This is a genomic window from Lysinibacillus sp. G01H (genome assembly GCF_028872195.1).
GTDB classification, from domain to species: domain Bacteria; phylum Bacillota; class Bacilli; order Bacillales_A; family Planococcaceae; genus Lysinibacillus; species Lysinibacillus capsici.
The window spans coordinates 288,358-403,700 of record NZ_CP118397.1 but is presented as its reverse complement, the minus strand read 5'-3'; the positions used below and the strand labels follow the sequence as shown (position 1 = coordinate 403,700).

The 115,343-nt window shown below is 36.5% G+C and carries 108 protein-coding genes, 1 other RNA gene, 1 riboswitch and 1 other annotated feature (2 of these 111 only partly in view); of the genes, 44 read left to right on the top strand and 65 right to left on the bottom strand.

The window, feature by feature from the left end; all coding sequences use genetic code 11:
* Window positions 1-472 carry the 5' portion of a threonine/serine exporter family protein gene (locus PSR12_RS01960; RefSeq protein WP_009371811.1) on the bottom strand. The gene continues 281 nt to the left of window position 1, outside the view, so only the first 472 of its 753 coding nucleotides appear in the window; the start codon lies at window positions 470-472; its stop codon lies beyond the left edge, outside the window.
* Between the two features lie 336 nt (window positions 473-808).
* Between PSR12_RS01960 and PSR12_RS01955 the strand changes: the two genes are divergently transcribed.
* Complete coding sequence (locus tag PSR12_RS01955; protein ID WP_257521050.1) at window positions 809-2,218, top strand: polysaccharide deacetylase family protein; 1,410 nt, start codon at window positions 809-811, stop codon at window positions 2,216-2,218.
* A gap of 468 nt (window positions 2,219-2,686) precedes the next feature.
* Here PSR12_RS01955 and PSR12_RS01950 read toward each other — a convergent pair whose 3' ends face one another.
* The 4 genes from PSR12_RS01950 to PSR12_RS01935 all read right to left on the bottom strand — a co-directional run bounded on the left by PSR12_RS01950 (window position 2,687) and on the right by PSR12_RS01935 (window position 8,790).
* Window positions 2,687-4,786: a beta-propeller domain-containing protein gene (locus PSR12_RS01950; RefSeq protein WP_255600298.1), complete on the bottom strand. Its 2,100-nt coding sequence runs from the start codon at window positions 4,784-4,786 to the stop codon at window positions 2,687-2,689.
* Between the two features lie 123 nt (window positions 4,787-4,909).
* A complete protein-coding gene (locus PSR12_RS01945) occupies window positions 4,910-6,103 on the bottom strand; it encodes an acyl-CoA dehydrogenase family protein (RefSeq protein WP_257521047.1) in 1,194 nt (397 codons plus the stop codon).
* 9 nt (window positions 6,104-6,112) lie between these two features.
* On the bottom strand, window positions 6,113-7,285 hold the full coding sequence (locus PSR12_RS01940; protein WP_274771347.1) for a saccharopine dehydrogenase family protein: 1,173 nt from the start codon (window positions 7,283-7,285) through the stop codon (window positions 6,113-6,115).
* Between the two features lie 26 nt (window positions 7,286-7,311).
* Complete coding sequence (locus tag PSR12_RS01935; RefSeq protein WP_004229708.1) at window positions 7,312-8,790, bottom strand: aldehyde dehydrogenase family protein; 1,479 nt, start codon at window positions 8,788-8,790, stop codon at window positions 7,312-7,314.
* A gap of 580 nt (window positions 8,791-9,370) precedes the next feature.
* On the opposite strand from PSR12_RS01935, the gene PSR12_RS01930 reads away from it, so the two are divergent.
* The gene (locus PSR12_RS01930; RefSeq protein WP_004229711.1) at window positions 9,371-10,171 is read left to right on the top strand and encodes a TIGR00266 family protein; all 801 of its coding nucleotides are present in this window, start codon (window positions 9,371-9,373) and stop codon (window positions 10,169-10,171) included.
* A gap of 38 nt (window positions 10,172-10,209) precedes the next feature.
* On the opposite strand, the gene PSR12_RS01925 is transcribed toward PSR12_RS01930, so the two are convergent.
* The 4 genes from PSR12_RS01925 to PSR12_RS01910 all read right to left on the bottom strand — a co-directional run bounded on the left by PSR12_RS01925 (window position 10,210) and on the right by PSR12_RS01910 (window position 14,996).
* Window positions 10,210-11,172 carry a 2-hydroxyacid dehydrogenase gene (locus tag PSR12_RS01925; protein ID WP_221679082.1) on the bottom strand — a complete coding sequence of 321 codons (963 nt, stop codon included), beginning with the start codon at window positions 11,170-11,172 and terminating at the stop codon, window positions 10,210-10,212.
* A gap of 216 nt (window positions 11,173-11,388) precedes the next feature.
* Entirely contained in the window at window positions 11,389-12,681 is a 1,293-nt protein-coding gene (locus PSR12_RS01920; RefSeq protein WP_221679080.1) for a globin-coupled sensor protein, read from the bottom strand.
* A gap of 294 nt (window positions 12,682-12,975) precedes the next feature.
* Window positions 12,976-13,812: an undecaprenyl-diphosphate phosphatase gene (locus tag PSR12_RS01915; RefSeq protein ID WP_004229718.1), complete on the bottom strand. Its 837-nt coding sequence runs from the start codon at window positions 13,810-13,812 to the stop codon at window positions 12,976-12,978.
* Between the two features lie 104 nt (window positions 13,813-13,916).
* Window positions 13,917-14,996, bottom strand: a complete 1,080-nt coding sequence (locus PSR12_RS01910; RefSeq protein ID WP_274771343.1) for a metallophosphoesterase — start codon at window positions 14,994-14,996, stop codon at window positions 13,917-13,919.
* Window positions 14,997-15,305: 309 nt separating this feature from the next.
* Here PSR12_RS01910 and PSR12_RS01905 point away from each other — a divergent pair, with 309 nt between their 5' ends.
* A complete protein-coding gene (locus tag PSR12_RS01905; RefSeq protein WP_257521043.1) occupies window positions 15,306-16,454 on the top strand; it encodes an acyl-CoA dehydrogenase family protein in 1,149 nt (382 codons plus the stop codon).
* 36 nt (window positions 16,455-16,490) lie between these two features.
* Here PSR12_RS01905 and PSR12_RS01900 read toward each other — a convergent pair whose 3' ends face one another.
* From PSR12_RS01900 to PSR12_RS01885, 4 genes are all read right to left on the bottom strand, one after another.
* Window positions 16,491-18,701: a histidine kinase dimerization/phospho-acceptor domain-containing protein gene (locus PSR12_RS01900; protein ID WP_274771341.1), complete on the bottom strand. Its 2,211-nt coding sequence runs from the start codon at window positions 18,699-18,701 to the stop codon at window positions 16,491-16,493.
* A 16-nt stretch (window positions 18,702-18,717) separates the two neighbouring features.
* A complete protein-coding gene (locus PSR12_RS01895; protein ID WP_004229738.1) occupies window positions 18,718-18,873 on the bottom strand; it encodes a hypothetical protein in 156 nt (51 codons plus the stop codon).
* Window positions 18,851-19,543, bottom strand: a complete 693-nt coding sequence (locus tag PSR12_RS01890) for a response regulator transcription factor (RefSeq protein WP_004229740.1) — start codon at window positions 19,541-19,543, stop codon at window positions 18,851-18,853. Before PSR12_RS01890 ends, PSR12_RS01895 begins: the two co-directional genes overlap by 23 nt.
* A 76-nt stretch (window positions 19,544-19,619) precedes the next feature.
* Window positions 19,620-20,483 carry a DMT family transporter gene (locus tag PSR12_RS01885; protein ID WP_274771339.1) on the bottom strand — a complete coding sequence of 288 codons (864 nt, stop codon included), beginning with the start codon at window positions 20,481-20,483 and terminating at the stop codon, window positions 19,620-19,622.
* Window positions 20,484-20,638: 155 nt separating this feature from the next.
* On the opposite strand from PSR12_RS01885, the gene PSR12_RS01880 reads away from it, so the two are divergent.
* Window positions 20,639-20,869, top strand: coding sequence for a MerR family transcriptional regulator (locus tag PSR12_RS01880; RefSeq protein ID WP_004229745.1), 231 nt, complete (start codon window positions 20,639-20,641; stop codon window positions 20,867-20,869).
* Window positions 20,870-20,928: 59 nt separating this feature from the next.
* Here PSR12_RS01880 and PSR12_RS01875 read toward each other — a convergent pair whose 3' ends face one another.
* The 3 genes from PSR12_RS01875 to PSR12_RS01865 form a co-directional block, all read right to left on the bottom strand.
* Window positions 20,929-21,915, bottom strand: coding sequence for a homoserine dehydrogenase (locus PSR12_RS01875; protein WP_257521040.1), 987 nt, complete (start codon window positions 21,913-21,915; stop codon window positions 20,929-20,931).
* Between the two features lie 462 nt (window positions 21,916-22,377).
* The gene (locus PSR12_RS01870) at window positions 22,378-22,761 is read right to left on the bottom strand and encodes a hypothetical protein (protein WP_221679071.1); all 384 of its coding nucleotides are present in this window, start codon (window positions 22,759-22,761) and stop codon (window positions 22,378-22,380) included.
* Between the two features lie 331 nt (window positions 22,762-23,092).
* Window positions 23,093-24,394, bottom strand: a complete 1,302-nt coding sequence (locus tag PSR12_RS01865) for an O-acetylhomoserine aminocarboxypropyltransferase/cysteine synthase family protein (RefSeq protein ID WP_257521039.1) — start codon at window positions 24,392-24,394, stop codon at window positions 23,093-23,095.
* A 116-nt stretch (window positions 24,395-24,510) separates the two neighbouring features.
* Window positions 24,511-24,624, bottom strand: a riboswitch (SAM riboswitch).
* Between the two features lie 155 nt (window positions 24,625-24,779).
* Here PSR12_RS01865 and PSR12_RS01860 point away from each other — a divergent pair.
* Both PSR12_RS01860 and PSR12_RS01855 read left to right on the top strand, forming a co-directional pair.
* Window positions 24,780-25,412: a glycerol-3-phosphate acyltransferase gene (locus PSR12_RS01860; protein ID WP_257521038.1), complete on the top strand. Its 633-nt coding sequence runs from the start codon at window positions 24,780-24,782 to the stop codon at window positions 25,410-25,412.
* 195 nt (window positions 25,413-25,607) lie between these two features.
* A complete protein-coding gene (locus PSR12_RS01855) occupies window positions 25,608-27,089 on the top strand; it encodes an SLC13 family permease (protein ID WP_221679066.1) in 1,482 nt (493 codons plus the stop codon).
* Window positions 27,090-27,163: 74 nt separating this feature from the next.
* On the opposite strand, the gene PSR12_RS01850 is transcribed toward PSR12_RS01855, so the two are convergent.
* A complete protein-coding gene (locus PSR12_RS01850) occupies window positions 27,164-28,687 on the bottom strand; it encodes a succinyl-CoA:acetate CoA-transferase ScpC (protein WP_221679064.1) in 1,524 nt (507 codons plus the stop codon).
* A gap of 367 nt (window positions 28,688-29,054) precedes the next feature.
* Here PSR12_RS01850 and chrR point away from each other — a divergent pair, with 367 nt between their 5' ends.
* Together chrR and PSR12_RS01840 are read left to right on the top strand one after the other, a co-directional pair.
* Window positions 29,055-29,786 (top strand): class II chromate reductase ChrR, encoded by a 732-nt coding sequence (gene chrR / locus PSR12_RS01845; RefSeq protein WP_221679062.1) that lies wholly within the window; start codon window positions 29,055-29,057, stop codon window positions 29,784-29,786.
* Between the two features lie 204 nt (window positions 29,787-29,990).
* Window positions 29,991-30,416: a hypothetical protein gene (locus PSR12_RS01840; RefSeq protein WP_221679061.1), complete on the top strand. Its 426-nt coding sequence runs from the start codon at window positions 29,991-29,993 to the stop codon at window positions 30,414-30,416.
* A 42-nt stretch (window positions 30,417-30,458) separates the two neighbouring features.
* Here PSR12_RS01840 and PSR12_RS01835 read toward each other — a convergent pair whose 3' ends face one another.
* On the bottom strand, window positions 30,459-32,138 hold the full coding sequence (locus PSR12_RS01835; RefSeq protein WP_221679059.1) for a hypothetical protein: 1,680 nt from the start codon (window positions 32,136-32,138) through the stop codon (window positions 30,459-30,461).
* Between the two features lie 132 nt (window positions 32,139-32,270).
* Here PSR12_RS01835 and PSR12_RS01830 point away from each other — a divergent pair, with 132 nt between their 5' ends.
* From PSR12_RS01830 to PSR12_RS01820, 3 genes are all read left to right on the top strand, one after another.
* Window positions 32,271-32,921: a lysoplasmalogenase gene (locus PSR12_RS01830; protein WP_004229764.1), complete on the top strand. Its 651-nt coding sequence runs from the start codon at window positions 32,271-32,273 to the stop codon at window positions 32,919-32,921.
* Between the two features lie 90 nt (window positions 32,922-33,011).
* A complete protein-coding gene (gene pepT / locus PSR12_RS01825) occupies window positions 33,012-34,241 on the top strand; it encodes a peptidase T (RefSeq protein ID WP_221679058.1) in 1,230 nt (409 codons plus the stop codon).
* A gap of 175 nt (window positions 34,242-34,416) precedes the next feature.
* Entirely contained in the window at window positions 34,417-35,379 is a 963-nt protein-coding gene (locus PSR12_RS01820; RefSeq protein WP_221679057.1) for a DMT family transporter, read from the top strand.
* A 259-nt stretch (window positions 35,380-35,638) separates the two neighbouring features.
* Here the strand turns inward: PSR12_RS01820 and PSR12_RS01815 are convergent, their stop codons facing one another.
* The gene (locus PSR12_RS01815) at window positions 35,639-36,070 is read right to left on the bottom strand and encodes a DUF4395 domain-containing protein (protein WP_221679056.1); all 432 of its coding nucleotides are present in this window, start codon (window positions 36,068-36,070) and stop codon (window positions 35,639-35,641) included.
* A gap of 119 nt (window positions 36,071-36,189) precedes the next feature.
* On the opposite strand from PSR12_RS01815, the gene PSR12_RS01810 reads away from it, so the two are divergent.
* Entirely contained in the window at window positions 36,190-36,900 is a 711-nt protein-coding gene (locus PSR12_RS01810; protein ID WP_221679055.1) for a Fe-S oxidoreductase, read from the top strand.
* Window positions 36,901-36,957: 57 nt separating this feature from the next.
* On the opposite strand, the gene PSR12_RS01805 is transcribed toward PSR12_RS01810, so the two are convergent.
* Both PSR12_RS01805 and PSR12_RS01800 read right to left on the bottom strand, forming a co-directional pair.
* Window positions 36,958-37,641, bottom strand: a complete 684-nt coding sequence (locus tag PSR12_RS01805) for a GNAT family N-acetyltransferase (RefSeq protein ID WP_221679054.1) — start codon at window positions 37,639-37,641, stop codon at window positions 36,958-36,960.
* 11 nt (window positions 37,642-37,652) lie between these two features.
* Window positions 37,653-38,765 (bottom strand): mandelate racemase/muconate lactonizing enzyme family protein, encoded by a 1,113-nt coding sequence (locus PSR12_RS01800; RefSeq protein WP_221679053.1) that lies wholly within the window; start codon window positions 38,763-38,765, stop codon window positions 37,653-37,655.
* A gap of 80 nt (window positions 38,766-38,845) precedes the next feature.
* Between PSR12_RS01800 and PSR12_RS01795 the strand changes: the two genes are divergently transcribed.
* Window positions 38,846-40,087: a PadR family transcriptional regulator gene (locus tag PSR12_RS01795; RefSeq protein ID WP_221679052.1), complete on the top strand. Its 1,242-nt coding sequence runs from the start codon at window positions 38,846-38,848 to the stop codon at window positions 40,085-40,087.
* A 56-nt stretch (window positions 40,088-40,143) separates the two neighbouring features.
* On the opposite strand, the gene nhaC is transcribed toward PSR12_RS01795, so the two are convergent.
* From nhaC to PSR12_RS01755, 8 genes are all read right to left on the bottom strand, one after another.
* Window positions 40,144-41,592: a Na+/H+ antiporter NhaC gene (nhaC, locus tag PSR12_RS01790; RefSeq protein ID WP_112118021.1), complete on the bottom strand. Its 1,449-nt coding sequence runs from the start codon at window positions 41,590-41,592 to the stop codon at window positions 40,144-40,146.
* A 279-nt stretch (window positions 41,593-41,871) separates the two neighbouring features.
* Window positions 41,872-42,981: an amidohydrolase gene (locus tag PSR12_RS01785; RefSeq protein WP_221679051.1), complete on the bottom strand. Its 1,110-nt coding sequence runs from the start codon at window positions 42,979-42,981 to the stop codon at window positions 41,872-41,874.
* Window positions 42,982-43,185: 204 nt separating this feature from the next.
* Window positions 43,186-43,329 carry a hypothetical protein gene (locus PSR12_RS01780; protein ID WP_274771333.1) on the bottom strand — a complete coding sequence of 48 codons (144 nt, stop codon included), beginning with the start codon at window positions 43,327-43,329 and terminating at the stop codon, window positions 43,186-43,188.
* A 229-nt stretch (window positions 43,330-43,558) separates the two neighbouring features.
* The gene (locus tag PSR12_RS01775; RefSeq protein WP_221679047.1) at window positions 43,559-45,601 is read right to left on the bottom strand and encodes a TRAP transporter permease; all 2,043 of its coding nucleotides are present in this window, start codon (window positions 45,599-45,601) and stop codon (window positions 43,559-43,561) included.
* A complete protein-coding gene (locus tag PSR12_RS01770) occupies window positions 45,598-46,113 on the bottom strand; it encodes a DUF1850 domain-containing protein (RefSeq protein WP_274771331.1) in 516 nt (171 codons plus the stop codon). Before PSR12_RS01770 ends, PSR12_RS01775 begins: the two co-directional genes overlap by 4 nt.
* Window positions 46,114-46,238: 125 nt before the next feature.
* A complete protein-coding gene (locus PSR12_RS01765; protein WP_112117189.1) occupies window positions 46,239-47,228 on the bottom strand; it encodes a TAXI family TRAP transporter solute-binding subunit in 990 nt (329 codons plus the stop codon).
* A gap of 290 nt (window positions 47,229-47,518) precedes the next feature.
* Window positions 47,519-48,070 carry a superoxide dismutase family protein gene (locus PSR12_RS01760; RefSeq protein ID WP_004229793.1) on the bottom strand — a complete coding sequence of 184 codons (552 nt, stop codon included), beginning with the start codon at window positions 48,068-48,070 and terminating at the stop codon, window positions 47,519-47,521.
* A 161-nt stretch (window positions 48,071-48,231) separates the two neighbouring features.
* Window positions 48,232-48,996 (bottom strand): 3D domain-containing protein, encoded by a 765-nt coding sequence (locus PSR12_RS01755; RefSeq protein ID WP_221679043.1) that lies wholly within the window; start codon window positions 48,994-48,996, stop codon window positions 48,232-48,234.
* Window positions 48,997-49,294: 298 nt separating this feature from the next.
* Here PSR12_RS01755 and PSR12_RS01750 point away from each other — a divergent pair, with 298 nt between their 5' ends.
* Together PSR12_RS01750 and PSR12_RS01745 are read left to right on the top strand one after the other, a co-directional pair.
* The gene (locus PSR12_RS01750; RefSeq protein WP_004229797.1) at window positions 49,295-49,480 is read left to right on the top strand and encodes a putative motility protein; all 186 of its coding nucleotides are present in this window, start codon (window positions 49,295-49,297) and stop codon (window positions 49,478-49,480) included.
* Window positions 49,481-49,516: 36 nt separating this feature from the next.
* Entirely contained in the window at window positions 49,517-50,677 is a 1,161-nt protein-coding gene (locus PSR12_RS01745) for a response regulator (protein ID WP_221679041.1), read from the top strand.
* Between the two features lie 56 nt (window positions 50,678-50,733).
* On the opposite strand, the gene PSR12_RS01740 is transcribed toward PSR12_RS01745, so the two are convergent.
* Window positions 50,734-51,750, bottom strand: coding sequence for a GGDEF domain-containing protein (locus tag PSR12_RS01740; RefSeq protein ID WP_274771329.1), 1,017 nt, complete (start codon window positions 51,748-51,750; stop codon window positions 50,734-50,736).
* Window positions 51,751-52,029: 279 nt separating this feature from the next.
* On the opposite strand from PSR12_RS01740, the gene PSR12_RS01735 reads away from it, so the two are divergent.
* The 5 genes from PSR12_RS01735 to PSR12_RS01715 all read left to right on the top strand — a co-directional run bounded on the left by PSR12_RS01735 (window position 52,030) and on the right by PSR12_RS01715 (window position 59,572).
* Entirely contained in the window at window positions 52,030-55,071 is a 3,042-nt protein-coding gene (locus tag PSR12_RS01735; protein ID WP_274771328.1) for a hybrid sensor histidine kinase/response regulator, read from the top strand.
* Between the two features lie 132 nt (window positions 55,072-55,203).
* Window positions 55,204-55,893 carry a response regulator transcription factor gene (locus PSR12_RS01730; protein WP_257521030.1) on the top strand — a complete coding sequence of 230 codons (690 nt, stop codon included), beginning with the start codon at window positions 55,204-55,206 and terminating at the stop codon, window positions 55,891-55,893.
* On the top strand, window positions 55,890-56,876 hold the full coding sequence (locus tag PSR12_RS01725) for a sensor histidine kinase (RefSeq protein ID WP_221679032.1): 987 nt from the start codon (window positions 55,890-55,892) through the stop codon (window positions 56,874-56,876). The genes PSR12_RS01730 and PSR12_RS01725 overlap by 4 nt, the downstream gene beginning before the upstream one ends.
* 103 nt (window positions 56,877-56,979) lie before the next feature.
* The gene (locus tag PSR12_RS01720) at window positions 56,980-57,741 is read left to right on the top strand and encodes an ABC transporter ATP-binding protein (RefSeq protein ID WP_274771327.1); all 762 of its coding nucleotides are present in this window, start codon (window positions 56,980-56,982) and stop codon (window positions 57,739-57,741) included.
* Window positions 57,731-59,572, top strand: coding sequence for an FtsX-like permease family protein (locus tag PSR12_RS01715; RefSeq protein ID WP_221679029.1), 1,842 nt, complete (start codon window positions 57,731-57,733; stop codon window positions 59,570-59,572). Before PSR12_RS01720 ends, PSR12_RS01715 begins: the two co-directional genes overlap by 11 nt.
* A 393-nt stretch (window positions 59,573-59,965) precedes the next feature.
* Here the strand turns inward: PSR12_RS01715 and PSR12_RS01710 are convergent, their stop codons facing one another.
* Window positions 59,966-60,406, bottom strand: a complete 441-nt coding sequence (locus PSR12_RS01710; protein WP_004229811.1) for a hypothetical protein — start codon at window positions 60,404-60,406, stop codon at window positions 59,966-59,968.
* Between the two features lie 172 nt (window positions 60,407-60,578).
* Between PSR12_RS01710 and PSR12_RS01705 the strand changes: the two genes are divergently transcribed.
* Together PSR12_RS01705 and PSR12_RS01700 are read left to right on the top strand one after the other, a co-directional pair.
* On the top strand, window positions 60,579-61,217 hold the full coding sequence (locus tag PSR12_RS01705) for a YfbR-like 5'-deoxynucleotidase (protein ID WP_004229813.1): 639 nt from the start codon (window positions 60,579-60,581) through the stop codon (window positions 61,215-61,217).
* A gap of 103 nt (window positions 61,218-61,320) precedes the next feature.
* Window positions 61,321-61,833 carry a zf-HC2 domain-containing protein gene (locus PSR12_RS01700; protein ID WP_257521027.1) on the top strand — a complete coding sequence of 171 codons (513 nt, stop codon included), beginning with the start codon at window positions 61,321-61,323 and terminating at the stop codon, window positions 61,831-61,833.
* Between the two features lie 51 nt (window positions 61,834-61,884).
* Here the strand turns inward: PSR12_RS01700 and PSR12_RS01695 are convergent, their stop codons facing one another.
* Entirely contained in the window at window positions 61,885-62,223 is a 339-nt protein-coding gene (locus PSR12_RS01695) for a zinc ribbon domain-containing protein YjdM (RefSeq protein ID WP_048393229.1), read from the bottom strand.
* Between the two features lie 247 nt (window positions 62,224-62,470).
* Here PSR12_RS01695 and ssrS point away from each other — a divergent pair.
* Window positions 62,471-62,663: non-coding RNA, 6S RNA (gene ssrS, locus PSR12_RS01690), on the top strand.
* 176 nt (window positions 62,664-62,839) lie between these two features.
* The gene (locus tag PSR12_RS01685) at window positions 62,840-63,304 is read left to right on the top strand and encodes a hypothetical protein (RefSeq protein ID WP_232735603.1); all 465 of its coding nucleotides are present in this window, start codon (window positions 62,840-62,842) and stop codon (window positions 63,302-63,304) included.
* Window positions 63,305-63,326: 22 nt separating this feature from the next.
* On the opposite strand, the gene ytxJ is transcribed toward PSR12_RS01685, so the two are convergent.
* The 5 genes from ytxJ to PSR12_RS01660 all read right to left on the bottom strand — a co-directional run bounded on the left by ytxJ (window position 63,327) and on the right by PSR12_RS01660 (window position 66,586).
* Window positions 63,327-63,671, bottom strand: coding sequence for a bacillithiol system redox-active protein YtxJ (ytxJ, locus tag PSR12_RS01680; RefSeq protein ID WP_221679027.1), 345 nt, complete (start codon window positions 63,669-63,671; stop codon window positions 63,327-63,329).
* Window positions 63,672-63,764: 93 nt separating this feature from the next.
* Complete coding sequence (locus PSR12_RS01675; protein WP_221679026.1) at window positions 63,765-64,178, bottom strand: VOC family protein; 414 nt, start codon at window positions 64,176-64,178, stop codon at window positions 63,765-63,767.
* A 70-nt stretch (window positions 64,179-64,248) separates the two neighbouring features.
* The gene (locus PSR12_RS01670) at window positions 64,249-64,890 is read right to left on the bottom strand and encodes a 3-oxoacid CoA-transferase subunit B (protein ID WP_274771321.1); all 642 of its coding nucleotides are present in this window, start codon (window positions 64,888-64,890) and stop codon (window positions 64,249-64,251) included.
* Window positions 64,887-65,594 (bottom strand): CoA transferase subunit A, encoded by a 708-nt coding sequence (locus PSR12_RS01665; RefSeq protein ID WP_274771320.1) that lies wholly within the window; start codon window positions 65,592-65,594, stop codon window positions 64,887-64,889. The genes PSR12_RS01670 and PSR12_RS01665 overlap by 4 nt, the downstream gene beginning before the upstream one ends.
* A gap of 83 nt (window positions 65,595-65,677) precedes the next feature.
* The gene (locus tag PSR12_RS01660; protein ID WP_221679024.1) at window positions 65,678-66,586 is read right to left on the bottom strand and encodes a LysR family transcriptional regulator; all 909 of its coding nucleotides are present in this window, start codon (window positions 66,584-66,586) and stop codon (window positions 65,678-65,680) included.
* 241 nt (window positions 66,587-66,827) lie between these two features.
* Here PSR12_RS01660 and PSR12_RS01655 point away from each other — a divergent pair, with 241 nt between their 5' ends.
* Window positions 66,828-67,511, top strand: coding sequence for a hypothetical protein (locus PSR12_RS01655; RefSeq protein ID WP_004229831.1), 684 nt, complete (start codon window positions 66,828-66,830; stop codon window positions 67,509-67,511).
* 257 nt (window positions 67,512-67,768) lie between these two features.
* Here PSR12_RS01655 and PSR12_RS01650 read toward each other — a convergent pair whose 3' ends face one another.
* Window positions 67,769-68,407 carry a LysE family translocator gene (locus PSR12_RS01650; protein WP_221679023.1) on the bottom strand — a complete coding sequence of 213 codons (639 nt, stop codon included), beginning with the start codon at window positions 68,405-68,407 and terminating at the stop codon, window positions 67,769-67,771.
* Between the two features lie 224 nt (window positions 68,408-68,631).
* Between PSR12_RS01650 and PSR12_RS01645 the strand changes: the two genes are divergently transcribed.
* Window positions 68,632-69,054, top strand: coding sequence for an SRPBCC family protein (locus tag PSR12_RS01645; protein ID WP_221679021.1), 423 nt, complete (start codon window positions 68,632-68,634; stop codon window positions 69,052-69,054).
* A complete protein-coding gene (locus PSR12_RS01640; protein ID WP_221679019.1) occupies window positions 69,054-69,374 on the top strand; it encodes an ArsR/SmtB family transcription factor in 321 nt (106 codons plus the stop codon). Before PSR12_RS01645 ends, PSR12_RS01640 begins: the two co-directional genes overlap by 1 nt.
* A 39-nt stretch (window positions 69,375-69,413) precedes the next feature.
* Here the strand turns inward: PSR12_RS01640 and PSR12_RS01635 are convergent, their stop codons facing one another.
* From PSR12_RS01635 to PSR12_RS01625, 3 genes are all read right to left on the bottom strand, one after another.
* Complete coding sequence (locus PSR12_RS01635) at window positions 69,414-70,193, bottom strand: YqhG family protein (protein ID WP_221679017.1); 780 nt, start codon at window positions 70,191-70,193, stop codon at window positions 69,414-69,416.
* A gap of 13 nt (window positions 70,194-70,206) precedes the next feature.
* Window positions 70,207-71,721 carry a DEAD/DEAH box helicase gene (locus PSR12_RS01630; protein ID WP_255600290.1) on the bottom strand — a complete coding sequence of 505 codons (1,515 nt, stop codon included), beginning with the start codon at window positions 71,719-71,721 and terminating at the stop codon, window positions 70,207-70,209.
* A 449-nt stretch (window positions 71,722-72,170) separates the two neighbouring features.
* The gene (locus PSR12_RS01625) at window positions 72,171-73,220 is read right to left on the bottom strand and encodes an NAD(P)/FAD-dependent oxidoreductase (protein ID WP_221679013.1); all 1,050 of its coding nucleotides are present in this window, start codon (window positions 73,218-73,220) and stop codon (window positions 72,171-72,173) included.
* A gap of 349 nt (window positions 73,221-73,569) precedes the next feature.
* On the opposite strand from PSR12_RS01625, the gene PSR12_RS01620 reads away from it, so the two are divergent.
* The 4 genes from PSR12_RS01620 (at window position 73,570) to PSR12_RS01605 (ending at window position 76,815) form a co-directional block, all read left to right on the top strand.
* A complete protein-coding gene (locus PSR12_RS01620; protein ID WP_221679010.1) occupies window positions 73,570-74,157 on the top strand; it encodes a dienelactone hydrolase family protein in 588 nt (195 codons plus the stop codon).
* Between the two features lie 2 nt (window positions 74,158-74,159).
* Window positions 74,160-75,116, top strand: a complete 957-nt coding sequence (locus tag PSR12_RS01615) for a LytTR family transcriptional regulator DNA-binding domain-containing protein (protein ID WP_221679008.1) — start codon at window positions 74,160-74,162, stop codon at window positions 75,114-75,116.
* Between the two features lie 146 nt (window positions 75,117-75,262).
* Entirely contained in the window at window positions 75,263-76,111 is an 849-nt protein-coding gene (locus PSR12_RS01610) for an ABC transporter ATP-binding protein (protein WP_274771318.1), read from the top strand.
* Window positions 76,108-76,815, top strand: a complete 708-nt coding sequence (locus tag PSR12_RS01605) for an ABC transporter permease (RefSeq protein ID WP_221679004.1) — start codon at window positions 76,108-76,110, stop codon at window positions 76,813-76,815. The genes PSR12_RS01610 and PSR12_RS01605 overlap by 4 nt, the downstream gene beginning before the upstream one ends.
* Here PSR12_RS01605 and ldmS read toward each other — a convergent pair.
* The gene (gene ldmS, locus PSR12_RS01600) at window positions 76,812-77,984 is read right to left on the bottom strand and encodes an L-aspartate--L-methionine ligase LdmS (protein ID WP_221679003.1); all 1,173 of its coding nucleotides are present in this window, start codon (window positions 77,982-77,984) and stop codon (window positions 76,812-76,814) included. The two genes, PSR12_RS01605 and ldmS, sit on opposite strands and share 4 nt — an antisense overlap.
* A 118-nt stretch (window positions 77,985-78,102) precedes the next feature.
* Complete coding sequence (locus PSR12_RS01595) at window positions 78,103-78,687, bottom strand: GNAT family N-acetyltransferase (RefSeq protein ID WP_274771316.1); 585 nt, start codon at window positions 78,685-78,687, stop codon at window positions 78,103-78,105.
* A 99-nt stretch (window positions 78,688-78,786) separates the two neighbouring features.
* Between PSR12_RS01595 and pdxR the strand changes: the two genes are divergently transcribed.
* Window positions 78,787-80,148: a MocR-like pyridoxine biosynthesis transcription factor PdxR gene (gene pdxR / locus PSR12_RS01590; protein ID WP_274771315.1), complete on the top strand. Its 1,362-nt coding sequence runs from the start codon at window positions 78,787-78,789 to the stop codon at window positions 80,146-80,148.
* Between the two features lie 105 nt (window positions 80,149-80,253).
* A complete protein-coding gene (locus PSR12_RS01585) occupies window positions 80,254-81,060 on the top strand; it encodes an EcsC family protein (RefSeq protein WP_009373716.1) in 807 nt (268 codons plus the stop codon).
* 48 nt (window positions 81,061-81,108) lie between these two features.
* On the opposite strand, the gene PSR12_RS01580 is transcribed toward PSR12_RS01585, so the two are convergent.
* Window positions 81,109-82,077, bottom strand: coding sequence for a quinone oxidoreductase family protein (locus PSR12_RS01580; protein ID WP_221678998.1), 969 nt, complete (start codon window positions 82,075-82,077; stop codon window positions 81,109-81,111).
* Between the two features lie 64 nt (window positions 82,078-82,141).
* Here PSR12_RS01580 and PSR12_RS01575 point away from each other — a divergent pair, with 64 nt between their 5' ends.
* Window positions 82,142-82,765 carry a hypothetical protein gene (locus tag PSR12_RS01575; RefSeq protein ID WP_216485293.1) on the top strand — a complete coding sequence of 208 codons (624 nt, stop codon included), beginning with the start codon at window positions 82,142-82,144 and terminating at the stop codon, window positions 82,763-82,765.
* Between the two features lie 52 nt (window positions 82,766-82,817).
* Window positions 82,818-83,082 (top strand) — a binding site (T-box leader).
* Between the two features lie 66 nt (window positions 83,083-83,148).
* Window positions 83,149-84,393, top strand: a complete 1,245-nt coding sequence (locus tag PSR12_RS01570; RefSeq protein WP_216485295.1) for an MFS transporter — start codon at window positions 83,149-83,151, stop codon at window positions 84,391-84,393.
* 98 nt (window positions 84,394-84,491) lie between these two features.
* Here PSR12_RS01570 and PSR12_RS01565 read toward each other — a convergent pair whose 3' ends face one another.
* Entirely contained in the window at window positions 84,492-85,220 is a 729-nt protein-coding gene (locus PSR12_RS01565; protein WP_221678993.1) for an IclR family transcriptional regulator, read from the bottom strand.
* A gap of 437 nt (window positions 85,221-85,657) precedes the next feature.
* Here PSR12_RS01565 and PSR12_RS01560 point away from each other — a divergent pair, with 437 nt between their 5' ends.
* Together PSR12_RS01560 and PSR12_RS01555 are read left to right on the top strand one after the other, a co-directional pair.
* Window positions 85,658-87,262, top strand: a complete 1,605-nt coding sequence (locus PSR12_RS01560; RefSeq protein ID WP_274771314.1) for a M20/M25/M40 family metallo-hydrolase — start codon at window positions 85,658-85,660, stop codon at window positions 87,260-87,262.
* A gap of 100 nt (window positions 87,263-87,362) precedes the next feature.
* On the top strand, window positions 87,363-88,859 hold the full coding sequence (locus PSR12_RS01555) for an alanine/glycine:cation symporter family protein (protein WP_221683387.1): 1,497 nt from the start codon (window positions 87,363-87,365) through the stop codon (window positions 88,857-88,859).
* A 96-nt stretch (window positions 88,860-88,955) separates the two neighbouring features.
* Here PSR12_RS01555 and PSR12_RS01550 read toward each other — a convergent pair whose 3' ends face one another.
* The 7 genes from PSR12_RS01550 to PSR12_RS01525 all read right to left on the bottom strand — a co-directional run bounded on the left by PSR12_RS01550 (window position 88,956) and on the right by PSR12_RS01525 (window position 93,563).
* A complete protein-coding gene (locus tag PSR12_RS01550) occupies window positions 88,956-89,915 on the bottom strand; it encodes a methyl-accepting chemotaxis protein (RefSeq protein WP_255601754.1) in 960 nt (319 codons plus the stop codon).
* A 131-nt stretch (window positions 89,916-90,046) separates the two neighbouring features.
* Window positions 90,047-91,231 carry an NAD(P)/FAD-dependent oxidoreductase gene (locus PSR12_RS01545; protein WP_221683385.1) on the bottom strand — a complete coding sequence of 395 codons (1,185 nt, stop codon included), beginning with the start codon at window positions 91,229-91,231 and terminating at the stop codon, window positions 90,047-90,049.
* Window positions 91,232-91,276: 45 nt separating this feature from the next.
* Window positions 91,277-91,705, bottom strand: coding sequence for a helical membrane plugin domain-containing protein (locus PSR12_RS01540; RefSeq protein WP_004227758.1), 429 nt, complete (start codon window positions 91,703-91,705; stop codon window positions 91,277-91,279).
* An 83-nt stretch (window positions 91,706-91,788) separates the two neighbouring features.
* Window positions 91,789-91,920: a hypothetical protein gene (locus tag PSR12_RS01535; RefSeq protein WP_255349861.1), complete on the bottom strand. Its 132-nt coding sequence runs from the start codon at window positions 91,918-91,920 to the stop codon at window positions 91,789-91,791.
* A 106-nt stretch (window positions 91,921-92,026) separates the two neighbouring features.
* A complete protein-coding gene (locus tag PSR12_RS23860; RefSeq protein ID WP_370635401.1) occupies window positions 92,027-92,182 on the bottom strand; it encodes a helix-turn-helix domain-containing protein in 156 nt (51 codons plus the stop codon).
* Between the two features lie 272 nt (window positions 92,183-92,454).
* On the bottom strand, window positions 92,455-92,751 hold the full coding sequence (locus PSR12_RS01530; RefSeq protein WP_221683383.1) for a cupin domain-containing protein: 297 nt from the start codon (window positions 92,749-92,751) through the stop codon (window positions 92,455-92,457).
* A 191-nt stretch (window positions 92,752-92,942) separates the two neighbouring features.
* Complete coding sequence (locus PSR12_RS01525) at window positions 92,943-93,563, bottom strand: TetR/AcrR family transcriptional regulator (protein ID WP_257521015.1); 621 nt, start codon at window positions 93,561-93,563, stop codon at window positions 92,943-92,945.
* Window positions 93,564-93,687: 124 nt separating this feature from the next.
* Between PSR12_RS01525 and PSR12_RS01520 the strand changes: the two genes are divergently transcribed.
* The 3 genes from PSR12_RS01520 (at window position 93,688) to PSR12_RS01510 (ending at window position 98,067) form a co-directional block, all read left to right on the top strand.
* A complete protein-coding gene (locus PSR12_RS01520) occupies window positions 93,688-95,874 on the top strand; it encodes an MMPL family transporter (RefSeq protein WP_274771307.1) in 2,187 nt (728 codons plus the stop codon).
* Between the two features lie 143 nt (window positions 95,875-96,017).
* On the top strand, window positions 96,018-96,878 hold the full coding sequence (locus PSR12_RS01515; protein ID WP_274771306.1) for a PucR family transcriptional regulator: 861 nt from the start codon (window positions 96,018-96,020) through the stop codon (window positions 96,876-96,878).
* 106 nt (window positions 96,879-96,984) lie between these two features.
* Window positions 96,985-98,067: an ABC transporter ATP-binding protein gene (locus tag PSR12_RS01510; protein WP_221683379.1), complete on the top strand. Its 1,083-nt coding sequence runs from the start codon at window positions 96,985-96,987 to the stop codon at window positions 98,065-98,067.
* 119 nt (window positions 98,068-98,186) lie between these two features.
* Here PSR12_RS01510 and PSR12_RS01505 read toward each other — a convergent pair whose 3' ends face one another.
* From PSR12_RS01505 to PSR12_RS01470, 8 genes are all read right to left on the bottom strand, one after another.
* On the bottom strand, window positions 98,187-99,068 hold the full coding sequence (locus tag PSR12_RS01505) for a MurR/RpiR family transcriptional regulator (RefSeq protein WP_221683378.1): 882 nt from the start codon (window positions 99,066-99,068) through the stop codon (window positions 98,187-98,189).
* Between the two features lie 51 nt (window positions 99,069-99,119).
* A complete protein-coding gene (murQ, locus tag PSR12_RS01500; RefSeq protein ID WP_274771305.1) occupies window positions 99,120-100,025 on the bottom strand; it encodes an N-acetylmuramic acid 6-phosphate etherase in 906 nt (301 codons plus the stop codon).
* A 20-nt stretch (window positions 100,026-100,045) separates the two neighbouring features.
* Entirely contained in the window at window positions 100,046-101,044 is a 999-nt protein-coding gene (locus tag PSR12_RS01495; RefSeq protein ID WP_274771304.1) for an N-acetylglucosamine kinase, read from the bottom strand.
* Complete coding sequence (locus PSR12_RS01490; protein ID WP_004227733.1) at window positions 101,031-101,858, bottom strand: carbohydrate ABC transporter permease; 828 nt, start codon at window positions 101,856-101,858, stop codon at window positions 101,031-101,033. Before PSR12_RS01490 ends, PSR12_RS01495 begins: the two co-directional genes overlap by 14 nt.
* 12 nt (window positions 101,859-101,870) lie before the next feature.
* A complete protein-coding gene (locus PSR12_RS01485; protein WP_274771303.1) occupies window positions 101,871-102,818 on the bottom strand; it encodes a carbohydrate ABC transporter permease in 948 nt (315 codons plus the stop codon).
* An 86-nt stretch (window positions 102,819-102,904) separates the two neighbouring features.
* Entirely contained in the window at window positions 102,905-104,197 is a 1,293-nt protein-coding gene (locus PSR12_RS01480; protein WP_274771302.1) for an ABC transporter substrate-binding protein, read from the bottom strand.
* A gap of 17 nt (window positions 104,198-104,214) precedes the next feature.
* Window positions 104,215-105,234: a serine hydrolase domain-containing protein gene (locus tag PSR12_RS01475; RefSeq protein WP_221683373.1), complete on the bottom strand. Its 1,020-nt coding sequence runs from the start codon at window positions 105,232-105,234 to the stop codon at window positions 104,215-104,217.
* Between the two features lie 162 nt (window positions 105,235-105,396).
* Window positions 105,397-106,911 carry a DHA2 family efflux MFS transporter permease subunit gene (locus PSR12_RS01470; RefSeq protein ID WP_274771301.1) on the bottom strand — a complete coding sequence of 505 codons (1,515 nt, stop codon included), beginning with the start codon at window positions 106,909-106,911 and terminating at the stop codon, window positions 105,397-105,399.
* Between the two features lie 157 nt (window positions 106,912-107,068).
* Here PSR12_RS01470 and PSR12_RS01465 point away from each other — a divergent pair, with 157 nt between their 5' ends.
* On the top strand, window positions 107,069-107,980 hold the full coding sequence (locus tag PSR12_RS01465; RefSeq protein ID WP_274771300.1) for a TetR/AcrR family transcriptional regulator: 912 nt from the start codon (window positions 107,069-107,071) through the stop codon (window positions 107,978-107,980).
* Between the two features lie 106 nt (window positions 107,981-108,086).
* Here PSR12_RS01465 and PSR12_RS01460 read toward each other — a convergent pair whose 3' ends face one another.
* Complete coding sequence (locus tag PSR12_RS01460) at window positions 108,087-109,730, bottom strand: sensor histidine kinase (protein WP_274771299.1); 1,644 nt, start codon at window positions 109,728-109,730, stop codon at window positions 108,087-108,089.
* Entirely contained in the window at window positions 109,727-110,428 is a 702-nt protein-coding gene (locus PSR12_RS01455) for a response regulator transcription factor (RefSeq protein ID WP_257521008.1), read from the bottom strand. Before PSR12_RS01455 ends, PSR12_RS01460 begins: the two co-directional genes overlap by 4 nt.
* 103 nt (window positions 110,429-110,531) lie before the next feature.
* On the opposite strand from PSR12_RS01455, the gene PSR12_RS01450 reads away from it, so the two are divergent.
* From PSR12_RS01450 to PSR12_RS01440, 3 genes are all read left to right on the top strand, one after another.
* The gene (locus PSR12_RS01450; protein WP_274771298.1) at window positions 110,532-111,677 is read left to right on the top strand and encodes a DUF418 domain-containing protein; all 1,146 of its coding nucleotides are present in this window, start codon (window positions 110,532-110,534) and stop codon (window positions 111,675-111,677) included.
* Window positions 111,678-111,884: 207 nt separating this feature from the next.
* Window positions 111,885-112,439, top strand: a complete 555-nt coding sequence (locus PSR12_RS01445) for an SLOG family protein (protein WP_274771296.1) — start codon at window positions 111,885-111,887, stop codon at window positions 112,437-112,439.
* Window positions 112,440-112,539: 100 nt separating this feature from the next.
* Window positions 112,540-112,854, top strand: coding sequence for a hypothetical protein (locus PSR12_RS01440; RefSeq protein ID WP_004227712.1), 315 nt, complete (start codon window positions 112,540-112,542; stop codon window positions 112,852-112,854).
* Between the two features lie 41 nt (window positions 112,855-112,895).
* On the opposite strand, the gene PSR12_RS01435 is transcribed toward PSR12_RS01440, so the two are convergent.
* The 3 genes from PSR12_RS01435 to PSR12_RS01425 form a co-directional block, all read right to left on the bottom strand.
* Window positions 112,896-114,290, bottom strand: a complete 1,395-nt coding sequence (locus tag PSR12_RS01435) for an L-cystine transporter (RefSeq protein ID WP_004227708.1) — start codon at window positions 114,288-114,290, stop codon at window positions 112,896-112,898.
* Window positions 114,291-114,592: 302 nt separating this feature from the next.
* Complete coding sequence (locus PSR12_RS01430) at window positions 114,593-115,030, bottom strand: hypothetical protein (RefSeq protein WP_274771294.1); 438 nt, start codon at window positions 115,028-115,030, stop codon at window positions 114,593-114,595.
* A gap of 88 nt (window positions 115,031-115,118) precedes the next feature.
* Window positions 115,119-115,343, bottom strand: the final stretch of a protein-coding gene (locus PSR12_RS01425; protein ID WP_221683366.1) for a GGDEF domain-containing protein. The gene runs 726 nt beyond the window's last position; the window shows 225 of its 951 coding nt (coding positions 727-951); its start codon lies beyond the right edge, outside the window; the stop codon is at window positions 115,119-115,121.

Sequence of the window (115,343 nt, the reverse complement as noted above, 5' to 3'; positions counted from 1 at the left end):
CAAGTACTAGGAAACCTAGCCCGCCTGCTAAAAAAGCTATCGGAAAATCCGACCATCCACCCTTAAACATAATAAGGAAACAACCACTAGCAAGCGCAGCTGCCAAAACTTGCAAATAAGTTGGTAAAAAATAATTTGTTTTTTGTATCGACTTTAACTCGTCATAAGCTTCTTCTAATGTTATGATTTGAGATGTGAGTCTACGAGATACTGAATTTACCAAGGCGATTTTTTGCAAATCTGTAACCCTACTGGGAATTGATGTAATTCTTGTTGGCTGTGTCTTGCCTAACGAAAAAATGATGCCAGTTGGTGTGGCATAACATTGAGCATTTGGCATATTTTGAGAATGTGCCATACGCAGCATCGTATCCTCTACGCGGTATGTTTCTGCACCACTTTCAATCATAATGCGTCCTGCAAGCAACAAACAGTCAATCGTAAGTTCATTATCCGCATCTTGTAAGACCATTGCAGCTATCTGCCTCCTTCAAAAGGTTCCTTGCCAATATTAACGAACTGCCAATAAAAACTCAACTGAAAATTTTTCATAAGCAATGGATTATCTTTCAATTTATTTTTACAGTTACACTAATATTACGCATGTGTTTTTTCTATTTTAGTAGGTATTTTACAACCTCTTAAATAGAAGTACAACTACAATTAATTCGCTGATTCTTGAAGAAAAAGTGATCTTAATAAATTTCCACAAAGATACATAAAAAGATTCTAGATTTGTATAACTTTTTTAATGACTGGCACGTCTGATTGTATAGAAAATAAAAAAGAGGGGAGCGTATCCAAAACCATGCAGGAACGCAGAAAAAGACGCGGTCCAATAATTGATTTCTTATTACTAAGCCTTATTGTGACCTTAACAACTATTATACTTTTTATTATCCTTTCAAAGGATGACTTCAAGTTTCAAAAGATTAGTGCTTCAAAAGAATCCGAGACGGAATCGGTGAATAGTCATTTATCGACCGAAAGTTCTGCGTTTCCAGGCATACGTATTGTTACAGACGTTTCAAATGACAAACGAACACCATTTGCTATTCATTACCCGCAAACAGATAACGAGGTTTTTAATGATGCCGTATTACAGTACATATCGGATTCAAAAGAAAACTATCTAACATCGATGAAGAAAAATAAAGATAAAGAAGCTATGGGTGAATTAAATATTAGTCTTGAAACTTTTCCATACCGAGAGCATTACTATTCCTTTGTGCTAACAAAAATGCTATATGTAGGTGGAGCAAATCACGAAGTCTCCACAAAAACATTCTTCATTAACAACGAAACGGGCGAACAAGTTACGATCCAAACGCTCTTACAAAATGATGAGAATAACTTATCTACGTTGGCTGTAAACGTCCGAAAAGATTTGCAAAAAAACCTCCAATTAAAGGATGAGCTTTTCAACGATGAATTATTAAAAGCTACAGAACCAAAATGGTCTAACTTCAATCGCTTTGCTATTGTTGACGATTCATTACAAATCTATTTCGATGAATATGAGATTGCTAGTGGAGCAGCAGGTACCCCAATAGTGAAACTACCCCTTTCGCTTATTAACCCATTGTTAGCCTCCGAATTTCAAATCGCAATGGAAAATGTAAAACCCATTAATCCACCACCAACTGGTGATCCGAATAAAAAACGTATTGCTTTAACATTTGATGATGGTCCACATCCAAAAGTGACGGAGCAAATTTTAAATATTCTTGATAAGTATCATGCAAAGGCTACTTTCTTCATGCTCGGTAGTCGTGTACAATACTATCCTGACATCGTAAAGGATGTTCTTGCGCGCGGTCATGAAATTGGAAACCATTCGTGGAACCACCCTGTCTTAACAAAGCTTACGCAGGAACAAGTGATGAAAGAATATAACACTACTGCCACTGAAATTGAGAAGGCAATCAATCAAGGTGCCACAGTTTTTAGACCACCATACGGTGCAACTAATGACACCATTAATGCTGAGATTCCTATCCCTGTAGTGCTATGGTCAATCGACACATTGGATTGGAAACATCGAAATGCACAGCAGCTATTACCACACGTGAAAAATAATTTACACAATAATGCCATTGTCTTAATGCATGATATTCATCAATCTACTGCAGACGGACTTGACGCTGTTCTCTCCTATTTACAAGAGCAGGGCTATGAATTTGTGACTGTATCCGAAATACTGCCATATCGCCAATAGTATTTACAAAGAAAAGTCCAATGAATTTCGATATTCATTGGACTTTTCTTTTTGTTGAAAAAAGATGATGTCAACGGTAGAAAAAGCAACTTTGCAAGGTGAGAGGTTGATTTCCGTTCCGCCAGCGTCCTTTACAGGGGGCGTCCGATGAGCCGCTTCACTCACTTACGTTCACTCCAGGGTCTCATCTGTGACGCTACCCCTAGGAGTGACGCTGGCTCCACTCCAATGAACCATTCTGCAAAAGACTTTCCTTTTCAAAGTAGCATAGTGATCAAATAGCCCATTATCTGTATTCTTAGCGTGAATAAACTCTTATTTTCAATGCAGAGAAGTGATGGGTGACAACATCTCTTCATAAAGAATAATGAACACCTTCACTATCGTTGAAAACCGTTGCTAAAAAGATAACAGGATTAGAGTAGAAGGCTACTTGATACCTTTCAATTGACTGTTTTGTTTTTCTTATTATTTTATTGTTAGTGTATCTAAAGGCTTGAAGTCACTTAACTGATAGCTCTTTACTTCGTTACGTGCTATTGTATATAGCGTATCATCTATATAGACAACGCGTTGTACAACCTGCTCCCAACTTTCATAGGACTCATTATTATTACGATTGATTATATTTCCTTTCAATACAATTCCTTTCTCTGCAGTAATCTCATAAATTTGAGCACCATGACCTTGATAGACAACTTCGTCTCCCTTACCTGCCTCATACAGTACTACAGGGAAGCCAAAATAGTTGAATTCCTTATTGCGGAATAGCGCTTTAGGATTGTATTGCACTTCAGAGGAAGAACCTTTCCCACCAATTTTTACGGTTGATTGCTCTTTTGGATTTCGGAAGTCTGATACATCGAATAGGGACATCTTCATATTGGTTGTCACAGTAAAATTACGTTTCGTATACGAATCATAGCGTTGCTCCGTATCATAACCAATACCAATTAAATGCGTATCATCTAATGGATGCAGGTAATTACTGAAGCCAGGAATCTTCAATTCCCCTAGTACAGCAGGCTTTTTCGGATTCGCTACATCAATGACAAATAGTGGATCCACTTGTTTAAATGTCACCACATATGCTTTTTCTCCCATAAATCTAGCTGAATATATCTTTTCTCCAGGCGCCATATCTTTTACTGAACCAAGCGTTTTCAAATGTTCATCCAAAATAAAGAGATGGTTATAGGAAGTACTTTTCTCATTCCACGTATTACCTTCTGTTGTAAAGATTCGGAAGTTCCCCTTATATTCATCCATTGAATACTGATTTAACACAGTTCCCTTTACTTCCGTACTTCCGACAAAGTTCAAAGTCGTTCCATCTACATTCCACTTGAAAATTTGAGTGTCGGCTGATCTCGGTAACCAAATCATATCCATGGCGCGCTTTTCTGATGAAACATCAATATTACTTTCATACATTGGTGTCGTTAAATACAGGGCATTCTCTGACATATAAAGACCACTACTTCCACCTAAGTACCCTTTCGTATTGGCCGTTGTCTTAGCTCCATTTTTTAAATCGACAGCTGTAATTAAACTATAGGTACCATCCATCGTATTTGGTAAGATTGAGATTTTTTCTAAAGGCAGACTTTTGTACTCTGTTCCTGCTATACTATCAAATGTTTTAGGCTTTAAATCGGTTTTCTTGTCTTCTTGTAGCATCCAATAATTAGGATACATATTACCAATTAAATATAATGTGTCTTTTGTTATGCGAATATCCTGCAAGAAGCCTTCCTGCCCAACATCACGTACATGCTTTGGATTGCTTGGATTTGAAATATCATAAATTGAGGCTGTTACCATAGCTGTTCCAGCTTTTTCAATATATTGATCCCCGATGGCAATTAATAGATTGTCATATAGCGCAAGCTTAGAAATATATTGGGAATGTTTTAATTTTATATTTGTAGCCATCTTTAAATTCTTAGGATCTTTAGCATTCACAACTGTAATGCTCTGATCTTTTGCAGTGTAAATAAAGCCATCTTTTACAACTACAATGTCTCCCTCTTCTACCCCCTCTACTTGATTATTAGTTGTAGACTCATTATTAGCAGTTGCTTTATCTTCACTTGCTGTACTTTGTAAGCTCTCTTCTTCTCTAATTTCTACTCTTTGAGTTGTTAACAACTTTTTAAAATACTGCTGTAACTCGTTCTCCGATTTAACGGCTGTTAATGTCTCGATAATTGTAAATGGAATTGTCTGTGAAGCTACATTCAGTCCGCCTTGTGCAAAGGCCTCCTTTTTTACATGCAATTGATAATTACCTGGTGCTAACTTTTTCACCACTATCGTTTTTTGATCTTCCAACAATTCAATTGTTGCAGGTACTTTGCGTCCTTTTTCCGTAGTGATATAGACATATTCCTCAGTTATTTTGTTTTTCTTTAAAGCAACTGAAAAAGATGCTTGCCAGTTTTGTGTTGCCATACTTGCGCTAGCCGCCTTTGCCGTCACATCTGTATTCACTATCCATGTAAAAATTCCAGGCACGATAGCTAGAACAATTATCAGCATAATTGCGAACCATTTACTTTTCATCATTTTTCCTCTCCTTCATATACTTGTTTATTAATTAGACTAGTAAAAAAGAGGAAAGTTACATTTTTCTGAAATTTTCTAAGTTAAGGCACTACAAAAAACGAAAGGGAAACACTTCCCTCTCGTTTATTCTTCAAATGGCCATTTAGGCAACATATTTTTTAAAGGCTTATCTTGGCGTCTTCCCAATACATAATCCGCCTGCATAATAGTATGAATTTCGCGAGTCCCTTCATAAATAACTGGTGCTTTGGAGTTTCTTAAATAACGGGCAACTGGATACTCGTCTGAATAGCCATAGGCTCCATGAATCTGTACCGCATCATCCGCAGCCTTATTGGCAAAATCACAAGATTGCCATTTTGCCAATGATGTCTCTCGAGTATTTCGAACACCTTTATTTTTCAATTCTCCTACACGATAGACAAGGAGACGACTCATTTGATAGCCTGCTTCCATATTAGCTATCATACGTCCTACAAGCTGGTGCTCACCAATAGGTTTGCCAAATGTTTCCCGTTCATGACAGTACTTCACACTAGCCTCTATGCAAGCTTGGATCAAACCAACAGCACCTGCCGCTACTGTAAATCGACCATTATCTAGCGCAGACATGGCAATTTTGAAGCCCTCGCCCTCTTCACCTAGTCGGTTTTCAATTGGCACGCGTAAATCTTCAAAAAAGAGCTCACCTGTATTACCAGCACGAATACCATATTTTCCTTTAATCGCTTTAGATGTAAAGCCAGCCATGGAACGTTCTACAATAAACGCACTAATCCCATGATGTTTCTTCGATTTGTCAGTATAGGCAAATACGATAAAGTGGTCTGCAATATCACATAAGGAGATCCACGTTTTTTGCCCATTGAGGATATAATGATTACCATCACGTACAGCAGTTGTTGACATGGCAGCTACATCAGACCCAGCCCCTGGCTCTGTGAGACCAAAAGCTCCAATTCGTACACCTTTAGCTTGTGGAACAAGGTATCGCTGCTTTTGCTCTTCAGTCCCCCACTGCATTAGGGTCATGCTATTTAAACCTGTATGGACAGATACGGCTGTGCGAAATGCTGTATCTCCCCGTTCAAGCTCCTCACATACGATAGCAAGTGCATTATAATCCATGCCACTACCTCCGTATTGTTCAGGAACACAAACCCCCATTAAGCCAAGCTCAGCCAGTCTGGACCAAATCTTAGCATCAAAGCCACCTTCAGCATCCCATTTCGCAATATAGGGAATGATTTCCTCATCAACAAACTGTCTTACTGTTTTTCTTAGCATTTCCTGCTCAGTGGACATTTCAAAGTTCATGGTTAGCACCTACCATTTCACAATCATAGCAGACTTGTGTGATGTCTCTTTAATGACCACACCTCGTTTAGCCATCTCTTCAATATACGTATCACCTGGCACGATTGCTTCAGGCGGGAATACACCATGCTCTGTAATAGCACCGGCACCAATCATTTGAGCAACAACTGATATCGTATTAGCGGTAGCACGTGCCATAGCTGTTTCATTAATTGTCATGTCTTTCCGTACAACCATTTCATATTCATATGTCACCTGCTGTTGGGCCTTTTCACCCGCTACAATAACACGTAACAATACAGCATCAGGTTTTGTGCCCAATTCAAGTTTCTTTTTGAGTGCCTCTCGTACAACTGCACGAACAGGCACTTCTTGATTATCCACTTCTACCTTATTCGCAGAATCAAGGAAGCCTAAGTCTGCTAAAAGTTTAAATTTCTCAGCATGGCCTTTATAACGGATGGTTTTATATTCTAATGTGCGGACATTCGGGAATGTCTTATACAATGTGGAGATACCACCAGATGTATAAAATGCCTCAAGCACACCGAAATCATCAAAATAAATAGGTTCAACGCCTGATAGGGATGGAACTTCTTCAAGCTTGCCCTTCTGAATCGTTTTTGAAGGCTCAGTATAATGATCGAATACGCCATCTAAAGAAAATACGCGTGTATAATGAAGCGGAGGTTTTGGCTCAGTTGGAATACCACCAACAAATAGTTTAATAGATTCTACTTCATCTAATTTTGAAGCACCATAGCCCACAAGAATATTGACCATGCCAGGAGCAACACCTAAATCAGGGATAATTGTAACACCCTTCGCCTTTGCTTCCTCATGTAAATCTAATATCTTCTCTGTAACGCCACCAATATGACCACCTAAATCAACAGAATGGACACCTGCCTCAATAGCTGCTCTTGCTACTCGTTCATTGAACGAATAAAACAATGCATTGACGGCAACATCACCCTTCGAAATAACGTTCATTAATGAATCGTCACGTTCTGCGTGTAGCTCTACCACTTCTACCTTATTTGTATCTAGCGTATCTACAAAGTCCTGTGCAACTTTCACGTCGATATCACCTAAATACACACGCTCCACTTTATCGTTTTTTATTAAATCACGAGCTACCTCTTTCCCCATTAAACCTGCACCTAATACAACAACTTTCATCAAGAACATCCCCTTTCGTTGATCTGTTACTCTGTATCGATTTGTGCTCTTTGTAATTTACCGCTGTAGTCTACATAAATACTTTTCCACTCTGTGTATACATCTAGGGCTGCTACACCTGAATCACGGTGCCCATTTCCTGTCCCTTTAGTACCTCCAAATGGCAAATGGATTTCAGCACCTGTTGTGCCAGCATTTACATAAACGATACCTGTGTCTAAATCACGTTGTGCGCGGAAAATTGTATTGACATCCTGTGAGAATATTGAGCTAGATAAGCCAAATTTCACACCATTATTTACTTCAATTGCTTCTTCCAAACTTGCCACTTCAATTAGAGATACGACTGGACCAAAGATTTCTTCTTGGGCAATAATCATGTCAGGCTTCACATTCGTAAACAATGTTGGCTCATAATAGAACCCCTTATCATAAGGTGGTTCATTTAGTATCCTGCCACCTGCTAATAATGTAGCACCCTCTTGTTTACCTATTTGTACATAGTGATTAATTTTTTCCAATGCTGCTTTATTAATCACTGGCCCGATTTTTACTCCCTCGTCTAGACCATCCCCAATTGTGAGCTTTTGCATTTCATCTAAGAGACGTTTCTCTAATTGTTCTTTTACATCTTTATGCACAATGACTCGGCTACATGCTGTACACCTTTGCCCAGCAGTACCAAATGCGCTCCATAAAATCCCTTCTGTAGCTAGCTGTAAATCAGCATCATTCATGACAATAACAGCATTTTTGCCACCCATCTCTAAAGAAACCTTTTTCAAATGCTTCCCGCCAAGCTCAGCTACTTTACTGCCGGTTGTTGTAGAACCTGTAAACGAAATAACCTTGACGTCAGGGTGTTCAATTAATGCTGTGCCAACTGTAGGTCCTGTACCAAATACGATATTAGCAACACCATCTGGTAAGCCTACTTCCTCAAAAATTTTACCCATTTCATAGGCCATCATTGGAGTCTCATTAGACGGTTTCCAAATGAATGTATTCCCTGCAACAATGGCAGGAAATGACTTCCACGTGGCGATAGCAACAGGGAAATTCCAAGGTGTAATGAGTGCTACAACGCCTATAGGTGCCCTTACACTCATAGCAAATTTATTGGCAAGCTCAGACGGTGTTGTTTCACCAAATAATCTACGTCCTTCACCAGCCATATAGTATGCCATATCAATTCCTTCTTGGACTTCTCCTCTAGCCTCTTCAATGACCTTGCCCATCTCTTTTGTTAAAACGGTCGCCAAATGTTCTTTTTTCTCTTTCATTTTTTGACCGATGGCATATAAATAATCTGCACGTTTTGGTGCTGGTATAAGTGCCCAGCTCTTTTGTGCTTGTTTAGCAACAGCTACAGCCTCGCCTACCTCATTCGAAGTAGAACGTGGAATGGTAGCAAGCTGCTCACCGTTTGCAGGGTTCGTCACTGCTATACTTTGTAAATGTGAATGTGTGATCCATTTACCACCGATATAGTTTTTAATCTCCACTACATACACCCCCTGAAATACTCTATGATGCCTCAGCTGTTGTACCAGTCGTATCCCATAGGTATAAGTGTATGAATTTAACCAGAATCCATTTCGCCTTTGGATAATTGCGTCCGAAACAGTGGAATGTGCTTGCACGTTGCACTATTCGTGACAGTTACCAGTGGCTTTATCTCCATACAATCAATAATTGCTCCCACCAAAAGAATAAATGTCTCATTAGGAATCTTGGAGTGAATGGAGATAAAATATGTCAAAATTCCGAATTTTCAATATACACCACACCCTGTAATACTAGCATTTCCATAATAATCGGTGACAACTGCCAGAGGCTTTATTTCCACTTAACTTCCTTACCTCAATATAAAGGATGACTTCTAATTTTAGAAGCCTCTTAAGGTTATGTATATTCACAATACCCTTAGTTAAATGAAAATAAATAATACACATTCTAGTTTTTTATATTCGACATTTTCTAACTAATTCCCTTTTTTTCTAAAATATTTAATTTTCTATTGAAACCAATGTAGCTTATAATCGTATACAATACCATTAAATTTATTTTTGGAGGAATCCCTTTATGAATAATCATGAAATTGACTACAAGTTATTTGGTGACGACATGCAATATGTGCAAGTTGAGCTTGACCCTCAGGAAACAGTGGTTGCAGAAGCAGGAGCGTTAATGATGATGGATGATTCGATCCATATGGAAACTATTTTTGGTGACGGCTCACGAGGTGGCTCACAAAGTGGTCTAATGGGTAAATTATTAGGTGCCGGAAAACGCCTAATAACAGGTGAGAGCTTATTCATGACAACATTCACAAACGTTGGCTCAGGTAAGAAGCATGTTTATTTCGCATCACCATACCCAGGGAAGATTATTCCGATGGATTTAAGCCAATTAAACGGTAAAATTATCTGTCAAAAAGATGCATTCTTAGCTGCTGCTAAAGGGGTCTCTGTTGGCGTTGAATTTCAGAAAAAAATTGGAGTAGGCTTCTTCGGTGGTGAAGGCTTCATTATGCAAAAGCTAGAAGGTGACGGCATGGCGTTTGTTCATGCAGGAGGAGCCATTCACGAAAAAACATTACAACCAGGTGAAGTTTTACGTGTGGATACAGGATGTCTTGTAGCAATGACATCCAATGTGGATTACGATATTGAAATGGTTGGAGGCGTAAAAACAGCCCTGTTTGGAGGCGAAGGAATCTTCTTTGCTACATTACGTGGCCCTGGAACAGTGTGGGTACAATCATTACCATTTAGCCGTTTAGCCAGTCGTGTCTTTGCAGCTGCACCTATTTCGCAAGGTGGAGGCGGTCAATCTAAAGGTGAAGGCGGTATCGGCGGCTTATTCGATTTATTCAATAGATAAAAAAATGGAGCATATCTTTCACCGATATGCTCCTCTTTTTAATCAATTCGATTGGATATTGCCTTTCCTTGTCCATAAGCAGTCAAGGCTTTTACATTTAACATTAGCATAGCCGTTCTCGTTTCTAATGATGCGCTACCGATATGTGGCAGAGCTACTACATTTGGAAGTGTTAATAAAGGATGATCCATCGCAATCGGCTCTTGTTCAAACACATCTAGTCCTGCAGCCCAAAGCTTCCCATTTTTCAGAACATCGTACAGCGCATCCTCATCAATAATTCCACCACGTGAGGCATTAATTAATACCGCATCTTCTTTCATCAAAGCAAGTTCCTTTGCACCAATAAGTCCTTCCGTATCACTATTATAAGGTGTCATAATCACAACAAAATCAGATTTCTTTAATAGATCCTCCAGCGAAACATACTGGAAGCCATACATTTCTTCTGCTTCATGACGACGTCTGCGATTATTATACAAGATTTTCATATCAAACCCTTTTGCTCTTCTAGCAACGGCTTGGCCAATTCTCCCCATGCCAATAATGCCAATTGTAGCTCCTGAAACATCCTTGCCAACCAGTTGCATTGGATACCAGCTTTTCCAGTTACCCTCACGTAAATATCTTTCACTTTCTGGAATTCTACGAGCAGTTGCAAGCAGTAAGCCAAATACTAAATCAGCAGTTGTATTAGTTAGAACACCAGGCGTATTTGTCGCCATAATGCCTCGTTTTTTTAAAGCCTTCACATCGATATTATTATATCCAACTGCTAAATTCGTCACTAATTTTAAGTTGGGTGCATGCGAAAGTAATTCTTCATCTACTTGATCGGCTATCGTTACCCACAGTACCTCACAGTCAGCGACAGCTGCTAGCAATTTTTCACGTGGAATCACAATTTCTTCCTCATCCCATTGTGAGATTTCATAAAATTCCTGTAGCAGTTCAACAATATGTGTAGGAAACTTACGTGTTATAAATAATTTCTTTTTCATGCTCCAAACACCCCTCTACTCAATTCCCTAATTCGCCTATAGCGTAACACTTAAAACAAGCATTTTCTAGGGTTTTGTAATCTTCCTCTTTCTATAAAATTTGTTATTAGCTAATTCATCAGCCTATTAGTTGATTTATCCGTAAAATAAGACCTTTTATCCTAATTCACATACAAAAAAACTATGCATAGATAGTTATGCATAGCTATGTTTCTTTTAAAACTCTCTTATAGTTGTATTCAAGCGATTAGCCACCCTCTCTAACTCTTCCGAAGATTTACCAATCGATTCAATAATAGTAGCTAATTCAGATACTTGATTATCAACTTTTTGGAAATTTGAGATCGAATTTTCTACAGAACCAGAAATCGCATCAAAAGCTTTTAGGGATTCAGCATTACGTTCAATACTACTATTTACAAGCTCCTGTATGTCCTGAATAGCTTGTACAACTTGTGTTGTGATACCATTTGACGTCATGATTAACTCAGCAATCTGCTCAACAGAGCTTTTCGTTTGCTCCGCAAGCTTGCGTACTTCGTTTGCAACAACTGCAAATCCTTTACCATGCTCACCAGCACGTGCCGCCTCAATTGCAGAGTTTAATGCAAGTAAATTTGTTTGGCCAGAAATACTTTTCACAATTTCTACAACGGCATTTATTTTAGAAGAGGATGCATCTAATTGCTCCACCATATTTCCCATTTCTACGGTCTTATAATGAATCTTCCCTGTTTGCTCATTAATAGATAGTATTTTACTATAGCCTTCACTAGAAACTTTTTGCATTGATTCTGCCTCATACATACTTTCCTTCAAAGAAGCGTTGACACGCTTGGCGCTATATACAAGTTCTGTTACTGTTTCAGTCGTAGTTTGTGATTGAACCTCTAATTGTGTAGAAATTCCACCTATAACATCCTTTACATGGTCCCTAACATTATTGCGTTGTGTTTCAATTAGTATACTTGCGTAGCTATCGTATTCTTCTAAAACGATTTGTTGTTCAAAATTACATATTTTACTGATAGCATCACAAAACTTCTCTTCTTCGCCCTTTGGTAATCGTAGTTCATACACTATTTTGCGAAGTGATTTCTCAAGTATTTGAAAAGCAGCTAAATACCATTTCGGATATAAATTAATCTTTACATGCATTTTTGCCACACGTCTTCGCTTCTCTAAAAAGGCTTCATCTATTCGCCCCTCAAACATTTCAATAATATGGTGACGTAATGTCTGTCTTAAACGTTCGCTGGAGCTATGTGATTGAATAACCTTTTGTAAGGAAGGAACACTTTCTATTGCATGATAAAATGCAGCTACCACTTCTACTACATTTCTTTCTACATATGGTTTTAAACTATTAATTAGCTGAAGATCATGCACACTTAACCCTACAAGATTTAATTGTAGTAAACGGTCTGGATCCTCTATAAAAATACCGATTGTTGCTTCATTGCTTATTTCAATTGTATTTTTCTTAGATCTATTAATAAGTTGAAACATTTTCTCCACCTCATATATTTAATCATATATTTTAATAAGTCTATATTCCTACTTTTTATAAAAAAACAACAAATAATTAGACACTTTATGTATCAATTATAATCTCAAAACAGTTAAATGAACAATATGTAGGTAAATGTTGTCTAATATTATTATAATTTGCTTTTAATTTATGCATTAACATGATTCTTTATACTCATTTTCTTTCACTTTATTGAAAAAATGGATGGATGATTCAATAATTTTAACGCAAAAAAAGCCACTGCTTCTTGAAGAAGAAGCGTGACTTATTGTTTACATGAAAATGATAACGCAAAGAACTGCGGCTAAAACTAAACGATAAATGGCAAAAGGCATTAATTTTACCTTTGAAATAAGCGCTAAGAAAAACTTAATGGACAGTAATGCAAAGACGAACGAACTAATAAATCCTACAGCATAGAAGCCAAAATAGTCCATTGATAAAGTATCCCAGTTTTTCAAAACGGATACGAGGCTAGCTCCTGCCATGATTGGCACAGCCATAATGAATGTAAAATCAGCTGCAACACGGTGACTCATACCAAATAGTACCCCACCCGAAATTGTTGCACCTGAACGAGAAAAACCTGGCCATAGAGATAGGCATTGTACTAGCCCTACCTTAAATGCTAAACCATAAGAAATCTTATCTAAAGAATCAACTTTTGGTTTTCTCGGTGCCAACTTATCTGCAGCAATCATTAGAATTGCTCCTGCCACTAGTGCATATACAACATGTTCTACTTTAAAAAGATGGTCGTCAATAAAATCCTTGAATGCAAAACCTAAGACAACTGCTGGTAGCATACCAACAATAACATGCAATAAGTTAAAGCGGCCATTTATGGACTTAGCTTGACCTTCAATATTATATAAACCAACTAAGCTTAGCATACGTTTCCACATAACTACGATAACTGCTAATATGGAACCAAGTTGTACAACAATTTTAAATGTGTTGGCAGGATATTTCCCTAAAAACTCCTCTGTCTTTAACCACATATCATCCACGATAATCATATGCCCCGTAGAAGATACTGGTGCAAATTCTGTCATACCCTCAACAAAGCCTAATATTAATGCTTTTAATAACTCTATAATTTCCACCATGTCACCTTACCTTTTTTAATCAAATACCCACTTATTATAAAATACTACGTTTGTATATACTACTGCCATTTCACCTAAGAAGCCGATTGTTAGATCATCACATTCTATTTAAATGTTATATCTACTACCCAAAGCTCTGATCTACTGCCAATTCGCATCGGTGGGCCCCAGAAGCCATAGCCTGATGAAACAAGTGTATGCATCTGTTCCTTCAATTTATAACCATAATCCAGTTCAAATACACGAGCTGTTATATACTGATTCGGCCACAGTTGTCCCTTGTGTGTATGACCAGACATATGTAAATCAACGCCCATTTTTGAAGGCATGTTCAAATCGTCAGGTGTATGATTCATTACAAGCCATGGTAAATTAGCAGAAGGCTTTAGTACCTCAAGTGGTTTTCTTTCTTTATTCGTTCTGTCCTCTTGCCCTGTTAATATAAACGCATCTTCTATAAGAATTGTTTCATCTAGGAGCATTTTCACATTGGCATTTTCCATTTCCTTAATAAACTCAGGAATTTTTTTGCCGTAATATTCATGGTTACCTAATATACCATATGTTCCATATGTAGATGTTAGTTGTTTCATGACATCTGCCATACCCTCTTGAACAAACCATTTAGGGTCATCGTCCACAATATCCCCAGCTAACAACACAATATCTGGTTGTGCTTCATTAGTTAAACTGACAAAACGTTGTAAATGTCGTTTATGTGATAAAACACCTAAGTGAAAATCAGATGCCACAACAGCTCTTAGTGTGTTTAACTCACTATCTTGTTTATCAATTGTTATTTCTAAATGACGAACAACTGGTGAATAGGCTAAATAGGAGCCAATGATACTTAACAAGAATAGGATTGCTACTGCTACGCTACCTATTATTTGCACATTTTTAAAAGGTGTGAGCCAAATAATAAATTGTGCAACTAAACATAGCAATATGCCATATTCAAAGATAAACATCCAATAATTACTGATTACAGAAAACACTCGTAATGACTCGTGTAATCTTCCGATTATAATACTAAAAGCAACCATATACAGCACGATCCAAAATAAGACCGGAAAACGAAACCACCCCATTGCTACAAGCCACTGCTTTACTCCCCACCCTAAATAGAAAGTCAAAGCACTATAAATACTAATTAAAAGAACACCACCGATTACTTTTGGCATAACCAAGTCCTCTACTTTCTGTCTATAATTTAATTGATTATATCATTATGCTTAACAATCATATTGCTTAAAGCACTTGAATAATCTTCTAGAGAAAGTAGGAACTTGTCACTTTATTCTATGACAAATTTAAGTTTACCTTTTCATATCATTAGTTACTCTCGTTTTACATGACATTTCACTGTATATAGATGACATTTTCGTCATTTACATATTAAATACCACTTTTATTTTCACATTTCTTCCAGTAACATAGTAGATGAACGAGCAAATTCGCGTATTTACGAGGAAAAAGGGGTGCTATTTCAAATGACACGTTATAAATTTGAAACAACAGAGCATGAGTTATTTCGCAAAACCTTTCGTAAGTTTTTAGCTGAAGAAGCTGAACCGCATTATGCACAGTGGGAAAAGGATCATCTTATTCCGCTTTCTTTTTGGCGTAAGCTTGGTGATATGGGGTATCTTTGCCCACAAGTAGAAGAACAATATGGCGGACTGGGCTTGGATTTCAGCTTTGGCGTCATTATACAAGAAGAGCTTGAACGTATAGGCTCAAGTCTTATCGGGGTTGGCCTGCATAATGATATTGTTGTCCCATATATCGAAGCATATGGTACACACGAACAAAAATCTCGTTGGCTGCCAAAATGTGTTACAGGCGACTATATAACAGCTATTGCAATGACGGAGCCTGGTACAGGTTCAGACTTGGCAAATATCAAAACGTCAGCCATTCGCGATGGGGATCATTATATCGTAAATGGTCAAAAAACCTTTATAACAAATGGCATCCATACAAACTTAGCGGTTGTCGCAGTAAAAACAAATCCTCAGGCTGAGAAAAAGCATCGTGGTATTAGCCTACTTGTTATTGAAGAGGGCACACCTGGCTTTACAAAAGGAAGACAGCTCGAAAAAGTTGGTATGCATGCCCAAGATACAGCTGAACTCTATTTTGAAGATTGTCGAGTGCCTGTTCAAAACCTACTTGGAGAAGAAGGCAAGGGCTTTCATTATATGATGGAAAAACTACAACAAGAGCGATTAGCAGTAGCGATTGCCGCACAAACAGCCGCTGAGGATATGCTTATGCTAACGCTAGACTATGTGAAATCACGTCAGGCTTTTGGCAAAACAATCGGTGACTTCCAAAATACACAATTTAAAATAGCTGAAATGGCTACTAAAATCGAGCTTGGTAAATCCTTTTTGGAATCATTGATTGAAGAGCATATTGCAGGGAATGATGTTGTGACAAAAGTTTCTATGGCAAAATACTGGATTACCGAAAATGCACGTGACCTTGCTACGCAATGTATGCAATTGCATGGTGGCTATGGCTATATGGAGGAATATAAGATCGCTAGAAGATATAGAGATATACCTGTTATGTCGATCTATGCTGGTACTAATGAAGTCATGAAGGTTATTATCGCCAAAAATTTAGGCTTATAATAAAAAAGGCGGCCGAAGTTTGCCGCCTTTTTACCATTAAACTGCTGGAATTCGAACAATTACTTTAAATAAATCGCCATCTACATCAATGCTCATTCTTGCTCCATGTAAATCGACAATGGATTGTGCAATGGCTAATCCAAGCCCTGAGCCCTCTGTATGACGTGAGGCATCTGCACGTTTAAAGCGTTCAAATAATTCTTCAGCATCTTCACTAATTTCATACTTCGCTACATTTTTCACTGTAAATTCAGCATCACCATCTGCCGTACGCTTAAATGTCACATAAACACGCGTTCCCTCTAGTGCATACTTCAAGACATTGACAATTAAATTATCAATAAGTCTCCACCACTTTTGGCCATCCACATATGCAAAGATTGGATCATGAGGCATGGTCATTCGTAAATCTAGTTGTGACTGTGTTAAATCCTCTTTATGCTCCCCTACAGCTTGCTGGATAAGCTGTGTTAAATCTACTCGACTGCGGTGAAGTTCAATATTACCACTTGCCATTTTTGATACTTCAAAAAGGTCTTCAATCAGCACTTTTAAGCGTTCAGACTTTTTATCCAGTATATGAATGTATTGTTTCCGTTCTTCCTCTGTAATATTTGGCTTCTTCAATAAATCGGTATACGTAATTATTGAGGTTAAAGGAGTACGTAAATCATGACTCACATTTGTAATCAGCTCTGTTTTTAAACGCTCACTTTTCGCCTGCTCATGCATGGACGTACGCACACCTTCTCGTAAATGATTGAGGTTTTCTGCATGACCTGTAAGCGGAGATTTACCTTTTACCTTTACATCACGGTTTAAACGTCCTTCAGCCATATCCTTCGTATCTTTCATAATACGATTTAAATAACCCATTCTGGATAAGAAAACAATCATAGCAGGGAACCCTATAAGCATACAAATACCAAGCACAAGGACTGCAAAGCTCCCTACTCCAGTCATTAATGCAACAAGGCTACCTCCTCCAAAGAATGCTGCGGCTAGCATTACAATTGAATGCAATGCAATTGAACGATTAATAAATAAGTCAGTCATCGAATCGCCAAGTGACCATAAATAACTCGATTTAACATTCTCCTCTAGCTTTTTCAAAGTATCTACTCTTGTATACAACCATATTAATTGTACGAAGAAAACACTACCAATTACCATTAGAACAACTATTTTAAAGGCAATATCAAGTATAAAACGAACATAATTATTATTATATATTGAATTATATTCTATAGATTCAAAAACAACTTGTGCTGAAAAGAAATACATAAAGGCTGTTATTAATAAAAGAATAATTTGAACATCAATTTTATACTTCGTTAATAGATCTTTTTCCTTCATGCTCATAACTATCTGTAATAAGTCCTTACGCCCCCTCCATACAAAGACGGCCATTATAATACTTGTGATCCAAATAAAGTAATGGGTATATTGATTGCGCTGAAACTGTTGAAATTGTTGGTATCCTCCTTGTATCAAATCTTCTGATATTACTGCTTTTTTAGAGATAGCTATTACACCTGTATATTCTGTCGTTTCGTAAAGGTCATCTACATTCACATACGTTTCTGTACGGTAAAAAATATCTCTTAAATTATCACTGATATTCCATGCATATAGCGGTTTTCGATCAGTATACTTTATTTTATAGGCACTACTTTCAGAAACATCACCAGAACGGTAAATTTTACCAGTTTCTGTATTTGTCAACTCATATGACCAATAATCATAGGTTTTACTAAAGCTTTTGGATTCAGTTTGAGCGGCTTTGATATATTTATCAATAAGTTCTTCTTTTTCTGCAAAAATCTTCTTTCGTACATGCTCATCATCTTCAAAATTTGCGGTAATATCTTTAATTTTAGTATCCCGTTCAGTCTCTAGCTTTGTCTTTAATTCTGTAGCATTGGCATCTACAGCTTCCTGAATGCGCTGTTCATATTGTGCTTTAATATTTTCGATTTGCTGCCCTAATGTACCATAGTAATTACGATGATCATCTATTTCAGTTTGGGTAATCTCAATTTTATTTTTCAATTCCTCTGCATTCGGTACATTAATTACTAACGGTCCTAGTTCTGCAGTGAAATTATCGATTTCATGCTGGAAATTTTCCGATTCGAAATATGATTTCCCAATATACTGGTACCCCACATGATAAAAAGTAAAGATACCGAAAACTGTCCAGATTAAACACATTAACACGAGAAGAGATTTCCATTTTTTCACCATAAGTCTTTACACTCCTCTAAAAAATTCTTTCTAGTAACTGTAAAACCTCTGAGGAGCGAGAATTGACAATTTGATAGGCATAAACACCAAAATAAATGAGTCCAACAACGCCTGCTAGAAATCCTGCAATTGTCATATACTTCTCTAGTTTATTTTTCCATTTTATAGCCAACGCCCCATACCACCTTTAGATAGCGTGGATTTTTCGGATCAGCTTCAATTTTCTCACGTATTTTCCGAATGTGAACAGCTACAATATTTTCAGCATTATAAGCTTCCTCATTCCAAACACGTTCATAAATTTCACGAATCGAAAACACACGCCCTGCATTTTTCATTAATAGTTCTGTAATTTTATATTCTATCGGGGTTAGTCGAACTGGTTCTCCTTCTAGTACAACTTCTTTTGCCTCTTCATCAAGAACTAGTCCGTCTATTTCCACTTTTGTAGCTCCCTCACTATACGTTCCTAGCTGCACATAACGGCGCAGCTGTGATTTTACACGTGCCAATAGCTCTAATGGATGGAATGGCTTTGTCACATAATCATCAGCTCCTACCGATAATCCATGAATCTTATCGCCATCCTCCGCCTTTGCACTTAGCATGATAATGGGGATATTGCGCTCTTCCCTAATTTTAAAGGTTGCTGTAATTCCATCCATATTTGGCATCATGATATCTAAAATTATTAAATGTACTTCATTGTTCTCTAGCTTTTTTAATGCATCTAAGCCATCTGCTGCTTTAATGACATGATAGCCTTCATTTTTTAAATAGATTTCAATACCATCACGAATATCTTGATCGTCATCTGTAACAAGAACTGTTAATTTCGTCATGATATACACCTCGCTCTCAAATATAAGTGTATCTTCTAAATCTTAAAAACCAGCTATTATAAAAATGAAGAATTTCTTAAGGTTTTAGCTTTTTTCTCCCACCCATTGTTAAAACAACAATGCCACCTAAAAGCATCGCTACTCCAAGCCAGGAAACTACACTTAAGTGTTCTCCAACTAAAAACACACCAAGAATTGCAGCAGTCAAGGGTTCTGCTAATGAAAGTGTTACAGCTGAGGATGAACTAATTTTTTGTAGTCCACTTAAAAACAGGAAATACGCTACACTTGTACACATAATCCCCATAAATAACATTGTCCATAAGTTGTGCACATTTACTAACCAGGAAAATCCACCTTGTAAAGAAAACGGCAGTAAAAACAAAGCGCAAATGGAGAATGTCATAGCAACTGCGGGTAATGCCTCTTCTTGTGCCATTAATTTTTTACTTATGTTTGTGTAAAATGCAAAGGATAAACCTGCACAAAGCGCTAATATGAATCCGCCAACGTGAACAGAATCTTCTCCATTATTCATAAACAATAAAAGACATCCGATAATGGCCATCAATGTAGCAAGTCCCCATACCGCTGTGGGACGTGTTTTCCATACTAGCCACTCTAAAACACCAGAAAACACTGGTGCACTACCAATAGTAGCAACAGTTCCAATGGCTATACCTGTTAGGCGAATGGATGAGAAGAAAAGACCTTGGAAAAGCGCAATACTAGCCGCAGCTAAAATTGTCCATTTCCATGACCACCTTAAAAAGTTAATTTTCCTCATTATAATCGTAATAACTAATAATAAACTGCCACCAATTGCAGAACGAATCATGGCCACTGCTATCGGAGATACCCCTTGATCCAAATATGTTTGGGCAGTACCTGTCATTCCCCATAGAATTGCTGCTAGTAATACAAACAATGAATTTAGCATTTATCAACTCATCCCCGCTTCACTACGTTATCAATACTAATCATACATATTTATCCAAAATCAAACAATTATCATTTTTACTTTTCTTTTAATTCCAATAGTATGTTTTCTCATGAATGGACGTTATAATAAAAACAGTAAAAGGAGCGAATCGTATGTACAAATCAATTGAAGAGACAGCTATTGATCTTGGTATGCCTGAGGATCAAGTTATGCGTCTAATTTATGAAGGACGCATCCGTTCTGTTTACGATGGCCAACAAATTTTAATCAATAGCGGACAATTCAGCACTTATTTTAAACAATTGGAACGTATAAAAGAGGAAATTGAAATTTGGCGAGCTACTCCTATTCCAGAGGACATAGACGTCAAAGATGAAGACTAAAAGCCCACCATTCATACAATTGAACATTGTTGAATGGCGGGCCTTTTTTAAAGCTTTTATTAGATTGTCACAACAAATCCTGCTCTTTTCCCAATGATTTCAGCATAATCTTCTACCATCACACTCGCTGTTGGATACATCCCTGCTCCAGGACCGATTAATGTTAATGTACCAATATAGTTAGTCTCTAATGCCACCGCATTGAACACATCGTCGACTGGATAAAGTGGATGCTCTTTATCAACTAGTTGAGGACCTACTTTTGCAACAATCTTACCGTCAGCTAGTTTTTCCACTTCAGCTACATGGCGGTAACGTAGACCCTTTTCACATGCTTCATGAACTTGTTCAGCAGAGATACTATCGATCCCAATTACCTCTACATCAGACCAGTCAGGCTGCTCACCAAAAGCTAAAGCACTTAATATCATTAATTTTTTAAATGCATCCTGCCCAGATATATCATTATATGGATCTGCTTCGGCATAACCTAAGCCTTGTGCCTCTTTTAAAGCTGTTTCGAACGACCAGCCCTGTGCACGCATTTTTGTTAAAATATAATTACATGTGCCATTTAAGACACCTTGTATACGACTTACATCATTTACAAGTAAAATATTTTTCATTGTTTTTATAACAGGTACGCCACCAGCAGTAGTAGCCTCATAGCCTACAAAAACACCATTAGCTTTTGCAAGATCCTGCAACTCCAAACCTCGTTTGGCAAACATCACTTTATTGGCAGTAATAACATGACACTTATGTTCCACCGCTCGCTTTAAATAACTGTATGCAGGTTCTTCGTTCACAATTGCTTCAAACACTACCTGCATACCTGGCTCTGCTAAGACTTCATCCATACTTGTTGTCATTAAATGTGCTGTGCCTGGTACACGTTCACGACTAGCATCTGTCACTAAAATCTTCGCTACCTCTAATTCAATACCTAATTTATTTTTTAGCTCTTCTCGTTTTTCATTTAAAATATGGTAAATCCCCTGACCTACCGTTCCAAATCCTAAAATCGCTGCCTTTATAGTTGCCATTCCTATTATTCCCTCCAACTTACATTCCGCAGTTTCATTAAAGCTAACTCTCCATGGGGTTGTGTCATGACAATGTGACACCCACCGCAGTCTTTAGCTAACAACTCTCTTTGTATGAGTTTCGCTATTTCTATATGTGTTAGGACACATACAAATTCAAATAATTCAAAATTTAACTTAAAGAAAATTGTAACGCAAATACACACTTTGCACAAGAAAAATCTTTCTAGGAAGGACATTTGTTTTCTCTAGATGTGCAAAAGAAATCGGTTTCATTCCCTTTATTATACGTTTTATTAATCAATCTATAAGATTTGAACAAATATTGACTATTTACATTTCAATATATGAATGTCTTTCTTCTATTATATATATGTATGCTCAGACACTCATAACAATCCCTTTAAAGAAAAAACTCATTCCCTGTAGCAGCAGAGAATGAGCTTAAAAATATGAGGGGTCTTAACTTGCTTTTGAAAGCAATTGATAACGGTATTGTGCTAAAGCTTGTTGAACAAGACTAATCTCTTCTTCTGTAAAATTTGGTATTGCATATGTACGTTCCACTAATTGAAATGTACCATACTTCAAGTAAAACTCTGTCGCAGGAAGTGAGATATGGCTCACACCATACTGTTCATATGCCTCAAATACTTCCTTAACAGCAAAGTCTTCTTCAGTAAAAACACGTTCTTGAAATGCTGTATGACCAAATACTTCCTGCCATTTTCTTTCAACTGATGTAAGAAGGTGTTGAATGGATTTATTGTTGACAAATACATGCCCTTCATTTAGCTCATATATTAGATAGGATACAATGTTTTGCGCACTATAGATGTTACCCATTTTAAACACTCCTTTATCATCAGTTTTTGGGAAGAGTAGTCACTGGCTAGGCAACTACCCTTCTATATATTCAAAAGTGGGGGAGCACTTATGAAAACATTAACCTTTTTTCTAAAGAATTTTCGTACTGTTAACTTATTTCCTAGTATATACCATGGATTTAATAAAATCAACAATACATATAAAATTACTTGGTATTTTTTTATAAGGTTCTGATAATTAACGGGTGCAATAATAGGTTGATGTAGCAACGTTTAACGCATTACCAAATGAGGCTAATCGAATGAGAAAATACGTAAACGCCACAACATTCTACCATTTGCTTTAAACTTTAAGCTTCTACTGTTTGTTCAGTTGTTGTTGCCTGTGTAATGGCTTGATCTAAATCAGCAATAATATCCTCTACTGCCTCTAAACCGATGGATAAGCGAATGAGCGACTCGGTTACACCAGCTTGAACTAATTCTTCTGCTGATAGTTGCTGATGTGTAGTGGAAGCTGGATGAATAATTAATGACTTTGCATCACCTACATTTGCTACATGTGAAAATAATCTCACGCTATCAATAAGCTTTCTCCCAGCTTCTCGTCCACCCTTGATGCCAAATGTAAGCACTGAACCGAAGCCATTTCTTAAATATTTTTTTGCTAACCCATGTGTCGGAAAATCTTCTAGGCCGTTATAATTTACATACTCCACAGATGGGTGGTTTTGTAAATACTTAGCCACTGCCAACGCATTTTCATTGTGTTTAGGGATACGCAGATGAAGCGTTTCTAACCCTTGCAATAAATTAAAGGCAGCATCAGCACTTAGTGTTGGACCAAAATCACGTAATAATTGTACACGTAGCTTTGTAGCAAAGGCAGCAGAAGCAGTATCAATTCCATAACGTAACCCATGGTAAGAGGCATCTGGTTCAGTAAAACCAGGGAATCGACCGCTAGTCCAATCAAACTTACCAGCGTCTACAACAACGCCCCCTAAAGTTGTACCATGACCTCCTATCCATTTAGTTGCTGAATGAACCACAACATCTGCACCGTATTCAATAGGTGTAGAACCGTAAGGAGAAGCAAACGTGCTGTCAATAATTAATGGTAGACCATTATCATGTGCAATTTTAGCTACTGCTTCAATATCTAAAACCTTTAAGCTTGGATTACCATAAACCTCTGCAAAGACAGCTTTTGTTTTATCAGTAATCGCCGCATTGAAATTCTCTGGATTTGTTTCATCTACAAAAATTGTTTTAATACCGTAGTTTGGTAATGTGTTAGCAAATAAATTATACGTACCACCATATAAAGAACTAGCTGCTACTATCTCATCACCAGCTCCAGCTAGATTTAAAATGGAAAATGCGATAGCTGCTGCACCAGATGAAAGTGCTACTGCTGCTGTTCCACCTTCCAATAAAGCCACACGTTTTTCAAACACATCAACTGTTGGATTAGTAATTCTTGTGTAAATGTTCCCTGCTTCCTCTAAGGCAAAAAGACGTTGCGCATGAGCAGTGTCTTTAAATACGAAAGCAGTTGAGCGATAGACTGGAACTGTGCGAGAACCCGTCACTGGGTCTGGCTCTTGACCACCATGCAACAGCAATGTTTCTGGTTTAAAATTTGTCATTGTGTACCTCCAAATGGTTATTTTTTTACGATGGTACCGGAGATGAGGAGGATTTTTCTGTAGAAAACAAAAACCCTCTTCAGCTAAGAAGAGGGTTGCGGTTGCAAGTTTTCCTCCCCTTATCTGCCAGATCCAAGTAAGAATCTGTAGGAATTAGCACCTTAGTAAGCTCATTGCTTACTGGTTGCCGGGCATCATAGGGCCTATCCCTCCGCCGCTCTTGATAAGAGTATGAGATTCAATTTCCATCGTTGTTACACAGTATAAACATAGAGTTTTTTTCTGTCAACATGTAAATTTTATTTTTTCCGAAACTTCTGTCTGCTCTTATACGTAATATGAACGCATACACTATTTTAGAAAAAATTTTGAGAGGAGTATTTTTATGGTAAAGGCCGTGATCATTTTTCTTATGATTGGCTATTTAATAGGCTGTATTCACGGCTCTAAAGTGGCTCAATTTTTATCGGGGGTTGATTTAAAAAAGGCTGGGCACGGTAATGCTGGTGCCTCTAATGCTACTCTTTCCCTTGGTTGGAAATATGGCGTTTTAGTTGCCCTCATCGATATAGGCAAAGGTGTTGTGGCTATTATAGGTGCGCATTTTTATCTAGCTGACGCCATTCATTTAACAGAAGAACAAATTTGGCTGCTTACTTATATAATGGCTGCTGGGGTTATTTTAGGTCATAATTTCCCATTCTACATGGGCTTCAACGGGGGGAAAGGAACTGCCTCCATCATTGGTATTTTACTTGCTGTTGATTGGAAGATTGGTTTATTTGCACTTATTTTATTTGTTATTTTATCCTTTGCAACAAATTATTTAATTGTTGGTGTTCTAGAATTTTATCTCGTGTTTTGTACAGCAACTTATTTATGGATTCCTGGCATTGGCCCAACCATTATAGCTCTTCTTCTTTTTGGCATAGCCATTATCCTGCACCTTGAAAATATTAAACGATTAGTCATTGGCACAGAGCCTAAAGTAACTTCTGCCTTTAAGAAAAAGAAATAATATTTTTTGGATATTTTTGTATTATTTGTGACCATGTATTTTCTCTTTATCTACTCATATTGCTGTAAAAAACACAATTTTCACATAGATTTTTTTCTACAATAAAATCGACATATTCTTATCTTAATAAAACATTATACAGGCCGATGTTATGGATAATGATCGTCATTTTTATCGTAGAAAGGATGAGAAAATATGTCTTCCCCAAAGCAAGCAGCTACAAAATTTAATTTAAAGCCACTGTGGATTGGCTTGGCATTCGCGTTACTAATCATTATTACCTTTTTACCTAATAATGGTGATTTACCTATAGCTGGGCAACGAGCTTTAGCCATTTTAGCTTTTGCAGTCATCCTTTGGGTTACAGAGGCCGTTTCATATCCTGTGAGCTCGGCCATGATCATTGCGCTAGTAACTGTTTTACTAGGACTCGCTCCGTCAATGGAGGATCCAACTACAGAGCTAGGAACAGCTAGCGCATTAAAATTATCTTTAAGCGGCTTTAGTAATTCTGCCGTTGCTTTAGTAGCAGCAGCTCTTTTTCTAGCGGCAGCAATGCAAATTACTAATCTACATAAACGACTTGCTCTTTGGATTCTTTCATTGGTAGGAACGAAAACAAAAGCTATCGTATTTGGCGCTATTTTAGTCTCTATCGTCCTCGCATTTTTTGTACCTTCTGCTACAGCACGTGCTGGCGCAGTAGTACCGATATTGCTTGGAATGGTGGCAGCTTTTGGTTTACCACGTGATAGTCGGCTTGCTGCCTTATTAGTTATTACTTCGGTACAAGCAGTTTCCATTTGGAATATCGGTATTAAGACTGCAGCAGCTCAAAATATGGTGGCTTTAAACTTTATCCAAGAGCAATTTAATGTGGATATTTCATGGGGTGCTTGGCTACTTTATGCCGCCCCCTTCTCAATTATTATGTCTATCTTTTTATTTTTCATTATGATTGCTTTAATTAAACCTGAGACTAGCAATATCGAAGGTGGTAAAGAGGTCATCAAAAAACAGCTTGCAGAGCTTGGCCCATTAAAGGCTCCTGAAATTCGTTTAATCATTACATCCGTAGTTTTACTATTTTTCTGGGCAACTGAAGGAAAGCTACATCCATTTGATACGACAACAGTCACAATTATTGCTATCGCTATTCTATTAATGCCTAAAATCGGTGTGTATTCGTGGAAGGAAGTTGAGCCTCATATTCCATGGGGAACAATTATCGTCTTTGCGGTAGGCATTATGTTAGGAACCATTTTACTAAATACGCAAGGTGCTGCATGGTTATCAGATAAAGTTTTTGGTTCACTCGGGCTAAATACTATGCCTTTACTAGCAACCATCGCACTCGTAACTTTATTTAACATTTTGATTCATTTAGGCTTTGCAAGCGCAACTAGCTTAGCCTCAGCACTTATACCTGTGTTTATCGTTTTAGCCTCCACATTAACGGCTAATGTTGATCAAGTTGGTTTTGTTATTGTGCAACAATTCGTCATAAGCTTTGGCTTCCTATTACCAATTAGTGCACCACAAAACATGCTTGCCTATGGTACAGGTTCCTTTACAACAAAGGATTTCTTGAAATCTGGGATTCCATTAACCATTATCGGTTTCCTTCTCGTACTTTTGTTCTCTGCAACTTATTGGAAATGGATTGGATTATTATAAGACTTTCATTAAATTAAAACGTAAAAGCCTTGAAGAAACAGACTAAACTGTCCTTCAAGGCTTTTCAGATAATACTATTGTTTTGTAAAAGCAGGGTCCTTCATCGTACCGTTTTTCGCATAATTAACGTGCCATGATAGTGCTTTTTCTAGATCATGTGGTGTATGATGTCCACCCGTTGCCTCATTGGCATCATTAAAGTACTGCCACAGCTGCTCCCTATAATCAGGATGTGCACAATTATCAATGATAAGTCCCACTCGTTCTTTTGGGGCAAGTCCTCGTAAATCTGCTACGCCCTGTTCAGTTACAATGACATCAACATCATGCTCTGTATGATCCACATGCGAGACCATTGGAACAATACTCGAAATATCTCCACCCTTAGCATAAGACTTTGTCACAAAAATTCCTAAACGTGCATTTCGAGCAAAGTCACCAGACCCTCCGATACCATTCATCATCTTTGTACCAGAAACGTGTGTGGAATTAACATTGCCATAAATATCTAATTCCAATGCTGTATTCACTGAAATTAATCCGAGTCGACGAATAATTTCAGGCTGATTTGAAATCTCTTGAGGGCGCAGCACTAATTTATCAGCATATTTTTCAAAATTCCCATAAACACGGTTTCCTACTTGCTCAGAAAGGGTAATAGAAGTTGCAGATGCAAATTTTACTTTCCCTGCATCAATTAATTCAAATACTGCATCCTGGAGAACTTCTGAATAAACTTCTAAGTTCTCAAACTCAGAATCTTTAAAGCCTAGCAATACAGCATTTGCTACTGAGCCTACCCCAGATTGAATTGGTCGTAAACTTGTTGTTAAGCGACCTACTTTAATCTCTTCACGTAGGAAATTTAATAAGTGATTAGCCATAACATCTGTCTCTTCATCCGCTGGGACAATCGTTGATGGCGCATCTAATATATCCGAAATGACGATGCCTTTTACTTTATCTAAATCTAGTGGAATTCCAATTATACCAAGACGATCTGAAACATTCTGTAAAGGAATTGGATCACGTTTTCCTTGTTGTGCAGGTACGTAAATATCATGTATACCTTCTAATGCATCAAGCTGTGCTACGTTTAATTCAATGATGACTTGGTCTGCTTCTTGCACAAAAATGGGAGAGTTACCAACTGAAGTTGTAGGAATTAATAAGCCTTCTTCTGTAATAGCAGCAGCTTCAATGATCGCAAAATCAATTGGTCCAATAATACCTTGACGAACAAGCTCAGCATTATGGGAAAGATGGGCATCGACAAATGTGATACCACCGCTATTGATTTTATTACGAATGCAAGCATCTGCTTGGAAAGGACCTCGCTTACGAATGACCCCTGCTTCTGCTAAATATTGGTCTACCTCAGGTCCAAGTGATGCACCTGTAAAGACATCTACTTGAAAATCCTCTTTTTTCGCTTTCTCTACAAGTGCAAGAGGTACAACCTTTACATCGCCAGCACGTGTGAATCCGCTCATCCCTAATACCATGCCATCCTTAATCCAAGAAGCTGCTTCTTCTGCTGTTACAACCTTGCTTCGTAATTGTTCATGACGAAGCTTTTTCGCTAACTTTTCTTCCATTCCCTATTCCTCCATTCCACTTTATTTTTGTTCAACTTGCATATTTGGTTCCAGTAAATCTGTGACATCCGTCAGAGAATGTATCTTTATTCCAGGAGGATTTCATCACCTAATAGCTAATGCTGTCTAAACATTTGTGAATAAAGATCATGTAATTTTTGGTAGCACAACCAAATAAACAGTCGCTTCTACAATTTTATACTATTTAGAATATTTAATCTATATCAAATGAAATATTTTACTTTACGAGATAATTTCGACATTTATAAATTATTTATAAATAACTTTTTGTTCCTCATTATTCGATTTTGCTAGAAAAGCGTGCTATGCTCAAGGTATAGAACAGACACAAAGGAGAGAGTTTTTAATGGTTAAAGAACTATTACGTAGCCATTCCTCGGTACGCATCTATGATGGAGAACCGATTTCAAAAGAAATCATTGAAGATTTAATTGGAACAGCACAAATGGCTGCAACATCACATTTTGTGCAAGCCTATAGTGTAATATGGGTAACAGATGCAGATAAAAAGGAAAAATTAGGCTTACTCTCTGGTAATCCACGTCAATATGAAACTTCAGGTGGGGCATTTGTTTTTTGCGTAGATTTCAAGCGACTTCAAATGGCTGGGAAACTAGAAGGAGTGGATATTGTAGCTGATTCTGCTGAAAATGTCCTTGTTGGGGTAGCAGATGTATCATTGTTTGCACAGAATTTTGTTATTGCGGCAGAATCAATGGGTTATGGCATTTGCTATATTGGAGGTGTACGCAATAAACCTTCTGAAATCAGTGAATTATTTAATCTGCCTGATCACGTTTTCCCATTATTCGGGCTAACAATTGGCGTTCCTGCGCGTCGCAATGAGGTAAAACCTCGTTTACCTGTATCTGCTGTATTACATGAAAATGAATACAATGTTGAAAAATATGAAGAGCTTTTACCTGCCTACAACGAGAAAATGGAAATATACTATAACAGCCGTTCGTCAAACAGAAAAATTGATAACTGGACAAAGCAGATGGCTGATTTTTTAATCGAACAACGACGTCCGCATATCAAAGAGTTTTTAGCAACAAAAGGGTTTAATTGGAAATAAAAGAACGAAAATGGAGTTACTATCGTATGATAATAATTCCATTTTTTACATAAAACTATTACCGATATATATTCAATCTAGGGATATTGCCACAATTCCTTCTATAAATCTAACCATAAATTAAACGAAAAGACTCTTTCCTTTTCCAGCTATTCCATTCATATTAATAAATGATACCTATTAAAGAAAGGAGTTATACAAACAATGTCCAATATCAATAAACATCTTGCTCGCACCTTGGAACAACAACATAAGAGAAGTGTAAGAGGTTTATTCTTAAAAATTGAAGACTTAAATAATGAATGCACCCAATTAAGAAAAAGACTCGAGCCACATATTGATTTGAGTGTATATAAAAAACCCATTGATTATGTCAATCAGTTCGTTTCTCATACTACAATTCTCAATTTAAAATTCGTCTCGAATACACAGAATTTAGAAGTAGTTGTCTTGCATGCTCTTTTATTATCCTATATTTTAGAAAACACATACGGCGATGCTTGTGAATATGAAGATAAATTGTTACAGGGGTATATACAAGAAATCTTTACACTAAATGATCATGCTAAAAGACTATTTATGAACCATAGAGAAAAGATGCTTACCTATGTTCAAGAGCAAGCTACATAAAAAAGACGATCTTCGTAATAACAAGATCGTCTTTTGTTCTTTTTATTGTAGTCCTCTAATTATAAGTGAGCGAACTGGTAGGAACTGCTCTCCTGTATCGCCATAAGTGAGTATTACCTCATCACCCTCTTGTAAATAAATTGCTAAAGGTTCTGTTTCGGCACTCACTAAATAATTTTCACCATTGTTTAATAAGAAAGATACAGTTGTAAAATCGCCTAGACGTTCTTTATATACACGTAATACCTTACCACTTATTTGTTTTTCCTCAGCACTTGAGCTACCATCTACAGTATTTCCTCCTCGACTTAAGGCTGTTTTATATAGTTTCAATGCCTCCTTAGGAGTAGTAGCGTAAACGGAAATTTCAGGATTGGCTGCAGAAACAATAAAATAATTTTGTAAGAAACCATTGGAATCTAGCACCGCTGTCAGCCAGCTCGCTTCCCCATAAAAGTTATATAACACTGGCATTTCGCCATTCCACTTTTTCTCAATAAATTTCTTCTCTATTATTTGTAAATTACCTTGTGAATCCATATAACTTGAGTCTTGATTCCCTGTATAGTATGTTGCATTCCCTGTTCGTGCGTTTGTTAGTGAATAGCCTAACATTGAATCCACACCTTCTTTAGGGCTTGTAAAATCCGTAAAGTAATACATATCACCCTTCTCATCGAAAATTGGGCTCACATTCGACTCTGTTCCTTCATCAGAAGGAATCTTTACATCCTTTTTACCAAACATACTATTCCAAAAACCATGTACATAATTACCGAAATAACTGTTTTGTAAACTTACTGTCTCTGGTGATACAGCACCATCAATGAATTCAGGTATTTGATCCAGTTTAATGACCTCTGATTTCCCCGTCAGCGCATCAACCAAGACAATTCCTTTTACATCAAAGCCATTACGCGCAGAAATAAATTCCCCATATGAGCGAATATAGTATGGCTTTCCTTCATCATCTACTTCCAACTGTACGTCACCATAAAAAATAAGGAATGGATGTTGCAAACGAATATGACGTTCTAAATTAGCATTTAAATATGCGGAAGGTACATATTTCATTTCCTCTTTAATAAATTTAGGATTATCCGCAGAATCTGTAGCACTCATTATGAAGTAACCAGGTGTTGTACCACCGTTCATCCATTTAAAGAATCCAGAAAATTCAACTGGTGCGATATAAACATATTCGCCCTTCACTTTTTGAATTTGTAAGCGCCCTAATTCATAGTAGCTCGTATTTGGCACTTGTCCGAAAGCCTTTTTCATTTTATTGCGAGCAAATTTCGGGGGTACACTTGCAGGTGTTTGTGTCTCATCGAATGGTTTTATTTCAACTTCTTCCTTCATTTCAGATGATTTAAATTTTTCATTAGCATTCCATAAAGGTGCTGATAAAACATACACAGCTACACCTAAACTTGCTAAAAATAAAACACCTTTTATTTTCCGTTCGATACCACTTGCTAGCAGAGCACCCGCTAACGTTAATAAAATAATAGCTGGCCAAAAAACAAGCCAATTTACATCAATTTTTGTTACATATAACGTAATCCCTGTGGCTAAAAACCCTAGTACAAAGACTCCAATAAAAAAGTATCCAATTACTTTTTTCGATTGTCCATCTTCTCTCTTCTTCGTAATAAGCGGTGTCACTAACACACTTGCGATCATTGCAATGACTGCTGAAGCTATTAGTAGCTTAGTCATTTGGTTCATCCTCTCTTCTTCTTTCTCACTACTTACTTTACGGTTACATACTAAAAAAGTTTCATACATACGTTGTACAGAAAGGAATTCTACCATAAATATTGAATTTCAAAAGGAAAGGAGCTGAAAAATTTGTTAAAAAAATTATTAATAGGTGTCATTATTTTATTGGGTCTTTATTATATTTTTCTCTTTTCCCATATTGCTGAAAGTTTAAAACTCATCTTTAAAGTGATTCCTATGTTGCTCATCATTATTTTAGCTGCGATTCAGAAGCCGTTACATATTAAAAAGTACCAACTTTTGATTATTGCTGGACTTGTATTCTGCATGATTGGAGACTATACATTGCAGTGGTTTTTAATCGGTCTAACTAGCTTTCTTATCGGGCATATCTTTTATATTTTCGCTTTCTCTACTGCAAATGAACGGCAAGTACCAACTTGGGCAAAAATACTTTTATTATTCTATGGAGCAAGTATGGCTATATGGATTGCGGGATCCGTCTTTAAAACAGGCGAAACCATTCTTGGTATTGCAGTAATCGCCTATATTTCTGTGATACTCACAATGGGCTGGACAGCTATAAAAACTGGCTCTACGCTGGCAACAAGTGGTGCATTATTGTTTATTGCATCTGACTCTTATTTAGCTATTAACAAATTTGTCATGCCACTAGCATTTTCTCATGAAATTATCATGTTGACTTATTATAGCGCCCAACTACTTATTGCTTTAAGTATCCTTCAATATTCCGAAATCCGAAGTAAAGTGTTACAATAATATAAATTATGCCAAGGCATAATTGCGTCTGGAATCGGCTTTGTGAATGCACAAAGAATTTTAACATATATACATTAGGAGGCCATACTTATGAAAGAACAAGTAATTGAGCGATTAATACGCTATGCAAAAATTGATACACAATCAGACTTCACAAGCGAAACAACTCCTTCTACACAAAAACAATTTGACCTATTACATGTTTTAAAAGACGAACTTGCCGAAATTGGTTTGACAGACATTACATTAGATGAAAATGGCTATTTATTTGCCTCATTAGAAGCTAATACAGATAAAGAAGTACCAACTATCGGCTTTTTAGCCCATGTTGATACAGCTACTGACTATACAGGCACAAATGTGAAGCCACAGCGTGTAGATAATTATGATGGTGGAGATATTCAGTTAAACGAAAACTTAGTTATGTCTCCGACTGACTTCCCAGAGCTTAAAAACTATGTTGGCCAAACACTTATCACAACAGATGGTACTACATTATTAGGCGCTGACGATAAGGCAGGGATTGCTGAAATTATGACAGCAATGGAGTACCTCATTAAAAATCCTACTATTAAGCATGGTAAAATCCGTGTAGCCTTCACGCCAGATGAAGAAATTGGTCGTGGGCCACATAAATTTGATGTCGCTGCTTTCGGTGCAGACTATGCCTATACTATGGATGGTGGACCACTTGGCGAACTACAATTCGAGAGCTTCAATGCCGCTGGCGTAAAAGTAATTACAAAAGGCACTAGCGTCCATCCTGGTTCAGCAAAAAATAAAATGGTGAATGCTATTACAATGGCCATCGCCTTCCAAAATGAAATGCCTGCTGACGCAGTTCCTGAAAAGACAGAAGGTTATGAAGGTTTCATTCATTTAATGAGCTTTAAAGGGGCTCTTGAGCATACTGAGCTTTCTTATATCGTGCGTGACCATGATCGCCAAAAGTTTGAGGAGAAAAAACAATTAATGCGTGATGCTGCAGCTAAAATTCAAGCACAATTTGGTGAGCATGCACTGAGCATTACCATTGAAGATCAATACTTCAATATGGGTGAAAAAATTGAGCCTGTAAAAGAAATTGTTGACATTGCACGTACTGCAATGGAAAAATTAGATATTACACCGAATACCCTGCCGATTCGTGGTGGTACAGATGGCTCACAATTATCCTATATGGGCCTTCCAACACCAAATATTTTCGCTGGTGGCGAAAACATGCATGGTAAATTCGAATATGTTTCCGCTGAAACAATGGAAAAAGCAACTCAAGTTATCATAGAAATCGTTCAGCTTTTTGAACAGCAAGCAAAATAATAGTTTTAATTTTGAGTGAGCTTATTTCTAACGCATTTACCTAAAGAATCATGAAAAATTTTCATAGCTACGAAGAGAGGTTTGTCCTCTCTTCGTAATTTTTTCAGCTATAATTACTGAATTTTCAAATTACATAAAGGGTTTGAGGTTATAAGCTCAAATTGAGGTGATGTTTATGAAAGAAATTGCATTAGGTATTTTAGCTTCCCTTTTCTTTGCCGTGACATTTATTTTAAATCATGCAATGGAAATGCAAGGTGGTAGTTGGCTATGGAGTGCATCATTACGATATTTTTTTATGCTCCCTTTCTTGCTTATCATTGTCTTTTATCGTAAGGGCTTTTCACAGCTTTCTGGTGAAATAAAAGCACAGCCTATAGCATGGCTACTTTGGAGCTTTGTTGGATTTGTTTTATTTTATGCGCCATTAACATTTGCTGCTGCTTTTGGTCCAGGTTGGTTGGTTTCAGGTACATGGCAGTTTACAATCGTTGCTGGTGTATTATTAGCTCCTCTTTTTGTTTCGATCATTGCTGGTAAAACAGTGAGACAAAAAATACCTTTCGTATCCTTGCTTATTTCATGTGTCATTTTAGTAGGTATTTTGCTTATACAAATACCTCATGCACAATCAGTATCGTTTAGAAGTTTAATGCTTGGTATTTTACCTGTCATCGTAGCAGCTTTTGCTTACCCTCTTGGCAATCGTAAAATGATGGAAGTTTGCGGGGGACGAATCGATACTTTTCAACGGGTGTTAGGAATGACCATTGCTTCAATGCCAGCATGGATTATCATGGCTATTTATGCCATTCTTACAATAGGACTTCCCTCAGCAAGTCAAATGTTCCAATCATTGCTTGTTGGAATTAGCTCAGGCGTTATAGCAACAGTTTTATTTTTCATAGCAACGGATCGCGTAAGAGACCATCAAGGCAAGCTAGCCGCTGTGGAAGCAACTCAGTCAACAGAAATTCTTTTTGTTATTATTGGTGAGGTATTACTATTAGGAATTGCCTTCCCTAGCCCTATTGCACTTGCAGGTCTCGGAGTCATCATTGTCGGTATGCTATTACATAGTTACTATACAATGATTATCGGGAAAAAGAATGCTTTGCAACAAAACTCAACTTCCTAGCAGTCCATTATATGGGCTGTTTTTTGACAAAAAAAGACGACTCTATTCTAAATTTAGAATAAGTCGTCTGAGATTTTCACGTTCCCAAAAAATGAGGGGGGTTTTAGGAGCGTAATCATGAACTAGCAAACTTCTGGAGAAAAGTAGCTAAAGTTCATCCTCTCTACACTGTATTGTAGACGAGGAATAATCTTTATACGATAATGATAATCATTATCAATTAAAATGTCAATCATAATCTAATCATTTTTTTACTTTTTTAAAAAGATTTTTTTAGTGAGCGTCGGTACTGCCATTGCTTCAACTGAAAATGTAAAAAACAGCCTATACAAAATCCTGCTATTGCGATGGATGATGCAATTGCAACCAGGCCAGTAAAGATATGACCAACAACCTGCCAATGTAACAGATAACCGAATAAACCAGCTGCTAAACAAAGGCTAGCAATACTGGAATTAAATTTTTGCTGCTGAGCATCCTCTGGTATATATGTAGATGGGGCCTTTGTTAAAAAGAGCTTCCCTACACGAAGTATCGGGTTATAGTTGCATAAAATACCTAGTAAATTTGCAGCTAGTGGAATTACTAATATCCAGGTAATTCCTGATACCCATGATAAAATGACACTCAGAAGAATCGTCCACTGGTTCAGTCTAACAAGTGGTCTTGGAATTGTATGAAGTTGCAACACCCTAAAACCCACCTTTCTGATATGTTTAATGTATTTTACTACATGATATTCCATTTGTGAAGCAAAAATGATTACTTTATAATGAAGTTAACAGATGTTCAAAGGAAAAGAGGATAACTATGCCAGCTTTAACCATGGATCAAGTTCAACAATTAAACTCGTACAGTATTTATACAACTGAACCTAAGCGGACTTTATTTACTTTAGCTGATATACATAAAGACTTTTACCATCCTGATTTTTTAAACCTTATGATGGGTATAACAGATGCAGCAACAGAAACAGCAGCTATTTCTCACTTTGCACGCCGCTATGGGATGTTTTTTGCTATGCAATTTTATATGCTTGCCGCTTATGACGAAGTATGGGATGGTAAGCCACTTGAATTGCGTTTTGATGCTGCAAAGGAATTTAATAGCTTTACTGTTGCCATGTTTGCTAATCCAAATGATTGGCGCTACGTTGAAGAAGATGAACGCCAAGCTGTTATTGAAAAAATTCTTTACGATGGCCATGTCATTGTCCAACAGCTTCGTAAAGTAACCTCCATTTCCCCTCTTACCATTTGGGAAAATTTCTTTGGTTATTTGCTATGGCATTATCATATATTATTATCTAATCCTGGCTTAGCCGATCAAGCCATGGAGGATATTGAGGCTTTAGAGGACCCGAAAACATGGGCACGCTTCTCCAATAAATCTTGGTGGGCACAATATACAGGTGGTCTTAGCCCTACTACTTTAGTCAATGTACCTGTAAGAAAATCATGCTGTTTTTCTAAAGATATCCCAGGTTTAATGGCTTGTGGTTTTTGCCCCATAAAAAAATAAAAGAGCCTTTTAAAAAAGCCTTACCCTCCACAAATGTGAAAGGTAAGGCTTGGTGCTTTATTTTTCGTATACTACAAACCAATCGTTGTTTTCTTCAAACATAGACGTGCCAAGGAAACCTTGTTTTAAAAGTTGCTGTTGCGCAGTCGTATCTCCCATCGATATCACTTGTTTTTCTGTAAAGTTCGAGGACTTCTCTTGTTGTAGGTCTTTATAAAAAATATAACGAAGCTTATCTACATATTTAATTTTCAACCCTTTAATAACGAGGTCTTGCGAGAATTTATCCTTTAAGCTCGGAATATTATATGGCTTTACAGTGGAGCAAACATAATCATATTTTTCTAAATCGATATTTTCCATCACTACTGTAGCTAATGTTTTCTGTAATCCGTAACCTCGATATTTTGGTGAAACATTCGATATTTCCTGATATAAAACACGTTGAAATTCGTTTTCTGCAATTCCACAATCATAGCCAAGGTGTTCTTCATCAATAGGCGGTTTTAACAGTGCACGAAATGCGATCAATTCTTCCCCTACATACGCACCTATCATCATTCCATGACCATTTAAAATATACTCAAATTCCTCTGTGCTTAAGGGTTGTAGGATACTTTGGTCTGCTAAAGCCTCATAAACCTCAACTTGTAGCTCTTCAATTTGTTGTAAATGCTGGAGCGTTAATTTTATAACAAAAAACGGTGTCTCACCAAGCTTACCATCATAAATAATTTCCATATTACGCCTCCTTAGGCTGTGACAACCGTTGAAAACTTACATAATTCCTGGATTACAGCTTCATCTACATCTACACCTAATCCTGGTTTTTCATTTAGGCAAATAAATGGTACATCATAATGTAAGTTCCCAACATCCTTTGAGAATTTTAATGGACCCGTTAGTTCTACACTCGTCATAATTTTCTTAGAAAATGCTACATGGAAACCTGCAGCAGAACCAACTGACGACTCTACCATGGAACCAACTTGACATTCAATTCCTGCCATTTCCGCCATCACAGCAAGCTTCATAGCAGGATAAATGCCACCACACTTCATTAATTTAATATTTACTTTATCTGCTGCACGCTTGGCTATAATATCACGCATTTCACGTACGCCTCGTAGTCCTTCATCAATCATTAATGTCACATCAGACTTTGATTTAATTTCTACCATTCCATCAATATCTTCGCTATCGACAGGTTGCTCTAACCAATCAATATTTAAATCTTTCATAGCTCGTAAACCTTGTAATGTAGTGGCTGCATTACCCCAACCTTGATTTACATCCACTCGAATAGCAATGTCTTCGCCTACTCGCTCACGTACCGCTTTTATACGAGCTACATCACGAAGTACCTCTGTACCTACCTTCATTTTAAAAGAACGATAGCCCATTTCTACTCGGTTAGCTGCCTCTTCTGCCATTGCTTCAGGTGTTCCAATACTTAGTACATGTGTGATTGGGAATTTTTCATGATAACGTCCACCTAAGAGTTGGTATACAGGCACCCCTAAGGCTTTCCCAGCAATATCGAAGCAAGCAATATCGATCGCTGCTTTTGCTGCTGGTACATCTTTCACAACTTTATTCATTTTATCATGTAGTTTTTCAAAGGCCATTGGACTTTCCCCAATAATAGCTGGGACAAGCTGATGTTTTAGCACAGCATATGTACTTTCCCATGATTCACCTGTTACATGTTCATCAGGAACAGCTTCACCATACCCTACCACACCTGTATCGGTAGTTACTTTTAAAATAATGGAAGGCATTGTATCATATGTAGCATAACTAATGATGAATGGATCAATTAGCGGTAAATGTATAGCAAAAATTTCTACTTGTTTAATTTTCATCGTAATCAGTCTCCTCTGTCGTTTAAGTTGTCGCTAATACGTCGCTAAATGTTTAAAAAAATAGAAAAGGATCGATGCCCATGTCTACCAAAATAGCGATTATATGTTCAAAAGCATTTATGAAGCGTATTATTAGTATCGCACAAAACATAGCCGGTATTCAATTAGAATTTTATCTTTACAGCCACCCCTCTGAAGCGCCTACTTTGATGAAGCAAATAAAACCATGTGATGCAATATTATTCGGAGGAACATTACCCTATTTACACACTCAATCATTACTTTCAGATATTCCAATCCCTTGGAATTATATTAAGCAAGATGAAACAACCATTTCTACAACATTGTTATCATTAGTAGCCAAACATGCTGTAGCTATCGACAGGATATCCATTGATGTAATGAATCCTGCATTCGTTGATAATGTTTTAGCAGAAATAGAATTTCGTGGTCAAAAGCCACATGTTCAGCATATTTCGATTACTGAACCAACTGAGAATATTTTAAAACGCCATATCGCCCTGTGGAATTCTAAAAGTATTGATTTTGTCATTACAAGTATTCATAGTGTATTTGATGAACTACAAGCACTTCAAATACCCTCAATGCGAATGTTAGATGCTACTAAGTCAATTATTCAATGCCTTGAAGAAACAAAATCAAAATCACTATTAACGAAATCAGAAGCTTTCAAGGCTGTAGTGGGTCTCTTAGAAATCCCTAAAAATACTTCCATTGAATCAACTGTTTTAAATCAAATTGCGAAAGCTACCTTTTCAACTTTTAAGCAAATTTCAACGAACTCCTTTGAGCTATATACAACTGCTGGACATCTTCAAAATGCTCTAGAAAAGGAAAACTTAGAACAGCTCATACAGCAAGTTGCACAACCATTTAAACTAGCATTTGGCTATGGCTATTCCATTTTGGAGGCCACACAAAATGCTCAGCATGCCTTAACATTTACTAAACCTTTTGAGATTTATATTCTTGATGAACATAAAAACTTATTAGGGCCTTTCCCGAATACAGAAGGTAAAATTTCTTTAAAAACCGATGATCCTTATGTTTTACAAATGGCTAAGCTTACAAGTTTAAGTCCATTGAATATCTCTAAAATAATCAATTTCAGTAACGAACGACAGTCAGCTCAATTTACATCTCAAAATCTTTCTGAATACCTCCAAGTAACACGACGTACTACAGAGCGTATTATTAAAAAATTAGTTGATAATGGTTATGTAAATATTGTTGGTGAAGAAATGACCCATCAGCAAGGACGTCCTCGCAAAATTTACCAATTGAATTTTGCAACTTACTAAACTGCTCTATAAAAGAATTCTCGTAGATACACGTGGATCTACGAGAATTTTTTATTTTAGTCAGCCATTACCATATTATCCGCATTTTCTGCTTCTATCGCCTTTTTACGCTTCTCAGCTTCTGCTATTTCTTCTGGCGTTAATTTAACAATAGCAAATCCAATATATCCATAAATAATAGAAATAATTGGTACAGCAAAGTTAAGAATTGCATATGGTGCATATTCCATTGCACTTACACCTAAAGTTGCTAAAATAAACACACCACAAGTATTCCAAGGGAAGAAAACAGATGTTAGGGTTCCTCCATCCTCTAATGCACGAGATAGATTTTTAGAATGTAAACCACGTTGTTGATAGACACCTGCAAACATACGTGAAGGAACAACAATTGAGATATATTGCTCAGAACATGTTGCGTTAGTCGTTACACAAGCTGCAATCGTTGAAGCAATAAGACTTCCTGTAGATTTGGCAAACTTCACAATTACATTCATTAATGCCTTTAACATTCCTGAATACTCTAAAATACCACCAAATGTCATCGCTACAATCGTCATTGAAACCGTATTCATCATAGAATCTAAACCACCGCGGTTAAATAGCTCGTCTACCATTTGATTACCTGTAGAGATTTCAAAGCCAGCCTGTAATGCATGTACTGCACTAGCTGCTGAACCACCTTGTACAAAAATTTGTAGTAAGAAACCTGAAACAATCCCTATAATTAAAGCTGGAATTGCTGGCACTTTCTTAGCTACTAATACAATAACTCCGACTGGAACTAGTAATAGTAAAGGAGAAATAACAAAGCTTTCTTCCATCACTTTTAAAGTTGTTAAAATTTCTTCAGATTGCATTGAAACTTCTGCAAATTTTCTACCCAAAAATCCAAAAACAACAAGTGAAATAATCAACGCTGGAATTGTTGTATAAAGCATATGCTTTATATGATCAAATAAATTAGTACCTGTTAATCCTGCCGCTAGATTCGTTGTATCTGATAGGGGTGACATCTTATCTCCAAAGTATGAACCCGAAATAACAGCACCAGCAATCATAGCCGCTGGAATACCCATACTTAAACCAATACCCATCCCTGCGACACCAATAGTCGCCATTGTAGACCATGAACTACCAATAGCTAATGACACAATTGAACATAACAGCATGATTGTCACTAGGAACCACGCTGGAGAAATTAACTTTAGACCGTAGAAAATCATCGTTGCTACGACACCGCCGCCAATCCATGCTCCAATTGTCAAACCTACTAAAATAATAATAACAATGGCAGGTAATGCCAGACGAATCCCTTTATACATCATCTCTTCAATTTCTGCCCATTTATATCCATGCATTTTGGCAACAATTGCTGCTACAGTTGTGCCAACAAGAAGAGGTACGTGAGGACTTTGCTCTAAAACAACTACTGTAATTAACATAGTAATAATCATAATTGCAAAAGTTAGTAGTGCCCAGCCCGCATTAATATCCTTTTTCATTTTTCCATCCCCTTTTTTTGCACCAAATCCCTTTTCGGTTTTTTCAAGACGCAAATAAATTTTTACGTTTTTTAGCTTAATATTCAAAAAATTAAAAGTCAACGCAAAAAATTTATGCTTCCCTAGCAAATCCCTTTATTTTAGCGTAATAAAACGCTTTCAAGTAGCAATAAAAAACAATGCAAACCCTTGAATATCCATGCATTATTAAAAATGTTCATGCAAAAAAGCTATACGAAAAAATAGTTACATTTTTTCATATAGCTTTTTATAATTTTTTTATTCAGGTTTTTTTTCTAATACACATGCAAGTACTTCCGCAGCATCAATTAAGGCACTACGATCAAATGTCATTTTAGGGTGGTGTAATCCTGGTGTTAAATTTGCACCAATTCCAATCATTGCCGCTTTTAATTCCGGCTTTTTAACTGTATAAAAATGGAAATCATCACTGCCCGGTGTTGTTATTTCATCTGCTAAATGCTCTTCCCCCAAAGCTTCAATGATGGCATTCTTCGCCATGTTCGCAGCAGTTGGGGAAACTTCAGCACCTGGTGTGAAATCTATCCACTTCCAACTCATATCTATTTCAAATTGTTGCTGAATTGATTTCAAGCCAGATTCAATTTTACTGCGCAGCAATTCAAGTTGTTGATTGTGTTGTGCGCGAACATCCATTGAGAAACTAGCATTACCAGGAATAATATTCGTACTACCCCCATCTGCAATAATTTTTGTTAATTTAGCAGAATGAGGTTCAAATGGTGATAAATGAATGCTGTGTAGCATTTGTTGCACGGCCATAATAACATCTATAGCATTTTTACCTTGATGTGGTCTAGCACCATGTGCATCTATACCCTGAATAGATCCCTCTAAAAAATAAGCAGCACCATGATGAATCGCAGGCGAAACTTTGCCAAGTGGTAATTCTTCTATTGGTCTTAAATGAACACCAAATAAATGTGATACTCCATCAACTGCGCCTCTATCAAACGTTGCGCACGCGCCATTTCCTAGTTCTTCAGCAGGTTGGAAAATGAAACGAACACGATGCTGTAAGGTGCGATCTTTCAGTAGTAATAATGCACCAAGAACCATTGAGATATTCGCATCATGTCCACACGAATGATTTGCTTGCCATTTCCCATCAACTTCCTGCCATAAAGCATCAATATCAGCACGTACTGCAACAATTTCATTACCAGTCCCAATTTCAGCTATTAATCCTGGTATATCACCTAATAAACGATAACTAACATGCAATTCATCCAGTATGGAAGCAATTTTTTTAGTAGTCTCAAACTCTTTCCAACTTACTTCGGGATATTGATGAAAATGATCAAACCATTGATAAATCGTTTCTTCTACTGTTAAAGCTTTCGACATAACTACACCTCTATACGCATTTTTGTTTCTCATTATACATGAATCTTTTTCAGAAAAGTACATATGTCTTCAGACCTAATTCACTTATTTGAATCATATATTACATTCATATGCACTGAAAAAGCCATTTATCAATAGAGGTATAAAATAGAATGGGCTATGCTAAAAGTTAGTATACTTTCAACATAGCCCATCAAATTTTTATTATAAACTTGTAAAAAACCCTTCTGGATACTCTTCATATTGAATCTTCACCATTTGCTCCTCATTTTTCTCTTCCTCTTCACGCAAATCGAATTCTTGATCCATTAAATACGTCTCAAACTTTGAATTTGACAACTTTCCCATCGTACCACTCCTTATTTATTGAATTTTCTGATAAAATGATTATACAATAGATTTTTAGTAAATTGCAATAAATTATATACATTATGCATTATAACTATAAAACCTATCACAAAATTAGATTAAAAATGCCCCTGATTCTTATGATTTCTAAAACGAATTTAACCTTTTTTAAAAAAAATCTGCTCATTAATAGTTATTAAATGAGCAGATTTTTATGCAAACCAAAAATTCACGAGACTGAAACTCCCGTTTTGCCATTCATATTATCGGGATGATTTCCTTTTTTATGGGATAGAAATTGAATTACAAACATCACAATAAATATTCCTAAACCTACCCAATCTGAGAATTTTTCTGGATAGATTAGTAATAGTCCTGCCGCAATCAAAATAATTCTTTCAAACCAGAAAAGTTTACGATACCAGTAGCCGATCACCCCTGCACCAATCGCCACCATTCCCGTGATAGCAGTAAATACTACCCATAAAATTTGCGGAATGGTTGTATCAATCATTAATAATGCTGGGGAGAAAACAATCATATACGGTATAATAAATGCCGCAATCGCAAGTTTCGCTGAATTTACACCCGTTTTGATAGGGTCACCACCAGAAATACCTGATGCCGCAAACGCAGCCAGGGCTACAGGTGGTGTAATATCTGCAATAATACCAAAATAGAACACAAAGAAATGAGCAGATAGTAATACAACTACTGGCACTAATTCTTGTGGTGTATTTGGAGATAGTAATGCCACTATTGCTGGTGCAGCAATTGTCGATGTTATCACATAGTTAGCTGTTGTTGGTGCACCCATCCCAAGAATAAGCGATGCAATCATGACAAAAATAAGTGTCAAAATAATACTCCCACCAGCTAAAGCTACTAAGCTATTTGCTAAACTTAAACCTAGTCCTGTTTTTACAACGACACCCACAATAATCCCAGCACAAGCAGTAGCTGCAACGACACCTAATGCAGTTCGAGCACCTTCCACCAACGCATCAATCACATCTTTTGGTTTAAGACGGGTTTCTTTATTAAACATAGCCACACCAATCGAAATAATAATTCCATATAATGCAGCATGCATAACTGCTGTACCCGTTAGCATTAATATGATAATCGCCACAATCGGTAATAGAAGGTAAATCTTTTTAAATACCTCTTGACGATTTGGCATTTGATCGTCTCGCAGACCTTTTAGACCAACTCTTTTTGCTTCGAAATGTGTCATAATCCAAATACCTGTAAAATATAAAAGAGCAGGAATAGCTGCCGCTTTTGCTATATCCCAATACGTAATCCCTCGACCAATAAATTCAACCATTAGGAAGGCAGCAGCCCCCATAATTGGCGGCATAAGTTGGCCACCTGTCGATGCAGCTGCTTCCACAGCACCAGCAAACTCTTTTCGATAGCCTAGTTTTTTCATCATTGGAATTGTATAGGAGCCTGACGTTACTACGTTAGCTACAGAGCTTCCAGAAATCGTACCTTGAAGTGCACTTGAGAATACAGCTACCTTCGCAGGACCACCAATTAATTTTCCAGCTAGTGCAACTGCTAGATCGTTAAAATACTGGCCAACCCCTGTTTTCACAAGAAATGCCCCGAATAGTAAAAATACAAAAATAAATGTGGCTGATACACTAATCGGTGTACCGAATATCCCATCAGTTGTAAAGTACATAAGATTGACGATACTCTCCAAATCCTGTCCTCTATGCGCCATAAATGCCGGGAAATACGGGCCATAGTAAGCATAAATCAAGAAAGCGATTGCAATAATTGTAATTGGCAACCCTACAGCACGTCGAGCAGCCTCAAGAACTAGTACAACAGCTATTAGCCCAACAATAAAGTCTACCTGTGTAATGGAGCCATTGCGATTTACAAGTTCTGTATAGTTCATAGACCAATATGAACCTACTGCAATAGCTAGTAATGCTAAAATATAATCGAACCAGGCAATTTTATGCTTGGGTGCTTTTTTTCTCGCTGGAAATAATAAGAAAATTAATGTTAAACCAAAGCCTAAGTGGATGGTACGTTGGATTTGAGCAGGAAATTGCCCAAAAATAGCTGTGTAAAGTTGGAATAGCGAAAATGCTAAAAGGCCATAGAAAATAACATGCTTCATTACACCTGAAATGGTTCTTACATTGGACTCTATATCATATTTTTCAAGTATGGCTTGTTGCTCTTCAGCAGAAATTTGCTCAAATTCTTCTACTTTTTTTTCTTTCTTTGATTTCTCTTGTGTTGTCATTTCATCCTTACTCCTTTCCACTGTTCGTAAAGCGACAAACGCTTAATTTCAAATAAATAGGATTTACCCCTCTGTAAATCTTTTTTTAAATCATATTCTCTTTCTGCATAATTGAATACCAGACTTAAATCTAAATCACCTATATAGATCGTAAAATTATCAAGTATGGCACTATTGTTAAATTGGAGAACATATTTACCGTTCCGTTGAATAAGTGTTTGATTTTCCTCGGCATAGCCTGGCATACCAATAGCTAAGTCTTCATATTCCATTTCAAGCATTTCAATACGATTACCTTTTATATATTGATAGGATTCCAATACATCTGACTTATGTATGGAGTGGGTGTATCTTATTTGAAAGGTTTGCTCATCTAAAATGGGTATGTAGTGCACTTTAGGATGGGATAAACGAGTCTCTGTAAAGGTGAACACCTTTTGAAGAGGAAGAAATATGACAATACATAGACAGATACTTAATAGGACTGTTATGATGAATTTTCTCTGTTGCATTCGACCTATTCCCCCACTTTAAAAGCTATTCGCCTAATCCTATATCCTAAAAGTAAGAAAGAGACTCGAAGCTTTATGCAACGAGCCCCTTCGTATTTTTTAGAAAGTTTCAAGCACTATTTACACTATTTCTTTTCATCAAAGTATTTTTGTGCGCCTGGATGAATGTCAATACTAATACCATCTAAACCTGTTTCTGCCTTAATAAATCTTCCTTTATCGTGAGAAATTTTATTTGTATTATCATAAATAGCTTTTGTCATTGAATAAACAACATCTTCCGGAAGATCCTTCTTCACCGCTAGCATAGCCAGAACTGAAACTGTCTCCACATCGTTTGCAATACCATAAGTACCAGCTTTTACTGTGTCTTTTGCATAGTAAGGGTATTTAGCAATTATTTCATCAGCTTTACCCGCATCTAAACCGATAATATTCACTTTCGTTGTAGCATTTAACGCTTCAACAGCACCTGTTGGTGTACCTGCTGTAATAAATGCAGCATCTATTTGACCTGATTGAAGACCATCTGTTGATTCACCAAAATCAAGGTTTTGTGCCTTGATATCATCCATTGTTAATCCATTGATTTCAAGTAATTGTTCAGCATTTGCGTAAGTACCCGAACCTGGCGCACCCACTGATACTTTTTTACCTTTTAAATCTGCATATGTTTTAATACCTGAAGCTTCAGTTGTAACAAGTTGCACTGTTTCTGGATAAAGCGCACCCAAAGCTGAAATTGTATCAATTTTATTGCCATCAAACATCATCTTACCTTCAGTAGCATAATAAGCAATATCCGTTTGAACAAATGCAATCTCACCTTTTCCTTCTTGTAAAGCAGTCATATTGGCAGCAGATGCCTGAGATACCTCTGCAGTAGTTTTAATGCCTGTATCAGTGGTAATTAAATCAGCAAACGTACCTCCAAGCGCATAGTAAGTACCTTGTGTGCCACCTGTTAATAAACTTAAAAACTTAGGTTTTTCGGTTGATTCGGAGTCTTCTCCAGTGTCCTTCGAACCACTCCCACTATCTGATCCACATGCGGCTAATATCATAAGCGCAAAGATACTTAATAGCATTATTAGATTAAATTGTTTCTTCTTCATAGTAACCTTCCCCCTTTGGTTATTTTTAAGAATCTATTTAAAATTAACAAACTTAGTATAATAATGTCAATATATTTATAGTAAATTCAGACTTTTATAATTATACAAAACTACTTACCACCCATTAATTTACAGAGCTATAGCTTTATTTAATTACCCCCTTTATATCTATAATAAACTCATATTTTCTTTTTTTAATAAAATAAAATAACTATTCTAACTGTATAAATAATGAATAGAATATAAAAAACTGCATCTGAAAACAAACAGATACAGTCATACATTCTATACTATTGAATGGCTCCACAAGCTATTCTTGCTCCAGAATTACCAGCAGGATCTGTTTTATAATCATCCGCTGATTCATGAATGACAATAGCACTTCCATCACTATCTAATAGCGAATTAGGTTGATCCTTTTGTAAAGTTAACCCCTCAGCTAAAAAATTAAGATCCACATTGCCATCTTCACCAATTTCCAAATTTGGTAGGTCCCCTAAATGATAGCCATTAGGATTTAATTTACCATGTTCCTTGTTTGTTGGATTAAAATGGGCTCCTGCTGATTCAAATTTAGGTGGCTCACACTTTCCTACTTCATGAATATGGATACCGTGTGTGCCTGGTGGTAAGCCTGTTAATGCAAGCGTCATCATAACGCCATTATCTTCCTCTTGAAGATATGCATTGCCATAGCTTTCATTGTTAGCACCAATCACTTTTGCAGTAGCTGTTAAAGGGGAAGATGCATTGACAGCTACTTTTTCCTCTTTCTTATCAAAAAAACTGCAACCCGCAACAAAAATTAGTAAAGAAAGACTCATTAAGCTTATTTTTTTCATAAAAATACCTCCTCTCTTTCTGATGATTTCCAATTTCTTCAGTACTTATGCACAATTAGTCATTTATGCTTCTATAATGGCTCCTATTTCATTGGAGCTTGAATAGGAAAATCAACCAAAATAAAAGGGATTTCCCAAAGTTCGAGAAACCCCTTCCATAATTAATTTAAGATTTTTACCGTTACTGTTTTGACACCCCACTGAAGTGCTTGTCCTTCAGTAGGAATAAATACATCGATTTTATTTCCTTTAATAGCTCCCCCTGTATCAGCAGCAATTGCTTCACCATAACCTTCCACCCAAACCTTCGTACCGAGTGGAATAACTCGTGGATCTACAGCTATTACCTTTAAATTAGGATTCGATCTTATATCTGTTCCATTGGCTGTAATTCCTGAACAGCCTTCACAATAGGCTGTATAGGCAGTAGCACGCATTGTTAATGTTTTACCAGAAACAGTTGCTGGAGCACTTGCTGGTTTTGTTTTGGCTGGTGCAGTAGGCTTAGTAGCTGTTGCAATCCCCTCGGAAGTTTTTGGCTTTGGTTTTGCAGCTGACGCTTTAATAGCTAGCGATTCACCAGCTAAAATCAAGTCTGAAGCAAGGTGATTCCATTTTTTCAAATCGTCTACTGTCACATTATTAATACGAGCTATTGAAAATAAAGTATCGCCACCCTTGATGACATATTCATCCCCCAACGGTTCTTCTGCTTTTGACGTGTCTTTTACTAAGTCTTGCTCTGGGTAAAACCATAATGAATCCTTTTCATTTAATTGCTGGAACTCACCTACAGTTAAATTATAAATTTGCGGGAGTGCCCATAGTATATTACCTGGCGATTTGTCCTTAGCAAAGGAAGGACTAGCATAGAGACTCACACCAAAAGTCAATACTACCGCTAAAGCTAATGCTCTTTTCTTCATGTTTAGTAATACCTCCATCATTTTATTATTTGTTGCAAATCTGTTGCTAGCACACTAGAGTTGAACGCTCTATTATGTAAGCAACAATAAGTTTGCAAATTAATAACTCAGGACTAGCTGCCTGATATTAGGAATTATTACTATAAAAACGGAAAAATATACAATTTCAATTAATTTTTTAGTAATTTAATCAATTTATTGCGTATAAACTATAATTTAGTAGGGCTGTCTAGGACTTTTTTATATTAGATATTTGCTATATTTAGCCGATAAAAAAAGAAAAGGAGGGAATATAAAAATGGAGGTTAATTCACTTATGTCATCTCAGCTGATGGAGCTCCAACAAACAGTACAGATGAGTGTCATGCAAAATGCTCTTAATTTAAACACAACTACAGCAATTGAATTACTGAAAGAACTACCTCAGCAACAAACAGCTCCCACTCACCCATACAAAGGATCTATAATAGATATCTCAATCTGATCATACAGCCATATTTATGAAAAGGAGGTTCCTTATGTGATTCGGGTAATTGTCGTGGACGATGAGCCATTAGCTCTGGTTAGTATGAAAAAACATTTAAATGAATTTGATAACATAGAGGTCATTCGAACCTTTACTACAGCAAAGGATGTACTGAAAGAAGGACCTACCTTAGACTTTCAAGTAGCATTTTTAGACGTTGAAATGCCCGGTATGAGCGGATTAGAAGTAGCACAATTGTTAAAAACATGGGATAAAAATATCTGTATCATATTTGTAACTGCCTATCGAGACTATGCTGTTCAGGCATTTGATGTACAATCTCTTGATTATTTATTAAAGCCAGTTTCAAAATCTCGCTTAGAAATGACAATTAACAGAATACAAAAGCTATTCCAAAAAGAACTATCATCGGAGAAAACTCGAACGCATCAAAAGCCTATGCTTCAAATCAGATGCTTTGGAGAGTTTGTCGTTTCTTTTGATGAAAAAGTAATTCATTGGAGAACAATTAAAACAAAAGAGTTGTTTGCCTTTCTATTTTTACAGCTTCATATGCCAGTACCTCGTGATAACATTTTAGATTCACTTTGGAGTGATACGGATGTAAAAAAAGCCAGAGTACAATTGCATACTACTGTCTCCTACTTACGTACAACACTTTCAGCTTATGGCTACACGGATGTCATTGAATATGCGAATGGCTGCTATATTCTGAAACTAAACGATTTTCAATGTGATGCCTTTGATTTGGAGGATATCTTAAATACCAAAGCTGAAACAGGAAGATTAAATATTGAAAAAGCTGAGGAACTCATCCAAAATTACCATGGTGAGTTTATGGCAACAATGGACTATGCATGGACTACTAGTAAAGCAAATTTGATGAATAAACAATTTAGTCAACTACTTGATGAATTGATACTTTATTACTCTAAAAATCAGAATCTTAAAAACAGAGAGCGTTCATTGTTATTTGCTTTAGAGTTTAATCCGTATTCCGACAAAATCGTGCAGCAATTAATCCAACATTATACTGAAATTGGAAATCGCGCAGAAGCTATAAAAATATATCATTCGTTTAATAGCCTTCTATTAACAGAATTAAATGTGTCACCATCTCAGGAAACCACAGAACTTTTTCAAAATGTCTTACAGGCACATGAAAAAGAGTACGAAACAAGCGTTTACCCCTAAGGACACATGAAAAAACATGCTAGCGTCAAGTGCTAGCATGCTTGTATAGTTTAATATTATTTAACAATCATTTGTCTCATATTACTTACAACACATAAACAGTTTCTTCCAGATTGTTTAGCCTTATATAAAGCATGATCTGCAATTTCTATCAATTGATTGGGACTCTGGACATTAGGGGTAAAAGCCGTAATTCCAGCAGACATTGTCACAGGTCTCCCACACACAGTTTCTTGTAAACCTTGTTTAATTCGGAGACTTTCCGCTAGTTGAACTGCATCCTCTATATTCATAGAAGGTAAGATGACCATAAATTCTTCGCCGCCAAATCTAAAGCAAAAACCCTTTTCCCCGACACTGCTCTGCATAGTCATCGCAAAGGCTTTTAAAACTTCATCCCCTACAGTATGACCATATGTATCATTTATACTTTTAAAATCATCTAAATCTATTAAGATAATGGCATGGGGATCCTTATCAATAATTAATTTGTGTAAAATTTGATCCATTCTTCTGCGATTAAGAATCCCTGTTAGTGAATCTAAGTTCAACTGCTCTGTTAAGTCATTGATTTTACTTTCCGAACAGATCATCATATTTTGAACATTCTTTTTCAATAAATTTACCTCATCATACCAATCAGCGATTTCCTCAATCCCTTGTGCTCCTTCATCTACTTCAATCCTTTTCGATAGCTCTTTAAGAGGCTGTGTAATTTTGATAGCAAACCAAATAGCAAACCCCATAATAGTTGCTATAACTATTATGATTGGGCCTAGGACTTTTTTAAAAAACAAATTGAAGGACACTATTCCTTCACCAAGTAAAGTATCAACTATTTGTTGCGTATACGGCTCTAATGAATGGTCATCTGTCTTAGCATCTTGTAAATAGCTTTCTGTAATTGTCGAGACTTCCATTACATAAGTTTCTTGTACATTTGCTTTATGTTCCTTCAAAATTTCATTGAAATTACGATAGCTAATCCAAATACTAATACTAGATGTCACGAGGACAACAATAGTTGTCACACTAATAATAAGAAACGATAACTTTAACTTGAATTTACCCACAATAGATCATTTCTCCCATTGAGATGTTTTGTCGTTAATCTTATCTATGTTTAAATTTCGATATACTTATTCAATCATCATACGTCAAACCTCTTAAAGAAAACTTAAACACTAATGATTTTTTCCTTCTTCAATTTAAAAGGAAAAAATCGATAGTACTACTAACTCCAAATTGTTCTATTTATATAGGCTTAAAGCATTCTTTTATTATCCATTATATTTTCTTTTTTCCAATTTCGTGGCATGGTAGATAGAGATTCATTAGGAGGGAAAATTGCTGTGTTGAGAAAAGCTTCTACCCAACATCTACTTATTATAATTGCCATTTTTATAGTCCTTACTTTTCTAAGGTTATTATGGTTAAACTATTTCCTCCCCTCTACACATCAGCCTAGTGCCAAAGATGGTGTGGTCAACATAAACAATTTGACTACTTCGGAAGAAGAAGTTATTTCCTTGGATGGAGGATGGATCTATTATCCTGGACAATTTGTGAATGCTGAAAATAAGGGGGGTAACAAAGAGAGTCATAGCGATACCTATAATATACAAAATATTCCTGCATTAAAAAAAGAGCGAACAACTCAACCCTATGGCACTTATCAGTTAAGAATTCTGCTACCTAACACTTCAGATAATGATCGATATGCCATTCGTATCCCTGCTATCTCAACTGCTTCAAACCTATATATAAATGGAAAGCTAGTAGGGAAATCAGGCAAAGTAGCAGATAATGCGGAAGACCATGAAGGTCAGGCTGCACCTTATACTGTTTATTTTACTAATACGCAATCTGAAATTAATCTCATACTTCATGTATCTAATTTTGATACACCTACAAGTCCTATTATTAATAAAAGGATTTTATTTGGCACTGCTTTGGCAATGACGCATCATCAATTAATTGTAGGGCTATCTCTTTCAACTATTGTAGTTATGCTAATCATATTCTCTCTTTTTAGCATACTTGTATATTTGTTCATCTATCGAAAATCTATCGTTTTACTTTTCACATTTGGCTTTCTTTTGCCCTTAGCAGATGAATTAATTACGTTTGATCGCTCCCTACTGGATTGGTTGCATATGAATTATGTATGGTCCTATAAGTTTTCTTCCATTATTTTCCTAGGAGCCTCCTTTTTCTTTGTTCAGTTTATGAGAGTCCTCTTAGTCAAATATCACAACACTAAAACATTTCAATGGATTTTTGCTTGTTATATTTTAAATGCAATACTCACGATTGTTTTACCAATGCCATGGCTGATACCTACGAAGAATATTTTCTTCGTACTTTATCTAGTATCCTTTCTTTACGTAGTGGTACTGGCTCTTAGAGAGTATCTAGAAAACCAAAAAAGAAGCTCTGCTTTTATTGCACTAACAGCTATCGGCACAACAAATGGTATTATATGGGGCTTCATTAAATCTGTATACGTATTCGATATTCCCGTTTATCCATTCGATTATTTATTTATCATGCTTGGTTTTTCTAGCTATTGGTTCAAACGTTTTCATGAGAACTCTCAGCAAATTCAAAACCTAGTGACAAAGCTACAACACGAGGATGCTTTAAAAGATGAATTCCTTACAAGCAATGCAGAAAAACTTTGGAGTCCAATGAATAGGATGATTACCCTAGGTCAATCCATTTATGACAACCCACAGAACAAACTTGTTACTGAAGATGAAAAAAACCTTAAACACCTAATCGATATAGGTAGAAGTATGTCCTTTACGTTAAACAACATACAGGATTTTACTCGTTTAAAAGAAGGAGATTTACATCTTCATACACAAAGTGTAAATCTTCAAGGTGCTGTTTATGGAGTTTTTGATATCCTCCGCTTTATTGCAAATGGTAAGCAAATACATATGGTGTCTTTAGTACCACCAAATTTCCCAAATGTATTAGCCGACGAAAATCGCCTTATTCAAATCCTATTTAACATTTTGCATAATGCCCTAAAGTATACAGGTGAAGGCTCTATAGAAATTATTGCTCGTGAAAAACAGCATATGGCTATTATCCACATTCGTGATACTGGACAAGGAATGGACAATTTTGTACAAAGTCTTTTGTATTCTCCCTATGAACAGGGTCAGGAATATGATGAAGGCATTGGTATTGGCCTACTTATTTCAAAAAAACTGATTGAATTGCATGGTGGTACGTTAAATATACAATCTATTCCTAACAAAGGAACGAATATTTATTTTACATTACCTCTTGCAGATGAAAGCACACAAAATCAGGAATACGCAACCTTTAATGCACAAGCTAAAACTCAGCTATCCACAACAAATGAACAAGAGTTATCCATGGTGTCAGATAAGCATTTCAGGATTTTAATGATTGATGATGACCCTATGAATTTAGCAACGATGAAAAGTATATTTTCGATCTCTGAATACGAAATTACTACTGTTACAAGCAGTGAGAAAGCTCTAGCCCTCATTCAGCAAGAAGCATGGGATTTAGTAATTGTTGATGCAATGCTTCCGTATATTTCAGGCTATGCTGTGATTCAAAAAATACGAAAACAATACTCATTGCTGGAATTACCCATCTTATTATTGACGATAAGAAAGCACCCTGAAGATGTTTATACAGGCTTTGCCTATGGTGCTAATGATTATGTAACAAAACCTATTAATGCATTAGAGCTAAAAGTAAGAAGTCGAGCTTTAATTGATTTAAAATATAGTATTCAACAACGTCTACATCTAGAAAGTGCTTGGCTGCAATCTCAAATCCAACCACACTTCTTATTTAATACACTTAATACCATTGCCTCACTTAGTACTATTGATACAGATAGAATGATTGATTTAATGCATCACTTTGGTGAATATTTACATGCCAGCTTCGATGTCCGAAATCTTCAAAGAGTAGTACCACTACAGCATGAGCTCGATTTAGTTCGTTCGTATCTTTACATTAAACAGCAGCGATTTGGAGAATTAATTCAGATTGAATGGGATATTGATGAAACAATACAAATTGACATTCCTCCAATTTCTTTACAAACGTTAGTTGAAAATGCCATTCGACACGGTATATTAAAGAAGGAAGAAGGTGGTACTGTTTGTATTCGTATTAAAGATTTCACAACTTATGTATCCATTAGTGTAATTGATGATGGTGTGGGAATTAGCCCCACTCTATTAGAGGAATTGCAAGAAGATTACAAAGGGACAAGCTCTGGTATAGGAATAAGAAATACAAATCTACGACTTAAAAGAATTTATGGCCAACAATTACAAATTCAAAGTACTATAAATCAAGGTACAAATGTTACTTTCCATATACCTAAAGATTAAAAACAGGAGTCATTACAGTGCAAATTTGAATCTGTAGTGACTCTTTTCTCAAGTTTATAATAACAATTTTTCTATAGATTTTTTGAAATGAGGGTACATTATACATATAGAATAAAGGAAGGATCGATAGGTATGTACAAAATATACATAATAGAAGATGATGCAAATATAGCTTCACTGATTGTCGAGCATTTAGCTAAATATCAGTTTGAATGCTTTACTGTACAACAATTTCCACACATTATTGAAGAATTTAATACGATACAACCACACCTAGTCATTATGGATATCAATCTCCCGACTTACGATGGCTATTTTTGGTCACGGAAAATCCGTCAACTCTCAACCTGTCCCATCGTCATTGTCTCTGCCAGAGTAAATGATATTGATCAAGTATATGGAATTGAAAATGGTGCCGATGACTTTATTACAAAGCCCTTTTCATTGGATGTACTCATGGCAAAAGTAAATGGACTACTTCGACGTACCTATGGTGAATATGCTTTAACCGAGACAACAACCATAACTATAGCCAATACTACATTAAATCCAGATACAGTTCGTCTACAAACAAAAGGCAAAGATAGCCTGTTAACGCTAAAAGAAATGCAGCTTAGTAAGTTATTATTCGAAGCTTACCCTAATGTAGTGCCGCGTCAAAAGCTTTTAAGTGCTATTTGGGATGATGAAACCTTTGTTGAGGAAAATACTTTGTCTGTGAATATTGGTCGATTACGTAGAAAATTGGAAGCCGTACACTCTCATCTTGAGATTAAAACAATTCGTGGTCTTGGATATCAATTGGTGGAGGAAAGTAAATGAAACTATTCTTTCGAGATCATCTTAGTTTCATTATTCTCTATAGCATAAGCTTCCTCCTATTACCTTGGATAATACATGTATTAGATGACCTATCCGCACACTATGCCTACTTTATTTTTCTTGTCAGCTTTCTATTTATTCTGTGGCTACTCGGTCGTTATTATCGAAGAAGAAAGTTTTATCATCATTTACAAAAAAATATCAACACACAGGATGATCTTCATTTATTTGAACCACGTGCAGCTATTGAGCAATACTATAGTGAAAAACTAAGGCAAATACAGTATTTATTTTTAACCCAACAGCAAAGATTGGAAGAACAAGCACATGAGAAGCAACTTGTTCTATCACATTTTGCACATCAAATGAAGACACCTTTATCTGTTATTCAATTAATCGTTCAAGCTACACCCAACAAGACCACTGATGAATTGCAGCAATGGCATACCATCAATAAAGAGTGCAATAAATTGACATTTACCCTCAATCAGTTATTAACGTATGAGCGCACATCTCATTTAGTAGCTGATTTAAAAATTGAACCTATTGTTTTAAAAGGGCTCGTGCAAGAAGTGATCAATGATTTGAAGGATTTTTTTATCATAAGAGAAGTTTTTCCAAAGCTGACGTTTGCTGAAGACCAAATCATTTATTCAGATCGAAAGTGGTTAAAAATTGTACTTTATCAAGTATTAAATAACGCCATTAAATATAGTGAAATGGCAAGCACCATTCATATCGACTATGAAAATGAGGCTTTACACATAACCAATCGTGGTGAGACCATTCCTTCTAGCGAAATAGCACGAGTCTTTGATTTATTTTATACAGGTATGAAGGGGCGATCAAGTGGCGAAGCAACAGGTATAGGCTTATATCTAGTGAAAAAAATATTAACTACACTAGAGCACCCCTTCACTTTACAATCTTCTGAGCATGTCACTATTTTTTCCATTAATTTTTCAAACAGTCTTAAAAAATGAAGATGACAACTTTGTCATCTTCACGTCATCAAGAGAAATAGGTTATGTGCCGCTCCTTTTCTATACTAAAGGTATCTAATGACCATAAAGGAGTTGTTTTAATTTGGGTAACGCCATACTACAAGTAACCAATTTGCACAAGGAATATATCGGTGAGATCACCTATAAAGCGTTAAACGGTATCGATTTTCAGCTACAGCAACAGGAATTTGTAGCTGTCATGGGACCTTCAGGTAGTGGGAAAACAACATTTTTAAATAGTGTATCCACTATTGATCGTCCTACCGCTGGCGATATCTTCATAAACAATCATAATCCTTACGCATTAAATGATGAGAACCTCGCCAAATTTAGACGCACTGAACTAGGTTTTGTATTTCAGGATTTTAATCTTGTGCATACATTAACAGTGAAAGAAAATATTTTATTGCCATTAACATTAGATAGCCTACCTGCTTCAAAAATGCTTCAACGTTTAAAGGATGTCGCTCAATTTCTCGGTATCGAGGAACTATTGCCTAAACGTATTTATGAAATTTCAGGTGGACAAAAACAACGAGTAGCCATCGCTCGTGCCGTTATACATGGACCAAGTTTATTGTTAGCAGACGAGCCTACAGGAAACTTGGATTCAAAGGCTGTCAATGATGTCATGAACTTATTTTCCTCAATTAATCAAGAGCTTGATACGGCTATTCTCATGGTGACACATGATCCTTATGTAGCAAGCTTTGCCAATCGCATTATTTTTATTAAAGATGGGAAATTATATAACGAAATACATCGAGGCAACAACCGTAAGCAATTTTATCAGGAAATTATGGACACGCTTGCTTTTCTGGGTGGTGGACAGCATGAGCTTTAATCATATTGTGCTTCAAAATATTTTACGTGACAAATGGACGTATGTTTCTTACTTCTTGAGTAGTATGTTTTCTATTATTATTTTCTTTCTATTTTCTGTTATCGTCTTTCATCCAAATCTGAAAAGCCTAGATCCAGACTCTACACTTGGAATTTCTTTAATGCTAGCTAGTATGCTCGTTTATTTATTCTCTTTTATCTACATTACCTATTCAATCACAGCATTTTTACGTAAGAAGACCAAGACCTTAGGAATATTTATGATTACTGGGGCTTCCATGAAGCAGATTCGTAAGCTGGTCTTCCGTGAAAATCTGTTAATTGGCATTTTAGCTATTCTGGCAGCTATCGTTCTCGGCCTTGTCATTACACCTCTTTTCTTAATGGGTGCAAAAGTTATTTTAAAGGCAGAAACATTTGGTATGTACATGCCTCTTCAAGCAATTAGTATAACCATAGGATTATTTCTGATTTTATTTGTTGTGATATCGACAGTTGTTACGAGGTTCATTAATAAAGAAGCGTCTATCCAACTCTTAAAAAGTGATACAGTTATCGAGAAATCTATTAAGCCTCATTATGGGTTATTAATACTAAGTATTTTGATGTCTGCCACTTTAGCTTGCTTGCTAAAAATCGAGCATTCCATTGTAGACACGTTAAGTGTCCTTTATTATCTGTTATTTTTTATTAGCATTCTTAGTACGATTTATTTAGTTATTACACAAGGATTTCGTTTGTTATTGAAAATATATGAAAAGTCTCCTGCCTATCTTCAAAAAACAAATATGCTTTTGGCGTCCAATTTAAATGCAAAAATGAAATCACATGCAAATATGCTGTTTCTCATTACTATCCTATTAAGCGGTGTCTTTCTATGTACAAGTATTTTATTTAGCTCTTATTACAATGTAAAAAAGACTAGTGAAGAAAATTATCCATATAGCTTTCAATATATTGCTGATCCAAAAGCTGATGACAACATGGTAAAGGCTGATCTTGATTATCTTGAAAATACTTTATCAACGGTTGAAGCTCACAAGTATTTTATTGAATTTAAATCAAACGAAGATCAACGTATTGGCTATATGCCTTTATCAAATTTTAATCTGATACAGCATCAGGAAATCAAACTAAGTAAAGATGAGTTTATTGCCGCCGCTGGTAATCGTGGTGAAGCACCAATAATAAACACTGCCAGCGACCTGTTTATAAAGTCTTTCAAACTAGCCAGCACCCATGAGCAAAATCTGCTATCTACTGGCTTCCAACAAAGTTATTTCATTGTACCTGATGACATTTACAAAACCATTGACTACCCTGTTTATAAAACGTATATCTATGAACTGGAAGATTGGACAGCCCATACAGATTTGGCAAGAACTATTACCAGTGACTTACCCTCTTTACCTGGAGAACGTTATGTAACATCCAAAATTGATTTATATAACACAGAGATGTTTGTCAAAAGCGTCATGTTCTTTATCGGCTCCATGTTAAGTCTAATTTTCTTAAGTGCAGCCATGAGTATATTGTACTTCTATTTACAAACAACATTACAACAAGAGAAGGAAAAGTATATTGGTATCCGTAAGTTAGGACTTTCTAGAAATGAATTAGCTACCATTATCACTAAAGAATTGGCGATTCTTATTTTTGTACCATTCACTATAGCTATTACACTCTTGCTAATTACCCTTTTGGCTATGCGAACAATGGTTTCTACAGCATTTTTACAAGTTTCCATAGCTAGCTCTTGTTGTTTCTTTGTACTTTTCCTCATTAGCTATGTATTCATTCGAAAAAGTTATTTTAAACGCTTAGTAAGCTAAAAAAAATCGCACTCCTTAAGGGTGCGATTTTTTCATAGTGTTGAAAAACAAACCAATTAATAGAATCTTTATGAAAGGTGAAAATGTTTCCTTTTAGCAAGGTTTTTCAAATAAAGTGAAGGTATTAACTACTCATTTTAGTGAGGAGTATCGTCACTCATCACTTCTCCCCATTGAAAATAAAAGCCCTAATTCAAATAATGGGTTATTTGATCGCTACTGCTGATAAGGAAAAGACACTTCTGCAGCATGGTTGATTGAAGAGGAGCCAGCGTCACTCCTAAGGGATCTAGCGGCTCATCGGACGCCCCCTGGAAAGGACGACGCTGGCGGAACGGAAATCAGCCTCTCACCTTGTGAAAAGGGCTTTTTCTGCAGATAACATTATCTTTTTTACCAAAGAACGGGCTTTGCTACCATCAGCCATAGCATAATAAGCAATAATACTATATACATCCATGTTTTACGATGCAACAGTGAAACAAATTGTAGATGATTAAATGCTGGTGTATTAAAAGTACGCAACGTCGGTTTAAACGCTCTTGCTAGAAATACGATGGATGCAAACATCACGAGGAAGGTTAATACAATCCACGAGGTATTCCAATAATAGCCCGCATGCCACATTAACAAAATACCCGAGGCTACTAGTACATGCCCCGAATGTTTGACGAGCGTAATGGCCCCCTTAAAGGCTTCTATATATGGTGGCATGTCATCCATGGAAGCTGTACGCATTTTTTTTACAATGGTGAGCACAACGAACAAAGGCCCAATCGAAAGAATAGCACTTAAAATATGTATATAAAGAAGAAGTGTATAAATGGAAAACATGCTGTGTACTCCCCTTTTCATCAGTCCCTTTCATTATAGCATTCAAGCTGAATTTACTTTATCAGCAATTGTGAATCCTTTGTAAACACAGCTTGAAACATTGTTAAATTGTTTGAAAACCGTATAAAGAGGGTATTGTTTATAGTAACATGCACTTATAGAACAAAAAGGAGTGATTTTTATAGGAATTCACCAATTTTTTACAAGTCTTAATGATTTAGAGCGTATCATTCGTTGCCCTGGTCGCTTCAAATTTGAAGAGCACAATGTGGCAGCCCATTCTTGGAAAGTGTCACAATATGCGATGTTTTTCGCAACGTTAGAAGAAATGCACGGTGCAACAGTTGATTGGAAATCTTTATATGAAAAGACAATCAATCATGACTTTGCGGAAGTGTTTATTGGTGACATTAAGACACCAGTAAAACATGCTAGCCCAGAGTTAAAGCAAATGCTCGCACACGTGGAAGAAAAAATGATGGAAAAATTTATTATCAATGAAATCCCACAAGAATTTCAGGCTGTTTTCTTTGAACGGATGAAAGAAGGAAAGGATCATACTTTAGAGGGTCGGCTACTTGAATTTGCGGATAAACTCGACCAGTTTTACGAGGCTTTCGCAGAATTAAAGCGTGGTAATACTGACAAAGAATTTGTCTATATGTACCAATCAGCCCTTTCAAAACTTTTGGCCATTCCACTTGAAGCGACAGTTCATTATTTCCGCACAGAAATTTTAAAGGACGCAGTAAAGGAAAAAACACATATCGATATTCAAGCATTAACAAATGAAGTATTAACATCAAACTAATAGGGTGCATGTACAAGTTTTCCGATTGAAAAATTCACGGAAGGCTTTTTTTATTTTCCGCAAAAAGTCGTATAATGAGGAGAGATTGAATGGAGGGAAAGTATTGTCACAGGAATGCTCAATTATAGAAGATTTAATACCTCTTTATAAAAAACAACTGCTTCAAGCATCAACAATAGAATTTGTCGAACGGCATCTAACAACTTGTCAGCAATGTCAGCAGCTAGTAGTCAATTCATCAACTCAGAACGCATACTTGCCCATGAAAAGAACAGTATCCTTTTTTCATATCATATTTATTGTATTATCCTTTATGTTTGCCATTAATTCGTCCTTACTCGGCAATCAAAAGGGCTTTGTCCTCTCATATGCTCTTTTCGGCTGTCTTTCTTACCTTTTCTATAAAAACATCTGGATTGTTTTTATCATAAGCTCTGTGCCTGTATTCGTTTGGGCTATCATTAATAATCTTAATAATGAGCTCTATATTACAACCTTTTCTTTAACAGAAATAGGAACGCTAGTGATTGGAGCTGGCTACATTGCACTTTTACATACCATTTTCGCCTTAATTGGCGCAGCTTTTGCCATTCTATTACGTAGGGTTTTTCAATAAACAAAAAAGCACCTCGAACTTTTTTACCAAAGTTGAGGTGCATTTTGTTTGTTAGGCCTTTTTCACAAATTCTGATTTTAATTTCATGGCACCAAAGCCATCAATTTTACAGTCAATGTTATGATCGCCTTCCACTAAACGGATACTTTTTACCTTTGTCCCAATTTTTAAAGTGGAAGAACTACCCTTCACCTTTAAATCCTTAATAACAGTAACTGAATCGCCGTCAGCTAACAGATTACCATTTGCATCTTTTACAATAAGTGCATCTGATTCTTGTTCAGTTGCGTCCATACTCCATTCATGCGCACATTCTGGACATACATAGTTTGCTCCATCCTCATATGTATATTCAGAATGACATTTTGGACAATTCGGATAAGCTGCCATTTTTGCTTCCTCCTTTTACATTTTTACTAGGAAAATCCTCTTTATGCTCCTATCTTTACATAGTCGACCTTATTTAGCAAAGGTTGTTCGTATTTTACGTTCGCATTTGTGAAAAAAATATGAAACATCAGCACCTTTTTGAAGGTAGTGCAAGATGTTTATAACGCGATTTGGAACACTTGCCCATTGACTAATTTTCCATTATCATCTTACTTGCATGTTTATCGATCATGCTTTATTATATCCATAAAGGCTGCATTGTTCGTATAATATTAAGTTTTAACCTTTAAGCTGTAAAAGGGAGTTTTATTATTGGAGTTGGAATGACGGGCCTCACACTACGGTGCATGAGGATAAGCAGGAAAACTTCTGCGAACACCCACTTTGAGGAGTGGTGGTTTAAAACTTTCTATAATAACTACGGCATACGCGGCTTTTTATACATGATTGATACAGCACCTTAGCTATTTTGGTTAAGGTGCTTTTTTATATTCAGGCTATTCTCCGCTTCTCTATTCAATCACTTCCTAACCATTCATAAAAAGTAAGGATAACCTTCTTGTATTTTGTATAATTCCCTCCCATTTTGCACATAGATGGAGTAACAAGGGAGGTTATGACATTGAAGAAAATAATTTATCTATTGGTTTTTACTTCACTACTGTTAGTAGCTTGTGGAAAGAGTGCTGAACCAAAGGAAGTAGCAGTCGATCAAAATACGAATGTTGAAGATATTGTAGGCGCGATTGTGAAAAACGAATTCTCTGTGGATGAATCGAAAGACGGTGTTGTCACAATTTCCATTCAAGATACAGATGTAACAGAAGGATCGAAAAGCCAGATGCTAAAGGATTCTACTAAAATTTTCGCTGATTTGTCCAAATTAAAAAATGTGAAGACACCGGCTATTACTTGGTATGCTCCTCTCACTGAACCTGATGGGGACAAAACAATGACTGAGGTTTTGAATATTTATTTTAGTGAAGAGGATTTTCACAAAATAGACTGGGCCAATTATCTACAGGTCGATATCGAGTCTAGCGCTACAAATTATCATGAAGATGAGGCCTTGGAAGATTAATCACATAAAGATACCCCACAGCCTATTGTGGAGTATCTTTTTTTACATATTGTTCTATAGCGTTTTCTAAAAGAGAGTGCTTTATTTTGTAGTGAGTTGCTTGCCAAATTCCTTTCCCACCCTGCAGGATTATTAGTTGAGGTGATTCGTGCTTCACTTGAAGATCACAGGCAATAGCATTTGAAATTACCCGATCCATCTGCACAATGACAAGATATTTAGGCAATTTCGTTTGTAATACTTTATATTCCTTTAAAGCTGAAATACTACTTATACATGTCATGCTAATTTTTAACACAAGGCAAGGTTTGAACTTCGATTGCTCCAAAACCTCACACCATTTGTTTAATGTCATTATTCGTTGCATTTTGTAACCCCCTAAACAGATTATATACTACAAGGGGTATTTTAGGTTACAAAAAACACGAGACTACATACGTGCTCGTGCTTAAAATTTTGTTTAAATGCCTTCCGTATTCATGAATACTAGACGCCAGCCATCCGGGTCTTCAATGGTTACCCCTTTTTCAGCCCAATATTGATTTTCAGGCTCAACTTCGGGATATCCCATGACCGCAAGACGTTCGGCAATATGACGAATCGTATCTCTATTTGGGATATAAAGTACGAGTAGATTGTCCTTACTTGGTGCTGGACAAGGGCTACCGTCAATATGCTCTGTAAATTCTAAGTGATAACCTGCATTTGGAAGACCAATCATTAAACCATTATAGCCACGATGTTCTGTAAACGAACCAATTTTCTTTAATCCAACACCTTCACAGTAAAACCGTTCTACTTCCTTTAGCTGATCGGTTGGTCTTGCTACACGCACCTGTGCTACTGCTAATTCATTTGTCCATTGTTGTTCCATTGTTATGAAATCCCCTTTTAGATTATTGTAAAATGAGACCATAACGCTGAAAACAGTCCTAGGTCTGAAGTTATTGTATAAGAGCAACGCTAAAAGAAGCAGCTGTTTTCTCTTTTACTTCCTCTAAAGAAACACCATCTGCTAATTCTATCAGTTGCATGCCATCTTTCGTAAAATCAAATACAGCCAAATCTGTAATTAATCGATGTACGACACCTTTACCCGTTAGTGGAAGTTCACATTGTTTTTTAATTTTAGATTCACCATTTTTATTTACATGCTCCATGACGACAATCACTCTCTTGGCACCAACGACGAGATCCATTGCGCCACCCATGCCCTTCACCATTTTCCCAGGAATCATCCAGTTAGCAAGATCTCCTGTTTCAGATACCTCCATACCTCCTAAGATGGCAAGGTCAATATGTCCACCGCGAATCATTGCAAATGATTCTGCACTGTCAAAGAAGGATGCCCCTGGAACTGCCGTAACTGTTTCTTTACCTGCATTGATTAAATCAGGATCTACTGCATCCTCTACTGGATAAGGACCAATACCGAGAAGTCCGTTTTCGGATTGTAAGAGTACGTCATAATCGGCTGGAATCGCATTGGCAACAAGTGTTGGAATACCTATGCCTAAATTGACATTCATACCGTTGGCTATTTCTTTTACTGCACGATTAACAATTTTTTGTCTTGTATCCATCATGCTTCCCCCTTTTTCACCGTTAAACGCTCAATACGTTTCTCGTAATTTTCACCTAATAATACACGTTGTACAAAAACCCCTGGTGTATGAATGTGATCGGGATCTAGCTCGCCTACTTCTACAATTTCCTCCACTTCAGCTATTGTAATTTTCCCTGACATAGCAGCTAATGGATTAAAATTGCGTGATGTTTTTCTATAAACTAAATTTCCTAGCTTATCGGCTTTCCATGCTTTGACCAGAGCAAAGTCAGCAACAATACCTTCTTCCAAAATATATTCTTTGCCATCAAAAACCTTCACTTCTTTTCCTTCAGCAATTGGCGTTCCAACCCCTGTAGCTGTGTAAAAGCCAGGAATTCCCGCTCCACCTGCACGCAAACGTTCTGCAAGAGTTCCTTGCGGTGTCAACTCTACTTCTAGCTCACCACTTAAAAATTGTAGTTCAAAAATCTTATTTTCTCCTACATAAGAAGCTACCATTTTTTTTATTTGCTTGTTTGCTAATAGTAGACCCAATCCCCAGTCATCTACACCACAGTTGTTACTGACAACGGTTAAATCCTTTGTTCCCTGTTGCACTAATGCTGCGATTGATTTTTCGGGTATACCACATAGCCCGAAGCCACCTACAGCTAATGTATCTCCATCCTTAATATCCGCAATCGCTTCTTCAAACGAACTCCATACCTTACCATTCCCCATCTCGAAACCTCCCTGAATTGCTCGTTTATTAAGGAAAATTCTACATCATTGTTATTTTACAAGTAAAGGAATTAATTAGAATACTACTTATTCCTATATGGAATAAATCTATTTTCCCCATTCCTATCTATCATTTCAAGTAACTGTTTTAATGCATAAGATTGATATGTATTTTTCTTCGTAATAACCCCTAAACGCCACGGCATTTCAAAATCATCTAATGGAATTATTTTCACATTGGTATTTGTTTGCTTGGCTGCAATGGAATGGGGTAACAATGTAACCCCTAAATTGGAGGATACTAACTCTACAATCAAGTCCCACTGTGAACTTTTATAGCCGATTGTAGGTGTAAAACCAACACTTTCACAGGATTTAATTATATAGTCGTGAAGCGTGAACTCCTCTGCAAAGATAATGAACGTTTCATTTTTTAAATCTTGTAAAGCTATGGATTTCTGGTGTGCATAGGGGTGAGATTCATTCATAAAGACATAAAACTGGTCTTCTATAAAGGATTGAACAGCAAACTTCCTTTCATCTACTGGTAATACAACGATGCCCATATCAACATCACCATTTTCAACTAGCATTTCTACCATTTTTGCACCACGTTCGATAAGTGCTAAATGTACTTCAGGATATAGCTGATGAAATCCCCTAGCGATTTCAGGGAAAAATAATGTTCCAATTAAAGGTGGGATCCCTAACTTGATAGCACCTGTTTTAATATTTAATAAATCGTCTAGCAAAATATGTAGTTCTTGAACAGCATGCATTATTTTTTGTCCTTGATTATAAACAATACTACCTGCATCAGTAAGTTCTACATTACGCGTTGATCTGTTCAACAACTCAACTTGTAATGATTCTTCTAATTTTTTAATACTTTTGCTTAATGAAGGCTGAGATACAAAGGAATCATGTGCAGCCTTTGTAAAACTCCTATGCTCAACAACAGCCATAAAGGCTTTTAAATCTCTTAATTCCATCACTATCTTCTCCATTTATTTGTATTTGTTATAAAAGCAACTACAAGTACTACCCTTCAGCAATAAATTCTCCATTCTTTCTTTTTAATCCTTTGCAATGTGTTGAACTATAAAATTTAGATATTTTCACCCCTGCCATTATACGCATCTTTTCGACTTTTGGAGAGTTTTTTGAGAGTTATATGACCTACAATCAATTATAAATATTGTCATAATTTATCAAAGATTGGAGATGTAACAGATGTTGAAGCAATTGCTTGAAAATCGAATAGTTAATAGGCATTATTTAGGTCTTACATTTCAGCAACATGTTTATGAATTAAAGAACTGTGAGGAAGTTTTAGGAGTGAAAGCAAAATCGCTACATATTGAGAATCGTCATATTGCTGTTGGCTATATTGCTGATGACAGTATTTTCTTTAAAAGTGCTCATTTCGGAAATACCATGGTCACTTTAACAGATGGAATTCATCAAGCAATTATTCAGCTATTTGTACAACATTCTGGTGAAATCTGCATTGAGGTAAAGCCTTATATTAAACATGCCAACATCGTGCCTGTTTATTTTCGCACAATTCTAGCTGATACAGCCATCGCCATTGACCTAAAAGGCGCATTAAAAAAATTTCTAGTAACTCATCATTATATGATTGAAGCAGATACGATCATGGAAGTTCATTATCAATCCATGCATCCCTATGTGCTCAAGAATTCTTACGCTGGGCATTTTGTTTTAGGGTGTACCCCCGATGGTAGACAGGTAACAGGAGCCGAGGAGTATACATTGGCTAACCGTATAGCTAATTTAAAGTTTTCTCACATTATTATTCAGCAACAAGGCAGACCAAAATTAATTGCTTTAAATATATTATTAACCTTTGTTATTACGAATAAAATTTTTGTTACTAACGAACTTTCTATGTAACTAATCGGATAGAGGATTTTACGATGTTATTTTCATTTATTTCATTGATTGTCATCATACTAGTTGCTTTATTTGTTATAAAATCTTTTTCTATCTATAAAAAGCGTGCAGAAAAGAAAAAATTTTTACAAGAAAGACTTAAAAATCTTCTACTGACAAATATAAGCCAACCTAAATAGAAATTTTTCAAAGAGAGAAACGACCCTATCTTAATAACTACCAACAAAAAATACACCACCTTTATAGTGGTGTATTTTTTAGTGCGCTTTTTCTAATGCTAATTTAATGCCAAACGCAATTAATATTGCACCTGTTAATCCTTCAATTACTGCCTTAGTTGATGGTTTTTTCATAAATGCACTAATTCGATCTAAAAGGTACACGTAGAAGATAAACCATAGCATTGTTAATGCTGTATAAATGAGACCCATTATTAAAAAGGGAAAAAATGTTCCACTATTTCCATCTACAAATTGAGGGAGAAATGTTAGGAAAAATACTGCGACCTTTGGATTTGTCACATTTGTGAGAAACCCTTGTTTAAAGCAGGATTGTTGAGAATATTTGTGTTCTATACTTGCTTCATCTTGTACAACTGGAGATTGTGTTCGAATTGCTCGCAGTGTCCACAAGGTCTTGATTCCTAAATAACATAAATAAACCGCACCAACATATTTTAAAACAGCAAATATATAGGCAGATTTCACAATGATCGCCGAAAGGCCAATAACAGCCGCACAAGTATGAATTAATAAACCGCAACAAGAACCAATGATTGTTTGTAAACCGCCCTTTCTACTTACAGTCAGTGTGTTTTTTGTTGCAATCGCTGTATCAGGGCCAGGTAAAATAATAAGTAAAATGCACATAACTAAGAATACAGATATATTGACCATATTACGCCACCCTTTCTGTCAGAAAATTATAAAAGTAATTGTAACATACGCCAAGACCAACAGAAAGATACGAAATTTTTCCGTTGACATATAACCATAAGGTGTTATATATTCATAACACCTTATGGTTATATTTTATACAGATTCCTCTGCTAGTGGACTTAATAACGTTGAATACCATTACACAGAGGTATCATTCATCAATCAAAAAGGAGTATTGGAACATGACTGAAAAATTACAGGATATTGTCAAAACAATTACATTGAATGCCCCTATCGAAAAAGTTTGGGAGACTGTCGCAACAGCTGACAAAATAGCTTCTTGGTTTATGCCAAATGATTTTCAACCTATCGAAGGGTACGAATTCACTATTCAATCACCGTTCGGCCCATCACCCTGTAAAGTAGAACGTGTAGATGCACCGCACTTTCTACGGTTTGCTTGGGATCAAGATGGCTGGTTCGTAACTTTTGAGTTAAAAGAAGTAGGCAAGCTTACTGAACTTACTTTAACACATGGTGGCTGGAAGGAAGCTTCACATATTATTCCTAAAGTAAACACTGCTACTGAAGCCGTACGTACTAATATGGATAACGGATGGACAATGATTATTAATCATAAATTAAAAGAGGCTGCTGAATTCTAATGACTGAAGCAGCCATAAAGTATGATGTTTTTCAAGCAATCGCTGATCCCACAAGAAGAAGTGTTTTACAGCTCCTTGCAGCAAGCGACAGACCTATTTCCAAAATTACTGAGCATTTTACGATTAGTCGAACGGCTGTTGTAAAGCATTTAAAAATATTGGAACAGGCGGAGCTAATCTCTGCTCAAAAAAAAGGTCGTGAAAAAATCTATACGCTGCATAGTGAGCGTTTAAAGGAGATTGAAGATTGGCTCCAATACTTTCATTTATTTTGGGATAATAAATTGGCTCAGCTTCAAAGCATGGTTGAAGATCATTAAAGTAAAAAAGAGCTGTCCCTTTGTCAGACAGCTCCTCATTTAAAAGAGATAAAATAATCCCCCATTAATGACTTCTATTTTAATTTTTGCTTCATATTGCTCCTCTAATGCTTTTCTTTCAATTTCATAACACTCTGGTTTTTCCTCTATATCCTCATAAAAATAATCTAATACACGTTGATCACGTTGCCATCGTTTTTGTGCTTCCGTTGCCCAGAAATGATCATCCTGCTCAATAATTGACTCAATTGTAGCTTTCAATCTTTCCAGTGCTCTGGCAGGCTTAATAATATATTGCACATGAAATACATTTTCTTCAGGTTCTATGTTAAAGTCCGAAGTACAAATCGTTTCATGAAAATCCTCCTTGATGACGCCGGTCAATAAATTAATGCCAAATGAGTAAAGCATTTCTTTTGTACGATCACAGCAATACGAAACTTTAAAGTTAACACCTAACCAGGGCGTTAAAATAACCTGCCCCATATCACGATCCACTTTTTCATACAATTGAACATAGGCTCCTAGTTCCCTTGTAGCTAAAAATATCTGATTTAAACGTGGTGAGCCGTAATGAATAGCTTCCCCAAATAGGTTACCAGCCATTGCGGTTTGATTTGTAATGAAGGTTACTTGCGCTGGGTTTGGTTCACTATTTGTTGCTTCAACATATTGCCAATAAAATGGCCTATTCATAATTCTTTTATCTATGTCTATCGTTAATTGAACGGTTAGATAATGATTCTCTTCTCCTAAGATTTCACAGTCATTCTCCATAAAAAATTCCTTTAAATAGTGGTGAACTTGCTGCGGATACATAGCTGCACCTACCTTATACAGATTCTTTAAAGTTTGTTAAAATAGCATCTAAATCGCCAACCACCTTCTCGAACACATCAATCTTTGTATGAAGCAATTCCAAGATTTTCTCTTCAATTGTATGTTCAATGGCAAGGTTATAAATATGGACATCATGCTCCTGTCCCAAACGATGGACACGACCAATACGTTGCTCTAGCTTCATTGGATTCCAAGGTAAATCATAGTTAATCACATGATGACAAAATTGAAGGTTTATCCCCTCTCCTCCTGCCTCGGTAGCGATGAGCACCTGGGCTCTTTCTTTAAATAGGTGCTTCATATAATCTCGTTTACTTTTATTAAATTTACCATTAAACAGCACGCTTGATATGCCATTAGAATGTAAGTACCATTGCAAATATATTTGCGTAGCACGATATTCTGTAAAAATAATAACCTTGTCATTCGCTTGCTTAACAATTTCCAATGTCTTTTCCGCCTTTGAATTCACTTCCAAGGTCATTAATTTAGTAATAATCGCTTCAATTTCTTGTGGTTGCACATGATCCTCTAGCATATTCGTTAATGTTAAGGCTGTAGCTTCCTTACTACTACACATTTCTTTTTGCAACGTAATTAATGAAAATGACCCTGTGTTTTGAAGGTTGCCAAGCATTTCGTAAACTTCTCTTTCTTCGTTCGTAAATGTAATCGGTACAATTTGAACACGACGATTTGTCCAATCAATCCCCGTATCTTCCCTACGATTTCTGACCATTACCTGATTAACCAACTCTTTTAAATAATCATCATGTTCTAAATCATGCTTGCTAGCAGAGAAAGCCGATTGGAAGGCGTCATAGTTACCTAGATGTCCAGGCTTTAATAAGGAGATTAAATAATACAATTCAAAGATATCATTTTGAATAGGTGTGGCAGTTAATAATAAGCAGAACTTTTTCTTTAAGCCTTGTACAAACTCGTAAATTTGTGTTTTATTATTTTTTAATTTATGTGCCTCATCAATAATTATCATGTCATAATCCTGCTCATAAATGCGCTCTCTATGTGGACTCTTTTTTGCCGTATCCATACTCATAATGAGGACATCATAGCGCTCTATCGGGCAATTTTTTTTATATGCAACGGCAGGAATATGAAATTTTATGTTTAGCTCTTCAATCCACTGATTAATTAAAGAAGCTGGTGCCAAAATTAATGCTCTTTTCACAAGCCCTCTAATAAGGTATTCCTTTAAGATTAAGCCCGCTTCAATCGTTTTACCTAGCCCCACCTCATCAGCTAAAATAGCTTTCCCATTCATACGTTCAATAACTGTTTCGGCTGCTTCTAACTGGTGTTTCAAAGGTTGTAAATTAGGTAAATACTTTGTAGCCTGCAATCCTGTAAAATCAGGAATTAGTTTCATTTTCACAATATCATAGTTCATCTTGTACAATGTCCAGCTATCCCATTTTTCAAGATGATTTAATCGATCGATAAAGCCCTCTTCCCACTCGGACGACCTTTCTATTTTCATGATCATCACCCCATGTCATTTTTTCTAGTTTAGGGTGTCCAAAAAAGGAAAAGCTATGTTCTTTCTAGATGAAAAACACCTAATGAAAGTTATTTTTCATTAGGTATTTGATAATTCATATATTTACGGAAGCGTCTTGGAGATTTTTCAGCAAATTCTTTAATGGATAAATGAGAATTTCTCAGGTATATTTTAGATTTTTGATTAATCACATCCGTGAGATAAGCATTTGACGAACACTCATTTTTTTCTCAAATAGATAGGTTCTTTATAAAAATGTTTCGCGATATCCATGACAATCATATTCTCTGTATAATTTTCTTATATATATTCCATAATCAGCGATATGTTTACTTTTTTATATTGACAGTCCATCAGAAGTATTTCTTCTAAAATATATACATCAAGACAAAAAGAAAGGAACACCAACAATATATTAGTGCTCCTAAAAATGATTATTTTAAACTTTCCTGTAATAGTTTACGATTACGTTGTTTGAAAATGTCATTATGTGAGGAAACAATACCTCCCTCAGAAGCATCAGGTTGAATATACTTCTTCGCACTATTCACTGCATGAAGTGCATCATGAAAGGCTGCTGCAATTAAATGAATTTTACCATCATGGCTCAAAATATCACCAGCAGCATAAAGGCCTGGGATCGATGATTCACTATTAATCGTACCAGCGATAAAATAATCATTTTTGCGCTCAATGGCTAATGGACTATTATCTAACAATTCTTTATCACGCACATACCCATGACTAATAACAACTTCATCAATAGGAATTTCTGTTACAGTCCCTGTTTCATGATTTGTTAAAGCAATAGCTTTAATCATTCCTGCTTGATCATCTGCAATCAGCTTAGTAATTTCAGAATTGAAATGGCATTCGATCAAACTATTTGCAAGCTCTGTAATTTGAGCCTCATGTGCAGACAATGTATCTTTTCGATAAGTTAAATAGACCTTGGATGCCACCTCCGTTAATTCTAATGCCCAGTCTACCGCTGTGTTGCCACCACCAGAAATAATAACTGCCTTATCTTTAAATTTTTCATAGGATTTAATTGTGTAATTTAAATTAGATACTTCAAAGCGTTCAGCCCCTTCAATTTCAATTTTTTGAGGATTTAGAATGCCACCACCAATAGCAACGATAACCGTTTTGGAATAATGAATATTCCCTGACTCTGCTGCAATGACAAAAATGCCATCTTCATTTTTAGTAATGGACAGCACTTTTTCATTTGTATAAATAGAAGGATTAAAGGTTAAGGCTTGCTCAACTAATTGTTTAATTAGTTGTCCCCCTGAAATAGGCGTTACACCTCCAACATCCCAAATCATTTTCTCTGGATAAACATGAATTTTACCGCCTAGCTGTGGTTGTGATTCAATTAGCTTGGTTTTCATTTCACGTAAACCACAATAAAAGCTTGAATATAAACCCGCTGGCCCACCACCAATAATGGTTACATCATACAATTCTTGTTCTAACAATTCCTAACACACCTTTCATTTGGTCATTACTATCTCAACAATTGGACTAACTCTAAACTGCATGACAGCTCAATCGTAAATGTCTAAATGTAAATATTGCTTTGGAAAATCCTCCTTAACTCCATTATACGATAATGATAATCATTATCAAATAAAATTATAACAAATCGTGATATTAATAACAGATGTGGTCACCATTTATTAATATTTTCATTTATGTAATGAGTAAAATAACTAAATTTATGTATTTGTACATAAAAATATTCATTGCACTGTTCATTCTAAAAGCAGATTATACGTTTTACTTACTTTTTGATACACTATTGGAAAAAAGATATTAGAGGGCACAATGAAAAGAAAAATTTTTATATTACATGAAATCTATGGAGTTAATCATTTTATTGAAGAACAAATACAAGTATACGGCAATGAGGACACTGCCGTTTCCCTTATTTCACTTTATCCAGCAGGGCTTTCCTTTCCATATGAGCAGGAAAAACAAGCCTATGACTTTTTCTTACAGACAGTTGGCTTTGATGCTCCTCTTGAGTTGCTTTCACAAAAAATATTGGAGGCTTGTGAAAATTACAACGAGGTAATACTAATTGGATATAGTGTAGGTGCAACTTTAGCCTGGAGATTAACTACACTCCCCCTATACCGTGTCATTTGTGTGTATGGCTCACGGATCCGCCAATACCTTGATCACATTCCATCTTGTCCAACTTTGGTTGTTTTACCTAGCCATGAAGATAGCTTTGATGTTCAATCATTGAAGGATACACTTGCAAGCATACCGAATGTTCAGATCAAACAATATCAAGGCTTACATGGCTTTATGGATGCCTCTAACGCAAATTATTGTCAAATGAGTCACTCACAAGCACACACTGATATCAAATACTTTTTACAAACTAGCAAAATTCAGGAGGAATGAACATGGAACAAAATATTGATATTCAGGTTGATCCATATATTGAAGCAGGCAATGTTATTTATCCAAGCTTCCATCTTTCTCTACAATCTGGCATGATTATAGGCATCTATACAGATGTTTCCAAAATACATACATTAATGCAATGGTTTATGAAACGAGATGATACTTATACTTCTTTTCGTGAAAGCGCATTATATGAGCGACTAACAGCTCGCGAATATATCCAATTCATTTTAAAGCTTTTTAACCGCCCAGCTAATGAAACAGAGAATATATTGAAGCTTTTTAAGCTTACTGAACAAAATAATAATAGAATTAGTAAGCTTTCTAATAGCGAAAAACAGCGATTAAAGCTATTGAATATGTACCTACATCCGACATCTATTCAAATTATAGAGGAACCCTTTCAAAATATAGATGAATTTTCGAAGCAAACTATCCAACAATTATTAAAAAATCTCTCAAAAGAGCGTAAAATTATTATTTTATTATCAAATAATCTCGAAGATTTAATGGTTGCAAGTACCACTATATATCGATTAGATGGGGCAGCCTTACATGCTTTAGATGTAAAAGAGGGTAGCCTTGAACAAGCTCCAAGGCCTCTTGAAAATGCACCAATTCGACTAGATAAAATCCCAACAAAGAAAAATGATAAAATTATTTTATTTAATCCACCAGAAATAGATTATATCGAAAGCGTAGAAGGAGAAGTGTCCATTTATGTAGCTGGTGAAGCCTATCCATGTACTCTATCACTAAACGAGCTGGAGCAAAAATTGACACCATTCGGCTTTTTTAGAAGCCACCGTTCTTATATTGTTAATCTACAAAAGGTTCGAGAGATTATTACTTGGACACGCAATAGCTATAGCTTAGCACTCAACAGTACAGAAAAGACAGTTGTTCCATTGTCGAAAAATAAACTTGCAACCTTAAAGGAAATACTCGGAATTTAGTAGATTTCCCAGGAAATAAACGACTCCTGTCACCTTCAATATTGTTCTTCTCATGCTTTTTTTTCTGCCATTCACCCAATTTCTACTGTACCCCTTTTACTTGTTGTTTATAGTGTAGACATCAACAACAAACAGGAGGTTTACACATGAATGCAGTGATTGAAGTACAAAACTTAAAAAAAACATTTAATAATGAAACAGCATTACAAGATGTTTCTTTTACCATTAAAAAAGGGGAAATATTCGGCTTTCTAGGGCCAAGTGGTTCTGGTAAAACAACTACTATTAAAATATTAACAGCACAAACTGATAAATCGGAAGGCAAGGTTCTGTTATTTGGACAACCAGCATCTATAATGAAGCAAAGTCAAAACCGTAAACGTTTTGGAATTTTAACAGATAATAGCGGCTTGTATACAAGACTATCTATTGAAGAGAATTTATTACTTTATAGTAATTTATATCAACTATCTCATTCTGTTGTAAAAGAAGCTTTAGAATTTGTAAATTTATATGCAGAACGTAAAAAGAAGATCAGTCAGCTTTCCAAAGGAATGATTCAACGTGTTACACTTGCACGTGCCATTATGCACAAGCCTGAACTGTTATTTTTAGATGAGCCTACTTCTGCTTTGGACCCTGTGAATACGCAGCATATTTATAATGGCTTACGAAGATTAAATGACTTGGGTACGACGATATTTTTAACTACTCATGATATGAGCGAAGCAGAGATACTTTGTGACCGTGTAGCATTCCTTCATAGGGGGAAAATCCGAGCAATAGGTGCACCAAAGGACTTAAAAAAGGAATTTGGTACTGATTCCATAACGGTTGAACTCAAAAATGGTATGCAAGAAATTATACAAAATGGTGCACAAGATGCAGAGAAATTGTATCAATGGATGCATTCCAATGAAGTGACAAGAATTAATACAAATGAGCCAACATTGGGTGATATTTTTATGCAAATAACAGGGAGTGATTTAGTATGAACATTTCAATGACACGCATTCAAGCTATATTAGTGAAAGATTATAAAGAATTTTCTCGTAACTATGCCGTATCAACAATGATACTTCTACCACTAATTTTGGCATTTTTATACAACAAATCAGGAGCAGCTACTATCGATGCTTATTTCCTACCCATTAATATAACGTTTTCTATGGTAACAACTTATATACAATGCTGTTTAATCGCAGAGGAAAAAGAAAAGAATACATTACGCAGCCTTATGCTTTCCCCTGCTTCACTTGGAGATATTCTAATTGGCAAAAGTTTATTTGTTCTCATCGTGACCGTTGTTGTACTCGCACTTTCTATCTTTCTTGTTGGGTACACACCTGCCAATCTTGTTATCTTATCTATAGCCTTATTATTATCTACTGTATTTTATATTGCACTTGGAACAATATGTGGACTATTTGCCAAGTCTATTATGGAAGGCTCAATTATCGTTTTACCTGTTATCTTTATTTTCTCCTTCGGTCCACTTGCACTGACTTTAGCATCTACCTACCCTTTTCTAAAAATTGCAGAGTGGCTACCAAGCTCTCAATTATTACTTTTAGCAGAAGCATTAGAAGGAAAGTACTCCATGACAGATATGATCATTCCTATGGTGACGATTATAGCTTGGTCTCTTATTTCTTGGTTTTTAGCAGCAATTTTCTATAAAAAAAGAATGGTCGATTAAAGACCATTCTTTTCTTCAGATAATAATTCTTTCTCTCGATTTTCAATTTCTTCTAGCGTATCTGCATACCATACACCAACAAATCTTGAAGGGACGGACTCCTTGAAATAATCACCATCATAGAAAGATAAAGGAAATAACATCCCCTGCTCTATATATTTCTTAATTGTTTGATAGAAGTGATCATTCTGTTGTGGGCTTTGTGATGAATAGGAGCTAAATTTATTGATGGGCTTTCCTAAAGCATCATGAAACATCAGCATAGAGGTTGAACCATTTTGGCGGAAATTTAAGTCTATCGCTTGAACATCACCAGCTTCCGTGACAATCAAATCAAAGCCTGCCACACCGACAAAGCCTTCCTCAACGCCACGTTCCATAATATGCTTTCCTACTTCAATTACTTTTTCGGGTACTTTATCTACAATGATATTCCCTTCGTAAATCCCTTTATCATCCGTAATTTGCTGGGAAGCTCCTAAGTATTGAATACCTAGCTCCTCTGAGTAAACAAATTGACAGCTATAGTTGTCCTTTGTCTGTAAAAGCTCTTCAATAATTATACTTTCAGTTCCAGTCATGCGAAATTGTCGTAAACCCTCCGTCAACTCATCTTTATTATGACAAATGGTAACGCCATATCCTCCCGAAGTTGGCGAATCATCACCAGGCTTTAATACTACAGGGGGCTGCCAATTTTTAATGGCATCTGAAAGTCTATACGTCTCCACATTTAGACGACTTGGTACATATTTGCTATCAATTAAATGATCAATATAAGCTTTTGTATTCAACTCATTAAATTTCTCCGCATCCATCCAATAACATTGACGATCCATATGCTCCAGGTCATGTATATATTGACATACAATGGTTTTCCCCTCCTTACACCAAGTTTGGATCTGTGCCAGATATTCCTCTTGAGTCTCATAACTATAAGGCTGTTCGACCCATGGTAATCCTGCTAATTGATGAAGCTCTTTCGCCTTTTCTGTTTGTGTTGCTCGATGTACTAGCACGGGAATATCTGCAATAGCAACTTCTCTTGAGGTTAAAGCATCTAGCTTATGAGGATCATCCATCATCCACGGATTATCACTATACGGTGTTCTTGGTGTATAAACAGCATTATCACCATAAATTTGTCTTAACGTGTATTTTGGTTTCAAGTAGATTACCCTCTTTCAATTTTTCGGTACTCTACTCTACCCTCCCCTTTATTTTTTGACACTTTTTATAAGAAAAAAAGGTTTTATGGATTATATAAATCCCTTTTTATACCTATGACTATCCTAATTGCACTAATAGCCTTTCTAAATGCATTTTCACCTGTGGCCATTTTTCTATTGTGATGCTATATATAACGGTATGCCTAGTTGTCCCATCCTTGCGAATCATATGGTTACGCAATATTCCTTCTTTTGTAGCACCAATTCGCTCAATGGCTTTTTGAGAACGGATATTATCATGATCCGTTTTTATTTGTACACGTTGTAAATGAAGATGCTCAAAAGAGTATCGTAATAGCAAATACTTACAATTAGTATTAATAGCTGTACGCCAGTATGCGGGTGTTAGCCATGTATAGCCAATTTCTAATCGCTGATGTTTGTCATCAATATCCATAAAACGTGTAGACCCGATAATGTCCCCTGATTGTTTATCCACAATCACAAATGGAAATTCTGTTTTTTCGTTTTTTGCCTTTAATGCATTTTCCACAAAGCTATTCACATCCTCCCTTTTTTCTATCGTTGTGGACATATGTGACCAAATCTCTGGATAACTACCTGCCTCTAAAAGACCTTGAGTATCGCTTAACTCTAAAGGCTTTAGTTTGACTACTTCATTTTCTAATGTGATAAATTCCACTACACTTCACTCCTTTTTTACTTATTTAACGGTAAAATTGATATGATAGATATAACCAATTACTAAAAAATCAACCGTACCAGAGGAGGAGGCAATTATGTGGAGCTCTCCATTATATTTACAGGCAATCAAGCGAAATACATTCAAATCTATGAAGAAATAAAGCATGCTATTATCACTAAAAAATTACTTGCTCATGAACAACTGCCTTCTAAGCGAGCTCTCGCCCTAACATTGAATGTGAGTGTACACACCATAAAGGAAGCCTATGAGCAGTTACTTGCAGAAGGCTATATTTATAGTAAAGAGCGTTCTGGTTACTTTATTGCGCCATTTGAATTGGATTGGCTACAGCAAGTACCCCGAAGTGTATCTGTTCCAAGTATCAATATCCCTAACAATATACAATTTGATTTTACAAATGGACATGTGGACAACGAGGCTTTTCCCTATGCTACTTGGCACAAGCTAACAAAAAAGCATTTTAATAGTAACAACTTATCAACAAGCCCTTGGGAGGGAGAGACATCTTTACGCACAGAGATCGCCCGCTATGTAGAGCGTTCTCGTGGGGTTACTTGTGATGCTTCACAGGTATTTATTTATAGTGGTACACAAAGCCAGCTTCAGGCTCTTTGTCATTTTCTTGGGTCTGCGACACGCGTTGGGTTAGAGGAGCCAGGATTTAAAAGAGTGCGTGCCGTTTTACAGCAATGTGGATTGTCCACAGAGGCGATTCCTGTGGACTATTCAGGGGTTACACTCCCTTCAACACCAATTCACATGTTATACACAACACCTGCTCATCAATTTCCATTAGGCATGATTATGACCATAGAAAGAAGAGTGGCATTGTTACAATGGGCTAACTCGAACGCAGGTCTTATTATTGAAGATGATTATGATTCTGAATTTCGTTATAAGGGGCTACCAATCCCGTCTTTAGCAAAAATGGATCAGCTTCAGCGTGTCATTTATTTCGGAACATTTTCGAAAACATTGCTTCCATCATTACGCATTAGTTATATGATCCTTCCAAGGTCTCTAGTTGTGCCGTTTATGACTTTTCATTCTGAGCAAAAATCTGTTGTCTCCAAAGTAGACCAGCTTGTCTTAGCAGACTTTCTTGCACAAGGTCTATTCGATAAGCATTTGGCAAAAATGCGAACAATCTATCGTAAAAAGCAGCAAGCATTATTGACTGCCATCTCTAAACATTTTTCAAATGAATTTCAAGTAATCGGTGAAAAATCCGGACTTCATATAGTCATCAAACTACCACAACATCTCACCGAGAGTAGAGCGATCCAGCTTGCTCAAGAGGTAGGGGTTCAAGTCTATCCATGCTCTACCTCCTATCAGAATGGAACAAATGAAACCATGATCATTATAGGGTATGGTGGACTGACACTTCAGCAAATAAATGAAGGAATTGCACTCCTTGCCTCCGTTTGGCAATAGCATGTGATTCATTAGTTTGTCGAAATCACATTTAAATAAAGCGAAACTTTATATAGTTTTTTTCGTATTTAAAGTTAAATGGACACATAAGGGGATAAGACAATAATGGAGAATCGAGAGTTATTAGAGCAGCATTTACAAGAAATTCAAGTGTGGGAAAAAGATCAAAAGGATTTATGGTTTTGGGAGAAATTAGGTAGAATACCATTTAAATTATTAGATAAAATGACACCTGCCTTTCTTCAAAATAAAATTGCTTTATTGGTAGATGAACTAGGCAATTATATTCAGTCAGGTGGGAAGTATTTAATCAATGAACAAGCCATGATACAAAAAATTCGTGACCATTCTTCCACACAGCATATTATAACTATATCTGATATTGGTCAGATTCCTTTAGAGGACATGATCTCCCTCAGTGACAAATTACAAAACGAACGTGTGAAATTTGCTACTGTACAAGGGGCCTCTACTGGCTTTGGTGGCATCTTTACTTTAGCTATTGATATTCCAATGATTTTAGGGACTGCACTAAAAACTTTGCAAGAAATAGCAATTATACATGGCTATGATCCGAACGATAAAATGGAACGTATTTTTATTGTAAAATGTCTACAATTTACCTCTGCTGATATTGTTGGTAAAGAAGCAATCTTACAGGAGCTTTCTACTATGAATAGCTCAAAAAAGGCTTCAGATAACATGATTTCTCAGCTTCAAGGATGGCAGGAAGTATTTTACACATACCGTGATCAGCTTGGCTGGAAAAAGCTGTTTCAAATGATCCCTATTGCAGGGATGGTTTTTGGAGCCTATGCTAATAAAGGCATGATTCAGGATGTAGCCGAAACTGGTATTATGCTTTATCGTAAAAGACGTATTTATGAAAAACTTACTGAACTAGATTGTTGATCGACAAAAGATGACACCCATATTTGGAGTGTCATCTTTTTTGTGCTTTTATATTTTAATAAGTATCTTTCCTTGGTGCTGACGACTTTCCATAAATTCATGAGCCTTTTTCATTTCCTCTAAGGCAAATACTTTAGCAATTGGCACCTGAAAATTTTCTTCTTTTACTAAAGAGAAAATATCTTGTGCAACATGTTGTAACAGCTCTGGCTTCAAAGCTCTTGTCGTACCTAAGCTAAATCCTTTTATATTACGGCAGCTACTGTGTAAATCTGCTGTTTTTATATTTCCTGCTCTGCCTCCACTATTCCCGAATTGGACAAGAGTGCCATAAGGCGCTAAGCAATTTAAACTCTCCTCGGTGATAGCTCCTGCAATGGAATCGTACACAATTTCAACACCCCGACCCATTGTAAGTTCATTGACATTTGTACTAAATTGATCATATGTAAGTACATGATCCGCACCAAGCTGGTAAACGATTGGGGCTTTTTCTAAATTACTTACCGTACCTATAATCTGTTTAGCTCCAAGCCTTTTTGCCATTTGGACAAGCATTGTCCCTACCCCACCAGAAGCAGCATGAATTAAGACAGCATCCTGCTGACCAATTGCTGCTATTTGATGTGTTAACATATATGATAAAAATAAAACAGTCGGTACAGCTGCTACCTTCTCGATTGGTAAACCACTAGGAATTTTAAAAACTAGTTGTTCCTTTGCTACAACAAATTCTGCATAAGCACCGTTTTTCGGGAAGGCGATAACTTGGTCACCCTTTTGAAAACCACTGCTATCATTAAAAACTTCTTCAATCACCCCTGCAACATCTAAACCAAGAACCATCGGAAAATTTGCTTTAGCTTTATTGCCTGTGCGATTTTTAAGATCTGCGAAATTTACGCTTGTATAGGTTGTCCGTATTAAGACTTCTCCCTCAGAAATAATCGGTTTTGGACAATCAATAAATGTTAAAACATCAGATGTACCAAATTCATTGATAATAATAGCCTTCATAAATTTCTCCCTCCTTGCTATAGTAAAATTATATACTATATATAGAAATGATGGAGGAATATTCATGAAAATCAAACCTAAGCAAGCCATGTATAATGGTATATCCTACAACTTTTTTGATAGAAAAAGCGATAAGATATGTTTTATGCTCTCTGGCACGGGCTATACCTATGATAAACCTATACTTTATTATTCTACAGCATTAATGCTAGAACTTGGCTATGATGTCGTCCAAATCAATTATACATTTGAGCAACAGCAATTCGAACAGGACTCCCAAGCCATATCAAAAATGGTCTATCGTGTTGCCAACCCGATTGTAGAGAACAGCTTGCAATCAAAGCCTTATAGAGAAGTCGTTTATCTAGGAAAATCTCTAGGTACTATGCCTATTGTCGATTATTATATGCAGCAGACCTCTTCTATCCCTGCTCGTTATGTACTTTTCACCCCATTACTTTCTCTTAAACATACAATGATAAATCTATTAGACAAGCATGCATTTTTGGCAATTGGTACAGCTGACCCTCATTATTCACAGGAGAAGCTAGCCCAACTTGCTACCCTTCAGCTTGCTGTTTTGGAGGACCTTAATCATTCACTTGAAAATCCTTTGAATGCTGTTTTATCCATACAGCTTTGCCAGTCGCTTATAACACAATTAAAAATCTTTCTACAAAATAATTAGTTAAATTTTTATAGTACTATTTACCAGAATTATGTACATATGTTACACTAGCGAAAATACATTGAAGAGAAGAGTAAATAAGGCTGTTCTTCCAAGAGAGCTCGGATTGCTGAAAACGAGTAAGAACGAATTATTGAAACAAGCCTCGGAGTAGCGCATTGGATTTTGTTTGAATGATGGTGCGACGGGAACTCCCGTTATAGAGTTACAGTATAAGCATAGGCTTTATGCCGTACTGAAAAGGCTATTATGGTGACATAATAGTGAAATAGGGTGGCACCACGTGAGTATATAAATTCTACAACCTCGTCCCTAAGACTAATCGTCTTGGGGGTGGGGTTTTTTATTTTGCAAATCGTCACTTTGCTTAAGGAGGAATTTATATGAGAAAAGCTTTAGAAAGCTGGCGCTATCCTGCCATTCTATTATGTAGTATTGGTGTTTCCAGTGTTGGCGAATGGATTTATTTTATCGCCTTAAATTTAATTGTGTTAAACCTCACAGAATCTGCTCTGGCTGTCTCTGGATTGTATATTGTAAGAGCGATCTCTTCCTTGTTCACTAATTTTTGGTCAGGGAGCCTAATCGATCGTTTTAATAAGAAAAAGCTAATGATTATTCTAAATATGATTCAATCTATACTCATTGTCATACTCCCCTGCTTTACAAGCCTCTTGTGGATGTATGTCCTTGTTTTTCTCATTACAGCAGCTAGCTCTATGTATCAGCCGACATCTATGACTTATATCACTAAGTTAATTCCTATCGATCAAAGGAAACGCTTTAATTCATTACGCAGCTTACTTGACTCTGGTGCATTTCTAACTGGGCCAGCAATTGCAGGTTTCTTATTCACAGTCGGAACACCCCATATGGCCATATATTTAAACGCGATTGCTTTATTTCTATCAGCCTGTATAACGTTCAAAATGCCAAATATTGAAGCCCTTGAAAAATTTGTTAACCGTACAGAAAAAACATCCCTTTATCGCGTATTGCTTCAGGATTGGCAGATGGTCATACGCTTTAGCTTAAAAAATTCCTATGTGATGGTTGTCTATTTGTTGTTTAGTGCTATCATCATCTTGATGACAGCTACTGATTCTTTGGAGGCTGCCTTTGCAACACAAATATTAGCTTTATCCGAAGGAGAATATGGTATTTTAGTCAGTATCGCAGGGGTAGGTGTTTTAATTGGCTCGCTAACCAACTCTGTTATTGTTGAAAAAATACCAACTTCTTGGTTAATAGGTATGGGGTCTCTCGTAACAGCATTGGGCTATTTAATATTTACATCCTCCTTTTCCTTTCTTATAGCTGCTTTAGGTTGCTTTGTATTATCCTTTGCTACTGCCTTTGCGAATACAGGATTTTATACATTTTATCAAAATAATATTCCTTCTGAGAGCATGGGTAGAATAGGAAGTATTTATGGATTTTTTGAAGCCCTTTTTATTATTATTTTTACTGCTATTTTTGGGATTTTTGCTGAATGGATAACCATACGATCAGTTGTCGTTAGCGCATCCTTTATGATGGCATTTGTAGCTATTATTCTACTATGGCTAAATATAAAACCTACGAAAGGCCACTATTATCAAAGGTTCATGAGTAGCAAGCAACAGTAATTCAAAAAACTGTACTATCTCACTTTTCATAAAAAATCAACCATCTAATGTCCACTATTTTTTGACACTAGATGGTTTTTTATCGAAGGAAATAATTTTTATATATATCCTAATTCATAGGATAGTTGCTGTGCCGTTTTAATGACTTCCTGTGTTATACTTTCTAATTTTTCAGCATCTGTATCATATTCAAAGCACTCTGCACTAATGGCTGCAATTATTTGTTTATTTGAATCAAATATAGGAGCTGCTATGGATACTGTCCCCTTTGTTTTTTCTCCAACGCTTATGGCAATGCCTTTTTCTCTTACATCATTGAGGCTCTCTATCAATTTTTCTTTCTCAGGCTCCTCAAGTTGTTGGAAAAATTGTTGCTGTACATCGCTTTTAGAAAACGCAAGCAATACTTTATTTGGAGCTCCTATAGGATACGGGATTTTTTCACCAATCATATCAATAATACGGACATTTTTAGGACTATCAATTCGATCAATAATAATGGATGCAAACTGTTTCGCAATACTTAAATAGATTGTTTCGCGAACATTATATGCAAGGTTTTCTAATAGAGGATGTGCTTTTTCTCTAATATCCGTCTCATGATACATTTTCATGCCAAGTTGCAACCATGTATACCCTAATCGAAATTCTTTTTTATTCTCATTTCTCTCTACTAAATCAAAACTTTCTAATGTATATAATAATCTGTAAATTGTGCTAGTAGGCAAGTCTGTTTCATTAAAAATTTCTTGCACAGTAAAAAAACGCTTCGGATGCTTCGCCAATATATTTATAACTAACATAGCTCTTTCGATTGATTGAATCATTACAATTACTCCCTTTCATTTCCCCATATGATCACTATCTTAAGGTTTTTATAGATCCAGTTAACTTTAACTAGGATCATTATGAAATTAAAATTCATGCAAATTATCAAATTTTTATGTACCTTCAATTTTTTACATGTAGCCCGCTTTTGAATATAGTTTCATTTTATTTTAACTAATTTTTATGCATATAAATAGATGCTACATGAAATATATACATAGTTCCACTCAATTAGTGTGGAAAATTACGAGTATTCACAAAAATTAAAATTGACAATTTGTTGTTTTGCATTTACGATGAATTTATATTCCACTATGTAGATTAAATTTCATATAGTGAAAAATAAATAACGATAAAAATATGTATTTCTCTTCTAATTATCTATTTACATCATCTTGAAAAATAAAATACTTTACTATCAAAAGGAGCAAAAATTATGAATACTTTTATGTGGGATACACCCGAAAAACTACGTGCCCTATTATGTGAACTTGTGAGCTGGGAAAGCCGAACATTAACGGCGGGCGAAAATAAATTTGCCTTTCGCTTAAAAGATAAATTGTTAACGCTTCCATACTTTGAAAAGCATCCAGACTTGATTGAATTACATGATGCAGGGCTTGGCAGAAATGCAGTGACAGCCTTCTATAAGCATCCCACGGCAACAGAAACTGTTGTGTTAATCAGTCACTTCGATACCGTGCATACGGAGGAATATGGTGAACTAGAGCCGTTAGCCTTTTATCCAGAAGAACTAACGAAAAAGCTAATGGAACCTAAATACCTAAAAGATTTACCAGAGGCAGCTCGCATTGATTTGGCATCTGGGAATTATTTATTTGGTCGCGGCACAATGGATATGAAAATGGGTCTTGCCTTACACATGCAGTTGATCGAAAAGGCAAGCTTAGAGCAATGGCCGATTAATTTGATTTTAACAACGGTTCCTGATGAGGAAGTTAACTCTGCTGGTATGAGAGCGGCTGTTGTGGAACTCGTGAGACTGCGGGAACAGCATGGTTTAACTTATAAATTATTTTTAAATAGTGAGCCATCGTTTTCACAAGGGCCTTCGGATACGAATGAATATATTTATTCAGGTACAATTGGTAAAATCATGCCTGCTGCTTTGTTCTACGGAAAAGAGACACATGTCGGTGAGCCATTAAAAGGGATGACAGCTACCTTTATCGCTTCCTATATGACACAGCATATGGAGTGGAATCCCCTTTTCCGTGAAACAGATTTAGGTGAAAGCACACCACTACCCGTTTCTCTACAATTAAAAGATTTAAAAATGGAGTATTCTACACAAACACCATACCGTGCGGCGGCACTTTACAATGTCTTTTTGTTAAAACGGACAGCGGCTGAGGTAATGGCTATTTTTGAGGAAGTTGCGTTACAGGCAATGGCTGCTTGCAATGCGCACTATCAGGATATTTGTACAAGAGAAAATGTTCAGGGTGTAGGCAAGGTAAAGGTCTTACGCTACGAGGCATTATTGGAGCATGCGATTGATAAGTTAGGAGCTGAGGAAGTACAAGCGATTAAGCTGCAGGTTCAGCAGCATCCTGCATGGGATGATCGTGAAAAATCGATTCGTATTGTGGATCAGCTCATGATTCGCTGTCAGGAATTAGCACCTGCCACAGTCCTGTTATATGCACCACCTTACTATCCAGCCATTAATTCATCCAACCATCCATTAGTGAAACAGTCGATTGAATTAATGAAGCAAACAGCTCAAACATTTGATATTGAGGTGGAGCAGATCCACTACTTTAACGGAATTTGTGATTTAAGCTATGTCAACTATTCAGATGCATCTAATGAGTGGCTAGCATTTGAGCGGAACACACCCGTATGGGGCGATACGTATCATATTCCATTCAAAGAGATGGCGGCATTACAAGGTCCTGTCTTAAATGTCGGCCCATTTGGTAAGGATGCCCATCAAAAAACAGAGCGATTACATGTGGATAGTGCGTTTAAAGAGATGCCTATTATGATTGATACATTGATTAAAAGTTTATTTTAAGTAAAAGAAACTTCATTCAAAATAGCTTTCATATCCTCTCATTTAAATTGTTACCTAATAATCTAAGATGACACAGTACAAAATAGAAAGAGGTTGTTATATGGATTTTGCCGCTTTAACAGGTAAAATAGCAGGGATTATCTGGAGTAATGCATTAGTTTATCTTTGCTTAGGAGCTGGCGTTTACTTTTCGCTTATTATGAAGTTTCCACAGCTACGTCTCTTCAAAGATATGATTAAACAATTATTTAATAGAAAAACTTCGGCAAATGGCGTTTCATCTTTTCAAAGCTTTGCAATGGCATTAGGTGGACGTGTCGGTATTGGGAATATCGCTGGTGTAGCTACAGCAATTTATTTTGGAGGACCAGGGGCTATCTTTTGGATGTGGGTCATAGCCTTTTTAGGAGCTGGTGCTGCCTATATTGAGTCCTCGTTAGCCCAGGTTTGGAAACAAGAAATCGCAGGAGAGTATCGTGGAGGACCCGCATACTATATTGAAAAGGGTTTGAAAAATAAGCCATTTGCTATATTATTTGCTATCGCTACTATTATAGCAACTGGTTTCACTGGTTCAGGTGTTCAAGCCTTTAATATTGCTGATTCTACAAAAAATGCCTTCGGGATTTCACCAATAATTACAGGTATTATTGTTTCCGCAATATTTGGATTTGCTATTTTTGGCGGTATTAAAAGGGTTGGAAAAGTTGCTGAATATGCTGTACCGTTTATGGCAACTGCTTACATACTTCTTGCATTCATTATTTTATTTATCAATATAAAAGATGTACCTGCAATATTTGCTTTAATTTTCAGCTCTGCCTTTAATTTAAATGCTGCATTCGGTGCTGTTTTTGGAAATGCAATTATGTGGGGTGTAAAAAGAGGGGCTTATTCAAATGAAGCAGGTCAAGGTACTGGAGCACAGGCAGCTGGTACCGCAGAAGTATCTCATCCTGCTAAACAAGGGCTTGTCCAAGCATTCTCGGTCTATGTTGATACACTACTTGTATGTACAGCTACAGCCATTATGATCATCTCCACAGGCAGTTACAATATTGCCCATCCTAATGGGGGATTTTTGGTTGAGAATCTACCAGGAGTTGAAGCAGGTACGGCATTCGCACAAGAAGCAATTAACTCATTCATTCCTGGTTTAGGAAGTCCTTTTGTGGCTGTCGCTGTATTTTTCTTTGCAATAACTACTATGCTTGCTTTTGGGGTATACACGGAAAGTAATGTTGCTTACTTATTTAGAAACAATAAAAACTTTGCTACTATTGCTATTGTCGTAAAAGTACTACTAGTTATCTCAATCTTTTTTGGAACAATTCGTTCCTCATCAACTGCTTGGAATCTTGCTGATATCGGTGTAGGTACACTTGCATGGTTAAACCTAATTGCTATTATCTTATTAACAAAGCCAGGTTTAGCTACATTAAGAGACTATGAAGAGCAGAAGAAGTTGGGTCTTGACCCAGTCTTTATTCCCGAAAGATGTGGAATTAAAGATGCAGAATTGTGGAATGAAATCACTGAAAAAAACTATCCAGATCAATTAGCCGCATTAAAAGAAAAAGTTGGCGACTTGAAATAATTAAATGAACCCTGTAGTAGTCACTAAGAAGTTGAAAAGTTGCCGCTATGCAGGGTTCTTGCTTTTTAAATTTCCATAGAATTTAAGTTAGATTATCTATCTTTCAGTTGGGAAATGCTTTACTTGATCAACTGCCTCTAATAATTTTTTTGTTACCATTTCTGATTCATCAATATGGCTTGTTAGAACGCGATTTGTTTCATCAAATAAGGCTGTCGTCCTATTAAATTTATGCATAACGTCTTCGTTTGATAGCTTCTGCTCTTTAATTGAAGCTAATAGCTCATTTATTCCCGTTTGAACATTTGTCATAATATGCAGCAATTGATCAATTTTTACTGATGTTTTAGCACTTTTATCAATGCCTTCCGTTACTAGCTGCATATTATTTTTATTATCCTCGTAAGCAAGTCCAATTTGTTCTTCTATTTTCTTTGTTAAATTAGCAATATCTTCTGTGCTTGTTTTCGTATTTTCAGCTAATTTGCGAACTTCCTCGGCAACAACCGAAAAGCCTTTACCATGCTCCCCTGCTCTTGCTGCCTCAATAGATGCATTCAAAGCTAGTAAATTGGTTTGATTTGATATTTCTCCAATAACATTAACAATTTCCGCTATTTGCTTTGAGCGCTCACTTAAATTACTCATGCTTAAAGATGTTTTTTGAGACTGCTCTCCTAACGCATCAATCAAATGCTCTACCTCCTGAACAGCCTGCTTACTTTCAACCGATAATGTCATCATTTGATCCGAGGAAGAGATTAATAAATCGCCTTTATCTAGGGCATTTTCAGAAATTTTATTGGATTGAATTGTGCTATCCTCCACTTTATTAAACTCTCCTACAATATTTGCGACCATTTCTCCTAAAATAGTATGCTGGTCATTTACCTTGTTATGTTGTTCAATAGTTTCAATGATTTCCTTATGTAACTCATTTAAAAAAATTTGAAATTCATGATCTTTCTTATCCAGCTTTGCATTCAGTTCATCAATTTTAGCCTTAAATTGCTCTATATCTACTTTTTTTGATTGAAACATTGTTAACACAGCCATCACCTCAGAAAATAGAATATGAATATGTATTTATTTTACTGGATTTAAAGTAATTAATATACATTTTAAGAAAAAAACAAACACTCACTACTAACAACGACATAGCGTGATAGTAGTGAGTGTTTTGTTTTTTAATAGGCTAAACCAAATAAAGCTTTAATATGTGTTAAGTAACGAATATTAGAAGCTTCTTTCATTAATGTTGCAGGAAGGCCTTTAAGCTCTGTGTTGCTCGCACCAATTGTAGCAACAGCATCTTTACGACCTAAGCTTGCAAGTGTGCCAGAGTTTACAGCTGAGAATGCTTTCATGTCTTGGTTTTTGTATTGTGCAAATACATTATAACCAGCACATTCACCCATTTGCCATGCAACTTGTGCTGTTGGAGCGTATAGTGGACGACCTCCATCAGCTGGTAGGGCAACCGATGCATCACCAATAACAAAGACATCTTCGTGAGATGTAGATTGTAAGAATTCATTAATCGTTGCTTTGCCACGATCAGCAGCTAGACCTGATTCGCCTACGATTGGAAGTGGAGCTACCCCACCTGTCCAAACAAGTGTATTTGCAACAATTGGTTCACGATCTTTTAAAGAAATAACGTTGCCGTCAACACCTGTTACTGGTGTACCTGTAATAAATTCTACGCCACGTTTAGTTAAGCTTTCAGTAGCACGATGGATAAGTGTATCTGGAAGAACTGGCAAGATTTTCGGACCAGCTTCAACAAGTTTAATTTTAAGATCAGCAAAATTAACACCATGCTTTGCAGCGATTTTCGGGAAGTTGTCCACGATTTCACCAACAAGCTCAACACCTGTTAAACCGCCACCACCAATAACGATTGTTGCATCTGCTTCATCTTTAGATTGTGCATATGCTTCAATGCGGTCTTCAATATGTTTGTTGATTTTATTGGCATCATTTACTGATTTAAGAACCATAGAGTTTTCTTCTAATCCTGGGATACCAAAGAATCCTGTTTGGCTACCTAAAGATACTACAAGTGTGTCGTAAGTTAATGTATAACCATTATCTAGATCAACTTTTTTAGTATCAACATTAAATTTGGATACTTTCGCAATGTGTAGGTCAATATCTAAACCTTTAAAGATTTTTTTAAGTGGTAATGCAACAGCACCTTCTGCAATTGTACCACCAGCTAAACGGTGAAGCTCAGTGATAATTTGGTGTGTTGGGAATTGGTTTACTACAGTGATTTTAGCTTCATCAGCTGATAGATACTTACGTGCTGTTAATGCAGTTAAAACGCCAGCGTAACCTGCACCTAAGATGACGATTTCTTTTGACATGATTAATTAATCCTCCGTCCTTACGAATTGAATTTACCTTGAGTCTTATTTGGCTTTGCGTTCTGAGCTTACTTGTAAGAAAGCATTAACAAAACGGAAAACATTTTGAACTTGAGGGTCTTTTAACATTTTCACAAGACCGAATAAACCAATTACTTCATGGCTTTCAGATGCACGGTCTTTCGCTTCAATTGCAGTTGCTGCAAGGTTTTTCGCAGAGCCAACTACAGGACCAGCGATTTCTGTTACTGCTCCAACAGTATCGTTTTTAAGCACTTCGTCTGTTGCAACAGCTTGAGCAAACTCATATGATTTCGTTAATAATGTCATCATTTCAGTTAACTTCGGTAATTGCTCAACTAAAGTTGTAAGTGATTCTTGAACTTCAGGCTTTAATAATTGATCTAGTACATCTAATTGCTCTTTACTCACAGTTACTTGTTCAGCCTGTGTTTGGTTATTCGTTTCTGACATTTTGAACTCTCCTTTGCCATCACTAGTACTATTTTTTATTGCTTACATGTAAAAAAGACCATTAAGGTAAAACTTAACAGTCGTTACAGCGTATATCTTACACAATCACCAGTCACAAGGGCTGGATAGCGATTCGTATGACTTGTTATTACAATGTTTACTTTAAATCGCAAAAAGCGCATCATAATACCATCCTTATCTTGTCTTGGTGACATTACAACCTTCATTATAAGACTGTTTGTACATTATTTCAATGAGCTATATCACAATTTCGACAATCTTTTCAAAATTCATTGATTTCATCAACTATTAACTGTCTTGCTATAATAAATTTTCCAACGCATCATAATTTTTATTGACAATTCTTTTTCCTGTCATCTCTATATACCCTTCTTTTTGGAAAGCAGATAATCGACGGCTTAAGGTTTCTCTAGTAGTATTCATTAAGGAAGTTAAATCTTTTTTGTTAGTGTCAATAGAAATGTATCATTCTTGGCTAACGAAGCAGATTTTAGAATAAAGGAAGCAAGTCTTTCACTCACTTCTTTAGAAACAGCTTTACTCTAATGATTTTTCGTCTCCTCTATACGAGCAGAAAGCTGGGCTTGTGCAACTGTTGTATCAAACGTTTATGAAGCATAAACAGCTTCTACAAGGCATCTCTATCGTTGCACGTCTGTCACCACATAAAATTATAGTTCTTCAAAAATGAGCATATAAAAAGCTCCATATAAAGTAGGAGCTCTTCTTTATTTTAATTTAATTACAATAACACGAACGTCTGTAATTGCTTCTAAGCTGTGCTTTTCAGATGGTTTTAAAGCTAAAATTGTATCTGGTGTCAAAATTTCCTCCACACCTTCAACGATAAAGCGAGCTTCACCAAATTGAACAATAATTAGCACTTCATTGTCCGCATGATGCTCAGGAATTTTTTCACCAGCACGCAATTGAATGTTCAAAATATCTGCACCAGCGATACTCCCTAATTTACCAATATGTTTAGTCTTTTCTTCTAGCATTGCTTGGATTGAAATAATTGTCATTGTCATTCCCCCATTACGGTTGTCCCTAGTTTTAGGCTAAAATAGTTTCTTTTTGAGTTACGATGTTCCACTACTTTCTAGGCCACACCCCTACTATAATGAAGAATCGCTCTAATTGTCTGTGACTTACATCACTAAAAAGAAGTATCCCAAATACAATGAGATAACTCCTTTTAAAAACCTATTTTGTGTTAACGTTTTTCAACAGAAAGCCAGAAGAAATTTGTTACTTCCTTTGCCGTCACATCTACTGAGCCTAGCAAAGTTTTACCATCGCCATCTTTAAAATACCCTACAGTCATTAATGCCATAAAGTTATGAGCGAAAAACTTTGCATTTCCTTTTCGAATTGTGCCCTTTTCCATCTCTTCTTGCATAGACTGCTCTATTGTTTGATACATACCATTTTCGGATGCTTGAACTTGTCTCAGCTGCGTTTCCGAAAGATTGATGGTAGCCTCTTTCATAAAATTTTTCATATCAATATCGATCGTGGCTGATAAATGAACTTCAACGAGCTGTTCGAGTCGTTCTTTAAATGGTTTAGGCTGCTCTAAAATTTGTAGAATAGATAGCTTGATACGATCCATCATAGCAATTAAAGCAGATGTATATAAATCCCCTTTAGTTGGGTAGTAGTAATAGACAGTCGCCTTTGTTACGTTACAAGCCTTTGCTACATCATCCATTGAAATATTTTTGTAGCCCTCTTTAATAAAAAGTCTTGTGGCCGTTTCAAGGACAATATCTTTTGTAGGTTTCGCATTTTCATCATGGCGAGGTCTTCCGAGAACACGCGGTGATTGTTTCAACAAGTTCGCCTCCTTAATTAAGCATTCTTTTTACGCATATTATAACATATTAATATTTATGGATTGATTAATTAACCTTCTAGTATATATAATTAAGTCACTTACATGAAATGGGGGTCTTTTGATGAAAAAACATCCACTTGAGCAATGGGGCTCAATGGTTGCAAGTAAAAAGGGAAGATTATTAGCACTAGCTTTTTGGGTGTTATTAGTAGTTGTATTCTCATTTGCTTGGCCACAAATCAATAGCATAGAAAGTGAGTCAGGCAAAAACTTACCTGACACGGAAATGTCTGAGCAAGCTGCGTCCATTATTGCAGAGCAATTTCCTAATGATGCTGGAACACCTCTATTGTTGGTGTGGCATCGCGTAAATGGCTTAACACCTGATGATTTTTCGGCTATACAGGGTGTATACAAGGAGCTGCAAGCAAAGCCCTTAGCCCATCAAACAATGGTTCCACCATTTGATCAAATGCCTCCTCAGGCTTTAATGGCTTCCGCTTCTGAAAATGGTACAACAATTGTTACACCTGTGTTTTTTGAAAAAGGTGTCGCTACAGATATACTACAGGATAGTTTAGATAAGCTGACAAAAATAATGGAAGGTTATCAAGTCCAATTAGATGATAAATTATCAAGCGATGCACTCCATGTGCGCTATTCTGGACCAGTGGGAATTGCCACTGATGCTGTCAGTTTATTTTCACAAGCAGATGTGAAGCTATTAATCGCAACTGTATTACTCGTTTTGGTATTACTTATTATTATTTATCGTTCGCCATTGCTAGCTATTATTCCTTTAATTGTTGTAGGGCTTGCCTATGGTGTAATTAGCCCGACACTTGGTTTTTTTGCTGAACAGGGATGGATAGATAAAGATTCACAGGCTGTTTCCATTATGACTGTTTTACTTTTCGGTGCAGGTACTGACTATTGTTTATTTTTAATTTCAAAATATAGAGAAATACTCTTTGATGTTGAGGATAAAACGGTCGCAATGAAGCTAGCTGTTAAAGAATCGGGTGGTGCTATTTTAATGAGTGCCCTAACAGTGGTTATAGGTTTAGCGACCCTTAGTCTTGCCCATTATGGCGCATTTCAACGCTTTGCCGTACCATTTAGCTTTGGTGTGCTTGTCATGGGGGTCGCAGCACTTGTTGTCCTACCAGCAATTCTTGTCCTTATTGGGCGAGTAGCGTTCTTCCCCTTCACTCCTCGGACGGAGGAAATGGCCAAGAAAAAGGGCAAGAAACAGCATAAGCCTTCACATAAGTTCAGTCATAAAATTGGTCATTTTGTTACCCATAAACCTTGGGTCGTTATCGCTGTAACTGTCATCTTGCTTGGGGGGTTGGCGGCATTTGTTCCGCGTATTCAATATACATTTGATTTGCTTTCATCCTTCCCAAAAGATATGCCGTCTAGAGAAGGATTTACATTAATAGAAGAAAATTTTTCGCCTGGAGAGCTAGCACCTGTTCAATTAGTAATAAACACAGAAGGTACTGATATTAATATACAGCAACAACTTGAAGCTATCTCTTATATTGATAGTGTGGCAGATGTACAAATTGGCGAAAAAAATAAAAATATACACTTGTATGAACTCAATTTCAATGCCAACCCTTATGCACAGGAGTCATTAGCTCATATTCCTGAACTACAAAAAGAGGTTATTAAAATACTAGAGGAACAAGGTCTCAACAACGCTGAGAAACATGTTTGGCTTGGTGGAGAAACAGCTAGTCAATATGATACACAACAAATAACTAAGCGAGATGAAACAGTAATCATGCCAACCATGATTGCCTTAATCGCATTATTATTATTTGTCTATTTACGTTCTATTACAGCAACTGTTTATCTATTAGCCACTGTTATTATTTCTTATTTTGGGGCATTAGGCGCTGGATGGTTAATTTTACATCATATTATGGGGGCCGAAGCAATTTCTGGAGCTATTCCATTGTATGCTTTCGTGTTCTTAGTAGCTCTCGGAGAGGATTATAATATCTTTATGATCTCAGAAATTTGGAAAAAGCGTAAAACCACTGATCATTTAACAGCAGTAGAAGAAGGTGTTGTCCGAACAGGAAGCGTTATTACGTCTGCTGGACTCATCCTAGCAGGTACATTTGCGGTGCTGGCAACATTACCGATTCAAGTGCTTGTTCAATTTGGTGTTGTGACAGCAATTGGTGTATTGCTCGATACATTTATTGTACGACCATTACTTGTACCAGCTATCACAACAGTATTAGGTAAATATGCTTTCTGGCCAGGTAAGCTATTTAAAAAAGATGCCTAAATAGATAACATGGACATTAGCTAGGTATGATTGTCATACATGCTCATGTCCGTGTTTTTTTTATATTAATACTATAAGCATTTCATCATATAATTATAGTAAATTGACCTTATTACATTCTATTTAAATAAGGAGTGGCATGCATGGATCTTCAAAAATTACAGCAACGTTTCCCATTATTAAGCCCCTTCTCAGGTAGAACTGATGGAAATTATGTATTTAATTTTGACAATCAGCTTTACGAAATTCCAATACACACAATGACACAAAATGAATATGAGCTATTGCGAATATTCTCAGAACCCACTGTCTTATCCGATAACTATGATATAGTTTGGCTTGACTATTTAACAGATAAAACAGATATTGCTCCAACTACTCTTCCTATGCATCGTTTGTTATTTCTTCACTTTGATAAAGACTTTACAACACCTACATTATTGCGTTCAGTCTTCGAAGCTTTACTCGGAAATGATATTATACTGCTATCGCTTCAGCCACAATTATTTGTCATAATCGAATGTATCGACTGCCATGAGTTTTTAGATTTGGCTCATTATGTTAACCCCATAATGGCAGACTTAGAGGCTCATTTTAAGATTTTTGTTTCTGATGTTATACACAACATCACCACGACCAAGGAACGATTTAACTGGTATGTTCACCTTCTACCATCCATTTGGACTTATACACCAAAGCATATACTCACACAGCAAGAGCTTTTAGTGCCATATGTAACGCAGCATCTAGCCTATCAAGAGAAAGAGATTTTTATCTCCTCTATCCTAAAAAGAGCCACTTCTCAGCCAGAATTACTCCATACAATCAAGAAATTGATTGAATGCGATGGAAATATTACATTAGCCTCTAAAAAAATGTATATGCACCGTAATACCTTACAAAATCGCCTAGAAAAATTTCAACAAATGACGCAAAAGGATATTCGGCAATTTTCTCATCGACTAGAAGTTTATCTCGCAATTATTTTCTTAGAATCACTTTAAGACCAACTGCACAAATTATGCTTTCAACACTGTGCAAGCTTTCCATATCACTCTATTCTAAAGTCATTTACAATGAAAATATGACTTGAAAAGGGGTGCAGTATGTATGGCGGAATTACGGTTAGAGCATATCTATAAGATTTACGATAAAAATATCCAAGCCGTAACTGATTTTAATTTGCATATCCATGATAAAGAATTCATTGTGTTTGTAGGTCCTTCTGGCTGTGGTAAGACCACAACTTTACGTATGATTGCTGGCTTAGAGGATATCTCAAAGGGAGAACTATACATTGACGATGTTTTCATGAATGATGTGGAATCAAAAGATCGTAGCATCGCAATGGTATTTCAAAGCTATGCTTTATATCCACATATGACAGTCTATGATAATATGGCATTTAGCTTAAAGCTACGAAAGGTCGATAAAAAGGAAATAGATCGTCGTGTTAAAGAAGCTGCTAAGATTTTAGGATTAGAGGATTATTTAAAAAGGAAGCCGAAAGCTCTATCTGGTGGACAACGTCAACGTGTTGCACTGGGAAGAGCACTTGTCAGAGATGCTAAGGTATTTTTAATGGATGAGCCTCTTTCGAATTTGGATGCCAAATTACGTGTACAAATGCGAGCAGAAATACAGAAGCTCCATCAACGAATTCAAACGACAACGATCTATGTCACACATGATCAAACAGAGGCTATGACGATGGCTACCCGTCTAGTAGTGATGAAGGATGGCCTCATACAACAAATCGGGACACCTAAAGATGTATATAATACACCCCTAAACATGTTTGTGGCAGGCTTTATTGGTTCACCATCCATGAACCTCTTCCACTGTCGCCTAACAGATACCGAGATCCTTTTAGGTGAGCAAAGCTTCCCTATTCCCTCCTTATACCTGTCATTATTAAAGGAAAAAGATTATTTAGGGAAAGAAATTGTTATGGGTATACGTCCTGAGGATTTACAAATTACTGATATTATTTCTCCTTACACGTTCACTGCAACAATTGATGTTGCAGAATTACTAGGAGCAGAAACTTATCTCTATTGTTCTTTAGCAAATCAAAACTTTATTGCTCGAGTACAGGCTGATAGCAATTTGCATCCAACTGACAAGGTTTTCCTAGTTATGAAGGAAGAAAAGATCCATTTCTTCAATCCTCAAACAGAGGAGCGTCTTTGATAAAAACATGCATTGCTCCCACTTGAAAGAAGGGAATTTTTATATCTGACTCGTCAAATAACTTTACTGAATTAAGATAAAAAACGAAGACGGTGCTATAGCTAATAGCATCGTCTTCGTTACTTTATTTTATTTTTTCGTTTAGCCACTTTTTTATGCAATCTTTGTATAACAGAACGTGTTTCATCTAAATAATCCACTGTCTGCTCATAGGCACTCGTTACTACTCCCATAAATAAAATGTCAATGACAAGTAACTGCGCTAGACGTGAGGAAGTGGCACCACTTCTAAAGGTTGCTTCAACATTGGGAGATACATATAAACAAATGTCTGCTAGGCTAGACACTAGTGAACTACCATAGCGCGTTAAACTGATTGTAGTGGCTGGTGTTTGGCTAGCTATTTCAAGGATTTTAGCCACTTCGTGCGTTTCCCCTGAGAAGGAGATACCTACTACCACATCCCCCTTCTGTGTATTGACAACGGCTGTAGCTCCTAAATGCAAATCCACAAATGCCCTACTATTTTTATTGATTCGTAAAAATTTTTGATCTGCATCCATTGCTGCTATACCTGATGCACCCACTCCAAAAAATATAATTTTATCGGCTTGTGATAAGGCCGTTATGGCACGTTCTAATTCAGCAATATCTATTAAATTAGCTGTTTGTGTCAAAATTTCACTACTTTGCATCGTTACCTTCTCTACAATCGATGGCAACGCTTCATTCGCCTCAATATCCCGATCTTCAATTTTAGCATGTTGTAAATCACCAGCAATGCGCAATTTCAGCTCTTGAACACCACTAATATTTAACGATTTACACAGCCGAATAACTGCTGCACTACTTGTTTGACTTGCCTCTCCTAGTTCAACCGCAGTCATTTTTATAGCCTGTGTTGGATGTGCTAATATATAGCTGGCCACCTTTTTTTCGGAGAGTGGAAGCTTTTCGCACATTTCAGCAAGCATAATTAAACCCGCATTTATTTTTTCCATTTTTCCAGCTCCATCTCTAGATAAAAGGAAGTTATCCACGCACCTCCTTCCTCAATATTTCTTTAGTGCCACCGCTCTACGCACATGCCCTTCTGATTGAGCAAGTAATTCCGTTGCCTCTTCAATCGTTGCATTCGTTAGTAGCACCACAATCGCGAGCTTTACTTGATAATTGTTTTGCTCTAGAACACTTTCAGCCTGACTATAAGAAACACCCGTTACCTCACAGACGATTTGTTTGGCTCTCTCACGCAATTTAAAATTACTAGCATGAACGTCCACCATTAAATTTTTATAGACCTTTCCAAGCTTAATCATGGTTGTCGTTGTAATCATATTTAATATTTGTTTATGAGCTGTTGCAGCCTTTAGCCTTGTAGAACCTGTTAAAATTTCTGGTCCTGTAATCACCTCTATAGCAATATCTGCATGCTTACTAATAATAGAATGAGCGTTGCTGACTAAGCTGATTGTTTTTGCCCCTAGTTGTTGAGCATAGTTTAATGCCCCTTTGACAAAAGGCGTTCGACCGCTTGCTGCAATCCCTATTACTACATCTTGGTTTGTTAGCTGCTGTTTCTTTAGTTCAACCTCTCCTAATGAAAGATCATCTTCTGCACCTTCTATGGCAATCATTACTGCATCTGCTCCTCCAGCCAATATTGCCTGCACAAGCTTTGGTGAAGTACTAAATGTAGGTGGACATTCTACGGCATCTAGCAAACCAATTCGCCCACTTGTCCCTGCACCAACATAAAATAATCTACCGCCATTCTTTAGTGCATGCACAACAGCTGTGATAGCTTGCTCGATTTCAGGTAAAACCTTTGCTATGGCTAATGGTACTTTTTTATCCTCTTCATTCATCAGCTTTACAATTTCAATAGTGGACATTAAGTCTAGGTTTGTCGTATCTGGATGATAGCCTTCAGTCGTCAGTTTTGTCATTCGTTCCATTGAAATCAAATCCCTCCATACTATTTTTCATGGATACTCATCCAAGTTCCTTTTACCTTTCGTTGTAAAGCCTCTGTGATTGGAATTCCTTCACTGAGAAGTCCATTAACGAAAGCTCCTATAACAGGTGGCACCTCTGGCTGTATTAGTCGATTAAGTATTTTAGCAAGCTGTAATTTTTCTCGAAAGCATTGAACAAAATACAAATTTTCGAATAACCCTCCACATAGGACAATAGAGTCACCTTTTAGCTGCGGCTCTTTTTTCAATATTATTTGGATGAATTGAGTTAAATGATGTATAGCGTGTTCAATAATTTTTTGTGCCCTATCATTATTTTGCTCTGCTAAACACAACACTACACGAGCTATAGAGGCTATGAGTACACGTGGCTGTGGATGCTCATAAACATGCGTAATAATTTCACTAGGATCTTTTAACGCTAGCTGTTCCAAAATAGTCGCTGTAAACAGATCCTCATTCACGCCAATAGCATCATAATGTCGCGTAATAAATCGCAATGCCTCTTGCCCAATATAGTACCCACTGCCCTCATCCCCTAATAAATAACCCCATCCTCCAACACGACTAACTTGATGATTTTTTCCAACCGCATATACGATGGAACCCGTTCCTGCTATCACAACGAGCCCTTGCTGTGTAAATGTGCCGCTAGTAAGGGCCGCTACCGCATCATTGGTGATGGTTATCTTACAGGAGCTAGCAGGGAAAAGGAAGCTAATCCATTGCTCCCATCGTTCTTTATCTAATTGGCGATCGCCCCCTGCCACACATAAGAACACCGTAGCAATATCATTATTTGTCGCATCTATCTTTTGTAGTAACGTGGCAAGAAGCTTGATAATATGTAGCCTTACCTCGTCTGGTGAGGTTGATTTTATATTCGTTCCAGCTCCTTCAACAAAAGCTAGCACTTCCCCATTTCTTGTCCCAATCACTGCACGGGTTCTCGTCCCACCACCATCGATCCCAATAATGTATTGCCTATTTAATGGCACCAGCCGTCAGTCCCTCCATAAATTGCTTTGAGGCAATAAAGAATAATAGGATCATTGGTAATGAAGCTAATGTTAAACCTGCAAAAAGAGAGCCCCAATCTGCCGAATGCTCCCCAAAAAGTGACATCATTCCAACAGGTATCGTCCGTTTCATTTTTTCTGTAATAAAAATAAGAGGAAAGAAGAAATCATTCCATGAAGCAATAAAATTTATAATCACCACTGTTCCAAGTGCAGGTCTCATTAACGGTAACATTACATGCCAAAGAACCCTTAAGTTCCCCGCCCCATCTATACGGGCTGCTTCCTCCAATTCATAAGGCATCGTTTTAAAAAAGCCAGTTAAGATCAGCATGGATAGTGGAATACCTGTCGCCATGTTCATCAAAATTAAAGACCATAAGGAATTTATCAGCCCTAAATCACGCATTAAAATAAAGAGCGGTACAATCCCCAACTTTATAGGAATCATCATGCCTAATAAAAAAATAAAGAACAATGCCTGATTCCAAGAGAATTTAAAGCGAGCAATATAAAATGCAGCCAATGAACAAACAACCACTATTAGTACAACAGATACAATACTGACAAATAGACTGTTTAGAAAGTACGTGGTAAATGGAATTTTTGCTAATAATGTACGGTAAGTATCTAAGCTAAAGCTAGTCGGTAAACCCAATGGATTTTTATAGATGTCCACGCTCTTTTTAAATGAAGATAAAATCATTAACAAAATTGGATATAAACTAATGGTCGCCACCGTAAACACCACAAGATAATAAAATGGTCGAACCCAAATAGCGCCTTGCTTCACTAGACTCACCCCTTACATTTGAACATCCCTTTTATTGGCAAAGCGTAAAAATAGCGTGGTACAAACTAATATAAATAAGAATAGTACTGTAGCCAACGCCGAACCCAACCCAATAGCTGTTGTGCCAGAAGCGGTAGAGCTACCAAATGCTAAGCGATAGAAAAACACTGCTAACGTATCTGTAGAATAGTAAGGCTCTCCCATGGAGCCCTGCATTGCATATACTAATTCAAATGCTTCAAACGACTGGATAAATGTTAAAATGCCCATGATTATTATTGATGGCACCATTAAAGGTAAGTAAATTGTACGCAATAAAGTAAAGCCCTTAGCGCCATCTAACTTTGCAGCTTCGACTAACTCACTTGGGATCCCTTGAAAGCCAGCAAGAAAAATTAAGACACCAAAACCTAATCCAAACCAACAATTGACTAAAATAATGGCGATTAATGCCGTTTTGGGGTCACCAAGCCAAGCCTTTTGTAAGGTCTCAAGACCTAATTTCTCCAAAATGACATTTAAAGTACCAAAATTAGGATTTAGAATGAGCTTCCATAAGAAACCTACAACAATAACTGATAATAAACGCGGTAGAAAGAAAGCAGCCTTAAAAAACTCTGCTCCTTTAATTTTTTGATAAATAATAAAGGCAAGAAAAAAGGCTAATCCATTCATAACAATCATTTGCACTACAAAATAGAGGACATTATGTTTAAAGGCATTCCAAAACATAGATCCATAGGGTTCTGTCGTAAAAAGCGTCACAAAATTTTGGAAACCAGTAAAATCACCACGAGCCATCCCTTTCCATTCAAAAAAACTATAGGATAATGCCGCTATTATCGGATAAAGTACAAACAACCCATAGATTATCAGTGCAGGGATAGGAAAAAGATGGATAGTCCATTTTACTCTAGATTTCCTTCTTTTTACTGATGAAGCTGTATATTCCCTTATCATGAGTAGCCTCCTTTTACTAATCATGAAACAACAAGACCCCTAAACTCCTTATAAAACTTTAGGGGTCTGCTGACTTGATGCTTTCATTATTTTTGAAATGGCGTAAACCAAGTTTTAGCGTTTTCCTGTACTTTTGTGGCAACCTCTTCAGGCGTTACTTGATCTAAATACATGCCTTGTAGCTCACTTTCAAGCAAGCTCTTTGTTGTTGGGTCCCCACCAGTAAAATTAGTTACCCACATATATGGCGTTGCTTCATTTGCAGTCGATTGACTAATAGCATTTAACAATGCATCGTCAGAGGTAATACCAGGAATAGCACTGATCATAGAAAACTCTTTTACAAACAACTCACCAAATTCCTTAGTTGTTAAAAATTCTAAAAATACTTTAGCCGCTTCTTTATTTTTCGAATTAGCATTGATTGCAAATGAGCCATCTACCCAAGTCGTCACTGTTGTATTACTCTCTTTAGATGGAATAGGAAAATAACCTAAATCTAAATCTGGATTCATTTCTAATACAACAGGAATTTCCCAGCTACCTAACGGGAACATAGCCGCGTCTTCTAGCGCAAACAAAGTCCGGATATCATCCATTCCTAAGCCTTCAGAATTGACAGGAAAATACCTTTTCAAGTCATTCATTACTTGAATGGATTCAATAAACTGCGGATCTGTAAAATCCTTTTCTCCTGCGAGCACTGCTTGATAAAAGTCATTACCCTCATAAACAGCAGGACCGACAATACCGTGTAACAACGATAATAGCCAGCCTTCTTTTGTACCCATTGCAATTGGTGTAATACCCTTTTCTAATAATTGGTCATTTAATGCCATGAATTCATCCCATGTAGTAGGAATGTCAAGATTATTATCTTTAAAGATCTTCTTATTATAGAAAAATTGTGTAGAGCTTAAGTTAATTGGTACACCGTACTGATTCCCTTCGTCATCGCGAGATGCCTTTAATGCTTCTTCAGGAAATACATTCAATCCATTTAGGCCGTTTATTTTCTCAACATAACCTGCCTCCGCAAGCTTCAATCCAGCTGCATAAGGACGTAAGTGAAAAATATCTGGACCCTCTCCAGCCTGTAATGCCGTATTGAGGACTGTATTATATTCAGTATTTTTAGTTGGGTTAAATGAAACATGTATTTCAGGATGTTGTTCATTGAATAAAGCAATCACTTTTTCATACTTGGCAACATCTTCTGTGCGCCAACTCCCTATTGTTAGCGAAACCTCTTCAGTTTTCGGTTTCTCTTTATTATCAGGTGTTGTTGAGGTCGTTATTTTCTCATTCGTGTTACAGCCTACTAAACCCACAACGAGTAATAAAAGAAGCAGCAATAACCATTTACTCTTTTGTCTCATACCAGCAGATCCACCCTTCATATCAGTAATTTTTCATAAATCATCGTATGAAGCTTCTCTCTAATCCTTCCCATGTTTGTATTTCTCCCATAATGCACAGCATTCGTTAGTAAAATGACAAATGCCTTTTTTACAGGGTCCATCCAAATACTCGTGCCTGTAAATCCTGTATGACCAAATGAACCCTTGCTCCACCTCCTACCAAAACAAAATGATGCTTCATCTCCTCCCCATACCTCAAACCCAAGACCCCTCGTTTTAAAAGTTTCCGTATAGGCAAGCTCTAACCATTCATATGGAATCACACTTTGTTGCTTGATCCCCAACCAAATTTCTGCATACTTTGCTAAATCCTCTACACATGAAAATAAGCCTGCGCTACCAGCAATACCATCTAGTAATAAAGCTTTCTCATCATGGACTATTCCTTGCACAAATTGACCTGCCACCATTTCTGTAGATGCTGCAAGCCTTCTTGTATGCACAGGCAGTTGAAAAGATGTATGATGCATGCCCCATGGCTTAAAAACTGCTTGCTCTACAAAACTTTTTAATGAAATGCCAGTAACTTTCTCAATCACCTTTCCTAGAATAATCATACCTAAATCACTATATTGCACTTGTTCATTTGGCTGCCAAACTACATCACTTGCCAGTACCTCCTGAAGGATGTCACGCTTATGATGTCTCTTAACTACAGGTGTTAAATCTGCTGGCAATCCTGAGCAATGCTGCAATAAATGCTGGATTGTAATAAGGGGATATTTAAAATCAGGCAAATAGGTTTGAACTGGATCTGTTATATAAACTTGATTTCGACTCATCAGGAGTAAAACAGCCGGGAGTGTTGCGACAACTTTTGTTAAGGAGGCTAAATCAAACAACGTATTACTTAAAATAGCCTGCTCGCTGCCATCCACAGCTGTATAGGCTCCATAATTGCCTGAAAATAGCCTTCTTTCTTGCTGCTGAACAATTAATACAGCACCTGGAATTTTCTGTTCTTTCACTAAGCCAGTTATATATGCATCTACCAAGGAAGCACCCCACTATGAAATATCTAAATTTTCTGTAAATTAGTATTATCATATAAAATAAAATGATGAAAAATAACACCAATCCTAAAATTTTTTTTCATTCGGGCTCAATAAAAAAATCCCTAGCTAGTAAATGTTTACTTACTGGCTAGGGATACTTGTTTATTTAGTTGGTTTTTTTAAATCCATTGACGCTGCTGCGCTTTCAATTTTTACGCGTTTTAAGAAGAATGCAAGCACGACTGCAATTACTGTTATACCAGCGGCAATTAAGAATGAGTGTGTAATACCATCTAATAAGGCCGTTTGCATAATTTGATCTTGCATTTGTTGCATTTGCTCTGCTGTAGGTGCTGCACCTGCTTGTGCCGCATTTGCTTTTGCCTCGACAATTAATTCCTCAGCTTTGGCTTTTGTACGATTATTCATGAATGTAACTAAAATTGCACTACCAATTGCTCCTGATACCTGCTGTAATGTGTTGTTAATAGCTGTACCATGTGGATTCATCATTTGCGGTAGTTGATTTAAACCGTTTGTCATAATAGGCATCATGACCATCGACATACCGAACATACGAATTGTATACATCGATACGATATATGTGTAGCTTGAATCAATTTCTAACTTTGTTAAACCGAAAGTTGCGATTGTTGTAATCGTTAATCCAATAATGGCTAACACACGTGGACCAAATTTATCGAAAAGCTTACCAGTGATTGGTGACATAATCCCCATGACAAGTGCTCCTGGAAGCATCATTAAGCCTGCTTCAAATGGTTCGATACCACGGATAGACTGTACATATGCTGGTGTTAAAATCATCCCTGAGAACATTGCCATAGAGACAATAACTGAGATAATAGACCCTAAAGCAAACATTGGATATTTATAGATACGTAGTTCCAGTAATGGCTCATCCATTTTCAGCTGTTTAACAACGAAAATAATTAAAGCGATGAAGCCAATTGTAATTGTGCCATATACCCATGGACTTGACCAACCTTTATCTCCTGCTGTACTAAAGCCGTATAAAATACCACCAAATGCAACTGTTGATAAAAGTACTGAAAGGAAATCTAAGTGAACTTCACGTGTCTCCATCACGTTTCTTAATTTCCAAACACCAAATAATAAACTAATTAAAGCAAATGGAATAATCATTTGGAAAAGCATACGCCAATCATGATGCTCCACAATATACCCTGATAATGTAGGACCAATTGCTGGCGCCATAATCATAACTAAACCAAAGATCCCCATTGCTGCCCCACGCTTTTCTTTCGGGAAGCTTGTTAGCATAACGTTCATTAAAAGTGGTGACATACTAGAAGCTCCGGCTGCTTGCACCATACGACCTGCTAGCAGCACGCCAAAATTAGGAGCGAAACCTGCCATAATTGTACCAATTGTAAAGATAGACATCGCTGTAATAAATAAATGTCTATTTTTAAAGCGTGTCACAAAGAATGCTGAAGCAGGCACTAGAATACCGCTCACAAGCATATACCCTGTTGCTAACCACTGTACTTTTGAATAGGTGATCCCAAAATCTTTCATGATTGTTGGTAATGCCACATTCAACAATGTGTTATTTAGAAAAGCAACAAAAGCACCCACAAATAGAATAGCTATCATGCCATAAGGGGGCTTTTTCATTGTTTGCTCACTATTCATTTATATCCCTCAATTCTTTCTTGTGTTTTACGATAAAACTTATTTTATACTCGTAGTCTACTTTTTTCAACAAATAAGTTTATATTTTTTATAAACGTTGATATAAAAGCATTCCAAGTGTAGAATAAGAGTATAATATTATAAAAAAGGTGAGGTTATGAACAAAAGAAAAAGACAAATTATAACAGCAGCACGTGAACTTTTTATTGAAAAAGGCTTTCTAGATACATCGATTAATGACATCATCAATGCGGCTAAAATCTCTAAAGGTACATTTTATAATCATTTTACTTCGAAAAATGAATGTTTAATCGCCATTTTAGATGAAGGTCGTGAAGAAGCTAGTAATCGTCGCCATGAGCTCATTTATGGCAAAGACCCTACAGATTTAGAGGTATTGACGCAGCAAGTCGCTGTTCTCATGTATGTCAATCGTGAACATAATTTAGTACAGATATTCGAATCCATCTTCCAATCAAGAGATAAAGAACTAAAAAAAATTATTATTAATTACCATTTACAAGAACTAGAATGGCTCGCCAATCGTCTAGTACAAGTCTTTGGAGAAGAGATTAGCCCTATTAGCTATGAATGTGCAGTTCAAACACTTGGAATGATTAACCTCACTCTACGCGCTGTCTTTATTGCCGATTATAAATATATCAATCGAGAAGCTATTGTACGTGTAGCATTGCGCAATATTAGCGTAATTATACCCACTATGCTTGAGTCGAAAGAGATTATCGTAAGTGTTGAAATGATTAATACCATTCAAAATGTCGTGAACTATAAAACCGTTACAAAAGAAATGGTTATTGAACAACTACAAGGATTTACAAAGGGATTATCAAATAATGAAACAATGGAAGGTTTGGAGTATGCACAATTCTTATTAGAAGAATTGCAGAAAGAAAAACCAAAGCTTTTTATCATCGAATCACTTCTAACACCTTTTCGTAAGGCTTTCGTCGGCACTGAACATATCGCAGAAGCCCGTGACATCGCCAATAACTTATGGCGTTACGTAAAAATTGAACAGCCCTCTGAACGCTGTACGAAAAATAAATAAAAAACGAGGTATCAAATGAATACTTTGATACCTCTTTACTCTGTTGAATGAAATTAAGTTCTATGACAGACTTTTGTCTAGTATTAAGAAAACACAGTGATTCACCTTAATGACATTGAAATTTTAGCACAAAGATTGTCCCATTTTGACCTGAACGAACACTAATTGTGCCATTGTGTAAATCAATGAGCTGCTTCGTAATGGCTAGTCCTAGCCCTGTTCCTGTAATATCGTCTGTTGTATTCGTACCTCGATAATAGCGTTCGAATAGATTATCGAGCTCCTCCTGAGGAATACCTGGTCCTTGATCAGCAATGGTAAGCATCACTTCTTTACCAGTATGTTGTGCTTCCACAATTACCTTCGTTCCTTCAGGTGTATATTTTTTCGCGTTAGTAATTAAATTATCCATTATTCGCTTGAGTAAAAGCTCATCTGCTTGTAACAACACATCACCATACACCTTCACACACACCTGTTCGTCTGCAAATTGTGGTAGCCATGTTGCTAGCGGCAGTACCACTTTATCTAGCTGTATGGCTTTATTTTTTAATTGATACGTATACGTCAAATCCTGAATCAGTGCGTCCATATAGGTTGCCTTTTCCTGCATGGTTGTTGCAAAAATACGCATCTCTTCCTTTGTCCACTCATAATCCTCCGATGCCAGCATCGTTGAATAGCCGTAAATTGAGCTTAACGGGGTCTTTAAATCATGCGATAAACCTGTTATCCACTCCTCTCGTAATTGCTCTGCATGCTTGATTTGCCTTTCATTTGAATCAAGTCGCTCCGATAAGTGATTGAGTGACTCTTCTACAGGTTGGAACAGTTTAAATTTTCTTTTCAACTTCCCTGTCTTTTTATGATGGATTTTTTTGTCACTAATCTCTCTGTAATCGAATTGGGTAAGTCGCTCAATGCGCGATATCACATAGACAAGTGGTCGCACGAATTGACGTGAAATACTAATAGATAAGAAAATAACACCCAACAGCAAAATAACATGTCCCCCAAAGAAGATAGAAACAAACAGTACCATTGCCTTATTAAAAGGCTCTTCAAATGGCTTATACGATGGATTAGGCATTCTTACAACAAATGTCCTATCGTTGGCTAATGTTGTACTTTGCTTTAACTCCGCATGCTCGAAAATATCGTATTTTTCCTCTAGTAATTGTGGCTTATTTAGCTTCTCATATCGTTCGCCTATGACCTCAATCCGATTCCATTGCTCGTCATAAATTTCAACACTAGCTTTATTTTTTTTTAGACGTTGTCGTGTTACAGCTGAAATGTCCCCTGTTGCTGTCCAGTTTTCAAGTGCCTCCTCAAAAAGTGGTTGCACAGGAGTAGTCGGAAGAAATAATAAGTAGTAATTCGGCAATTCCCATGTATGCATGCCTGGTTGCTGCAATGCCAATATTTCACTATCTGACTTTCCACATAGACCACAGGTATCTCCTGTATAATCAACAATCGTCATGGTTGGATCAAATAAATACAGCTGTCCAACATTTTCTTCAGCTCTCTTCACTAAATAATCAGCAATTTTAACTGTCTTTCCTTTCTCTACAACTGCATCATCTTCGATTTCAAAGGAGCTCATCACATGAATGTTGTCACCAACACGGTCATTGATAAAAATGGCAAAAAACACCAAGCTTATAATAAAACCTGAAATGATCAATAGATAGAATATGATGAAATACGAAACAAAACGGAGTGTTAATTTTCCAGCTGGCTTCATGAAGAAATGTCCCCAACAAGCTTATAGCCAATGCCTCTGACAGTAATAATGCATGTCGGCTTTCCAGGATTTTTTTCTATTTTTTCTCGCAGCTTTCTTATATGTACCATCACTGTATTATCATCAAATAAGCAATCACCCCATACACGTTCGTATATTTGCTCTTTTGATAACACTTGCCCTGCATTGTCACATAAATATTTTAATAAATGAAACAACCGACCACTGATTATTTCCTTTACACCATCTACCTCGATTTCTGCTGCATCACTGTCAAATGTAAAACGTCTGCAAGTAAATATGTGATTTTCTGGTACACTTTTTTTCTTCATATAACGGACTAGCTGCACTTTTACTCTTGCTACAAGCTCTAAGGGGTTAAACGGTTTTGTAATATAATCATCTGCACCATTCATAAAACCACGAAGCTTATCTGCATCACTACTTTTTGCGGTTAAATAAAAAATAGGGGCATCACTTTTTTCTCGAATACTATTCGCCATATCCAGCCCACTTCCATCTGGTAGCATGATATCTAATAGATAAAAGTCAAATGTTTTAGTATTCATTTCATCTTTTGCTTCTTCAATTGTATTACATAAGGTAATATTGTTAATTCCTTCTTTTCTTAAAATGATTTCAATCATTTCAGCAATGGCACGTTCATCCTCTAACACTAAAATTGATGCTTCCTGCATTTCCTCACCTACTTTTAAGATTACTTTAAGGTAGTCATTATTTCACCATAAGCTTCCCTATTTATTATATGTATAAGATAACCAATTAAGGAGATAAAACGCAATGACAACTAATCGTGTTACTTTCATTGATACAATGCGTGGATTTAGTTTATTTGGCATCTTAATGGCAAATTTGCTAATCTTCCAATTCGGGATGTATGGCAAAGATGAATTAAAAAATCTTTCTACCTTAGATAACGGGGCTTTATATTTTGTAAAAGTTGTGATTGAAGGCTCATTTATGCCCATCTTCACTATTTTATTCGGCTTCTCACTTATTAAATTAATTGAATCCATCCGCAGAAAAAAGAATAAAAGCCGCTGGTCTATTTTACGTCGTGCAACAGGATTAATTGCCCTTGGCTTATTACATTCTATTTTATTGTGGGAAGGCGATATTCTATTTTCTTATGGCTGTATGATGTTATTTTTAATCCCATTTATTAATCGTAAACCAAAAACTTTATATATTTGGGCTGGCATTCTATTTGTATTAACTACGGCGTTAACATACGGCTCTATGGAAACATCTAAAAAAGAACAAAAAGAGATAGAGACATACATCGAGCAAGCGGATGATGTTTACGCTAACGGAAGCTACTTAGAAATTTTTGATTTTAGAGCTAATGCTGAAGTACCAGGAATGGAGGATTCTTCATTTATTTTCATTATATTAATTTTTGCACCTATGTTCTACGCACCACTATTCCTGTTTGGGATGGCGCTCGCTAAAAAGCAAGCCTTCGTGGAGATGAACAAGGAAATGAAATGGTATAAGCTAGGTACTCTTCTTGTACCCATAGGACTCGTATGTAAAAGTTTAAGTTTTATAGAAAGTAAAAGTGCATTTTCTTCTATCTTATTAATGGGCGGCTCCCAGTTATTAGCGATTGGCTATGTTTGCCTCGCAGCATACATTTATAACACCCGTCCAGTTCAACTACTAGCTCCTGCATTTGAGAGCGTTGGCAAACTATCACTAACCAATTATTTACTACAAACCATCATTTGTACAACTGTTTTTTATGGCTATGGCCTTGGCTTATATGGCAAATTAGGAGTCTTTGGCGGAATCCTTTTTGGAATCATTGTTTATAGCTTGCAATGTGTTTTCAGCCTTGCCTATTTAAAGAAATTTAAACGTGGTCCCTTTGAAACAATCTTACGAATATGGACAAATTGGTCTTGGACTGGGCAAGTAAAGTAACATCCCTCAAACAAGCAAATTAGAAAGGAATATTTTTTATGAATAGTGACACAAAAGAAGACTTTACAGACTCATGGTGGTTTTTAGGCATTTGTGCAGCTGTAGCAGTAATTTTAACACTATTTGCCTTTTCATAGACAACATCGATTTCATTTGCCCCCTTGCTGTATACTAGTATTACAACTATACAGCTTAGGGGGTATTTTGGTGTTACAGCGTATTATGATTACTGGCTATAAACCACATGAGCTTGGTATCTTTAATGATAAACATCCCGGTATTGTCATCATAAAGAAAGCACTGGAAGCTCGCCTACGTACACTGCTTGATGAAGGACTCGAATGGGTTATTATCAGCGGTCAGCAGGGCGTAGAAACTTGGAGTGCTGAAGTCATTTTAATGTTAAAAAAAGAATTTCCTCATTTAAAATACGCCGTGATCACACCCTTTTTAGAGCAAGAGAAAAATTGGCAAGATCATAAAAAAGAAAAGTATCAGGCATTAATTGCCCAAGCTGATTTTGTCACAAGCGTGACCAAAAAACCGTATGAAGCTCCTTGGCAATTTATTGAGAAGGACAAATTTATTATCCAAAATACAGATGGACTCTTATTAGTTTATGATGAAGAAAATGAAGGTTCACCGAAATATATCAAACGACTTGCAGAAAAATATAGGGAGTCCCATGATTATAATCTTTTAACAGTAACTGCCTATGACTTACAACTAATAGCAGAAGAAATTCAACAGCAAAACTGGTAGAAAAATATTGATATAATTTTCTGACAATTATATACTAGAAGTAATAAAAGCTGATTGTTCTTATGGTTTTTACCTATAATTTGAAAGGAGCTGTCATCATTTGAATAAGCATATTGAAATGATTCTTGAAGCTTCTCCCGTAAATGTGTCACATGATACGTATCGTAGAGAATGTCGGTATACACGGGGAATTCATATTGAAGAACAAGAATTTCTTGCTATTTTAAATTCAATGAGTCATGATTCACGCTTATATTTTGATTTCCATAATCCACGTAAAGAAATTAAAAAGGGAACCTATTTGAATGGACACTCCGGTTTAGCCTACAATATTTATGATTACTATAAACAAAATTATAATATTGAGATATCTGAATTAATCAATGGTAAGGATTTTTATGTGAAAATCGTATAAAGCTGAAGCCCCGTTAAAATTTTAACGGGGCTTCTTCGATCTTATAGGTCTGCTACTTGAGCACCTAATTCTTTATTATTATACATTTCTGTATCTAATTCTTTAGTAATACGCGCTGTTGTAACACCAGCAGTCATTGAACCACTTACATTTAACGCTGTACGACCCATATCAATTAAAGGCTCAACAGAGATTAATACACCTGCTAGAGCAATTGGTAAATCAAGTGCTGATAATACAAGGATAGCTGCAAATGTTGCACCACCCCCAACACCTGCTACACCAAACGAACTAACCGCTACTACTGCGATAACTGTAATAATAAACACAGGGTCAAGTGGATTAATGCCGACTGTTGGTGCAATCATAATGGCTAACATCGCAGGATACACACCTGCACAACCATTTTGCCCGATTGATAATCCGAATGAGCCTGAGAAGTTTGCAATCCCCTCAGATACCCCAAGGCGACCTGTTTGCGTTTTAATATTCATCGGTAAAGTACCGGCACTAGAACGTGATGTAAAGGCGAATAATAATGTTTCTGCCGATTTTTTCAAATACGTAAATGGATTTAAACCACTTAATGTAATGATTAATAAGTGTACGATTAAAACAATAAATAGCGCTACATAAGAAGCAATGACAAACTTACCTAAATTGTAGATCGCTCCAAAATCAGATGTTGCGACAGTACGAGCCATAATCGCTAGAATTCCGTATGGCGTTAAGCGTAATACAATTGTTACAACACCCATTACAAGGGCATAGATGGCATCTAAGCCTTTTTTAATTGTAGCTGCAGTTCCCTCATCCTTACGCGCCACACGTAAATAAGCAAAACCTAGGAATGCTGAGAAAATTACAACCGCAATCGTTGAAGTAGAACGAGCACCAGTTAAATCAAGGAACGGATTTGCTGGGAATAACTCAATAATTTGTGTTGGTAAATCAGGAGCTGCTAAGCCCGTTGTTTTTTCTTCAAGGTATTGGCCACGTGCAGTTTCAGCATCACCTTGTAAAATTTGTGTTGCATCTAAATCAAAGACTGTTGCAGAAAGAATACCTACAGCTGCCGAAACGGCTGTTGTACCGATTAAAATGGCTAAAATAAGTGCTGCCATTTTTCCGAAATTTTTACCAATCTTCATTTTAGTAAATGCAATTAAAATGGAGATAAATACTAATGGCATTGCTACCATTTGCAGCAGTTTCACATACCCAGTACCGATAATATTGTACCAAGATGTTGTTTTGGCTAATACTTCAGAATCGAGACCATAAATAAAATGAAGTCCAAGACCAAGTACAATCCCTAAGCCTAAACCGGCAAAAACACGATTAGAAAACTTCACGTGCTTTTTATTCATAACATATAAAATTCCAACGAACACAAGTAACACTGCTACGTTAAGAATGATTTGTAAATTCGACAATGGAATGCCTCCTAAGATGTTTTATAATAATGTAATCGAATTATATACCCATAATCCCTATAATTCAAGTATGTTTTATTAAGATTAATAAATTCCTATAACAAAATGCTTTCTTGCTAAGGATTATACCCCGAAAAATGGCGTAACAATCATCCTCTGGCAATGGATTAATCATGGAAAAGATCTTAAAAAATGTTTGTAAATGTATAGCTAGTTTAATCACTGCCACTACATTTGGTGACAAATGAGTAACTGCCCCTATACTGTTAGTTTTTAACAGTGCAGGGGCAGCCTTTTAAGTATTATTTTCTAATTACAAATCTTGGTTCGTAGTCACTAATGATGTCAAACACACCGTCATTATAGCAGTAGATATGATGTTCTACGGTAGGAATTTCTTTGCTTCCAATCCACGGGAGTTGATCAAACCATTCTATATAATCTGAATTGCTCATTTTATAAAACCATTCTGCTGAAGAATTTTTAGATTGTTCTTGGGTCATGGCTTCAGTGACCATGTCTACTAAATCAGATCGTGGGATTTCTCCAGTATAGCGAAAAGACCAAACATAATCGTGAATAGGAGACATCTTATCATAGATAATATCAACTTCTGTATTGTTTCGATCTATTAATGTTAAGCAGAGCCCTCGATCTGTATAATTCAATGTGGCATTAACGATTTGGGCTCTTTCTAAGCAAGTGACGGGTTGCCAAATGTGCAGTCTTCTTGAATCCATCTAAACCTCCTGTAACCAAAATATATATCAATTTTATTTAAATTTTCATATATTTTACATATCAGTTCCACAAATCTAACATAGTTTGCTAATGAACAAAATAATTTTGTTGTTTATTAATGAGGTAACAACTACCAGCGATTTTTTTACACTGTTTTTTCACATGTGTTACCGCATTGGATAATTGTTCCACAGAGTCAAAATACTGATATTCATTCGTAATAACGGCAATAGATAAAGATGTACATGTTAAAGGCTCCAGTTCTCCAGATCTATTAGCTACCTGAACATATGCTAAATCCTCCAACTCATA

Coding starts and splice junctions, on each gene's coding strand:
- PSR12_RS01875 (WP_257521040.1), bottom strand. CDS start 21,915: ATGGCAACTATAAAGGCAGCGATTTTAGGATTTGGAACGGTAGGTCAG.
- PSR12_RS01430 (WP_274771294.1), bottom strand. CDS start 115,030: ATGGATTCAAGAAGACTGCACATTTGGCAACCCGTCACTTGCTTAGAA.
- PSR12_RS01885 (WP_274771339.1), bottom strand. CDS start 20,483: ATGCTAAATTCATTGTTTGTATTACTAGCAGCAATTCTATGGGGAATG.
- PSR12_RS01750 (WP_004229797.1), top strand. CDS start 49,295: ATGGAGGTTAATTCACTTATGTCATCTCAGCTGATGGAGCTCCAACAA.
- PSR12_RS01460 (WP_274771299.1), bottom strand. CDS start 109,730: ATGAAGCCAGCTGGAAAATTAACACTCCGTTTTGTTTCGTATTTCATC.
- PSR12_RS01755 (WP_221679043.1), bottom strand. CDS start 48,996: ATGAAGAAAAGAGCATTAGCTTTAGCGGTAGTATTGACTTTTGGTGTG.
- PSR12_RS01585 (WP_009373716.1), top strand. CDS start 80,254: ATGGAGAATCGAGAGTTATTAGAGCAGCATTTACAAGAAATTCAAGTG.
- PSR12_RS01570 (WP_216485295.1), top strand. CDS start 83,149: ATGAGAAAAGCTTTAGAAAGCTGGCGCTATCCTGCCATTCTATTATGT.
- PSR12_RS01800 (WP_221679053.1), bottom strand. CDS start 38,765: ATGAAAATTAAACAAGTAGAAATTTTTGCTATACATTTACCGCTAATT.
- PSR12_RS01760 (WP_004229793.1), bottom strand. CDS start 48,070: ATGAAAAAAATAAGCTTAATGAGTCTTTCTTTACTAATTTTTGTTGCG.
- PSR12_RS01510 (WP_221683379.1), top strand. CDS start 96,985: ATGGCGGAATTACGGTTAGAGCATATCTATAAGATTTACGATAAAAAT.
- PSR12_RS01915 (WP_004229718.1), bottom strand. CDS start 13,812: ATGGTGGAAATTATAGAGTTATTAAAAGCATTAATATTAGGCTTTGTT.
- PSR12_RS01540 (WP_004227758.1), bottom strand. CDS start 91,705: ATGTCAGAAACGAATAACCAAACACAGGCTGAACAAGTAACTGTGAGT.
- PSR12_RS01855 (WP_221679066.1), top strand. CDS start 25,608: ATGTCTTCCCCAAAGCAAGCAGCTACAAAATTTAATTTAAAGCCACTG.
- PSR12_RS01465 (WP_274771300.1), top strand. CDS start 107,069: ATGAACAAAAGAAAAAGACAAATTATAACAGCAGCACGTGAACTTTTT.
- nhaC (WP_112118021.1), bottom strand. CDS start 41,592: ATGAAAAAGGATATTAATGCGGGCTGGGCACTACTAACTTTTGCAATT.
- PSR12_RS01905 (WP_257521043.1), top strand. CDS start 15,306: ATGACACGTTATAAATTTGAAACAACAGAGCATGAGTTATTTCGCAAA.
- PSR12_RS01850 (WP_221679064.1), bottom strand. CDS start 28,687: ATGGAAGAAAAGTTAGCGAAAAAGCTTCGTCATGAACAATTACGAAGC.
- PSR12_RS01785 (WP_221679051.1), bottom strand. CDS start 42,981: ATGTCGAAAGCTTTAACAGTAGAAGAAACGATTTATCAATGGTTTGAT.
- PSR12_RS01835 (WP_221679059.1), bottom strand. CDS start 32,138: ATGACTAAGCTACTAATAGCTTCAGCAGTCATTGCAATGATCGCAAGT.
- PSR12_RS01820 (WP_221679057.1), top strand. CDS start 34,417: ATGAAAGAAATTGCATTAGGTATTTTAGCTTCCCTTTTCTTTGCCGTG.
- PSR12_RS01660 (WP_221679024.1), bottom strand. CDS start 66,586: ATGGAATTAAGAGATTTAAAAGCCTTTATGGCTGTTGTTGAGCATAGG.
- PSR12_RS01450 (WP_274771298.1), top strand. CDS start 110,532: ATGACAACTAATCGTGTTACTTTCATTGATACAATGCGTGGATTTAGT.
- PSR12_RS01485 (WP_274771303.1), bottom strand. CDS start 102,818: ATGATAAGGGAATATACAGCTTCATCAGTAAAAAGAAGGAAATCTAGA.
- PSR12_RS01920 (WP_221679080.1), bottom strand. CDS start 12,681: ATGTTTCAACTTATTAATAGATCTAAGAAAAATACAATTGAAATAAGC.
- ytxJ (WP_221679027.1), bottom strand. CDS start 63,671: ATGCAACGAATAATGACATTAAACAAATGGTGTGAGGTTTTGGAGCAA.
- PSR12_RS01535 (WP_255349861.1), bottom strand. CDS start 91,920: ATGTCACCAAGACAAGATAAGGATGGTATTATGATGCGCTTTTTGCGA.
- PSR12_RS01950 (WP_255600298.1), bottom strand. CDS start 4,786: ATGATGAAAAGTAAATGGTTCGCAATTATGCTGATAATTGTTCTAGCT.
- PSR12_RS01795 (WP_221679052.1), top strand. CDS start 38,846: ATGTCTACCAAAATAGCGATTATATGTTCAAAAGCATTTATGAAGCGT.
- PSR12_RS01565 (WP_221678993.1), bottom strand. CDS start 85,220: ATGATTCAATCAATCGAAAGAGCTATGTTAGTTATAAATATATTGGCG.
- PSR12_RS01650 (WP_221679023.1), bottom strand. CDS start 68,407: ATGGTCAATATATCTGTATTCTTAGTTATGTGCATTTTACTTATTATT.
- PSR12_RS01630 (WP_255600290.1), bottom strand. CDS start 71,721: ATGATCATGAAAATAGAAAGGTCGTCCGAGTGGGAAGAGGGCTTTATC.
- PSR12_RS01770 (WP_274771331.1), bottom strand. CDS start 46,113: ATGCAACAGAGAAAATTCATCATAACAGTCCTATTAAGTATCTGTCTA.
- PSR12_RS01860 (WP_257521038.1), top strand. CDS start 24,780: ATGGTAAAGGCCGTGATCATTTTTCTTATGATTGGCTATTTAATAGGC.
- PSR12_RS01550 (WP_255601754.1), bottom strand. CDS start 89,915: ATGGCTGTGTTAACAATGTTTCAATCAAAAAAAGTAGATATAGAGCAA.
- PSR12_RS01940 (WP_274771347.1), bottom strand. CDS start 7,285: ATGAAAGTTGTTGTATTAGGTGCAGGTTTAATGGGGAAAGAGGTAGCT.
- PSR12_RS01605 (WP_221679004.1), top strand. CDS start 76,108: ATGAACATTTCAATGACACGCATTCAAGCTATATTAGTGAAAGATTAT.
- PSR12_RS01775 (WP_221679047.1), bottom strand. CDS start 45,601: ATGACAACACAAGAGAAATCAAAGAAAGAAAAAAAAGTAGAAGAATTT.
- PSR12_RS01640 (WP_221679019.1), top strand. CDS start 69,054: ATGACTGAAGCAGCCATAAAGTATGATGTTTTTCAAGCAATCGCTGAT.
- PSR12_RS01470 (WP_274771301.1), bottom strand. CDS start 106,911: ATGAATAGTGAGCAAACAATGAAAAAGCCCCCTTATGGCATGATAGCT.
- PSR12_RS01715 (WP_221679029.1), top strand. CDS start 57,731: ATGAGCTTTAATCATATTGTGCTTCAAAATATTTTACGTGACAAATGG.
- PSR12_RS01580 (WP_221678998.1), bottom strand. CDS start 82,077: ATGAAGGCTATTATTATCAATGAATTTGGTACATCTGATGTTTTAACA.
- PSR12_RS01665 (WP_274771320.1), bottom strand. CDS start 65,594: ATGGGGAATGGTAAGGTATGGAGTTCGTTTGAAGAAGCGATTGCGGAT.
- PSR12_RS01620 (WP_221679010.1), top strand. CDS start 73,570: ATGAAAAGAAAAATTTTTATATTACATGAAATCTATGGAGTTAATCAT.
- PSR12_RS01670 (WP_274771321.1), bottom strand. CDS start 64,890: ATGATGGATACAAGACAAAAAATTGTTAATCGTGCAGTAAAAGAAATA.
- PSR12_RS01725 (WP_221679032.1), top strand. CDS start 55,890: ATGAAACTATTCTTTCGAGATCATCTTAGTTTCATTATTCTCTATAGC.
- PSR12_RS01545 (WP_221683385.1), bottom strand. CDS start 91,231: ATGTCAAAAGAAATCGTCATCTTAGGTGCAGGTTACGCTGGCGTTTTA.
- pepT (WP_221679058.1), top strand. CDS start 33,012: ATGAAAGAACAAGTAATTGAGCGATTAATACGCTATGCAAAAATTGAT.
- PSR12_RS01880 (WP_004229745.1), top strand. CDS start 20,639: ATGTACAAATCAATTGAAGAGACAGCTATTGATCTTGGTATGCCTGAG.
- PSR12_RS01955 (WP_257521050.1), top strand. CDS start 809: ATGCAGGAACGCAGAAAAAGACGCGGTCCAATAATTGATTTCTTATTA.
- PSR12_RS01810 (WP_221679055.1), top strand. CDS start 36,190: ATGCCAGCTTTAACCATGGATCAAGTTCAACAATTAAACTCGTACAGT.
- PSR12_RS01900 (WP_274771341.1), bottom strand. CDS start 18,701: ATGGTGAAAAAATGGAAATCTCTTCTCGTGTTAATGTGTTTAATCTGG.
- PSR12_RS01840 (WP_221679061.1), top strand. CDS start 29,991: ATGTCCAATATCAATAAACATCTTGCTCGCACCTTGGAACAACAACAT.
- PSR12_RS01615 (WP_221679008.1), top strand. CDS start 74,160: ATGGAACAAAATATTGATATTCAGGTTGATCCATATATTGAAGCAGGC.
- PSR12_RS01730 (WP_257521030.1), top strand. CDS start 55,204: ATGTACAAAATATACATAATAGAAGATGATGCAAATATAGCTTCACTG.
- PSR12_RS01945 (WP_257521047.1), bottom strand. CDS start 6,103: ATGAACTTTGAAATGTCCACTGAGCAGGAAATGCTAAGAAAAACAGTA.
- PSR12_RS01555 (WP_221683387.1), top strand. CDS start 87,363: ATGGATTTTGCCGCTTTAACAGGTAAAATAGCAGGGATTATCTGGAGT.
- PSR12_RS01925 (WP_221679082.1), bottom strand. CDS start 11,172: ATGAAAAAGAAATTATTTATAACACGTAAGTTTCCTACACATATTGTT.
- PSR12_RS01560 (WP_274771314.1), top strand. CDS start 85,658: ATGAATACTTTTATGTGGGATACACCCGAAAAACTACGTGCCCTATTA.
- PSR12_RS01575 (WP_216485293.1), top strand. CDS start 82,142: ATGAAAATCAAACCTAAGCAAGCCATGTATAATGGTATATCCTACAAC.
- PSR12_RS01655 (WP_004229831.1), top strand. CDS start 66,828: ATGTTGAAGCAATTGCTTGAAAATCGAATAGTTAATAGGCATTATTTA.
- PSR12_RS01780 (WP_274771333.1), bottom strand. CDS start 43,329: ATGGGAAAGTTGTCAAATTCAAAGTTTGAGACGTATTTAATGGATCAA.
- PSR12_RS01480 (WP_274771302.1), bottom strand. CDS start 104,197: ATGAGACAAAAGAGTAAATGGTTATTGCTGCTTCTTTTATTACTCGTT.
- PSR12_RS01530 (WP_221683383.1), bottom strand. CDS start 92,751: ATGACAATTATTTCAATCCAAGCAATGCTAGAAGAAAAGACTAAACAT.
- PSR12_RS01645 (WP_221679021.1), top strand. CDS start 68,632: ATGACTGAAAAATTACAGGATATTGTCAAAACAATTACATTGAATGCC.
- PSR12_RS01890 (WP_004229740.1), bottom strand. CDS start 19,543: ATGACGAAATTAACAGTTCTTGTTACAGATGACGATCAAGATATTCGT.
- PSR12_RS01805 (WP_221679054.1), bottom strand. CDS start 37,641: ATGGAAATTATTTATGATGGTAAGCTTGGTGAGACACCGTTTTTTGTT.
- PSR12_RS01520 (WP_274771307.1), top strand. CDS start 93,688: ATGAAAAAACATCCACTTGAGCAATGGGGCTCAATGGTTGCAAGTAAA.
- chrR (WP_221679062.1), top strand. CDS start 29,055: ATGGTTAAAGAACTATTACGTAGCCATTCCTCGGTACGCATCTATGAT.
- PSR12_RS01455 (WP_257521008.1), bottom strand. CDS start 110,428: ATGCAGGAAGCATCAATTTTAGTGTTAGAGGATGAACGTGCCATTGCT.
- PSR12_RS01635 (WP_221679017.1), bottom strand. CDS start 70,193: ATGTATCCGCAGCAAGTTCACCACTATTTAAAGGAATTTTTTATGGAG.
- PSR12_RS01515 (WP_274771306.1), top strand. CDS start 96,018: ATGGATCTTCAAAAATTACAGCAACGTTTCCCATTATTAAGCCCCTTC.
- PSR12_RS01865 (WP_257521039.1), bottom strand. CDS start 24,394: ATGACAAATTTTAAACCAGAAACATTGCTGTTGCATGGTGGTCAAGAG.
- murQ (WP_274771305.1), bottom strand. CDS start 100,025: ATGGAACGAATGACAAAACTGACGACTGAAGGCTATCATCCAGATACG.
- PSR12_RS01610 (WP_274771318.1), top strand. CDS start 75,263: ATGAATGCAGTGATTGAAGTACAAAACTTAAAAAAAACATTTAATAAT.
- PSR12_RS01685 (WP_232735603.1), top strand. CDS start 62,840: ATGACATTGAAGAAAATAATTTATCTATTGGTTTTTACTTCACTACTG.
- PSR12_RS01675 (WP_221679026.1), bottom strand. CDS start 64,178: ATGGAACAACAATGGACAAATGAATTAGCAGTAGCACAGGTGCGTGTA.
- PSR12_RS01930 (WP_004229711.1), top strand. CDS start 9,371: ATGAATAATCATGAAATTGACTACAAGTTATTTGGTGACGACATGCAA.
- PSR12_RS01765 (WP_112117189.1), bottom strand. CDS start 47,228: ATGAAGAAGAAACAATTTAATCTAATAATGCTATTAAGTATCTTTGCG.
- PSR12_RS01695 (WP_048393229.1), bottom strand. CDS start 62,223: ATGGCAGCTTATCCGAATTGTCCAAAATGTCATTCTGAATATACATAT.
- PSR12_RS01505 (WP_221683378.1), bottom strand. CDS start 99,068: ATGGAAAAAATAAATGCGGGTTTAATTATGCTTGCTGAAATGTGCGAA.
- PSR12_RS01910 (WP_274771343.1), bottom strand. CDS start 14,996: ATGCCAAAAGTAATCGGTGGTGTTCTTTTAATTAGTATTTATAGTGCT.
- PSR12_RS01710 (WP_004229811.1), bottom strand. CDS start 60,406: ATGTTTTCCATTTATACACTTCTTCTTTATATACATATTTTAAGTGCT.
- PSR12_RS01870 (WP_221679071.1), bottom strand. CDS start 22,761: ATGGGTAACATCTATAGTGCGCAAAACATTGTATCCTATCTAATATAT.